Below are 112,043 nucleotides of genomic sequence, written 5' to 3'. Positions count from 1 at the left end.
ACCGCACGCCCCACGTCCTCACCGACCGGGTGACCCGCCCGCGTCGCCAGCTGCCCGGCCTCCCGGGAGACAGCTCTGATCAAGGTCCGCTGCTGCCCGGTCAGTTCCCGGAGCCGGGCCCCGTCCAGATCCTGGTGCGCCTGTCGCAGACCCTCTCCGAGCCGGAGCAGGGCCTCCACCTCCTCCGGGCGTTCCCGGACCAGGAGATTGCTGACCCAGGCGGCGAGGCTGGGGCGGCGCAGGGCGCCGATCCGCTCCGCGAGGGCCCGGTCGCCGGAGGTGCGGGCCGCGGCCATGCGGGCATTGCGCGCCGCCGTGAAGTTCTCCGGCCGCAGCGCGTACAGCTCATCGGCGACCGTGTCGATGTCCACGGGGCTCCTGTCGACGGGCGCGCTGACTCTTCGAGCGTAGGAGGGGGGATCGCGGTGCGCTCGTCGGGAGCGGATCCGCGGCGCTGTACGCCCTGGTCACCAAGCCGGTGCCCGGACGTTCCTTCACCGACCCCTGGGCGTGAGCCGGCCGAGCAAACCGGCCCGCAGCAGTGGGCCACCGTGCTGTCCCGGGGGAATTGTGAACCCCGTACTGCGCACGTATGTCACACCATTGCGAACGTGAGTCACGATCGCGGGCGACATTGACCTGGCTGGATTTCGCTGCAACTGTCTTGGCTGTGAGCAAGTTCGAGATCCTCGCCGCGCGGCTGCACGTCGATCTGCGACGTCAGGCCAGCGCCATCTGTGCCGCCGGCCGCCGTACGCGCTGACCGGCACGATTCCGCTCGCTCCCTTTCACCGTCGGATTCCGCGGGATACCGCTCAATTCACCGACGCCTGCCCGTTTTCCCCGCCCCGCTTTCCTGAACAGGACCCTGCCATGGCCACGACGGCATCCACCCGACGTCAGTTCCTCACTCTGCTCGGCCTCTCGACCCTGGCCGTCAGCTGCGGCACTGCCGCGACCGGAGCCACCGCCGGCAAGGGCGGGACCAGGACGCTGCGGTACCAGGGCTGGGCGGGCCAGGTCACCCTGCCCGAACTGGCCGAGGACCTCGGCTATCTCATGGACGTGAAGCTGGAGTGGGTCGGCAACACGATCAGCGGTCCGCAGGACATCCAGTCCGCGGCGACCGGCCAGGTCGACTTCGGCGGCGCGTTCAACGGCGCGGTGGTCAAACTGGCCGCGAACAACGCCCCCATCAAGGCCGTCATCAGCTATTACGGCTCCGACAAGCACGCGTACAGCGGCTACTACGTCCTTGCGGACAGCCCCATCCGCTCGGCGCGGGACCTGATCGGCAAGAGGGTCGGGATGAACACCCTCGGCGCGCACGCCGAGGCCATGCTGGACATCTATCTCCAGCGCGAGGGGCTCTCCCCGACCGACATCGACAAGGTCGAGCCGCTGGTGGTGCCCCCGGTCAACACCGAGCAGTCGCTGCGCCAGAAGCAGATCGACGTGGCCGTACTCGGCGGCGTACTGCGGGACAAGGCGCTGGCGACCGGCGGCATCCGTCCGCTGTTCACCGACTATCAGCTGCTCGGCGCGTTCAGCGCCGGGACCTTTGTGATGACCGACCGCTTCCTCCAGCAGAACCCCGACACCGTCCGGACCTTCGTCACCGCCGTCGGAAAGGCGATTGAGTGGTCCCGCAGCACTCCGCACGAGGAAGTCGTCGCCCGTATGACGAGCATCGTGAAAAAGCGCGGCCGGAACGAGGACACCGCCGCCCTGAAGTACTGGCGTTCCTTCGGTGTCGCCGAAACGGCGGGCCGGATCACCGGAAAGGAACTCCAGCTGTGGATCGACTGGCTGACCGAGCGCGGCGATATCGACAAGGGCCAGGTCACTCTGTCGGATCTCTACACCAATGAATTCAACGCCGCCCCGAAGAGCGGGAGCTGATTCCCATGACGATCGTGTTCGAGGACGTGAGGAAGGAATTCACCGTCAAGGACCGGGCGGGGAATCGGCAGGCCCGTCGATTCACCGCCCTCGACGGAATCGATCTGGAGATAGCGGCCGGGGAGTTCGTCGTCCTGGTCGGTCCGAGCGGCTGCGGAAAATCGACCCTGCTGGATCTGCTCGGCGGCCTCACCCGGCCCACCTCCGGGCGGATCCTGCTCGACGGCACACCCGTCACCGAGCCGGGCCTGGACCGGGGCATCGTGTTCCAGCAGTACGCGCTGCTGCCGTGGCGCACCGCACAGGGCAACGTCGAGTTCGGCCTGGAGGCCACCGGCGTGCCCCGGCGTCAACGCGCCGCACGCGCCAAGGAGTTCCTGGACCTGGTCGGCCTCACCGGGTTCGAGGACCGCCACCCCCACGAACTGTCCGGCGGGATGCGCCAGCGGGTGGCCATCGCCCGCAGCCTCGCCTACGACCCCCAAGTGCTGCTGATGGACGAGCCGTTCGCCGCGCTCGACGCCCAGACCCGGGAGTCGCTCCAGGACGAACTGCTGCGCATCTGGCAGCGCACCGGCAAGACCGTCGTCTTCATCACCCACGGCATCGACGAAGCCGTGTACCTGGGACAGCGAGTCGCCGTCATGACCTCGCGGCCGGGCCGCATCAAGGAGATCGTGCCGGTCGCCTTCGACTCCCGTACGGCCACCGACGACCTGCGGTCCAGTGCGGAGTTCGCGCGGTACCGGCACCAGATCTGGTCGCTGCTGCACGACGAGGTGGCCAGGGCCCAGCAGTTGGAGAAGGAGGAGGCCGCCGTATGAGCACCACCACGACCACCGGGACGGTCACGGCACCGAGCGAGCCGGTCCCGGCGCTCTCGGTCGGGCCCCTGGACCTCGACGCGGCGAAGCGCGACTTCGGCCGGGTCCGCCGCGCGCTGCGGCTGCTGTTGACCGCGGTCACGAAGTCCGCCGCGATCGCGGCGCTGCTGCTGCTCTGGGAGACCGCACCGCGGCTCGGCCTGGTCGACCGGACCTTCCTGCCGCCGTTCAGCGAGGTCGCCCAGGCGTGGTGGGGGCTGGCGGCCGACGGCCAGCTCGCCGACAACGCCCGTGCCAGCCTGGTCCGTTCGTTCAGCGGCTTCGGCATCGCCGTGGCCGTCGCCGTCCCGCTCGGCCTGCTGATCGGCTGGTACCGGCCGGTCGCCGACCTGCTGGGACCGCTGCTGGAGGTGTTCCGCAACACCGCCGCGCTGGCGCTGCTGCCGGTGTTCGTCCTGCTGCTGGGCATCGGCGAGACCTCGAAGATCTCCATCGTGGTGTACGCGTGCACCTGGCCGATCCTGCTCAACACGATCAGCGCGGTCCGCAACGTCGATCCGACCCTTCTGAAGCTCGCCAGGTCGATGGACCTGTCCGCGCCCCGGCTGTTCCAGAAGGTCATCCTGCCGGCGTCGGTGCCGGTGATGTTCACCGGCATCCGGCTGGCCGGGGCCGTGTCCATCCTGGTCCTCGTCGCCGCCGAGATGATCGGTGCCAAGGCGGGTCTCGGCTATCTGATCAACGCCTCGCAGTACAACTTCGCGATCCCGCAGATGTACGCGGGCATCATCACGATCTCCGCCATCGGCGTGGCCTTCAACCAGCTCCTGGTGACCGTGGAACGCCGGCTCAGCTCCTGGCGCGTCCCCGTCCGCGCCTGAAAGCCCTCTGTGCCCATCCCCGTCCCCCGAGGAACCCCATGACCGCGACCAGCGATCGCCAACTGCACCTCAACGCCTTCCTGATGAACGCCGGCCACCACGACGCCGCCTGGCGGCACCCCCTCACCCAGCCCGAACGGGTCACCGATCCGCGCTACTTCCAGCAGCTCGCGCAGACCGCCGAACGCGGCCTGCTCGACTCGGTGTTCCTCGCCGACGGCCTCGCCCTGTGGGGCAACGTCCGGCACAACGCGCTCGGCGGGTTCGAGCCGCTGACCCTGCTGTCCGCCCTGGCGGCGGTCACCGAGCACATCGGCCTGATCGCCACCGTCTCCACCACCTTCAACGAGCCCTTCCACACCGCCCGCAAGTTCGCCTCCCTCGACCACATCAGCGGGGGCCGGGCGGGCTGGAACATCGTCACCTCCGGCACCGTGAACGAGGCCCGCAACTTCGGGCAGGACACCCACCTGGAACACGGGCTGCGCTATGCGCGGGCACGGGAGTTCGTCGATGTCGCCACCAAGCTGTGGGACAGCTGGGAGGACGACGCGATCCTCCTGGACCGGGAGCGCGGACTGTACGCCGACACCGCCAAGGTGCGGGACGTCGAGCACCGCGGCGAGTACTTCGGGGTGCACGGCGCCCTGAACGTGCCGCGCTCCCCGCAGGGCTATCCGCTGCTGGTGCAGGCCGGTTCGTCGGAGGACGGCAAGGAGTTCGCCGCCCAGTACGCCGAGGCCGTCTTCACCGCGCAGCAGACCCTCGCCGACGGCCAGGCCTTCTACAAGGACCTCAAGTCCCGGTTGGCCCGCCACGGCCGTACGGAGGACCAGTTGCTGGTCCTGCCCGGCATCGCCCCGGTCATCGGCTCCACGGAGGCCGAAGCTCGCCTCCTGGAACAGGAGTTGACGGAGCTTCAGGTTCCTGAGTACGGGCTCGCCCAGCTCTCCGGGATGCTCGGCACCGAGCTGACCGGGCTGCCGCTGGACGGACCGCTGCCGGAGCTGCCCGAGGAGCGGGACATCAACGGCAACAAGAGCCGCTTCACGCTGGTCGCCGAACTCGCCCGGCGGGACGGTCTCACCCTGCGCGAGCTGATCGCCCGCCTCGGCGCCGGACGCGGCCACCGGGTCTTCGCCGGCACCCCCGAGCAGGTCGCCGACCAGATCCAGGAGTGGTTCACCCAGGGCGCCGCCGACGGCTTCAACATCATGCCGCCGCATCTGCCGGGCGGCCTGGAGGACTTCGTCGACCACGTCGTGCCGATCCTCCAGCAGCGCGGCCTGTTCCGCACCGAGTACACCGGCCGCACCCTGCGCGACCACTACGGACTGCCCCGCCCCGCCAACCGGCTGGCCACCCCGGCCGGACAACCGATCACCGTCTGAAAGGAAGCCCACCCATGACCACCAGCACCGGATTCGACGTACGCCGGATCGGCGGACGCGTCGGCGCCGAGATCCACGGCGTGGACCTGACCACCGAACTCGCCCCCGCCCTGGTCTCCGAGATCAACTCCGCGCTCCTGGAGCACAAGGCGCTCGTCTTCCGTGACCAGCACCTGGACGACGCGGGTCAGCTCCGTTTCGCCGCCCTCTTCGGCGAGCTGACCACCGCCCATCCCACGGTCCCCGCCGTGGACGGCCAGCCGCACATCCTGCCTGTCGACGGGGAGGAGGGCATCCGGGCCAACCAGTGGCACACCGACGTCACCTTCGTCCGCACCCCGCCCAAGGCGTCCACGCTGCGCGGCATCGTGATCCCGCCCTACGGCGGCAACACCCTCATCGCCAACTCGGCCGCCGCGTACCGGGATCTGCCCGAGCCGCTGCGCGAGCTGGCGGACAAGCTCTGGGCGGTGCACAGCAACGACTACGACTATGCCGCCCCGAAGAGCGAGAAGGCCGCCGAGCACCGGCGCCAGTTCGTCTCGCGGAAGTACCGCACCGCCCACCCAGTCGTCCGGGTCCACCCCGAGACCGGCGAACGCGGCCTGTTCATCGGCGGGTTCGCACAGAGCATCGTCGGCCTGAGCGCGTCCGAATCACGGGATCTGCTCCGTCTGTTCCAGTCGTACGTCACCCGGCCGGAGAACATCGTGCGGGTGGCCTGGAATCCGGGCGACGTCGTGCTGTTCGACAACCGCATCACCCAGCACTACGCCCCGGACGACTACGGCGACCTGCCCCGTCTCCTGCACCGGGTGACCGTCGCGGGCGACATCCCCGCCGGAGTCGACGGCAGCCTCAGCCATGTCATCGAGGGCGACGACGCCTCCCACTACACGCCGGCCACGGCGTAGGGTTCCGGGCGAGCGGGCCGGGTGGCACTCGTTCGAGCCAATCCACCCCCGATCCTCGCCGGGGCGTTTCTCGCGCCGCTCGGGGCCGCGCTGGCCACGCAGGTGATGACGTGGCTCGACGAAGGGGGCGGGGCCGTGTTCAGTGACGACGAGCCACCGGCCGCCCCGCCCCTCGTCGTCCGGGCCGACCCGGTGGGCTGTCCCCCGGCCTATGCCTTCCCGGACGGCATGTCGACCTCCCGGATGCAGCGGAAGGCCGACGAACCGACCGGTGGCGACGAACGGGTCATGGCCGAGAACGCCGTCGACTTCGACGACGTAGGGCCCCGCCCGCCGGGTTCTCGTACACCGTGCACAAGCGGGACACCGTACGTGTCCGGCTGAAGCTCGACACCACGCGAACGGACTGCCGTTGCGGCTGCATCCGGACTGGGACAGGCCGCGGGGCGCCGACACGACCACCCTTCCCGGTGCCACGGAGACGTATCGGACGTTCCCCGTGGACGAGGACGAGCCGGAGGTCGTGCATCCGGGTCTGGGGGAAGTCCCCACCGGCTACGGACCTCCCGGTCGGCGCTCCTGACGGCCTCCCTCACGCCCGGCGGCGGACCTGACGCAGCAGCACGATGCCGACGAGGAGCAGTACCGCTCCGGCGGCAGCCGGCCACAGCTTGGCGCCGGTGTCGGCGAGGCTGCCGCCCGCCGTCTGGGGCGCGGTCCCGTACGCCGGGGCCTCTTGCTCGGCGCCAACGGCGGCCTGGGACGGGGTCGGCGTGGCCGTCGCGGTGCCGACCTCCTCGGCCGGAGCCTCGGCGGTGCGGGTCGGGGACGCGGTGGCCTTGGTCTTCGGCTGGTTGGCCGGTGCGGAGGCGGCCGGGTCCTCGTCCGCCGGGTCCTCGGTCGCGGGCTCCGACTGTCCGCCGTCGTCGTCACCGGTCGGGGCCGGGTTCTGCGGCTCCTGCGGCTGCTCGGTCTCCTGGGGCTCTTCCGGCTGCTGCGGCTCCTCGGTCTCCTGCGGGTCCTCCGGCTGCTGCGGCTGCTCCGTCTCCTGCGGCTCCTCGGGCTGCTGAGGCTCCTGCGGCTCCTCCGGCTGCTGCGGCTCCTCAGGCAGCGCCCCGGCGTCGCACTCGCGGCCCTCGTTGATGCAGTCGACCATCTCGTCCATCAGCGCCTGGTCGAAGACGTTGATGAAGTCACCGTGGTCCGTGACCGGCTTGTGCAGCTGCTCGGGGAAGGAGTCGACCGCGAAGAGCGGGGTCGTCTGACCGCCGTCGTCGAGGCTCGGGGCGTCGACGTCGTAGACGATGCGCTGGACGAGCTGCGGGATGGCCTGGAAGCCGCCGGGGCAGGAGCCGTCGGCCGCCGCGAAGGCCACGTGGGTGCGGTGGTTGGCGCTGTCGATGTTGCGCCCGTCCCAGCAGCTCTGGAACTTGAAGGTGCGGACCACGTCGCTGCCCTCGGGGCAGAGCGGGTACTTGTCCTTCAACTGCCGGTCCTCAAGACCGGTGCAGCTCCAGGACGCGTTGGCGTTGGCGGTGCCGTTGACGAAGGCCTTCGCGTCACCGGTGATGATGCGCAGCAGCCGCGGCATCGCGGTCACGTCGCCGGTCGGGCTGCCCTGGAAGGTCAGCGTGACCTCCTTCGGCGTGACGATCTCACCGGCGTTGCCCTCGATACCGCCGCCGGGGGAGTTGGCGTCCTGCTCCTGGGTGCCGTTCTGCAGACGCAGGACGGGCCAGTAGTACGTGGACTTGTCGCTCTGGTTCTCACAGCTGGTGTCGGCCGCGGCCAGGTCCTCGTCGCTGGCGAAGGCGTCGTTGGCCTGGTTGCCGATGTAGTCGTGGAAGTGGTGGGCGCCGTTGGAGACACCCGGCGCGACGATGACGTTGTCCGAGTTGAACAGGCCGTTCTCGTTGACTCCGCAGCTGGTGGTGAAGGTGCCCTGGGAGGCGCCCTCCCCGGCGGCCGGCGCCTGGACGTTGGGCTGGATGGTGTTGATGTCGACGAAGTCCGCGGCGACGGGCCCGTTTCCGCCCTGGCCGCCCTCCGGCTGCTCCTCGGGGACGCTCAGTTCGCAGCCCGCCAGCGCTTCGAGCCCGTCGGGACGCTCCCCCGCCGCGTTGCCGATCGCCACCGCGATCCGCTCGATGCTCGCGCCCCGCTTCTCCTCCAGCGGGTTCATAATCGAGCCGTCGGTGAAGCCGGTGTCCTGCCGCTGTTCCGGTGTCGCCGACCGCAGTTGCTTGTAGGCCTCGGTGATCTGGCCGTCCAGGGCGGCGAGTTCGTTGTCGACGTCCGTCCTCGCGGCGTCCGGGACCGCCGTCAACTCGGCACCCACATCGGGGCAGTCGATCGTGGCCCCGCCGTCCTGGGCGGATGCGCCGTCCCCCTCGGTCGCCGAGGCGTAGATGTTGGTGGCCACCAGCCCGCTGCCACCCAGGATCAGCGCGATCGCGGCAAAGGTCGCGCGTCGTGGGCCGGTCGGGCGCCTGCGCGTGTTGCGTCTCAAGGCAGTACTCCTACGTTCGGGGCGAGCGAGCGGACATACGAATCCCTCGCCCCCATACGGACCACGCGCCCGTCGTGTTCAACCGCTCCCCGGATTCTTACGAACCTCTCAGCGAACCCGGACATAACCCTCGCCCCAGATCCCTCCCACTTGCATTTAGCCCGCGTTAGCAATTATTGTTTTCGCTCGTAAGCACCTCACGCAAGGACGCCGAGGAAGCACCGCCATGACCACTGTCCCCACCGTCACGCTCAACAACGGCGTCGAGATCCCCCGGCTCGGCTTCGGCGTCTTCCAGGTCCCGGACGCCGAGACCACCGCCGCCGTCACCGAGGCACTCAACGCGGGCTACCGCTCGATCGACACCGCCGCGATCTACGGCAACGAGGTGGGCGTGGGCAAGGCGCTCGCCGCCGCCGGGCTCGCCCGCGAGGACGTGTTCGTCACGACCAAGCTGTGGAACGCCGATCAGGGCTACGACGCCACCCTCAAGGCGTTCGACGCGAGCCTGGAGGCGCTGGGCCTCTCCTATGTCGACCTCTACCTCATCCACTGGCCGACCCCGGCCCGCGATCTGTACCGGGAGTCCTGGAAGGCCATCGAGCGCCTGGTCGCCGACGGCAAGGTCCGGGCGGCCGGCGTGTCCAACTTCCAGCCCGCCCATCTGCGACGGCTCGTCGACGGCGCCTCGATCGTGCCCGCCGTCAACCAGATCGAGCTCCACCCCGGCCTCCAGCAGACCGAGCTGCGCGCCCTGCACGGCGAGCTGGGCATCGCCACCGAGGCCTGGAGCCCGCTGGCCCAGGGCGCGGTGCTGGGCGACGAGGCGATCGTCTCCATCGCCCAGCGGCACGGAAAGTCGCCCGCCCAGGTCATCCTGCGCTGGCACCTCCAGCTCGGGAACATCGTGATCCCCAAGTCCGTCACGCCGGAGCGGATCCGGCAGAACCTCGACGTGTTCGGTTTCACACTCTCCGACGAGGAGATGGCCGCCGTGGCCGCTCTGGACCGTGACCTGCGCACCGGCCCGGACCCGGACGTCTTCAACTGACGGACCCCGATCAAGCCCGTTCGAGCGGGCGGGTTAGCATATGAGCACCGCCTAGCTCGAAAGAGACTTCTGTGACTGTCAACGACGACTCGTTCACCAACTGGAAGAACCGCGAGGAGATCGCGGAGTCGATGATCCCGATCATCGGGAAGCTGCACCGGGAGCGGGACGTAACGGTTCTGCTGCACAGCCGCTCCTTGGTGAACAAGTCGGTGGTCAGCATCCTGAAGACCCACCGGTTCGCGCGGCAGATCGCGGGCGAGGAGCTGTCGGTCACCGAGACGCTGCCCTTCCTCCAGGCGCTCACCGCGCTGGACCTCGGCCCGTCCCAGATCGACATCGGCATGCTGGCCGCGACGTACAAGTCGGACGACCGCGGCCTGTCGGTGGCGGAGTTCACCGCGGAGGCCGTCGCCGGCGCCACGGGCGCCAACAAGCTGGAGGGCGGCGCGGGCCGCGATGTGGTCCTGTACGGCTTCGGGCGCATCGGCCGCCTGGTCGCCCGGCTGCTGATCGAGAAGGCGGGCTCCGGCAACGGTCTGCGGCTGCGGGCCATCGTGGTCCGCGGCGGCGGCGAGGCGGACCTCGTCAAGCGCGCCTCGCTGCTGCGCCGTGACTCCATCCACGGCCAGTTCCAGGGCACGATCACGGTGGACGAGGAGTCCTCCACGATCTTCGCCAACGGCAACGCGATCAAGGTGATCTACGCGAGCGACCCGTCCGAGGTCGACTACACCGCGTACGGCATCAAGGACGCGATCCTGATCGACAACACCGGCAAGTGGCGGGACCGCGAGGGCCTCTCCAAGCACCTGCGCCCCGGTATCGACAAGGTCGTGCTGACCGCGCCCGGCAAGGGCGACGTCCCGAACATCGTGCACGGCGTCAACCACGACACCATCAAGCCGGACGAGCAGATCCTGTCCTGCGCCTCCTGCACCACCAACGCGATCGTGCCGCCGCTGAAGGCGATGGACGACGAGTACGGCGTGCTGCGCGGCCACGTGGAGACGGTCCACTCGTTCACCAACGACCAGAACCTGCTGGACAATTACCACAAGGCGGACCGCCGGGGCCGTTCCGCGCCGCTGAACATGGTGATCACCGAGACCGGTGCCGCCTCGGCCGTCGCCAAGGCGCTGCCGGACCTCAAGGCGCCGATCACCGGCAGCTCGATCCGCGTCCCCGTCCCGGACGTCTCGATCGCCATCCTCAGCCTGCGCCTGGGCCGTGAGACCAGCCGCGAGGAGGTCCTCGACTACCTCCGTGAGGTCTCGCTGCACTCGCCGCTGAAGCGCCAGATCGACTTCACCACGGCCCCCGACGCCGTCTCGATGGACTTCGTCGGCTCGCGGCACGCCTCGATCGTCGACGCCGGCGCCACCAAGGTCGACGGCGACAACGCCATCCTCTACCTCTGGTACGACAACGAGTTCGGCTACTCCTGCCAGGTCATCCGGGTCGTCCAGCACGTCTCCGGTGTGGAGTACCCGACCTACCCGGCTCCGGCGGTCTGATCCCGCGAGCGGTTCGAGCGTCACGGCGGTGCCCCGCACCGCCGTGACGCTTTCGCCTGCCGTGCCCGCTACATCAGCCCCGCGGCAACCGTCGCCCCCAGCTCCCAGCACGCCTCGATGTCCGCTTTGGCCGGTTCGCCCGTCACCGTGACAGCCTCCGCCGCGCGCCGCCAGCCGAGCCCCGTGGTGACCGACTCGATGGACCGCACCGCGCCGGTGACGTCGTTGCCACCGTGCACGTAGTAGCCGAAGGGCCGCCCGCGCGTGGCGTCCAGGCACGGGTAATACACCTGGTCGAAGAAATGCTTCAGGGCGCCGGACATATAGCCGAGGTTGGCCGGTGTGCCGAGCAGGAAGGCGTCGGCGTCCAGGACGTCCGACGCGGTGGCGGACAGCGCGGGCCGCCGGACCACGGTGACGCCCTCGATCTCGGGCGCGGTCGCGCCGGAGAGCACGGCCTCGAACATCGCCTGACAGTTCGGCGAGGGCGTGTGGTGCACGATCAGCAGAGTTGCCACACGACCGAACCCTGCCGCCGCCGTCGCGCTCCCGCAAGTCCGGAGTCTTTACGTCCGGTTATGCCCGCCATCGCGTGATTCTCAGCGAATTCCCATGCGCCGCACGGGGAAGAGACGACATTCGACAACGGTAGGGTCACGGCGGTGAGCGATCCGCATTGCCGGTGCACCTGCCCGGGCGCGACGGTCTGGGTCACCGGTCGGCCACTGGCCGACCGGCTGGCCGCCGCTTACGCGCTCGCCGAGCGGCTGCTCGCGCAGGACCGCCGGGTGGCGGTGCTCGACCGGTACGACGACCTGTGCGCCGACGCGGCCCGCCTGGGTCTGGTCGCCGAAGTACTCGCCCGCAACGGCCTGGTGGTCATCGTCCCGTGCACCGCGGAGGGGCTGGAAGCGGTGCGTTCACGCCACGAGGAAAGTGGTACCCGCTACGTCGAAATGTCCGTGACCGGCCGGACGAGTCCGGAGGAATCCGTCACGGCCGCACTCGGTCGGCTGGTCACGCACGACTGAGCGCGAGAGATACGGCGGTCACATCATGACCGTCCGGGTTTACGCGGCTGAGGATGCGTGACTACGGTGTCCCGGGTGTCGGCACAAGGGCCACACAGGTAACTCCATTAAGAGGTGTTCTGCTCTGTCTGGGTTCCATCGAGAAGGGCTCAATCAGCAAACGCTGCCCCTGCGCAGTCTCGGACAGGCCCAGGCGCCGCCCGGAGCGAACAACGGCACGGCCGCCCAGCCGGACGGACGGACTGCTCGGTCGGTCAAGGAGCGGGACGCATTCTTCGACAACGCCAAGTACCTGGCCATCGTCCTGGTGGCGATGGGGCACGCGTGGGAGCCACTGCGGGACGAGAGCCGCACGGTCACCGCGCTGTACATGGTCGTCTACGCCTTCCACATGCCGGCGTTCATCGTCATCTCCGGCTACTTCTCGCGGACCTTCGACGCGACCCCCGGACGCGTGAAGCGGCTGGTGACCGGAGTCGCCGTGCCGTACGTCGTGTTCGAGGTGGCGTACACCTTCTTCACCCGGTGGACGGACGACGAGCCGGGCCGTGACATCAGCCTGCTGGACCCGCTGTACCTGACCTGGTTCCTGGCGGCGCTGTTCATCTGGCGACTGACCACGCCGATCTGGCGGATCGTGCGCTGGCCGCTGCCGGTGGCGCTCGGCGTGGCGAGCCTCGCCACGCTGACCCCGACCATAGGCAAGGACCTCGACCTCCAGCGCGCGCTGCAGTTCCTGCCGTACTTCGTACTCGGCCTGATCCTGAAGCCGGAGCACTTCGCGCTGGTGCGTCGACGCGAGGTGCGACTGCTCGCGGCGCCCGTGTTCCTGGGCGCGCTCGTGGTCGCCTGGTGGGCGGTGCCCCGCATGAACTACGCCTGGTTCTTCCACCGCACCAGCGCCCAGGACCTGGCGGCGCCCGCCTGGTACGGGCCGCTCATGACGCTCGTGCTGTTCGGCTGCTCGATGATCCTGGTGGCGTGCTTCCTGTCGCTGGTTCCCGGCCGCGGCATGTGGTTCACGGCCCTGGGCGCGGGCACGCTCTACGGCTATCTGCTGCACGGGTTCGTCATCCAGGTCGCCAACAAGTACCACTGGTCCCACCTGGACTGGGTGCAGGAGCCGCTCGGGAAGATCGTCGTGACGCTCGTCGCCGGTGCGGTGGTGACGGTGCTGTGCACCGCGCCGGTGCGGCGGGCCTTCCGGTTCGCGATGGAGCCGAAGATGGAGTGGGCCTTCAAGCGCGACCCGGTCGCCGAGGCCCGGTCCCGCTGACTCCGGCCACCTGCCGGGCCACCGAGCCTCAGTCGGCGTCGACGGGCAGGAAGTAGCGCCGCTTCTCCTTGGCCCGGGCGCCGAGCCGGTCGTAGAACCGGATCGCGTCGGTGTTCCACGGCGGGGTCTGCCACTGCACGAGGGCGAGGCCGCGGGCGCGCGCCTCGGCCACGACGGCGTCCATCAGCCGCGGCCCGAGGCCAAGGCCTCGGTGGCCGTCGCGGAGGAAGAGGCAGTCCATGTGGAGGTACTCGTCGCCGTCCCAGGTGGAGACCTCGGGGGCGCAGGAGGCGTAGCCGATGAGCCCGCCGCCGTCGAGTTCCGCGACGAAGCAGGACATACGGGGCGGGGTCACCGGGCCGAACAGGAGCTTCTCCAGTCGCCGCGGCAGGTCGGCGGGCGGCGGCGACGCCTTCTCGTACGCGGCGTGCTCGGCCGCCAGCTCCGCGATGTACGGCAGATCGGCGGGGCGCGCGGGGCGTACGCGGGCCCGTGCGGCGCCCTGTTCGATGTCCGTCACCAGGTCATCATGCCGCAGCCCGACTCCCCCGAACCGGCGGCCCGACCGTCTCGGTTACTCTGTGCCGCCGGATTCGCGAGGGGAGATCGAAGTGGGACGTCGAGCGGCTTGTGCTGCGGTGCTGGTCGTGCTGTTGACGGGGTGTTCGTCGGGAGCCGAGGACAAGGACGCGAAGGCGTCGGCGAGTCCGTCGGCGGCCGCGAAGGACTCCTCCGTCGCGGACAGTGGCCGCCCTCTCGGGGGCAAGGGCTCCGACTGCGAGCTGCCCGTCACCTTCGACATCGCCGAGGAGTGGACCGCGGAGTCCGTCGAGGCCCCGCTGGACCAGGGTCCGGTCACGCTGGCCTGCGAGGTCGACGCCAAGCCGGCGGGCAACATCGGCTTCCTGCGCGCGTGGACCGGTGAGCCCGGTGACGGCGACGCCCGTTCCGTCCTGGAGGCTTTCGTCGCGGCCCAGGGTGGGGTGAATGAGGAGAAGTACGGCAGCTTCACCACGGGCGGTCTCACCGGCGCGGAGGTGACCTACGTGTACAGCAACGAACTCCTGGAGGAGAGCAAGCAGGAGAGCGCCCTCGCCGTCACGACTCCGCTAGGGCCGGTCGTCCTGCACCTCGGAGGCCTGGACACCGAGGAGCACAAGGCGATGCTCCCGGCTCTCGAGTTGGCGAAGAAGACGCTGCGCTCCGGCCGGGCCGAGTAGGAGACTCTTCCCGGCCGGAGGCGCTGGGTCAGGCCTGCGACTGCCGGTGGAGGCGGATGATGTCCGCGTACCGCAGACCGCTCGACTTCATGGTCCGCTGCTGCGTCGCGTAATCGACGTGGACCAGGCCGAACCGCTTGTCGTAGCCGTAGGCCCATTCGAAGTTGTCGAGCAGGGACCAGGCGTAGTACCCCGCCAGCGGGGCCCCCTTGCGCACCGCGCGGGCGCAGGCGGCGATGTGCTGCTCCAGGTACCGCGTGCGCTCGGGGTCGTGGACGGTGCCGTCCGGCGCGACCGTGTCCGGGAAGGCGGAGCCGTTCTCGGTGACGTACAGCTTGCGCACGCCGTAGTCGTCGGTCAGGCGCAGCAGCAGGGCCTCCAGTCCGCCGGCGTCGATCTGCCAGTCCATGCCGGTGCGCGGCACGTCGGGCAGCCGGACCTCACGGGCGTGCGGGACGGGCCCCTGGGGGTCGTCGGTGACGGTCGCCGGGAAGTAGTAGTTCAGGCCGTGCCAGTCCAGCGGCGCGGCGATCGTCTCCAGGTCGCCGGGCCGCTCGGGGAGTTCGACGCCGTACAGCTCCCGCATGTCGGCCGGGAAACCGCGGCCGTAGACCGGATCGAGCCACCAGCGGTTGCTGTGGCCGTCCATCCGGGTCGCGGCCGCGATGTCCTCCGGACTGGTGGAGGCGGCTTCGATGGTGGAGTGGTTGGTGACCAGGCCGATCTGCGCGCCCGGGACCGCCGCACGGATGGCCTGGGTGGCGAGGCCGTGTCCGAGGAGCAGGTGGTACGACGCCCGCACGGCCGCGGTGAGATCGGTGAGGCCGGGGGCCATCCGGCCCTCCAGGTGGCCGATCCACGCCGAGCACAGGGGCTCGTTGAGGGTGCACCACTGGGTGACCCGGTCGCCGAGCCGTGCGGCGACGGCGGAGGTGTAGGCGGCGAAGTGCTCGGCGGTGTCGCGGGCGGTCCAGCCGCCGCGGTCCTGGAGGACCTGGGGCAGGTCCCAGTGGTACAGGGTGACGTTGGGTGTGATGCCCGCCGCGAGGACGGCGTCGATCAGCCGGTCGTAGAAGTCGAGTCCGGCCGCGTTGACGGGGCCGTCGCCGCCGGGGACGACCCGGGGCCAGGCGAGGGACAGACGGTAGGAGTCGACGCCGAGCCGCCCCATCAGCGCCACGTCCTCGGGCCACCGGTGGTAGTGGTCGCAGGCCTCGTCGCCGTGGTCGTCGTTGTCGACCTTCCCCGGGGTGTGGGAGAAGGTGTCCCAGATGGACGGCGACCGGCCGTCCGCGGCGACGGCACCCTCGATCTGGTAGGCGGATGTGGCCGTGCCCCAGCTGAAGTCGTCGGGGAAGGCGGCGAGGTCTATCGGTTCGGGCACAGAGAACCTCTCTGGGTCGGGGCAGGCGCTCACTTGACGGCTCCGGCCGTCAGGCCGGTGACGAGGTAGCGCTGCAGGAGCAGGAAGCCGGCGACGACGGGCAGGCTGACGACGAGCGAGGCGGCCATGATCTGGTTCCAGTACACGTCGTTCTGGGTGGAGTAGCCCTGGAGCCCGACCGCGAGGGTGCGGGTGGTGTCGTTGGTCATGACGGAGGCGAAGAGGACCTCGCCCCAGGCGGTCATGAACGCGTAGACGGCGACGGCGACGATGCCGGGGATCGCGGCCGGTACGACGACCCGGAACAGGGCGCCGAGGGGCCCGCAGCCGTCGACCTTGGCCGCCTCGTCGAGGTCCTTGGGGACCGAGTCGAAGTACCCGATCAGCATCCAGATCGAGAACGGCAGCGAGAAGGTCAGATAGGTGAGGATCAGACCGCCGCGGGAGCCGAACAGCGCGATGCCAGTGGCGTTGCCGATGTTGACGTAGATGAGGAACAGCGGCAGCAGGAAGAGGATGCCGGGGAACATCTGGGTGGAGAGCACCGTGACCGTGAAGACGCGCTTGCCGCGGAAGTTGTAGCGGCTGACCGCGTAGGCCGCGAAGACGGCGATGACGACGGAGCAGACGGTCGCCGCGCCCGCCACGATCAGCGAGTTGACGAAGTAGTCGGCGAGCGGGACGGTCTCCCAGATGTCGAAGTACGGGCGGACGGTGAGGCCGGAAGGTATCCACTGGAACTTCTCCGACACGTCCTGCAGCGGCTTCAGCGAGCTGGAGATCATCACGTACACCGGCAGCAGGACGAAGACCGTCAGCAGGGTGAGGAAGATCCGGCGGCTCCACAGGAAGGACTGCGGGGCGGCCATCGGCGAGCGGGGCGGCCTAGACATCGGTGCCCTTCCTTCCGCGGGAGGTGAGCGCGAGGTAGACCCCGGTCACCAGGAGCAGGAACAGCAGGAGCAGGACCGACATCGCGGAGCCGGTGCCGAAGTTCCAGGTCTGGAACGACGATTGGTAGATGTGCAGCGAGATCAGGTCCGCCGATTCCGGCGCCGCCCGGCCGAACAGCACGAAGGGCGTGTTGAAGTCGTTGAACGTCCACAGGAACAGCACCAGGACGAGGACCTGGTTGACCGGGCGCAGGGACGGCATCGTGATCCGGCGGATCTGCTGCCAGACACCGGCGCCGTCGAGCGCGGCGGCCTCGTACATCTCGCGCGGGATGTTCTGGAGCCCGGCCATGATGATCAGGAAGGCGAACGGCCAGCCCTTCCACACCGAGACCACGAGCAGGGTGTAGAAGCTGTTGTCGCCGATCAACCAGAAGGGCGGTGAGTCGGTGAGCCCCAACTGGTCGTGGATCACATGGTTCACCAGGCCGTTGTCGCGCTGGAACATGAACGCCCAGGTGATGACGGCGGCGTAGACGGGCAGCGCGTACGGCACGAGGAAGATCGTGCGCAGCAGGCCCCGGCCGCGGAAGGACTCCTGGAGGTAGATCGCCGCGGTGGCGCCCAGCAGCCAACAGAGGCCCACGGAGAGCACGGTGAACAGACAGGTCGTGACGAACGACTTGAGCAGGGCCTCGCCGACGGGGGCGTCGAAGTCGACCGCGATCTTGTAGTTGTCCAGGCCAGCCCAGGGCGAGGTGCTCCAGTCCCGGATGTAGAACTGGGTGAGCTCCCTGAAGCTGACCACGATGCCGATGACCATCGGCACCAGGTGGACCAGGAGTTCCAGGAGCAGGGCGGGCAGGAGGAGCAGGTAGGGCAGGGACACATTGCGCAGCCGCCCGAAGCGGCGCTTGCGGGGCGCCGCTCCGGGGTCCTGCTTCTGTACGGTCCGCTCGCCCGTGCCGTAGGCAGCGGTGGTGGTCATGGTGGAATCCGTCGTCACGAGGTGGACATCTGCTGCTGGGCCTTGTCGAGCTTGGCCTTCACCGACTCGGTGGTGATCGCCCGGCCGGCGGCGGCGTCGGCGAACAGCTCCTTCACGGCGGTGCCCACGACGGTCTCGAACTGCGACTCCTCCGGGACCTGGGGCAGCGCGCTGGCGCTGGTGGCGAGGGTCTCGCGCAGGACGTCGAGCGCGGGGCCGCTGAACGCGGGGTCCTCCTGGGCGGCCTTGACCGGCGGGATGGAGCCGTAGGCGCCGTTGAGGATCTTCTGCTCGGCGTCGCTCGTCATGAAGTTCACGAACTTCTTGGCGCCGTCGATGTTCTTGGTGTTCTTGAAGACGGCCATGTTGATGCCGGCGACCATGGAGTTGGTGTTCGTGCCCGTGCCGGGGGTGCCGGACTGGACGGGGGCGGGGGCGACGCCCCACTCGTCGTCCTTCATGCCCTGGGACTTGAAGGTGGCCGAGGCGGTCTGCCAGAGCACCATCGCCGTCTTGTCCTTGGCGAAGTCGCTCAGGGACTGGTTCTGCGCGTACTCGGCGTTGCCCGGCGCGATGATCTTGTCCTTGGCCATCAGGTCGACGTACTGCTTCACCGCGGCGACGGCGCCGTCGGAGGTGAAGTCGGCCTTGCCGTCGGGGGTGAAGAAGTCCGCGCCGTGCTGCTTGCCGAGGACGAACACCTGGTGGATGTTGTTGGAGAGGTTCGAACCCTCAGCGCCGAGCGCCCACTTGCCGTCCTTGGACAGCTTCTTGCCGACCTCGGCCATCTCGTCCCAGGTGGCCGGCGGCTTCTCGATGCCCGCGTCGGCGAACATCTTCTTGTTGTAGTAGAGCGCGTAGGCCATGGAGTACAGCGGTACGGCGGCCGGGTCCTGGCCCTGGACGCCGGTGGAGCCGAGCGCGGAGTCGACGAAGCGGTCCTTGCCGCCGATCGCGTCGAAGTTCTTCGCGTCCCAGGGCAGCAGGGCGCCGGTGGCCTGGAGGGAGGCGCTCCAGGTGTTGCCTATGTTCAGGACGTCGGGGCCCTGGCCGGAAGTGGTGGCGGTGAGGATGCGGTTGAGCAGGTCCGACCAGGGCACCACCTCCAGCTTCACCTTGATGCCGGTCTCCTTCTCGAACTTGTCGAGTTCGGGCTGGAGGACCTTCTTGTCCACCTCCAGGCTCGCGCCCTGGTTGGAGGCCCAGTAGGTGAGGGTCTTGGGCTGCTCGTTGGAGCCCTCCGAGCCGGACGACCCCCCGCCGCAGGCAGCCGACGTGAGGACGAGCGAGAGGGTGACGGCGCCGATGGCTGCGGCTCTGATTCTGCGCATGAGTTCAGTGGGCCTTCCAGGAAGGAGCGACTGTCGCCTGAGGGGGATCCGGAGCTGCGCCCCGTGTGCGGACCCGAAACCCCCACGGCTTAATTTAGGACGTGAGTTAAGCGTCAAGCTAAGATCGCGTCAAGAGCCCCGGCCCAGGTGGTTGCGGCGCGGGCGTGAGAAAGAGGGAGCAGGGGTGACACTACGCAGCGGTCGTACGGTACGTGACCTGCGGCGGGAGAATCGCACCGCCGTGCTGCAGCGGCTGTACTTCGACGGGCCGCTCAGCCGGTTCTCGCTCGGGCCCGCCACCGGCCTCAGCTCCGGATCGGTGAGCAACGTGGTCTCCGAGCTGATGGCGGAGGGACTGGTCGAGGAGGCCGGCAGCGTCGATTCCGTGGGCGGGCGCCCGCGCACCCTGCTGCGGGTCAGCCCGCACAGCGGCCACATGATCGGCATCGACGTGGGCGAGACCCGGGTCCGGGTGGAGCTGTTCGACCTCGCGCTCACCGAGCTCGCCCGGGTCGAGAAGCCACTGGCGACGGAGGGGCCCCGGCGGGTCGACCGGTACGACGTCGACGTCGTCGTCCGGTATCTGCGCGAGGGCATCGCCGAGGTGCTGGAGCGGACCGGGATCCCGGCGCAGGGGCTGCTGGGCGTAGGCATCGGCGTCCCCGGCATCGTCGCGCACTCCGCGGCGGAGGGCGCCATCGTGCACGGGCAGACGATCGGCTGGGACGCCGTGCCGCTGGAGCGGTATCTGCGGGAGTCGGGACTGCTGCCGGAGACGGTGCCCTACTACGTCGACAACGGCGCCAAGACGCTCGGCCAGGCGGAGATGTGGTTCGGCGCCGGGCGGGGCGCCAAGAGCGCGGCCGTGGTCCTCTTCGGGTCCGGTGTCGGCGCGTGTGTGGTCTCCGCCGACATGGGGCCGGGGCGGGCCGTGGAGTGGGGCCATCTGACCGTACGGGTCCGGGGGCGGCGCTGCCGCTGTGGCGCCCAGGGCTGCCTGGAGGCCTACGCGGGCGCCGAGGCGCTGCTGGAGCGCTGGGCGGAGGCGGGAGGGCGGCCGCCCACGGGAGTGGACGAGGAGACGGCGCTGACGGCGATGCTCGCCGCGGCCTATCCGGCCGAGGGCCCCGCGGACGAGACGGCGCTGGAGATCCTGGAGGAGACCGCCGAGTACCTGGGCGCCGGCTTCTCCGACCTGATCAACCTCTTCCAGCCGGAGCGCATCCTGGTCGGCGGCTGGGCGGGGCTCCAACTGGGCCGCCGCTTCCTGGACTCCGTACGGGCCCACGCCACCGCCTACTCGCTGCGCTACCCCGCCGCGCACGTCAGCGTCGACCTGGGCACCCTCGGCCCGGACGCGGTCACGGTCGGCGCGGCGATCCTCCCGCTCGCCGACTTCTTCGCACGCGGCGGACGGCCCGTGGAGACGGAGCCGAAGGAGCCGAACCCGGCCTGGCAGACCAACCTCCAGGACCGGGCGGCTCAGTGACAAGGCTCTGAGGACCCTCCGGGCCGGGCGCGGGGACAGCCCGGTCCGGAGGGAGTCGGTCACGGGAAGGACGTGACGGTGGACGGGACGGTGGAGGTACCGGACGGGACCGTGGAAGGGCCCGTGTCGTTGATGACGTGCTCGTAGTGGCCGTTGCCGCTGAGCGAGACCACCAGCAGGCTGTGGAACTTCACCCCCGGCTTCACCGGCGCCTTGAAGCCGTGGTCCTGGCGGATGCTCGGGTCGACGTTGTAGTAGCAGTAGCTGCCCAGCCCCCACGCCTCGTGCGTGGTGACCGATTCGTCGACGCGATAGGCCGCGTAACCCCTGGTGGAGCCGTTCTGGATGGCGGCCTGGTTGGGCGCGTCGTAGGCCTTCTCGTTCTGGAAGAAGATCGTCCGGCCGCGCTCGCCGTACCACTCGACGTCGTACTTGTTGAAGTGCTCGACGAACAGTCCGGTCGCCAGCACGTCGTCGGCGTTGACGCGGACGCCGTAGTCGGCCCGGTTGGTCTCCCAGCCGACGCCGTCTCCGTGGTCGGCGCGCCACACCCAGGTGTGGTCGATGATCGTGTCGTCGCTGTTGACGACCATGCTGGTGGTGGCCTTGCCGGGGCCCGCGCCGCCGATCCGGATGTACACGTCCTGGACGGTGGTCGGGTTGGCCGCGTGGTCGGCGCCCGCACCCTGCGGGCCGACCTCCAGCAGGGTGCTGGAGTTGACCGTCCCGGCGTCGATCAGGAACCCGGCCAGCCGGACGCCGTCGACATCGCCGACGCGCATCGCGGTGACGCCGTTGTCCGGAATGATCGTCGCCAGGCCCAGACCGAGCACGATGGTGTTGGCCCGGTTGATCTGGATGGTCTGGTCGATGTGGTAGACGCCGGGTGTGAACAGCAGGTGCAGGCCCTGGCTCACGGCCTGGTTGATGGTGGCCGCGCTGGCTCCCGGCTTGACGACGTAGAAGTTGCTCAGCGGGACGGACTGGCCCTGCGGGGTGCCGCTCTCCCAGCTCGTGCCGCGCGCGTTGGTGCGCAGGGCGGGCGCGAACACCTTGTACTCGTTGCCGTCGAGGTACAGGAACGGCTTCTCGCGCGATACGGGCGTGTTCGCCAGGGTGGTGTACTTCGGCTCTGGGAAGCCGGTCGCCGGGGCGCCGACCGTGCCGGAGAAGACCTGGTTCCACACCGAGTTGGACCAGCCGCCGATGGAGCTGTCCCGGGTGTACCACTGCTGCTGCGAGTAGTTGCCGACCTGGCCGTCGACCTTGGAGTCGGCGATGTAGCCGCCGCTCGCCCAACCGTAGCCGTCCGGTGAGAGGTTGAGGCCGCCCTTGACGTGCATCCGGCGGAAGGAGGACGCCTGGGAGACCGCCCAGCGGTCGGTGCCGTTGACCGGGTTGACCGCGAGGTTCTCCGCCGAACGCCAGAAGTTCTGGGTGGCGTTGCCGTTGAACCAGCCCGCGTCGACGGTGATGTCACCGTTGATCAGGGTGTCGTCGGGCTTGAGCCCGAGTCCGGCGATCTGGGTGTAGAAGCCGATCTGGGCGTTGAGGCCGTTGTAGGTGCCGGGCTTGAACAGGAACGCGTGCCGGCCGCTGCCGAACTGGGCCGACTCCTGCTGCCGGAACACCTCGTCCAGCTTGGCCTGGATGCCGGGCGTGGAGGGGTCGAAGACATGGACGTTCGGGCCGAGGTCACCGCCGCCGGGGATGGTGGGGCCGCCGTCCTGGGTGCCGTAGACCTTGAACTCCCAGAGGGAGTAGCCCCATCCGGTGGCGCGGGCGGTGCCGAAGACCCGGACGTAGCGGGCGGTGCCGGAGACGTTCAGGGTCTCGGTGCCGCCCGTGCTGGTCGTGGTGGAGTAGGCCGTCGACCAGTCGGTGCCGTTCTGGGAGATCTCGATGCGGTAGGCCGAGGCGTGGGCGGTCTCCCAGCGCAGTTCGACCTGGCTGAGCGCGGCGGATGCGCCGAGGTCGACGCGGATCCACTGCGGGTCGGCGAAGGCGCTGGACCAGCGGGTGCCGGTGTCGCCGTCGACCGCGGCCGTGGCGGGCGTGCCGGCGTTCTCCGTGCTGGAGGCCGTGACCGGCTTGCCCTGGGAGAGCAGGGTCGGCGCCGCGGCGGCACGCGGTGCGGGCAGGACGGCGAGCAGGGCCGCCGCCAGGGCGAGGACGAGCGCGGCAACGAGGGAGCGTCTGTGGGGTGGGCCGAGTGCGGGCATAAAAAGGCTCCTCGGAACGAGAGTTGACAGAGGGGTGAGCGCGCTCTCGGGAACCCTGCCGCTCGATCTGCGGTCCGGTCAATAACTCCGTCACGACTTTTCTTTCACCTTTCATTAAGTAGGGAGCAGCCTTCGGCACCCTCGGGATACGCGCCAATCAACATCGGAGCGGGCGAGAAGCGCCCCGGGCGGCCCCACACCCGTAGCCCCACTTCACGCCGCCCACACGAATCCATCACGCCAGGATCACTTCCGGTCGTTCCGGCTCCGATGATGCAGACGGGCGGACGGCGCGCGCCTAGCCTCCCGGGCCATGCGATCACCTCTGATGAGACGTCTCGGTCTCACCGCCGTCCTCGCTCTGCTGCTCGCCGCGTTCGGCCTCGCCCCCAGCGCGAGCGCGGCCGAACCCGCCCCGGCCACCCTGACGTTCAGCTCCGACAGCGCGACCACCACGCCCGGCGGCACGGTGAACCTGTCGATGACGCTCACCAACAACGCCACCTACGACATCTGGTTCGTCTACCAGACGATCGACCCGACGTGGCTCACCACGCAGCGACCTGACCTGAAGTACAGCTTCACGTCGTGCACTCTGGCCACCGCCGCGGGCCCCACCCCCTGTTCCGGCACCGGCCCCGCCAACCTCGGCGCGAACTACGGCGCCACGATCCCGCCCGGTCAGAGCCGCACCGTCACCCTGACCCTCCAGATCGCCGCCGACTCCGGCTGCAACGGCAACATCGGCTTCTACTCGTACTACTACGCCGAGTTCAGCGACCGCACGAGCGTCAGCGGCGGTCCGGCCTACACCCCCGAGACACGGGTCCTGTGCGCCTGACGGGCCACGGTTGACCTGAAACCGGTCTGTGGCCGCCCTCCCCGCGTGGTCCAGACCTCCGGAAGAACACCGGCGGGCCCCAGTGGCCCGCCGGTGTGCCGTGCAGGCCCCCGGCCAGCGCTCCGGGCACTTCGCGCCGCCGCGCCGGCCTTCCTCGACCGGACCCCCGCACGTCATGTCCCGCCCGGAAGCGACCAGTTGGACACCTGCACTTTTCCGTCATGTTTCGCAAGATGACCACGAAAGCTACACACAGACACCACCATGTGACGCGACGGATGCGTCGACGACCGGCTACTGAGGGGGGCTCGGCGTCGCGCAAGGGGGTGCGTCCGCTCGTTGCGAGCAGTACCCACCCCTGCCCGGGGAGGGGACAGAACCGCATGAAGCGGATCTTATGCACCACCGCTCTGACGGTGGGCGCGCTCATCGCCGCGCTCGGCCTGCCGGCCGGGGCGGCTCAGGCCGACACCAGACCCCGTATCGATCTGCGGGTACTGGTCGTCAGCGACGGCGGTCCGTCGACGGACGCGATAGCCGCCGAACTGGAGGTGGCGGGAACCCCGTACACCGAGATCGACCTCACTCGGGCCGACCGGCCGGTGATCGACGCGGAGCTGCTCGCGGACACCGTCGACGGCCGGCCCCGGGCGAAGTTCCAGGCGGTCGTCCTGCCCAGCGACAACCCGTTCGCGGCCGGATCGGCCGAGATGGCCGCCCTGGTCGCCTACGAGCAGACCTACGACATCCCGCAGGTGGACGCCTACACCTACGCGCGTCCCGAGGCCGGGCTGAAGTACCCGGTCGAGGGCGGCTACGCCGGCAGCGCCGACGGAATGCGGGCGGAGGTCACGGCGGCCGGGCTCGCCGGACCCTTCGGCTATCTCGACGGCGGGGTGCCTTTCGAGGACAACTCCCCCACCGTCGGCGAGAGTTACGCCTATCTGTCGACACCGGTCGCCGGTGCCGACTTCACTCCCTACGTCGAGGCGACGATCCCCGGGACACAGCGGCGGGGCTCGCTGGTGGGCGAGTACCGGCACGACGGGCGCCGTGAGCTGGTCGTCACCTTCGTCTACAACCAGTACCAGCAGCAGTTCCGGCTGCTGGCGCGCGGAATCGTGGAGTGGCTGACGGGCGGGGTCCACCTGGGCGCGTCCCGGAACTACTTCGCCGTCCACGTGGACGACGTCTTCGCCGCCGACGACCGCTGGAACACCGCGCTGAACTGCACGCCCGGTGACGTCGACTGTCCCGAGGGAGCGGGCACGCCCGACCCGATCCGGATGACGCCCGGGGACGTGACCTACGCCGCCGACTGGCAGGACAGCCGCGGCTTCACGCTGGACCTGGCCTACAACGGGGCGGGCAGTGTCGAGCACCGCGAGGACAACGGCGGCGCCGACCCGCTCGCCGACCGGTTCCTCGCCGAGCGCGCCCGGTTCCGCTGGATCAACCACACCTACACGCACGCCTTCCTCGGCTGCGAGCAGGACACCACCGTCGTGCCGTGGCGCTGCGCCACCGAGGCCGACGGCAGCGTCCGCTGGGTCGGCCGCAACGCCATCGCCGACGAGATCGCCACCAACCGGGTCTGGGGCCAGAACGCCGGACTGCCGCTGGCGAACGACGAGGTGGTCACCGGGGAGCACTCGGGCCTGAGGGTGCTGCCGCAGCAGAGCGACGACAACCCGAACCTGGCGCTCGCGCTCGACGACACCGACATCGCCTGGCTCGGCTCGGACAACTCCCGCGAGCCCGGGCAGCGGCAGGTCGGCCCGGCGGTCACCGTGCCCCGCTACCCCATGAACGTCTTCTACAACGCGGGCCGGGCCGCCGAGCAGGTCGACGAGTACAACTGGATCTACACCCGCCGCACCCAGGGCGGCAGCGGCATCTGCGAGGACAACCCGGCGACTTCCACTTGTCTGGACCAGCCGCTGGACACCGCCACCGGGTACGCCGATTACATCGTTCCGCTGGAGACGCGGACGGCCCTCGGCCATGTGCTCTCGGGCGATCCGCGGCCGCACTACATCCATCAGTCCAACCTCGCCGAGGACCGCATCGCCTATCCGGTGCTGAACGGCGTCCTCGACGGCTACGCGGGGCTGTTCGCCGCCGACACCCCCGTGGTGAACCCGCGGATGAAGGACATCGGCGTCGAGCTCCAGCGCCGCACGGCCTGGCGGACGGCGCTCGACGGCGGGCAGGTCACGGCCTACCGGATCGGCGACACGGTCACCGTCGAGGCCCCGGACGGAGTCGCGGTCACCGCGACCATGCCCACCGGCACCACGCTGGCGGGCGCCGCCTTCGGCGAGCCCTACGCCGGTGAGCGGTCGGGGTGGACGCCGTCCGCCGGGGCCCCGCTCACCCTGAGCCTGCCCGCGTCGGCGACTCCCGCACCGGCCTCGGGCACCGACACGGCGACGGTCACGGACCCGGCGCCCGACACCTTCGTCCCGCGGGGAACGAGAGAGCCCTCGGCGACCTGAACGGCGCACCGAACCGAGGTCCCGGCCGCCCTCGCGCGGCCGGGACCGGCTCGACCACCCCACTCCTCGGCCGTGGAGCACATGGATGCACGTTCACCACGGCGCGCGACGCTCGGACGCGACGCGTGTCACCCTGCTCACCGAAGGCACCTATCCGCACAGCCACGGAGGCGTGAGCGTCTGGTGCGACCAGCTCGTGCGCGGCATGCCGGACCTGGAGTTCGACGTCGTCGCCGTCACCGGCACCGGTCATGAACCCGTCGTATGGGAGCTGCCCGCCCAGGTGTCCCGCGTCTGGTCCGTGCCGATGTGGGGCGCACCCCCGGAGGGCGAGCCGCCCCGCGGACGCGCCCGGCGCCGGCTCGCCCACTCCTACGAGCGGTTTCTCGCCGCGCTGCTCGACCCCTGTGCCGAGGACGGTTTCGCCCCCGCGCTGTACACGATGGCGCGGGCCGCGGCGGACGGATCGCTCAGCCCTTTTCTCCGCGGCGACCGGGCGGTCTCGGTGCTGGCCTCGGTGTGGAACCGCCCCGGTCTGGTGGTGCGGGAGGCCCGGCCGTCGCTGCATGACGCGCTGACCGCCACCGGACTGCTGGAGCACGCGCTGCGCCCACTGACCGCCCCGGTGCCCAGCGACGGGGTGACCCACGCGGTGAGCGGCGGAGTCGCGGTGCTCCCCGGTCTCGCGGCGCTGGAACGTTACGGCACTCCGCTGCTGCTCACCGAGCACGGCGTCTACCTGCGGGAGCGCTATCTCGGCTACCGCACCGCTCCCTACCGCTGGCCGGTGAAGGCCGTGGTGCTGGGCTTCTTCCGGCTGCTGGCGGAGGAGACCTACCGCAGGGCGGCGCTGATCACGCCGGGCAACCGCTACAACCGGCTGTGGGAGGAGCAGGGTGGTGCGGCACCGGAGTCGATCCGGACCGTCTACAACGGCGTGGATCCGGCGGAGTTCCCGCCCGCCGGGCCCGAACCGGAGGGGCTGACGCTCAGCTGGGCGGGCCGGGTCGACCCGATCAAGGACCTGGAGACCCTCATCCGCGCCTTCTCCCTGGTGCGCGAGCAACTCCCGGACGTACGGCTGCGGTTGTTCGGCGGGACGCCTCGCGGTGGTGAGGCCTACCGGGAGCGCTGCGAGGCGCTGGCCGCCGAGCTGGGGCACGCGGACGCGGTGACCTTCGAGGGCCGGGTCGACGACATCAAGGACGCCTACGCGGCGGGGACCGTGGTGATGCTCTCCAGCATCAGCGAGGGCTTCCCGTTCACCCTGATCGAGGCGATGTCCTGCGGGCGGGCCACCGTCTCCACGGACGTGGGCGGGGTCCGCGAGGCCGTCGGCGACACGGGACTCGTGGTGCCGCCGAGGGATCCGGCGGCCATGGCGGCCGCCGCGCTGGAACTGCTGGCCGAGCCCGGACGGCGGGCGGCGATGGGCGAGGCGGCGCGGCTGCGGGTGATCGAGCAGTTCACCCTGCGGCGGACCATCGACACGTTCCGCGCGATCTATCAGGAACTTCCCGACCTGGACCGGACGGTGACGCCGGCGCCGGAGCCCGTGCGGAGCCTCGCCCTGTGAGCGGCCCGATGGCTCTCGAACCCGGCGGCACGGAGCAGGACACGCTCGCCCTGCGCCTGGCCGACGACACCACCATGGCGCTGCGGCTCCCGGACCGTGGCACGCACCGCGCCGAGGTGGACGGGCTGGCCGCCGAGCTGGCCGACCGGATCGGCCCCTCCGTCCATCCCTACGAGGTGGCCGCGCTGCTGGAGTCGGAGGGCCTGACCGCCGCGGTGGTCAAGGAACGCTACGGGCACCGGGACATCTTCACGCTCGCCTCCGCCCTGTACGAGCGGGTCCCCCGGGCCTTTCCCGAACCCGCCCCCACGGCCGACCCCTGGCGGCCCGACCATGTGCGCTGTCTGCTGCGCGGGGTGCTCTTCGCGCTGCCGGGCCTCGCCTACCTCCTCGCGGCACCGCTGTGGCACGCCTCGGAGCACGCCACGGCGCTGATCCTGGCGGGGCTCGTCTCCTGGGCGTGGGGGCAGGGGCTGGGCCACCGGGCCCACCTGCGCAGGGCGACGGGGCGCCGGGAGGCGGGCCGTACGCTGCTCTTCGGCGCTCCGGTCGGCGCGGCCCTGGCGACGGCCTGTGCCGCGGTGCCCGCGCAGGGCGGACCGGTCACCCTGGTAGCGGCGGCGCAGTCGCTCTATCTGGCCGCGGCGGGCGTGCTGCTGGTGCTCGGCGCGGAGTGGTGGCTGCTGGCCGCGCTCAGTCCGCTGATCGCCGGTTCCGCGGTACTGCCGTGGTGGGAGCCCGGCCAACTCCTGCGCGCCGGGCTGCCTTTGCTGGCGCTGCTCGCCACCCTCGCCGTCACCGCCCACGCCCTGCGCGGCGCCGTCACCGCCCCGGCCGCGACCGGCGCTCCCCCACCACCGGCCCACCGGTCGCTGCCGTACGGCCTGTTCGGGCTCGCGGCCGGAATCCTGGTGCTGCTGGAGGGCCGCCGCCATCCGTACGCGGTGATCGCGCTGACCGTGTCCATGGGGCCCGCCGAGTGGCTGCTGTACCGCTATCGGGGACTGTCCGTCGGCGCCCTGCGCGCTGCCGCCACTCCCCTCGGGTTCCTGTGGCGCTCGGCCGGTGTCCTCGCCCTGTGTCTGCTCGCCTACCTCCTGCTCCTGCTGCCCGCGGCGCTGCTCACCGACAGCGACCCGGTGGCGCTGCTGCCGCTCGCGGCCGCCTTGTGGACGGCTCTGCTGCTCCAGGCGTTCGGCACGGCCTGGCCGCCGGCGGCGATCTGTCTGACCGCCGCGGCCTGGGCCGCCCTGGCGCCCCAGGACCAACTCGCGCTGCCCTACGGGGCGGCGGCCCTGTGTCTCACGCTCTGCGTGCTGCGGACGCTGGGCCGACCCGCTCCCCATGTCTGAGTCCCGTTTCAACCATCCGGAAGGACCCACGAGTTGACCTCCGCACCGCTCGCCGCCGTCACCGGAGCCGAAGGCTTCATCGGCTCCCACCTCACCGAGACCCTCGTCGCCTCCGGGCACCGGGTGAGGGCGATGGCCCAGTACAACTCCTTCTCCTCCTACGGCTGGCTGGAGACCCTGGCGCCGGACGTCCTGGAGCACGTCGAGATCGTCCTCGGCGATGTCCGCGACCCCGGCTCGGTCCGCGGCCTGATGGAAGGCGCCGACTGCGTCTATCACCTGGCCGCCCTGATCGCGATCCCGTACTCCTACCAGGCGCCGCACAGCTACGTGGACACGAACGTCACCGGCACCCTCAACGTCCTGGAGGCCGCCCGCTCCCTCGGCACGCCCCGGCTGGTGCACACCTCGACCAGCGAGACCTACGGCACCGCGCAGACGGTGCCGATCACCGAGGACCACCCCATCAACACCCAGTCCCCGTACGCCGCTTCGAAGGCGGGCGGCGACCGGCTGGCGGACAGCTACCACGCGAGCTTCGGCACTCCCGTGGTGACCCTGCGGCCGTTCAACACCTTCGGCCCGCGGCAGTCGATGCGGGCGGTGATCCCCACGGTGATCGGTCAAGTGGCCGCCGGGGAACGGACGATCACCCTCGGCGATCTGCGTCCCACCCGGGACTTCACCTACGTCAAGGACACCGCGCGGGCGTTCCTCGCGGTGGGCACCGGGCCCGCCGAACAGGTCGTGGGCCGCACCTTCAACGCCGGTACCGGCGGCGAGATCTCGGTCGGCGACCTGGTCGCGCTGATCGGCAAGGTGATGGACACCGCCCTCGACGTACGGGAGGACACCGAGCGGCTGCGGCCCGCCGCCTCGGAGGTGATGCGGCTGGTCGCGGACGCCTCCCGGCTCACCGCGGCCACCGGCTGGCGGCCCGGCCACACCCTGGAGGAAGGGCTCGCGCACACCGTGGAGTTCTTCCGCGACCCGGCCAACCTGGCCCGCTACAAGACCGGCATCTACAACATCTGACCCCCCACCGTTCCACGAAGGAGCAGTCCCCATGCACGCAGTGATCCTGGCGGGCGGCAAGGGCGTCCGGTTGCGGCCCTACACCACGGCCCTGCCCAAGCCGCTCGTCCCCATCGGCGATCAGCACGCCATCCTGGAGATCGTGCTGCGCCAGCTCTCGGCGTCCGGCTTCACCCACTGCACCCTCGCCATCGGCCACCTCGGGGAGATCATCCGCGCCTACGTCGGCGACGGCTCGCAGTGGGGCATGAACGTCACCTACGCCACCGAGGACAGCCCCCTCGGCACCATGGGCCCGCTGCTGGCCCTGCGCGACCAACTGCCGGAGACCTTCCTGGTCATGAACGGCGACATCCTCACCGATCTCGACTACGCCGATGTGCTGCACCGGCACCGGGAGTCGGGCGCGCCGCTCACCATCGCCACCTACGCGCGCAAGGTCCACATCGACTTCGGGGTGCTGACCACCGACGCCAGCCGGGTGGTGGCGTTCACCGAGAAGCCGAGCATGGACTACCGGGTCTCGATGGGCGTCTACGGCCTGTCCCGGGCCACCCTCGACTCCTACACCCCCGGCCTGCCGCTCGGCTTCGACGAGCTGGTCCTCGATCTGCTGGCGGACCAACGCCCGCCGTACGCGTACGAGTTCGACGGGTACTGGCTGGACATCGGGCGGCCCGACGACTACGACCGGGCGAACGCGGAGTTCACCAGCCGCAAGTCGCTTCTGCTCAAGGGAGCCTGAGCGCCGTATGCGCATTCTCGTTCTGGGCCGCACCGGCTTTCTGGGCGGTCATGTCGTCGAGCGGCTGCGTGCCCTGCCGGGCACGCGGGTGCTCGGCGGCGGGCGCTCCGCCGACGCCGACCATCGCATCGACCTCGCCTCGGCCGACCCCGAGGAGCTGGCGAAGACCCTGGCGTCGGCGGCACCCGACGCCGTGGTCAACTGCGCCGGAGCCGTCGCGGGTGACGCCGTCACCCTCGCCGAGGTCAACGCCCGTGGCCCCGCGATGCTGTGCGCTGCGCTGCGGGCGGCGGCACCCGCGGCGCGCCTGGTCCATCTGGGCTCGGCCGCCGAGTACGGGCCGAGCGCACCCGGCGTCGCGGTCACCGAGTCGGCGCCGACCAGCCCGGTCGGCCCGTACGGCGCGACCAAGCTCGCGGGCACGGCCTGCGTGACCGCCTCCGGGCTTGACGCGGTGGTCCTGCGCGTGGGCAACCCGGTGGGGCCGGGCGCCCCGGCCGCCGGGCTGCCCGGCCGGGTCGCCGCCCTGCTCCGCGAGGCGGGCCCGGACCCCGAGGCGGTGCTGCGCCTCGGCGATCTGTCGGCCTACCGCGACTTCGTCGACGTACGGGATCTGGCGCGGGCGGTGGAGCTGGCGGTGCGGGCGAGTGGTCCCTTGCCGCCCGTGCTGAACATCGGCGGCGGGGCGGCAGTGCCGGTGCGTGAACTGGTGCACGGGCTCGCCGGGTTGGCGGGCTTCCGGGGCCGGATCGAGGAGTCCGCGCCCAGCTCGGCCCGCTCGGCTCAGGTGTCGTGGCAGTGCTCGGACATCACCGCCGCGCACGACGCCCTCGGCTGGCGGCCCGCCCACACCCTGGAGGAATCACTGTGCGCACTGTGGGAGGGCGGCCGAGCACCGTGAGCCTGCTGATTCCGCTGTACGTCCATCCGGCCGAGGACCCGGGCGCCTGGCACCGGCTGATCTCGGGCGCCGCCCGCACCTACGGGGTGGTCCTGAACCCGGCGAGCGGACCGGGCCGGGAGCCCGACCCGGCGTTCACGGCGGCGGCCGGAGCGCTGCGGACGGCCGGGGCACGGCTGCTCGGTTACGCGGACACGGCCTACGGGCGCCGCGATCCTGCGGAGGTCGTGGCGGACATGCGCAGGCACCGGGAGTGGTACGCGGCCGACGGCTGCTTCCTCGACCGGGTGCCCTCCGAACGGGCCGGGCTCCCCGGGTGCCGGAAGCTGGTCCGCTCCGTCCGGCGGGCCGGTGCCGGGACCGTGGTCCTCAATCCGGGCGTCCATCCGGCGCCCGGGTACACCCGGCTCGCCGATCTGACGGTCACGTTCGAGGGCCACTGGTCGACCTACGTCTCGGCCTTCAGCCGCCCGGCGTGGACCGCCCGGCATCCGGCCGAGCGGTTCTGCCATCTGGTGTACGGGGTGCCGGAGGCGCTGGTGCCGCTCGCGGTGCGTACGGCCCACGAGCGGGGGGCCGCGGTGTCGGGGCCGGTGACGGGGGAACAGCCCAATCCCTGGGCCGGGTTGACGCCCGCGCTGACGGGGGTGGAGCGATGAGGAGGGCGACGGCTCTGGTGACGGCGCTCGTCGCGTTGGCGGCGCTGGCCGGGTGCTCGCAGGACTCGAAGGAAGCGGTCCGTGCAGGGCACCGCTGGCAGCCGCGCCCCGGACTCGCCTGGCAGTGGCAGCTCGACGGCCGGGTGGACCCCTCGGTCGACGTGCCGGTCTACGACATCGACGGCTTCGAGAGCTCCGCCGCGGACGTGGCCCGGCTGCACCGCGACGGACGCAAGGTGATCTGTTACGTCAACGTCGGCTCCTGGGAGGACTTCCGCCCCGACCAGGACGCCTTCCCCGAGTCGGTGCTGGGCCGCCCCAACGGCTGGAAGGGCGAGCGCTGGCTGGACATCCGCCGACTGTCCGTGCTCCGGCCGATCATGGAGCGCCGGTTCGACATGTGCCGCGACAAGGGCTTCGACGCGATCGAGCCCGATCTGCTGGAGGGCTACGGCAACGACACCGGGTTCCCGCTCACCGCGCGCCATCAGCTCCGGTACAACCGCATGATCGCGGACCTCGCCCATCGGCGCGGCCTGTCGGTGGGGCTGAAGAACGATCTGCCTCAAGTTCCGCAGCTGGTGCGCCACTTCGACTTCGCGGTCAACGAGGAGTGCGCCCAGTTCGACGAGTGCGGGGAGCTGAAGCCGTTCATCGCCGCGGGCAAGGCGGTCTTCCATGTGGAGTACGCCGAACCGACCACCGCCTTCTGCCCGGACTCCCGGCGGCTGAAGCTGTCGTCGATGCGGAAAAGGCTGGATCTCGGGGTTTGGCGGGCGCCGTGCTGACCTGCGCGGCACTCCGTAGGGTGAGTGCATGACCGAGGTGGAGATACAGGTGGTGCAGTTGCTCGTGTCGCCCATGCACCGGCTCGCGGGGCGGCCCGGGGACGGACTGCCGCCCGAGGGCGAGGGGGAGCTCGTGGCCCGGGCCCAGGTGCGCGAGGGCCTCGGTCTGCTCGGGGACCGGTACTTCGGGCAGCCGGCCCATCGCGATGCCTCGGTGACCCTGATGTCCGAGGAGAATCTGCCCGTCGGCATCGACCCGGCGGTGGATCTGCGCGGCACCCGCCGCAACGTCCTGCTGCGCGGTGTCGACATCGACGCCCTGGTCGGCTCGGCCGTCAGTCTGGACTGCGGATTCGGCCCCGTGACCTTCGCCCTGCACCGTCCGGCCCGGCCGTGCGCGTGGATGGACGTGACCATCGGGCCCGGGGCCCAGCGCGCGCTCCGCGACAAGGGCGGTGTGCGATGCACCCCGTTGTCGAACGGGGTGCTCGCGGTGGGCCCGGCGACGTTCCGGGTGCTGCCCCTGGACCAGTGAACCGTCGGTCAGGACGCCGTACAGGAACCCAGTACCGGCGCCGAGTTGTTGCCGTTCTTCATGACCGTGAAGCCGAAGCTGGTCGACGCCCCGGCGGCGAGGCTCCCGTTGCCGTTCGGGCGCATCGTCATCACGTTGCCGGAACTGTCCCAGGTGGGCGAGCCGTTCCAGGTCGCGGAGACCTTCTGCGGTGCGGTGACCGTGACGGTCGTCGTCCAGCTCGTGATGGCCGAACTGCCCGCGGTGACGGTCACCTTGCCGTTGAAGCCGTCGTTCCACTCCTCCTGCTTGCTGTAGGTCACGGAACAGGACGCGGTGCCACCGCCGCCCCCGCCGGATCCGCCGAGCGCGGTCAGTACGGCCGTGTAGGCGGGCTTCTTGGCGTAGTTGCCGTCAAACAGCAGGGGTGTTCCGGAGGCGCGCCAGGAGTACTTGTCGGTGACGCCCCAGACGGTGATGCCGGTGCAGCGGCTGACCGCGAGGCAGGCGCGTACGACATTGCCGTAGCTGTTGGCCTGGGCGGTGCCGGAGCCCTCGATGTCGAGTTCGGTGATCTGGACGTCGACGCCGAGGTCGGCGAAGCGCTGGAGGTTCGCCTGGTAGTCGGAGGGCACGGGTGAGGCGCTGTTGAAGTGGGACTGGAAGCCGACGCAGTCGATCGGCACGCCGCGTGCCTTGAAGTCGCGGACCATGGTGTAGACGGCATTGCTCTTCGCGTTGACGCCGTCGGTGTTGTAGTCGTTGTAGCAGAGCTTGGCGGCCGGGTCGGCGGCGCGGGCGGTGCGGAACGCCTCCTCGATGAAGCCGTTGCCGAGCTTGTCCTGGAAGGGCGAGCTGCGGCGGGCTCCGCTGGAACCGTCCTGGAAGGCCTCGTTGACGACGTCCCAGGAGTGGATCTTGCCCTTCCAGTGGGTCATCACCTGGGTGATGTGGTTGTTCATCGCCGATCTGAGGTCGGCAGTGGCCAACGAACCGACCCAGCTGGGCAGTTGGGAGTGCCACACCAGGGTGTGGCCGCGGACCTTCATGCCCCGGCTCTGGGCGTGGTTGACGATCTGATCGGCGCTGCCGTAGGAGAACGAGCCGCGGGTGCGCTCGATGGCGTCCCACTTCATCTCGTTCTCGGGGGTGACCGAGTTGAACTCGGTGTTGAGCGTGTTCGCGTACGCGGACTCACCGAGGTGGTTGGCGGCGACGGCGGTGCCGAAGTAGCGGCCCTTCTCGGCGGCCGACGCGCCGAGGGTGCTCGCCGCCTGCGCGGTGCCCGTCAGAGCGGTGACACCGGTGGCGGCGAGCAGCCCGGCGAGGCCGAGGATGAGTGCGGTGCGCGGGCGGGGGTGCGGACGTTCGGGGGCCTTGCGGATGGTCGTGCGGGGGGCCATCTCGTCCCCTTCCTTCCGAAAGTTTCGGACACATTTCCGAATGGCGTCGCAGACCATACGGGTGGCCTGATACACCGTCAATGCCCCGAACGACCGCCTGTCCCAGTTGGCTCATATTCCCCCGGCGGCCACTTGCCCGCTCGAAAGTTTCGGCCGCCTCAGGCGGAGGGTTCGGCGCCGGTGTAGAAGGCGATCGTCGCCTTCGTGGTGGACGCGACGGCCTGGGCATCCGCGCCCGAAGCGGTGAACGCGGCACCCCACAGCTCGCCCGACCGCGCGTGGGTCGCCTTGCCCTCGTCGGACATCGCCCACTCCTGCGCCTTCTCCGGACTGGCGAACCCGCCCCCGGCGAGATGCATACCGAGCCCGAGGAGCACCATGTCCCAGCCGACCCCGGTGGCGCCGGGCCCGAACTGCCCCCAGAACTCCTCCGGGACGACGGCCACATGCTCCAGTTCGAGGACGGTGCGGTCCTCGCCCTCCGCGGTGAGGCGCACGACGACCTCGCTGAAGCCCGGATCGGGGCCGAACAGCCAGCTCACGCGCAACAGGCTGGGCTCGTCGCACTGGAGGATCTCGCCTCCGGCCTGCCCTTCGAACTGGTAGCGTCCGCCGACCTCGAACTCGCCGCTGACCGGCAGGAACCAGCGGGCGATGCGCTCAGGAGTGGTCACCGCGTTCCATACGTCGGCGACCTCGGCGTCGTAGGAGCGCCGGAGCAGCACGGTGCGGGCGTCGCCGGCCTCGACCTGCCGGGTGCCGACCTCGCGGTGCAGTCGATTGATCTCGTCGATGAAGTCAGTCATCCTCGTTCACTTCCTCTTGGCGTCTGCGCTCGCGCCTGCCTCGCGCGAGTTCCGTCCCGAGCGCGTCGAGCCGCTGCTCCCAGAAGCCCCGGAACCGCTCCAGCCAGTCGTCCACCTGGCGCAGCGGAGCGGCGTCCACGGCGTACAGCCGCCGGGTGCCCTCCGCCCGCACGGACGCGAAGCCGTTCTCCCGCAGCACCTTCAGGTGCTGGGACACGGCGGGCTGCGAGATCCCGAACTCTTCCCGGATCACGGCACTGATCTCGCCCGATGCCTGCTCGCCCACGGCGAGCAGCTCCAATATCCGGCGTCTGACCGGATCCCCCAGAACATCGAAGGCGTGCACGTGGCCGACTATGCCACTCACGGCTTATATAAGGCAACTCTTAAATAAGGAGCCTCAGGGACGGCCCACGATGGCCACGACCGGCGCCGAGCGGATCACCTCGGTGGTGAATCCGGCCGCTTCGAACGCGCCCGTCGCCTTCTCTACGACCTCCTGCTCACGACCCGCGGGCGTCTCGTAGAACGCGTACAGGGCGCCGCCGGGCGCGAGGAGGGATGCGGCGAGGGCCAGTTCGGCGCGGGCCGGGCCGGTCCAGAAGAGGTTGACGTTGACGGCGAAGATCTTGTCGAAGCTCCGGTCGGACAGGCCCTCGGCCGCCAGCTCGGCCGCGGTGAAGGGGATCCGGGCGAGCGCGGCCCGCCCTTCCTCGACCAGCGCGGCATTGCGGCTCAGGGCTCGAGCCACGGCCGTCGCCGAGCGGTCGACGGCCGTGATCGAGCCGGTCTCCAGCAGTTCACAGACCAGCTGGACGGCGACCCCGCCACCGCAGCCGATCTCCAGGACGCGGTCGGCCGGACCCACATCGAGCAGCGCGACCGCCCGCTCGACGCGTCGCGGAACCGCTGCTGCCATGGCGTGCCTTTCAGACGGGTGCCGGGGCCGTCACGAAGGAGTCGATCGCCGCGGTGAGTTCCGCCGGACGTTCCACCGGGAGTTCGTGGCCCGCGTCGATGATGCGCACCACGGCGTCGGGACAGGCCTTCGCCATCCGCAGCATCTGGGTGACCGGCAGCTGGATGTCGTGGTAGCCGTGCACCAGCAGGGTCGGCGTGCGGATCTCACCGAGGCGGTCCAGGACGTCGAACGCGCGCATGGCGCCGTACAGCGTCATGACCACCTCGCGCGGGGTGGCCGCCGAGGCGCGGATGTACTCGCGGATCTCCTCGCGGGGGTGGCCGGGGGCGAAGGCGCGCTGGATGTTGGTGGCGACGAAGAGCTTGAAGGGCACCAGGGTCGAGGCGGCCATCAGCAGACCACGGCCTCGGTTGTACGTCATCCGGCTGATGGAGTTGACCAGCACCAGGCGCTCGACCCGATCGGGGTGGGCGAGCGTGATGGTCTGGGCGATCATTCCGCCCATCGAGTGGCCGACCAGCACGCACCGCTGGATCCCCAGATGGTCGAGGAGGGCGAGGACGTCGGCGGCCAGCTCCTCGATGGTGCGCACGCCCGCCCCGCTGCTCTCGCCGTGCCCGCGCAGGTCGAGCCGGACCACCCGGCGCCGCTCGGCAAAGTGCGTCGTCTGGTGGTCCCAGCGGTGCCGGTTCGCCGTCCAGCCGTGGACGAGGACGAGGGGCACCTCGGCGCTGTCGCGGGGGCCCTCGTCGTCGTAGGTCAGCGTCGCGCCGTCGACTGCGAGTTGCGGCATGGGGGCCTCCTGCGTGCGGTCCGGTTACTCGCGAGTACGGTAACCGGTCGCAGGGCTCGCGTCACTGGTCCTCGGTTGCTCCCTTGGCTTCGGTGGACCTGAGCTGGCGCAGACGGGCGTTGAGCCGGGCGGCCTGGCGGGTCAGATGGTCGACCTCGGCGAGGTTGGGCGCCTTGTGGGCCGCCTCGGCGTACAGCCGTGCCGCCGTGCGCAGGTCGCCGTCGCGCTCGTGGAGGTAGGCGGCGACCGCGGTGCAGCGGGGCAGGGAGTCGTCCAGCACCGCGAGCGCGGCCAGTCCGGCGCGGGGGCCGTCGGCCTCGCCGACCGCGACCGCGCGGTTGAGGCGGACGACCGGGCTGTCGGTGAGCCGGGTGAGTTCGTCGTACCACTCGACGATCTGCACCCAGTCGGTCTCCTCGGCGGTGGGCGCGTCGGCGTGCAGGGCGGCGATGGCGGCCTGGGCCTGGAACTCGCCCAGCCGGTCGCGGGCGAGCGCCGCCTGGAGGATCTCGACGCCCTCGGCGATCAGCTCGGTGTCCCACTGGCTGCGGTCCTGCTCGGCGAGCGGCACCAGGCTGCCGTCGGGTGCGGTGCGGGCGGCGCGGCGGGCGTGGTGGAGCAGCATCAGGGCGAGCAGCCCCGCCGCCTCGGGGTGATCGATCACGGCGGCGAGCTGCCGGGCGAGCCGGATGGCCTCGGCGGCGAGGTCCAGGTCGCCGGAGTAGCCCTCGTTGAAGACCAGGTACAGGACGCGCAGCACGGTGGCGACATCGCCGGGCCGGTCGAGCCGTACGTCGGAGACGGTGCGCTTGGCCCGGCTGATGCGCTGCGCCATCGTCGCCTCGGGCACCAGGTACGCCTGGGCGATCTGCCGGGTGGTGAGGCCGCCGACGGCGCGCAGGGTGAGGGCGGCCGCGGAGGCCGGGGTCAGCGACGGGTGGGCGCACAGGAAGTACAGCTGGAGCGTGTCGTCGGCCCCGGGGGCGGGCCCGGGCGGAGGTTGCTCGTCGAGGAGGTCCTCGCGCCGGCGGCGGGCGGCGTCCGCCCGGGTCGCGTCGAGGAACTTGCGCCAGGCCGCCGTGACCAGCCACCCCTTCGGGTCCCGCGGCGGGTCGGCGGGCCACACGCGCAGCGCCTCGATCAGTGCTTCCTGTACGGCGTCCTCGGCCGCCGCGAAGTCTGCTCCGCGGCGGACGAGGATGCCGAGCACGCTCGGTGTGAGGCTCCTGAGCAGGGCCTCATCCATGGCAGTCCGTGGTGGGATTCACGGCCAGGAAGGGACGCAGCTCCAGCCACTCGTGGATCGGCTTCCCGCCGGCGCCGGGGGCCGCCGACAGCTCTCCGGCGAGCTCCACGGCGCGCTCGTAGGTGTCGACGTCGATCACCATCCACCCGGCGATGAGGTCCTTGGTCTCGGCGAACGGACCGTCGGTGACCGGCGGACGCCCTTCGCCGTCGTAGCGGACCCAGGTCCCCTCGGGGGCGAGCGCCTGGCCGTCGACGTACTCGCCGGTCTTCTCCAGCCGGTCCGCGAAGTCCCGCATGAACTGCATGTGCGCCGAGATCTCTTCCGGTGTCCACTGGTCCATGGGCACGTCGTTCGCCGCCGCCGGGGCGCCGCGGTAGTGCTTCAGCAGCAGGTACTTCGCCATGGTGGCTCTCCTTGGTACTGGTGCGACCCATTGTGGTCGCGTTCACCCCTGGGACGCAGCCGGAGACCCGTTCTCGACATCGGCGCGGAGACTGTTCCAAGATTCTTTTCCGGTGCCTGGCCATCGAAGATCAACTCGCGGTCGCTGCCCGGCAATTCAGACAGTTGACGCAGAAGTGAACAGAGAGCGAGCGGATTCGGAGCGAAGTACCCATCGACCGTGCGAGAGCGGTCGATGACGGTGTGTACTGTGCTGCGAGCGCCTCGTGAGGGGGCCTCGCCCTCACCCCTGCCCTCTTCTCTGGATACCGATTCGATGATCGAACTACCGGACCTGGCCCTCGGCGGACTGGCCGTCGGCACCCTGTCCGCGCTCGCCCTCGGCAGCGGGCTGCTCCGGTCGAGACGGCAACGGGCCGTGCAGCGGGACGAGATCGCCGCGCTGCGGGCCCATCTCGACGGCGTGGTGCAGACGTTCGCGGCCGAGATCGAGCACCTCGCGGCGAAGCGCGTGCCCGCCGCTGCCCGCCAGCTCGCGCACCCCCATGTCGCGGTGCCGGGCCCCCTCCAGCTCCGGGCGGCCGGGTCCTCGCTCGGTGTGGCGATGGAGAACGTGCTGAGCCAGCTGCGCGTCGAACTGACCGCGCAGCACCTGCGCGTGGACGCCGCCGCACAGGCCGGGATGCGGGGCGCCACCCGGGAGATCCAGGCCGCGCTGTACCGGCTCCAGGACGCGCTGCGCGGACTGCAACAGAGCTACGACGACCCCGAGTTGGCGCAGACCCTGTTCGAACTGGACCATGAGAACGAGCAGTCGCTGCGGCGCGCCCAGGTCGCCGCCGTGGTGTGCGGGGCCTGGGTGGGCCTGGCCCGCGAGGAGTCCCATCTGGTGGACGCGGTGACCGGTGGCCAGGCCCGGCTCGCGGGCTACCACCGGGTCCGGGTCAACAACCACCTCAAGGCGGGCACCGCGCTGGTCTCGCACGCCGTCGAACCCGTCGCGATCATCGTCGCCGAGCTGCTGGACAACGCGCTGCGGCACTCCGCGCCGGACACGGACGTCGTGGTCAACCTGGAGCACGTGCACCACGGTGTCTGCGTCACCGTCGACGACGCGGGCCTCGGCATGACCCTGGACGAACGGGAGCGCGCCCAGAGGCTGGTGGCCGGTTCCGAGCCGATCCTCCTCACCGACCTCGGGGATCCGCCGCGGATGGGGCTCGCCGCGATCGGCCAGCTCACCCGGCAGTTCGATCTGACCGTGGACCTGTCCTCGCCCTCGCCGTACGGCGGGGTCCGGGCGGTGCTGCGCGTCGACAGCCATCTGCTCACCCGGATCGACCCCGAGGACCGGCCCCCGGCCGCCAGCGCCCCGCGCCCGACGCGCCGGGCGGCACCCGAGCCGACGCCCGCCCCCACCCCCGCGGCGGACACCGGCCACGACTACGTCGCCGAACCCGACGGCACCCCGGCCGACACCAGGCACCACGGGACCCAGCCCGCCGCCGACCCCGACGGGCTGCCGCAGCGCCGACGCCGCGGCAGAACGGCCGCTGCCGCGGACGTACCCGAACAGCGCACGCCCGCCCGACGGCCCGAGGAGTCCGCCGCCGCGCTCGGCGGGCTCCAGGCCGCCACCGCGGCGGCACGCTCCGCGGCCCACGAGGACACCGCGGCCACCGACCATGACACCGAGCGCGACGACCACGAGGGGGGAACGGCCTGATGACCGGCCGCGAAGCAGGAGACACGGCGTGGGTGCTGGATCCGATCCTCGAGGTGCCGCATGTCGTGGCCGCCGTACTGCTCACCCGGGACGGGCTCGTCACCGGTTACACCGACGCGCTCAGCCAGGCGTCGGCCGAGCGGGTGGCCGCCATCACCAGCACCGTGCAGGGGGCCTGTCGTACCGCGGCGGCCGCCTTCGCCGACCGGGAGCGGGCCGAGGTGCGCCAGGTCGTCATCGAGTCGGACCACGGATACGTCCTGATCGTGCCGACCGACCACGGCACCTGTGTCGCCGCCTACGGCGATGCCGAGGTGCGTCTGGACCTGCTGGCGCACCGGGTGCACTCGCAGGTGGCGCGGCTCGGCGAGAAGGCGATGGCCGCCGCGCCCAGAGGGACCGACGGCGGCGCGCCGGAATGACCGGCCGCCCGGGCGGCCGTCCGCTGGTCCCCGCGTATCTGTCGACCGGCGGCGTGGCCCGGCCCAGCCGCCCCCAGCTGGAGCGGCTCTCGGTGCTCTCCGGCAGCGGCGAGCCCGCGCCGGCCGGTCTGCCCGCCGCCGAACTGGCCCTGCTGGACGCCCTGGACGGCGGCTCCCTGACGGTGGTGGAGGCCGCGGCGCACCTGCGACTGCCGGTCTCCGCCGTGCGGGTCCTCGCGGGCACGCTGGTGGACCGGAACCTGGTCCTCGCCCGCGCCCCGATCCCGACCGCCGAACGCTTCGACCCCGACCTGCTGAAGAGAGTGGCCGATGGCCTTCGCGCCCTCAAGCACGACTAGCGGCATCCACCTGCCCGAAGATGCCCGTGACCTGGTGAAGATCCTGGTCGCGGGCCCCTTCGGGGTGGGCAAGACCACGCTGATCGACTCCGTCTCGGAGATCCGGCCGCTGCACACCGAGGAGCGGCTCAGCGAGGCGTCCGCGCCGGTGGACGACCTGGCCGGGATCCGGGAGAAGGCGACGACCACGGTCGCCATCGACTTCGGGCGGATCAGCCTGAACGGCGGGATCGTGCTCTACCTGTTCGGCACGCCCGGCCAGGAGCGGTTCCGTTCCCTGTGGGACGACATCGCCTATGGCGCCCTCGGCGCGCTGGTCCTGGTGGACAGCCGCCGCATCGACGCGTCCTTCGACGTGCTCGGTCTGGTGGAGGAGAGCGGGCTGCCGTACGCGGTCGCCTTCAACGCCTTCCCGGACGCGCCGGGCCACTACACCGAGGAGCAGTTGCGCGCCGCCCTGGACCTGGAGCCGGGCACACCGATGGTGACCTGCGACGCGCGCGACACCAACTCCTCCGTGGACGCGCTGCTCGCGCTGGTCCAGCACCTGATCGACCGCCACCCTCCGGAGACCCGGTGACCACCTACCCCACCACCCAGCAGACCTTCTCCCGCTCCGCGCCCGTGCGCCTGTGGGAGGACGGCTTCGCCCTCGACCCCTATCGCTACTACGCCGATCTGCGCGCCCAAGGGCCGGTCGGTTGGGCCGAGTTGGCGCCGGGCGTGCCCGCGTACGTCGTCACCGACCGGCGCGCGGCGCTGGATCTGCTGCACGACACGGAGACGTTCTCGCACGATCCGCGGCCCTGGGAGTCGACGGTCGCCGACGACTCCCCGGTGCTCGGCATGATGCGCTGGCGGCCCAACACGCTGTTCGCCGACGGCGCCGCGCACATCCGCTACCGGACCGCGCTGCTCGACGCCTTCGACCGGGTCGAGCCGCACGATCTGCGCGCCCGGGTGCACCGCGCGGTGCGGCTGCTGGTGGGGCGGATCGGTCCGCGCGGCGAGGCCGACCTGGTGCGCGACTTCGCCCGGCCGCTGATGGCGCTGGTCTTCAACGACCTGTTCGGGCTGCCCGACAGCGCGAGCGACCGGCTCAACACGGCGCTCGGCAAGATGATGGAGGGCGGCGCCGAAGCGGCCGAGGGCGAGGCGGAGTTCGGCGGATACGTACTGGAGCTGATCGCGGCCAAGGCCGAGCGGCGCGGCGAGGACCTGCCGAGCTGGCTGCTGGACCATCCGGCGGGGCTCACCCCCGAGGAGGTCACCTGGCAGGTCTTCCTCACCCTGGGCGCCGGGCACGAGCCGACGGCGAACCTGGTGTCCAACGCGCTCTCCCGCATCCTCGGCAACCCCTCCTACTACTCCACGCTGACCAGCGGGGCGCGCCCGGTGATGGACGCCGTGGTGGAGGTGCTGCACCACGAGACGCCGCTGGCCAACTACGGCATCCACTACGCCCGCACACCGGTCACCTTCCACGGCGCGTGGATCAGGGCCGCGGTCCCGGTCGTCATCTCCTACGGGGCGCTCGCGCACGCCGCCGAGCAGGACCAGGGCGCCCGTCGGCACCCGGGGGACGCCTCCCATCTGTCCTGGTCGGCGGGGCCGCACGCCTGCCCGGTCAAGCAGCACACGCTGCTCATCGCGACGGAGGCGATCGAACGGCTCACCCAGTGGCTGCCCGATCTCGACCCCGTCCTGCCGCGCGAGCGTCTGTCCTGGCGGCCGGGTCCGTTCCACCGTTCGCTGACCGGCCTGCCCGTGCGCTTCAGCCCCCGCTCCCCCGATCTGCCTGGAGGCCCGTCGTGACCGTGACCGACCGCACCGAACGCTTCGCCCTCGACCCGTTCGGCTCCGACATCGCCGCGGAGTCGGCCCGGCTGCGCGCCCTCGGCCCGGTCGTGCCCGTCGACCTGCCCGGCGGAATCCCGGCCTGGGCGCCCACCGGCTACGACACCCTCAAGCGGCTCATCCTCGACCCGCAGGTCAGCAAGGATCCCCGCAAGCACTGGCGGCTCTGGCCGGAGATCGGCGAACACCCCTCCTGGGGCTGGATCCTGGGCTGGGTCGGCGTGGTCAACATGCTGTCCACCTACGGCCCCGACCACACCCGGCTGCGCAAGCTGGTGGCACCCAGCTTCACCCAGCGGCGCACCGAGGCGATGCGGTCCCGGGTCGAGGCGATCACGGCGGAGCTGCTGGAGCAGGTGGCCGGTTCCGGCGACGACGTCGTGGACATCAAGGCGGCCCTCGCCCACCCCCTGCCCCTGCGGTTCATCTGCGAACTCTTCGGCGTGCCCGACGCGTTGGTGACCGACACCACCCGGCTGATCGCGGCCATCATGGACACCTCGGACCCCTCCCCCGAGCACGCCGCGTTCGTGCAGCAGCAGATCGGCACGGTGCTGCCCGCGCTGATCGCCCACCGCACCGAGCACCCCGGGGACGATCTGACCACCGAGCTGATCCGGGTGCGGGACGAGGACGGCGACCGGCTCAGCGACGAGGAACTGCTGTACACGCTGCTGCTGGTGATCGGCGCGGGATTCGAGACGACGGTGAACCTCATCGGCAACGCGGTCGTCGCCCTGCTGCGCGACCCCGAGCAGCTGGCGGCCGTACGGGCCGGGGAAATCACCTGGGACGCGGTCGTCGACGAGACGCTGCGGGTCCACCCGTCGATCGCCTCGCTACCGCTCCGGTTCGCGGTCAGCGACATCGAGATCGCGGGCGTCACGGTCCCGGCCGGGGACGCCATCATCACGACGTACGCCGCCGCGGGCCTGGACCCCGAGCACTACGGCCCGGACGCGGACTCCTTCGACGCCGCGCGCGGCGCCGACGACCACATGGCGTTCGGTATCGGCGTGCACCGCTGCATCGGCGCGCCGCTGGCCCGGGTGGAGGCACTGACCGCGCTGCCCGCGCTGTTCGACCGGTTCCCGGGGATGCGGCTCGCCGTCGACGCGGACGAGCTGCGGCAGGTGCCGTCGTTCATCGCCTTCGGCTGGCAGGAGATTCCGGTGGTACTCGGCGACTGACCGTGGCCGGGCACGGAACGCGGGGGCCGACCGGTCCCCCGTTCCGGTCGCGCCCCCGCGGCTCGTCGAACTTACGCGGAGGGCAGGGTGCTTGTGAACCGTGTCGATGCCCGCTGATGACGGCTCGGGGCTCACCTGTGCACAAGTGAGTCCGATTCACCCCGTTTTACCCCGCGCAGGGCGGGCTGATCGAGGTCGCCCGACGCCAGATGAGCGAGCACGACCTCGTACAGGTCGCCGCCGCCGGCGAGGAGCTGCCGTTCGAGGACGGGTTCCGCGGCGCGGACGTGTTCGCGCACGGTCTGGGCGTGGACGCCGAGGGTCTGCGCGGCACGTTCGGCGTTGCCGCCCACCGCGATCCAGGTGCGCAGGGTGCGGCGCAGGTCGCGGGTGTCGGCGTCCAGGCGGGACAGGAGGTCGTGGGCCCAGGTACGCATCGCGGGTCCGCCGAGCAGCTCACCCGCCTCGGCGGGCGCGGTGTCCGGGTCGTGCTCGGCGTGCTCCTGGGTGTTGAGCGCGAGGTGGACGACGGCACGGGCGGTGAGGTCGGTGAAGTCCGTGCCCAGCAGGGCCTCCGCGCGTTCCATCCGGGCCCGGACGGTGTTGCGGCTGACACCGAGCACCTTGGCCGCGCTGACCGCGGTGAACTCCAGGCCGAGCCGGGTGGTGGCGAGCAGCTCGGCGCGGGTGTGATGGGGCAGGCTGTCGAGGGGCCGCAGCACCCGGGCGGTCCAGCCGTGCAACACGGCGGGGTCCATCAGGCGCTCGGGGTGGGTGCGCTCGGCGTACACCGCCGCCTGGTCGGGGCGGAAGTGGGCCACGGCCAGCGCGCTCACGGCCTGGCCGTAGGCGGTGGCGGTCCGGGCGAGGCTCTGGCGGGCGCTGCCGCCGAGGTAGACCCGGGGGCGGGAGCCGATCAGCGACCGCAGGACGGCGGCCACGCTGTCCCGGGGCGTCACCACGATCACATGCCCGTCCATCGCCGGGCAGCGCACGACCAGCGCCTGTTCCGCCGTGGCGTCCAGGCACTCCTCGGCGAGCCGGTCGCGCTCCTCGGGCCGGCTCTCGACGACGTAGACACAGGCAGTGTCGGTGTCCAGCAGCCCCGGCCACAGGCCCGCGGCGACCCGGCGGGCGGAGACGGTGTCCTCCACCATGAGCAGTTGCAGGATCGCCAGCCGCAGGTCGGAGGTGGCCTGGTGGAGCCGGTGCACGGAGTCGGTGGCCTGATGGGCCCTGAGCAGCAGTTCGAGGACCTGGACGGTGTGCGTGACGATCTCGGAGGCGCGCCGGTCGAAGGGGACCGTGCGGGACACGGTCAGCACACCCGCGGCCGCCGCCACGCGGACCAGCCGCAGATGGCGGCCCTGTCCCTCCCACGCGGCGGAGGCGATCCGCCCGGCCACGATGTCCCCGAGCAGCCCTTCGAACGGCCCGGTGTCCAGGGCGGTTCCGGCGAGGACGGTGCCGGTGTCGTCGTGCAGACAGACCGTGCCCCGCACCGTGTCCGCGAGCCATCCGACGACCTGCCGCACGCTGGGCGCACCCGGCCGCAGCAGGTCCAGCAACTCCCGTTCCCAGGCCCGCTCCTCCGAGCTGTGGCTCCCGTCCTCCCGGCCACCCACCTTCGGCCTTCCCTCGCCTTTCGTCCCCGTTGTCGACGTATCGCTTCGGGACGTTACCGCACCCTCGCGCGGCTGGCGTGCGCCGTCCACAGCAAGGACGGGTCCCCACCACTCACGGCTTCAGACGTGTCGGTGTGAGGTCGGTGGAGGGATGTTGAAAGCACCGGACAGCGAAGGGGAACTGCTTCAGCTCCCGCCCCTCACGCGGCCCGCGCCCGCAGAGCCGCCACGGTCCAGCGGATCACCGGGGTGTGGGGCTCCGGCGGCGGCCAGCCGTTGATCACCGCGAGCAGCTCGAAGTACCGGTCCCGGCGCGGATCGTCGGCGGCTTCCAGTCGCTGGAGCAGATCACGGCCGGCGTGCGCGGTGAGGGCCGCTACGGCGGAGGCGGCGTCCGGGGAGTCAGGGGCGATCCCGGCCGCCAGCGCCGGACCCACGTGCCGGTGGGCGAGTGCCACGGCGTCCGGGAGCGGTGGGCAGGACGCCCGGCGCGCGTGCTCCTCGACCAGTCGGCGTACGGCGTCCCGGAAGTCAGGGTCGAGGGAGAGCTCCGCCAGCTCCATCCAGGCCTCGGCCTGGGCCTGGGTCGGTTCGTCGGGGGGCTCGGGGGTCATCGAGCGCCGTATCGCCAAGTGGGCCGGGACCTCGTCGAGGACCGAGCCGAGGAACTCCTCCACCAGGCGGCGGCGTTCGGTCGCGGTGAGGCGGGCGAGATCGTGCATCCGTCGTAGCTCCTCGGGGGTGGTGGGGGTACGGGCGGCCACGGCCGTGAGGACCGCGCGTCTGAGGCGCAGGGCGCCGATCCGGGCGTCCAGGGCGGCCGCGTGCCGGGCGGCGACTTCGTCCAGGGGCAGTTCCCGGTCGAGGATCCGCCGGATCGTGTCGAGCCCCAGACCGAGTTCGCGCAGGGTGCGGACGAAGGCGAGACGGGCCACGGCTTCAGGGGCGAAGCGGCGGTAACCGGCCGGAGTGCGTGCGACGGGGGTGACGATGCCGCGGTCGGAGTACAGCCGGACCGTCTTGACCGTCAGGCCGGTGCGGCGGGCCAGTTCGCCGATGGAGAGCGTGTCGCCGTTCATGCGCCAAGTCTCCGGTCTCCCCCGACGGGAGACTCAAGCGGGGCGGGCCCACCCTGCGCGTCGCGGGCGGGCACAGGGCATACCCTCGGCAAATGGCCAAGTACTTCGATGTGCACCCCGAGAACCCCCAGCCGCGTGTCCTCGCGCAGATCGCCGACAGCATCCGCGCCGACGCACTGATCGCGTACCCGACGGACTCCTGCTACGCACTGGGCTGCCGACTCGGCAGCCGCGACGGAACGGACCGGATGCGTGCGATCCGCCGCCTGGACGACCGGCACCACTTCACCCTGGTGTGCCAGGACTTCGCGCAGCTCGGGCAGTTCGTGCAGGTCGACAAGGACGTGTTCCGCGCGATCAAGGCCTCCACACCGGGCAGCTACACCTTCATCCTGCCCGCGACGAGGGAGGTGCCGCGCATGCTCCAGCACCCGAAGAAGAAGACCGTCGGCGTGCGCATCCCCGACCATGTGGTGACCCAGGCGATCCTCACCGAGCTGGGCGAGCCGCTACTGTCCAGCACGCTGCTGCTGCCCGACGAGGCCGAACCGATGACCCAGGGCTGGGAGATCAAGGACCGCCTCGACCATGTGCTGGACGCGGTGGTCGACTCCGGGGAGTGCGGCACCGAGCCGACCACCGTCATCGACTTCTCCGGCGGCGAGGCCGAGATCGTACGGCGTGGGGCGGGCGACACCGCGCGGTTCGAGTGAGGCCGTACGGCGATCCGTGCCACGATGATCACATGATCGCCGTACAGGGAACCACCGTTGACATCGTCACCGAGGACGGCACGGCCGACGCCTATCTGGCCCACCCCGGTGACGGAGCACCCCACCCCGCGGTCCTGTTCTACATGGACGCCTTCGGGCTGCGGCCCCAACTGCGAGCCATGGCCGACCGGATCGCCGGAGCCGGATACACGGTCCTGGTGCCGAACGTGTTCTACCGTCACGGACCCGCCCCGGTGGTCGAGTTGCCCGACTACATCGACCAGGCGGCGCGGGAAGGGATCTTCCAGCAACTCCGCCCGCTGGGGCAGTCCCTGACACCGGAGAGGGCGATGCGGGACGCCGACGCGTATCTGCGCGCGCTGGCGGAGAGCCCCCTGACCGCCGACGGTCCGGTGGCGCTGACCGGCTACTGCTTCGGCGCCCGTCTGTCGCTGCTGACCGCCGGAACGTATCCGGAACGGGTCGCCGCAGCGGCCGGCTTCCACAGCGGACCACTGGCCACCGACACACCGGACAGCCCCCACCTGGTCGCCGAACACATCACCGCGGAGCTCTACTTCGGCCATGCCGACAACGACCCGGCGATGCCCGTGGATCAGCAGGAACGCCTGAAGAACGCCCTCAGGGCGGCGGGCGTCCGCCACCGCTGCGAGGTCTACCCGGGCGCCGAACACGGCTTCACCCAGGCCGACACCTCGGCCTACGACCGTGAGGCGGACGAACGCCACTGGGCGGCGCTGCTGGATCTCCTGAAGCGGACCTTCTGAGGCGCCAGGAGCATCACGCACTCTAAGGTGCGCCCATGACTTCCCAGCCCTACCTCTCCGAACTGTTCTCCCTCTCCGGCCGGGTCGCCCTGGTGACCGGCGGCAGCTCCGGCATCGGGCGCGCCATCGCCGGGGCCCTCGCCCGGGCGGGCGCGAGTGTCGTGGTCGTCGCCCGCAAGGAGGCGGAACTGGCGGCGACGGTAGCGGAGTTGACGGCTGATGGCTGCCGGGCCGCCTGGGTGAGCGCCGATCTGAGCACGCGGGACGGGGTACGCGCGGCGGCCGAGGAGGCGGCCGAGGCGTTCGGGGAACCGGACATCCTGGTGAATTCCGCCGGGATCAACCTGCGCCCGCCCATGGCCGAACTGGACGAGGACGTCTGGGACACCACCATGACCGTGAACCTGGAGGCCCCCTACCTCCTGGGCCAACGCTTCGGCCCCGGCATGGCCGAACGCGGCTTCGGCCGCATCATCCACATCACCTCCCAACAGGCCCACCGCGCCTTCGTCCAGAGCGGCGCCTACGGCGTCTCCAAGGGCGCGCTGGAGTCACTCGCCCGCTCCCAGGCGGAGGCCTGGTCCCCCCATGGAGTCACCTGCAACACCTTGGTCCCGGGTTTCGTCATGACCCCGCTGAACGCCCGCCTGTCGTCCGACCCCGAGAAGGTGGCAGCCCTCGCAGCCCGCACGATGGTCGGCCGCAACGGCCTGGCCGAGGACTTCGCGGGAGCGGCGGTCTTCCTGGCGAGCGGCGCCTCGGCGTACGTCACAGGCCAGTCCCTGTTCGTGGACGGCGGCTTCTCCGTCCACTGACATTGAGGATCGAGGGTCAGCCGAGGTAGGGCCGCTCGCGGTGCTCCAGGAAGTGTCGGATCCGGAGCCGTTGCGTGTGGTGCATCGGCAGTTGATCGATCTCTTCCGGCCGGACGAACCGCAGCTCGGTGGACTCGTCCGAGATCGCGAGCCGGCCGCCGACCCTGCGGGCGGTGAAGCAGACGTTGAACTGTCTGCGCACCTCGTCGTCCGAGTAGGCGATGACGTGGCGAGGATCGGTGTACGTGCCCACGAGCCCGGTGATCTCCACATCCAGACCCGTTTCTTCCTTCACCTCACGGACGGCTGTCCCCGGAAGCGAATCGGCCATCTCCATCCCGCCACCAGGGAGCGCCCAGAGATCGTTGTCCCGGCGACGATGAAGGAGCAAACGCCCTTCGTCGTCGGTAACCACGGCGGACGCGGCGACCACCAGGCTGTTCGGCTCCGGTGCCGCTGGGTCGTCGTAGTACTCGGTCCGTGCCATCGTCACCCTCCTCTTACGGTGTCGGGGTCTACGACCCGGACGATGCACCGCACCCCGTCCAACGACAGGCCGCCGCTGCCGCGCTTCCATCCGATGCACGCCGAACGGTTACCTCGGCGCCTTCCGGCCCGTCATGATCATGACGGAGTTCGCGCGAGGAAGGTAACGACATGACCGGGTCAGGTCCGCACGAAGTACTGGCGGGAGTCTTCGAAGAGCAGCGTGAGCGTCTGGTGGCGGTCGCGTTCCGGATGCTTGGGTCGCGGGGGGACGCCGAGGACGCGGTGCAGGAGGCGTGGATCCGGCTGGCGCGGCAGGACGCGGGCGCGATCGACAACCTGGCCGGCTGGCTGACCACCGTGGTCGGCCGGGTCTGTATCGACGTGCTGCGCTCGCGCAAGACCCGTGCCGAGCTGTCGTACGACGACCGCCTGCCCGAGCTGGTGGTGACCGTGGACGGCGGGGCGGCGCCCGAGGACGACGCGATGCTCGCCGAATCGGTCGGGCTGGCCCTGCTGGTCGTACTCGACACCCTCACGCCCACCGAGCGGCTGGCGTTCGTCCTGCATGACATGTTCGCGGTGCCGTTCGCGGAGATCGGCGAGATCATCGGGCGGTCCACCGACGCGACCAAGATGCTCGCCAGCCGGGCACGCCGGAAGGTGCAGGGCACTTCGGTGCCGGCGGAGGAGCCGCGCCGGCAGCGCGCGGTGGTCGACGCATTTCTTGCCGCGGCGCGGAACGGGGACTTCGAAGGGCTCGTACGAGTACTCGATCCCGACGTGACCTGGCGCACGTACCACCCGCAGGGCGTGATGACCACGGTCGGGGCGGGCGAGGTCGCCGAACCGGTCCTGCGCGGCGCCCGGTCGATGACCTCGGTGCTCCCGGTCTGGGTCAACGGCGAACCCGGGTTCGTGGCCTGGGGTGCGAACGGCAAGGTGCTCGGCGTGGTGGCGTGCACCGTGGTCGACGACCGGATCGTCGAGCTCCTGACCGTGAGCGACCGAGGGCGCCTCGACGCCATGGGTCTGCCCGCGCGACCCGAGTAGAACACACCGAGCGCATGGGGTTGTTACGTCCTGGCGGGGCTCTTCGTCGTAGTGGTGCAAGCAGCCGAAGACGAAGGAGACCGAGATGGAAACCCGGATCAACCCCATGCGCAACGAGGTCGGATCGAAGTGGGCCAAGTACATCATCTCGTCGAACAAGGCCATCACCGACTCGGCGCTGCCGAAGGCGGTGCAGGAGCTGGTGAAGATCCGCGCCAGCCAGATCAACGGCTGCGGAGGCTGCCTCGACATGCACACCAAGGACGCCGCGGCCGCCGGCGAGAGCGCGGTGCGGATCAACCTGGTCGGGGCATGGCGGGAGACAACCGTCTACACCGAGGCGGAGCGGGCGGCACTGGAACTCACCGAGCAGGGCACCCGCCTCGCCGACTCCAGGGGCGTCACCGATGAGGCGTGGGCGAACGCGGCGAAGCACTACGACGAGGACCAGCTCATGGCCCTGGTGGCTCTGATCTGCGTGATCAACGCCTTCAACCGGCTGAACGTGATCACCCGGACCCCCGGCGGCGAGTACCAGCCCGGTCAGTTCGGCTGACGCGGACATTCCCCTCACCATCTCAGGCGGACCCGGGATCCCGGGTCCGCCCCCGGCCGCCACCCCCAGAAGCTTCGCCCAGGAGAAGACTCATGAACCTCGCGCTGTGGATCGTCACCGGCCTGCTGACCGCCGTCTTCCTGTTCTCCGGTTTCGGGAAGCTGTTCGTCCCGCGGGAGAAGATGGCCACGATGGCCGACGCCGCGCGCTGGGTCCTCGACTTCAAGCCCGGCCCCCTCAAGGCCATCGGAGCACTTGAGATCCTCGGTGCCACGGGCCTGATCCTGCCGGCCGTGCTCGACATCGCGCCGATACTGGTACCGCTGGCGGCCACCGGCCTGGCACTGATCATGACCGGCGCCACGATCCTGCGGATCCGCCGCGGCGAGACCAAAGCCGCGCTGGGGGACGGCGGCTACCTTGCCCTGACCGCCTTCGTGGCGATCGGCCGCTTCGCGCTGGAACCCTTCACCGGCTGACCAACCCGCAACCCACGCGGGGACGCTGTTGGTCAATTCGGGTCCCGCGCCCCGGCTGAGGGCTCCTGCCCTGTGGGGGCCAACTGGCCGTAGAACTCCCCCAGATGGCCTGTCACGCGCTCCGAGATTGCGCGCCCAAGTCGAGCGGCTCGGCCTGGAATGGCTCGCCCTCGGCTGAACACGCCCTGCCGCCCCGGGCCGCGCAATGGTCAGCAGTACGGCGGCTGGTTGGTCAGGGATGTCGCCACTCTCATCCACACTCCGAACAGCCGGTAGAGAGTGGGCAGGGTGCCTTGGGCCTCTACGGTGCGGGTGTCCGTCGCGGTGACGCCCGGAATCCCCAGGAGGGTTGAGGCCACCGAGGACGACTGCCAGCGGACGGTGAGGGTGGAGTCGGCCGGGGGTGGCGCTGGGGGCGTTCGATTTGCCGTGAGTGCGGCGGTGATTGACTGTTCGATCGCCGTGCGGGCCTCGTCGGTGGGGCGTAGATCCGCCGCGAAGCGGTCCCGTGCGTGCTTCACCGCCACGGTCGTGACGGAGGCGTCCCATTCGGCCATCTCCTCGCAGGCGCGGTCGTCGCCGGTGAGGGCGGCCAGCGGGACGCCGAGGGCCGCCGCCGTGGCGTGGGCCAGGGCGATCTCGCCGACGGGGCGGCCGTTCAGCCAGATGTCCTCGATCTCGTGGCCCATGAAGCTGTGGCTCAGGACCCCGAGCGCTCCGGCCCGGGAGTGGTAGCCGACGCAGAGCATGGCGTCGTGCTCGGGGGTGAGGCCTTCGAGCATGCCCATGTGCTTGGGCTTGCCCCGGATCAGGCGGGCGGCCGGGTGCAGGGACTCCGGGAGGATGTTGCGCATGGGGCCGTGGGCGTCGTTGACGGTGATGTCGGTGGCGCCGGCCGCGAGGGCGCCCCGGACGGCGGCGTTGACGTCCTCGGCCATCATCAGTCGGCCGCGCTCGTAGTCCCGGCCGCCGGGCTGGACGTCGTCGGCGTCCACGAGCCCGGTGACGCCTTCCATGTCCGCACTGAGGTAGATCCGCACTGGGCACACTCCTCAAAGTTCGATCGCGATGGCGGCCGCCAGCTCGTCCTGGGCGGTGAAGACGTGCCCGCGCATTCCCGTGGCCCGCGCGGCGCGTACGTTCTCCTCGCGGTCGTCGACGAAGAGGAAGTCCGCCGGGGCAGCCCGCATCGCGTCGGCGCAGTGTCGGAAAGCCGCTGGGTCTGGTTTCGCCACTTTGATCTTTCCGGAGAAGGCGACGTGATCCAGATTGTGCAGCCAGGGCTGCGCGGCCAGGAAGGCGTCGGCGTGGTCCGCGGGGATGTTGGACAGCAGGGCTACCTCGGCGACCTCGCGGAGTGACTGGACGTAAGCCACCATCCGGTCGTCGACGCGTGACCAGCTGTCCATGTCGGCCCGGCGCAACTCCTCGATCATGTCGGCGTCAGGTTCGGAGTGCAGTTGTCTCAGTACGGCGGTCCAGTACTCCCCGGCCGACTGCTGTCCCGCGTCGTACGGCGGGCGGCAGGCCCAGTACGCCGTGGTGAAGTCTTCGGTGGGGGCGTGGCAGCGGGCGGCCATCTTCGCCAGGGCGCCCGGGCGTTGGTGGCGGGCGATGACTCCGAAGAGGTCGAACAGCACTATGTTCCGGTCACTCGACATGGGTTCCTCCTGATCCCGAGTGGCGGTCAGTGGGCGCTCGTCGCCGGCTCACGGGTGGGGTCGGGGGCGGTGCGCAGGACTCCCGCGGCCACGGCCGTGATCGCGCACAGCAGCGTCAGCAGGACGAAGGCGTGGTTGAGGGCGACCAGGTGGGTCAGCCAGCCGATGACCGCGGGACCGGCGAGCATGCCGACGTAGCCGAGTCCGGCGACTCGGGAGACGTTGGCGCCCGCGGCGGCGGGGTCGGCGTGGCCGGCCGCGCTGAACAGCTGCGGTACGCAGCCGGACAGGCCGAGACCGAACAGCGCCCAGCCCAGGAACGCGGCCCATATCCACGGGGCGAGGGCCACGATCGTGATGCCTACGGCGGCCGTCGCCGCTCCGTGGCGCAGGATCGCCGGGGAACCGAACCGGGCGACCAGGCGGTCGGCCAGCAGCCGCCCGATGGTCATGGTCGCCGCGAAGGTGCCGTACGCGAAGGCCGCCGCGCTCGCGGGTGCGCCCAGGACGTCCTTCAGGTGCAGGGCGCTCCAGTCGTTGGCCGCTCCCTCGCACAGCATCACCATCAGAGCCAGGGCTGCGAGGATCCAGATGCGTCCGCCGGTGCTCCGGGGCCCAGCGGTCGGCGCCTCGTCCACCGTGTCCGTGTCGGCCGTCGCGGGCAGCAGGGCGCGTGCCGTCGCCAGGGCGATCACGATGGTCAGGGAGCCTACGGCGGCCATGCCCGCCGCTGGGCTCAGGTCGGCGCTCGCCGTCGCCGCGCCCACGAGCGCGGCGAGGACACCGCCGACCGAGAACGTCGCGTGGAAGGCCGACATGACGGGACGGGCGTAGGCCTTCTCCACGTGTACGGCGTGGGCGTTCATGGCGACGTCCAGGCAGCCGTTGCAGAAGCCGAAGACCAGCAGGGCACCCGCCAGCGTCCACGGGTCCGCGGCGAGGCCGGGCAGTACCAGGGACGCCCCGCACAGCACTCCGGTGGCGGGGACGACGACGCGCGCTCCGAGCCCGTCGGTCAGCCGGCCGGCCACCTGCATGCCGAGGAAGGCCCCGAGGCCGAGCAGCACCAGGAGTCCTCCGAGCGTCGCGTGGCTGATGTCCACGCGCTCCTCGATGGCGGGGATGTTCACCACCCAGGTGCCCATTGTGGTGCCGCAGAGGATGAAGTAGACGAAGGTCGCCATTCGGGCGGACCGCAGCGAATGATTCACACCGATCAACGTAATGAACATTCCGAGTGATTGAATACTGGCGAATCGCACACATTGCATGTTCGTTTCGTGAGGTGTTCAATCGCCGCATGAGCAACGCAGACCGGCACGCGATGATCGCCCAGGCCGTCAGGGAGTCCGGCAGCAGCACGGTCCAGGAACTCGCCGCGCTGACCGGCGCCTCCGAGATGACGATCCGGCGCGACCTCGACGCGCTGGCCGCGCAGGGCGTCCTGGAGCGCGTCCGCGGCGGGGCCCGCACCCTGCTGCTCCGGGGCGAGGAGCCGCCGTTCGCGCTGCGCGCCCACAAGGCCGTCGACGCCAAGCGCCGTATCGCGGCGGAGGTGTCCGCGCTCATCGCCGACGGCGAGACCGTCCTCCTCGACAGCGGCACCACCTGCCTGGAGATCGCCCATCTGCTGCGTCGGCGGCCGGTCACGGTGATGGCCCTGTCCCTGCAGGCCGTCCATGTGCTCGCCGAGGTCCCGGCCCCGGTCAAGCTGATGGTGCCCGGCGGACAGCCGAGGGCCGCCGAGGGAGCCCTGACCGGGCCGCTCACTCTCGCGTCCCTCGCCGCCCTGCGCTTCGACACCGCGGTCATGGGCTGCTGCGGGCTGAGCGCGGCCGAGGGCCTGACCGCCTACGACCTCGACGACGCGGCCGTGAAGAAGGCCGCCATCGCCTCCGCACGCCGCGTCGTCCTCGCCACCGACGGCAGCAAGCTCGGCCACACCGCCTACGCCTACGTCGGCCCCTCGACCCTGCTGCACACCCTCGTCACCGACGCCTCGGCACCCAAGGACGAGGTCACGGCGCTGGAAGCCACCGGAGTCGTCGTCCAGGCCGTATAGCCCGCGTCAGGCGCCGACGTACTGCGCCAGATGCTCGCCGGTGAGGGTGGAGCGCGCGTCGACCAGCTCGGCGGGCGTGCCCTCGAAGACGACCTTGCCGCCGTCGTGTCCGGCGCCGGGGCCGAGGTCGATGATCCAGTCGGCGTGCGCCATGACGGCCTGGTGGTGCTCGATGACGATCACCGACTTGCCGGAGTCCACCAACCGGTCGAGCAGGCCGAGCAGTTGCTGGACGTCGGCGAGATGCAGGCCGGTGGTCGGCTCGTCGAGGACGTAGACGCCGCCCTTGTCGGCCATGTGCGTGGCCAGCTTCAGCCGCTGCCGTTCACCGCCGGAGAGCGTGGTGAGCGGCTGGCCGAGGGTGAGGTAGCCGAGACCGACGTCGGCCAGCCGGCTGAGGATGGCGTGCGCGGCCGGGGTGCGGGCGTCGCCGGAGCCGAAGAACTCCTCCGCCTCGGCCACCGACATCGCGAGCACCTCGCTGATGTCGCGGCCGCCGAGGTGGTACTCCAGCACCGCGGACTGGAACCGCTTGCCCTCGCAGTCCTCGCACGGGGTGGCCACGCTCTGCATGATCGCCAGGTCGGTGTAGATGACCCCGGCGCCGTTGCAGGTCGGGCAGGCGCCCTCGGAGTTGGCGCTGAACAGGGCCGGCTTGACGCCGTTGACCTTGGCGAAGGCCTTGCGGATCGGGTCGAGCAGTCCGGTGTACGTCGCCGGGTTGCTGCGCCGGGAGCCGCGGATCGGGCTCTGGTCGACCGAGACGACGCCCTCGGCGGCGGGGATCGAGCCGTGTACCAGCGAGCTCTTGCCGGAGCCCGCGACGCCGGTGATGACGGTGAGCACACCGAGCGGGACGTCGACGTCGACGTCCTGGAGGTTGTTGGCCGTCGCACCGCGGATCTCCAGCGCGCCGGTCGCCTTGCGCACGTCCTCCTTCAGCACGGCCCGGTCGTCGAGGTGACGGCCGGTGACGGTGCCGGAGGAGCGCAGACCGTCGAGGCCGCCCTCGAAGCAGACGGTGCCGCCGCCGGAACCGGCGCCGGGGCCGAGGTCGACGACGTGGTCGGCGATCGCGATGGTCTCCGGCTTGTGCTCCACGACGAGCACCGTGTTGCCCTTGTCCCGCAGCCTGAGGAGCAGGTTGTTCATCCGCTCGATGTCATGGGGGTGCAGACCGATGGTCGGCTCGTCGAAGACGTAGGTGACATCGGTGAGCGAGGAGCCGAGGTGGCGGATCATCTTGACGCGCTGCGCCTCGCCGCCGGACAGGGAGCCGGAGGGCCGGTCCAGGGCGAGATAGCCGAGGCCGATCTCCACGAACGAGTCGAGGGTCTGCTGGAGCGCGGTCAGCAGCGGTGCCACCGACGGCTCCTTCAGGCCGCGCACCCACTCGGCGAGGTCGCGGATCTCCATCCCGCAGGCGTCGGCGATGGAGATCCGCTTGATCTTCGAGTTCCGGGCGCCCTCGCTCAGCCGGGTGCCGTCGCACTCGGGGCAGGTGGTGAAGGTGACGGCCCGCTCCACGAAGGCCCGGATGTGCGGCTGCATCGCCTCCTTGTCCTTGGACAGGAACGACTTCTGGATCTTCGGGATGAGACCTTCGTAGGTGAGGTTGACGCCGTTGACCTTCACCTTGGTCGGCTCGCCATAGAGGAAGGCGTGCATCTCCTTCTTGGTGAACCGGCGGATCGGCTTGTTCGGGTCCAGGAAGCCGGACTGGGCGTAGATGCCGACGGTCCAGACGTTGTCCGACTTCCAGCCGGGAATGGTGAAGGCGCCCTCGGCGATCGACTTGGAGTCGTCGTAGAGCTGGGTGAGGTCGATGTCGGAGACCTTGCCGCGGCCCTCGCAGTGGTTGCACATGCCGCCGGTGCGCTCGAAGGTCGCCTTCTCGGCCTTGGTCTTCGCGCCGCGCTCCACGGTGATCGCGCCGCTCGCCTTCACCGAGGCCGTGTTGAAGGAGTACGCGCTCGGCGGGCCGATGTGCGGCTTGCCGAGGCGGCTGAAGAGGATGCGCAGCATGGCGTTGGCGTCGGTGGCGGTACCCACGGTGGAGCGCGGGTCGGCGCCCATGCGCGCCTGGTCGACGCTGATCACGGTGGTGAGGCCGTCGAGCACATCGACCTCGGGCCGGGCCAGGTTCGCCATGAAGCCCTGCACGAAGGCGGGGTAGGTCTCGTTGATCAGCCGCTGCGACTCGGCGGCGATCGTGTCGAACACCAGGGAGCTCTTGCCCGATCCCGAGACCCCCGTGAACACCGTCAGCCGGCGCTTGGGGATCTCGATGCTGACGTCCTTGAGGTTGTTCTCGCGGGCGCCGTGCACACGGATCATGTCGTGGCTGTCGGCGATGTGCGGCGCAGGCGACTGGGTGCTCGTCCTGGTGGCCCTGCTCATCGTGTCTCCGTCTCCTCGCTGTCGCCTGGCCGGATCTGACCGGGTTCGAACAGTACGTCAGGTTCTACTTGATCGCTGCGAGAGGCGGCAACGATTCGCTGCTGGTACGGATCACTGCTTCTGCTGGATGCGGATCATGTTGCCCGAGGGGTCGCGGAAGGCGCAGTCGCGGACGCCGTAGGGCTGATCGGTCGGCTCCTGGACGACGTCGGCGTCGGTGGCCTGGAGCCGGTCGAAGGTGGCGTCGACGTCGGCGGTGGCGAGCAGGACGTAGCCGTAGGTGCCCTTGTCCATCATCGTCGTGATGGTGCGGCGCTCCTCGTCGGTGACGGAGGGGTCGGCGGCGGGCGGTGTCAGCACGATCGAGGTGTCGGGCTGGCCGGCGGGGCCGACGGTGATCCAGCGCATCTCGCCCTGGCCGACGTCGCCCCGGACCTCGAAGCCGAGGATGTCGCGGTAGAAGGCCAGGGAGGACTCGGGGTCGGTGTGCGGCAGGAAGCTGGCGTTGATGGTGATGTCCATGCCCGCCACGCTAGCCACGGCCCCCGAGGGCACGCTTCTCCATTCCTGACCGGTCTAGCATGCGCGGGGTGGGCAGGGTCGGTACGACAGTGAGGGTGGCCGCATGTCCGGCGCGCGACCGCAGGTGTACGAGATTCTCGACGAGCGCTTCCGCACCGGCCGGTGCCATGCGGGCGACTCGAAGCTGGAGGTCCTCCACGAGGGCTCCCGCTGGGCCGAGGGGCCCCTCTATGTGCCGGCCGGCCGGTATCTGCTGTGGAGCGACATCCCCAACGACCGGCTGCTGCGCTGGGACGAGACCACCGGAGCGGTCGGTGTGTTCCGCTCCCCCGCCGGCCATCCCAACGGCAACACCCTCGACAACGAGGGCCGTCTGATCACCTGTGAGCAGGGCAACCGCCGCGTCACCCGCACCGAGCACGACGGCTCGGTCACCGTGCTCGCCGACCGCTTCCAGGGCAAGCGGCTCAACAGCCCGAACGACGCGGCCGTGCGCTCCGACGGCTCGATCTGGTTCTCCGACCCGGACTTCGGGATCACCAGCGACTACGAGGGCAACCGCGCCGAGAGCGAGATCGGCGCCCGCAACGTCTACCGCGTGGACCCCGCGAGCGGTGAAGTGCGGCTGGTCGCCGACGGGTTCAGCGGGCCCAACGGCCTGGTCTTCTCCCTGGACGAGCGGCGGCTGTTCGTCTCCGACAGCCGCGCCAACCACATCCGGGTCTTCGATGTCCGCGAGGACGGCACGCTCTCCGGCGGCGAGATCTTCGCCGAGTGCAAGACCGGCAACTTCGACAACATCCGTTTCGACGACCAGGGCCGCCTGTGGGCCGCGGCCCTGGACGGCGGAGTGCACTGCTACGACCCGGACGGCACCCTGCTCGGGCGCCTCCTCATCCCCGACGTCGTCGCCAACATCCGCTTCGGCGGCGCCCGCCGCAACCGCATGTTCATCGCCGCCGACACCACCCTGTACTCCCTGGTCATGTCGGTCACCGGCGCCCCTGCTCTGCCGACGGGCGCTGGACCTCAGGCACAATGACCCCGGGGAACAGCTGTGTTGGGGGGCTTTCGTGCTGCTGCTCGATCTGTCGACCGTGCCGCCGCGCGAGCGGCCGGAGGCGTTCCGTCATGCGCTGACGGATTCGCTGGTGCCCAACGACGTGTTCCACGAGGAGCCGGAGACGGGCATGCACGCCCGGATGCACCTGTGGCGGGTGGGCGGCCTCGATCTGTTCGCCACCCGCAACTCCGGCTTCGAGGTACGGCGCACCGAGCGCCATGTGCACCACCACCGCAGTCATCCCGTGGTGTCCGTCTCACTGCAGACCGAGGGCGTGCACCGCGCCGAGGTCGGCGGCCGACGGCGGCTGTTGGGCGCCGACGACATCTGTGTCTTCCATGAGCTGTCGGTCCGCACCTACGGCTGGTCCGGGGACGGGGCCTCGCACTCGATGCTGTTCGACATGAACCGTCTCGGCGTGCCGGTCGAGACGGTGGTGCGGGCCTCGCAGCACCTGCGCGCGAGCCCGATGCACGGACTCGTCCTCGACCACCTGCGGTCGGTGTTCCGCGACGCCGGACGTCTGGAGGGCGACCCCGGCGCCGAGGCGCTCGGCAACGCCACCACCGAACTCGTCCGGGCGCTGCTGCTGTCCGCGGCCCATGCCGAGGACGCCGAACCGGTCCGCTCGGTCATGGACGACACCCTCCTCACCCGGGTCATGGCCTACGCCCGCCGGCACCTCGCGGACCGCGCCCTGACGCCCGAGCGGATCGCGGCCGAGCACGCCATCTCGGTGCGCAGGCTCTATCTCCTGCTCAGCGAGGCCGACCTCAGCCTGGAGCAGTGGCTGATCACCGAACGGCTCGCGAAGGCACGGCAGATGCTCGGCTCACCGCGCTACGACCGCCTCACCGTCGCCGCTCTGGCCGCCCGCTGCGGCTTCAGCAGCCCGAGCCACTTCACCCGCCGCTTCCAGGCGGCCTACGGGGTGACACCGAGCGAGTGGCGACGGCACCGCGGTGAAGGCGTGCGCGTCCCGGACGCCTAGGCCGCGTGCAGGGCGGCGTGCAGGGTGTCCGTGACCTGGATGCGGGCCGCCCGGGAGGCGCCGGTGTCGCGCAGGAGGTCGAACAGGACGAACGCGTGGATCGTGCCGTGGTAGCGCACCGACACCACCGGGACGTCCGCGGCCCGCAGCCGCGCCGCGTACGCCTCGCCCTCGTCGCGCAGCACATCGGCCTCGGCGGTGAGCACGAGCGCCGAGGGCAGTCCGCGCAGCCGTTCGACATCCGCGCGCAGCGGCGAGACGGTGCCGTGGGCGCGGGTGCCGGGGTCGGGCGCGTACTGCTGCCAGTAGCCGCGCATGGCGGTGCGGCTGAGGAAGTACCCGCTGGCGAACCGATGGTAGGAGGCGGTGTCCATGGCCGCGTCGGTCACCGGGCAGACCAGCACCTGATGGCGCAGGTCGGGACCGCCGCGCTCCTGAGTGACGAGGGTGAGCGCGGCAGCCTGGTGGGCGCCCGCGCTGACCCCGACGACCGCCATCCGGCTGCCGTCGAGACGCCACTCCCCGCCGTGCCGGGCGATCCAGCGGCTGACGGTGTACGCCCGCTCGACGGCCCCGGGATGGCGTGCGTCCGCCGGCTGGTCGTACTCGGGGACGATCACGGCGGCGTCCGCGCCGAGGACCAGGTCGGCGAGGAGCCGCCGGTGCGCGCAGGCGTCGGTGAACATCCAGCCGAGGCCGTGCAGGTAGAGCACCACCGGCAGGGCCTCGGCGCTGCCCGCCGGGCGCAGGATCCGCACCCGGATCCGTCGGCCGCCGTCGGCGGGCAGGGCCAGCCACTCCTCCTCCACGTCGGGCTCGTCGCCGCCGTCGCCGTTCCACAGGGCCGCCATGCGGTCCCGGGAGTCCGGCCAGGAGTGCCGCAGGACGAAGTCGCGCACCGGCCGTTCCAGGACGGGTTCCGGCTCGGCGGCTGGAACGTGGTCTTCCACCGGAACTCCTGCGGCGTGGGGGGCGTGCCGATCACTTGGGGGAGGCCAGCCTAGGGGCGACAGCGGGGGCACGAGCCGGCGTGCCCGCACCGATGCGTGCCGCTGCGTGCACAGTTGGGCGGCCGTGGAGAGGGAAGTGCAGTCATTTGACCTAATGCCTCCGCAGGTGCCCGGCACAGACTCGAACTCCAGTGACGGACGGCTGAAGGGACCCCTCGTGAGCGCACTGTCCGGGACAATCCCGGGGCCGGACACGGAGGTGTGGGCCGCCCTGTCGGCGCGGGCCGCACCGGCGGAAGGAGACCGCGTCGGCGCTTTCGTGACGCTGCATCACTTCGGCTACGTCCGCATGGTCGCCTGCGAGGACGTGCCGGCGCGGATGACGGTGGGCGCGGCGGCCGAGGACGCGGTGGCGCTGGTGGTCCCGCGCGAGGGCTCCCTGTGCCTGTCCCAGGACGGCCGCACGGTGTGTGTGGCGAGCGGGCAGTCGGCGCTGGTCGACCTCGGCAGGGCCTTCTCCGTGGAGCGGGAGGACCAGGGCGGCCGGGTGCTCTTCTTCCGGCTGCCCGGTCACGCGCTGCATGTACCGGCCGCGGCGCTGCGGTCCGTCGCGGCCCGCGTCCTCTCCTCGCCGGGGGACGCGTTGGCTCTGGTGCTGCTGCACCTCGACGAGTCGGCCTCCCGGCTGCCCGCCGCGGTCGGCGAGCGGCTCGGGGGCATGGTCACGGATCTGGTGGCGGGGCTCGTCGAGGAGTCGGCCGAGGAGCCCGCCGAGGCGGGACAGCGGCAACTGATGCTCTCGGTACGGGAGTACGTCGAGCGGCATCTGGGAGACCTCGACCTGTCCGCCGAGCGCATCGCGCGGGCGCACTTCGTCTCGGTGCGCTATCTGCACCGGCTGTTCGAGGGCGAGGGCATCACCGTGGGGCGGCTGATCCAGCGGCTGCGGGTCGAGCAGTGCGCGCGGGAGCTGGCCCGGCGCGGTCGGGTGAGCCCCTCGATCGCGGTGGTGGCGGCGCGTTGGGGCTTTCGCAGCGCGGCGCACTTCAGCCGGGCGTTCAGGGCGGTGCACGGCTGCTCGCCGCAACAGTGGCGCCGCGCGGCCATGACCACGGACGCGGCCCGACGCGCGCCTAGCGCGAGGGCCTGATCCGGCCGTCCCGCCAGTCGCTCGGGGACATCCCGTACGCGGCACGGAAGCTGCGGCTGAAGTGGGTGGCGCTGGCGAAGCCCCAGCGCCGGGCCACGGCCGACACCGTGAGGTCGCCCCGCCCCGGGCGGGCCAGTTCGCGCCGGGCCTCCTCCAGCCGGCGGTGCTGGATCCAGCGGCCGATGGTGCTGTCCTGGCCCTCGAAGAGCCGGTGCAGATAGCGGATCGAGATGTGCTGCGCCGCGGCCACGCTCGCGGGCGTCAGACCGCGGTCCCACAGATGCGCGTCGACATGCGCCCGCACCCGCCTGACCAGCTCCTCACGATCCCGGCCGCCGTCCTGCGGGCCGGGGTCGAGGTCCTCGGCGGCAGCCAGCAGGACGACCAGCTCGGCGGCGCTGCTCGCCAGTTGAAGACCCGCCCGCTCGGCCCGCGCCCCGGTCAGCTCCCGCACGACAGCTCCGAGCAGCGGCGCCACGGGGCCCTCGGCGGACGGCGGACGGCTGGTCAGCGCCCGGGTCCGGCGCTCGCTGAGAGCCAGGGCTCGCCGGGGCAGCCGTACGAGGTGGAGGGTGAAGTCCTCCGACTCGTGCAGGGTGAAGGGGTCTTCGCAGACGAAGAGGTCCCCGGGGCGGCAGGCCTCGGGGGTGGCGCCGCGGACCAGGGTGGAGTGGCCGGTGGTGTGCAGGCCGAGCACGAGGTGCTGGGCGTCGGGGGTGTGGGTGAGGGTCCGGGCGGCTCCGTGCAGGGTGCTCACTTCCAGGAACCCGACGGTGCGGTGCCGGTCGGTCGGGCTCATCGGGCTCCTTCGGTCGCGCGTTCGCTCGGCTTCAGCTTGCGGGCTGCTCCGGCGCTGGTGAGAGGGGTTTCGGGCGGTCCTGCGGGCAGGGGCAACAGGCGTGCAGGGTGGGGCAAGGCGCCGGTGTCACGGTGGTGCCCCGGGCGCGCGGAACGGTCGCGGCCCCGTCGGCTGAGGAGCGGCCTTGGGGAACGCGCTGGGCGGGACGAAGTCGGGCGAGAGGACGCCGGACGGGACGACGCTCGACGGGACGAGGGTCGACGGGACGACGCTGATCGGGCGGCGGCGTGAGCGGCTGCTGCTGGCGCGGGCCCTGGACAACGCCCGCTCCGGAGCGGGCGGTTCGGCGAGGGTGCTGCGCGGTGACGCGGGCATCGGCAAGACCGCGCTGCTCGACTGGACGGCCGCGCACGCCGAGCGCACGGGCTTCACCGTGCTGCGGGCGGCGGGCGCGGAGTCGGAGTCAGGTATCGCCTTCGGGGTCCTGCGCCAGGTGCTGCGGCCGCTCCGGGCGGACTCCCGGGCGCTGCCCGCACGGCAGCGTCTCGCGCTGGAAGGGGCGCTCGGGCTGCGGGACGGACTGCCACCGGGCGGCTTCATGGTCGGCGCGTCCGCGCTGGCCCTGCTCGCCGAGGAGACGCGCCGCCGTCCGGTACTGGTCCTGGTGGACGATCTGCACTGGGTGGACCCCTCCAGTACGGCCGTGCTGGTCTTCCTGCACCAGCGGCTGGCGGCCCTGCGCGCGGTCATGGTGTGCGCGAGCCGGCCCGAGGGGCCCGCGCTGGAGGGCTGGCCCGCGCATCCGGTGGACGTGGAGGCCCTGTCCGGCGAGGAGGCCCGCGCGCTGCTGCGGCACTGGCATCCGGGGCTCGCCGAGTCCACCGCGGAGCGGGTGATGGCCGAGGCCGCGGGCAATCCGCTGGCCCTGGCCGAGCTGCCCGGCCAGCTGGCGCACGAACACCGAAGGGGCGTCGCCCCGTTGCCGGAGCGGCTGCCGCTGGGACAGCGCCTGGAGGCACTCTTCGCGCGGCGGCTGCGCTCGCTGCCCGCCGAGGCGGACCGGCTGCTGCTGCTCACCGCGCTGGACGGCACCGGCGGCATCGTCCGCGACCGCGGTGAACCCGCCCTCGGCCAGGTGGAGGCCGCCGGGCTGGCCCATCTGGACGACACCGGGCGGCTGGTCTTCCGGCATCCGCTGGTGCGCAGCGCGGTGATCGCCTCCGCCTCGGTCCCGGACCGGCGCGCCGCCCATCGGGCCCTGGCGAAGCGCCTGCGCACGGACGACCCGCGTCGCCTCCTGCACGAGGCGTCCGCCGCCGAGGGCCCCGACGAGGCCCTCGCCGCCCGGCTCCAGGAGGCCGGAACCCGGATCGCGCTGCGCGGCGGTGACGCGGAGGGCGCCCTCCTGCTGGACCGCGCGGCGGCCCTGAGCGAAGACCCGGCCCACCGGGCGCGGCGGCTGACCTGGGCCGCGGCGATGTCGGCCCGGGGCGGGCGGCTGGCGTACGCGGCGGAGCTGGTCGAGGAGCTGCGGCGGGCACCGGTGCCCGAGGACGTCGCCCCGCTGTTCGCCTACACCGTGGTGTACGTCGACCAGAGCCACCATGTCGACTTCGCCTCGTCGTTCGAGCTGCTGCCCGAGGCCCTGGACGCGCTGACCGCCCCGGGCGCCCCCGCCTTCGGTGACCTGGTCGAGCAGATGGCCTTCAAACTGCTGCTGGCCTCCGTGTACACGGGCGACCCCCGCGGCCGGCGGGCGCTCGAACGGCATCGGGAGCGCCTCTCCCCCGCCGCCCGGCTGTGCCACCGCGCCTGGGCCGATCCGCCCCGCACGGCCCACGGAGCGGAGACGGAACTGCGCGCGCTGGTGGCCCGTACGACCGCCCGAGGGGAGGCCGGGAAGGCGTGGTTGCTGCTCTGGGCGGCGACCGCGGTGGACGCGGCCGACGCCGGGCTGCGCGGCCTCTTCGGCCAGGACCACGCCTACGCCACCCAGGGTTCCGTGGCGAAGGCCCGTTGCCATCAGGCGTTCCTGCGCGGCGACTGGGACACGGCCGAGGACTGTCTGCGCGAGGCGGCCACCGCCGACGAACTCGGCTACCACTGCAACGCCTTGCTGTTCCGGCACTACCACGCCCACTTCCTCGCCGGTCGCGGCGACGAGCGGGGACTGCGGGCCGTCCGGGCCCGGATCGAACCGATGGCGGCGCGGGCGCGGATGCGGTTCGTGACCGACCATCTGGAGCGGCTCGACGCGCTCGTCGCACTGGCGCACGGCCGGTACGAGGAGGCGTACGGCCGGTTGCGCGGACTGATGGCGCCGGGTGAACTGCCGGTCGGGCTGAGCTGGTTCCATCTGCCGTTCTTCGACTTCGTGGTGGCGAGTCTCGGCTGCGGTCGGCGGGCGGAGGCGCTCGCGCACGTCGCCGCCGGGCGTGCGGCCCGGATGGAGACGATCAGCGCGCACCACGCCTTCCTCCTGGCCGCGGCGACCGCGCTGACGGCGGCCGACGAGGAGGCGGACGCGGCCTACGCGGCGGCCTGTGCCGTACCGGGCTCCGGTCAGTGGGTGTTCGACCTGGCGCGGCTGCGGCTGGCGCACGGTTCCCGGTTGCGTCGGCAGGGGCGTCATGCGGAGGCGGGCGAGCTGCTGCGGGCGGCCTCGCGAGTGTTCCGGGAGCTGCGGGCCGCTCCCTGGGTGGAGCGGTCCGAGGCCGAACTGCTCGCCGCTCAGGGCCCGCTCACCGCTCAGGAACTGCGCATCGCGCGGCTGGTCGCGACCGGGCTGACGAACAAGGAGGTCGGCACCGAGCTGCACCTGTCCCCGCGGACCGTCGCGGCCCACCTGTACCGGATCTTCCCGAAGCTCGGGATCACCTCCCGGGCGGCTCTGGCGCGGGCACTTCCGGTGGGCGTGACTCCTGGAGCGCGCGAGCCACTCCGGCACGGGTCGTGATGCCCAGCTTGGGGAAGATCCGGTACAGATGCGCGCCGATCGTGCGCGGGGACAGGCCGAGCCGCTCTGCTATTTGACGGTTCGTCAGCCCTTGGGCAGCGAGTTCGGCGATGCGGAGTTCCTGCGCGGAGAGGCGGGGGTCGTGTCCGGGGGACGCCAAGTCGAGCTCTCGGGCGGCCTGTTCGGCCCAGGGGGCCGCGCAGAGGCGGGTGAAGGTGTGCAGGGCGGTCCGGAGGTGGGTGGCGGCCCGTCCGGGGCGCCCGGTTCGCCGTAGCCACTTGGCGTGGGAGAGGTGGGCGCGGGCGAGCGGGAAGGGCCAACTCCCGGCGCCTGGAAGGGCGTACACGGCCTGGTGTTTCTCCTCCGCCTCGTCGTCCGGCGCGGTGAGCGCCTCGGCGACCGCCAACTGGAAGGCGTGGTGGGGCGAGGCGTCGGCGACGCCCGCCGCCCTGGCCGCCCGCAGCCGGTCCCGGGCCTCGGCGTGCCGTCCGCTGTCGACGGCGGCCTGCACCCGGTCGACCAGGGAAAGGTGCGACCAGGCCGGGCCGAGGGCCCGCGTGTGGTGCCAGGCTTCCTCGGCGCGCCCGTGGCCGAGGGCGGCCAGCGCCTTCAGGGCCTGGAAGCGCTCAGCGACGAAGCGCAGATGGCGTTCTCGGGCCCGGATGCCGAGGACCGGCTCCAGTGCGGTGAGGGCGGTGAGGTCGCCGCGGGCCGCGTGGACCTCGGCCGTGTTCAGCAGGTGGAGGGTCTCGTCGAGGGCGTGGCGGTAGACGGCGGAGGTCTCGGCTCCGGCGCGGGCGACGGTGAGCGCCTCCTCCCAGCGGCCGTGCAGGAAGGCGTCGTGGGCGTGGACGCTGTCGACGAGGGCCTCGGGCGCGTGGGCGTGGCCGCGGGCCAGGGGTCCGTGCAGCGCGTCGTGCTCGCCGACGGCGCCCAGTCCGGCGGCCGCCCACCACAGGATCCAGGCCGCGGCGGTCTCCCGGTCCCGGGGCAGGCGTCCGGCCGCTCGGGCGAGCCCTTCGTGCGCTCCCCGCCACGGACCGGTCCACGCCCGCAGACACAGCGCGGCAGGATCACCGGGGTCCGTCGCGTGCCGCTCCACGGCGGCCCGGGCGCGTTCGTCGCCGGTGTGCACAGCGGCGAGCAGGAGCAGCGCCAGCATGGCGTCCCGCAGGTCGGCCGCCCCGCCCTCGTCCAGGAAGGCGGGCAGCAGTTCGACCGTGGGCACGGGGTCGCCGTGGAGCTGGAGGCGGGTGCGGGCGACGGCGTAGGCGTACGGGGCCGCGGGCTCCGGTCGTACCGGCCGGGCCTCGGTCTCGGCGTCGGCGAGCAGGTCCGCCGCGAGGCGCATGCGTCCGCCGCGGGTGGCCAGGACGGCGGCGGCAACGAGGCGCGCGGTCCGGTCGGCCGGGTCGGGGCTGAGCCCGGCCGCTCGCGCCAGCATCCGCGCCGCGGCCGCGCGCTCCCCTTGCGCGGCTGTTGTGTCGGCCTCCTGGTGGAGCCGCCCGGCCAGTTCGGCGTCGGTGCCGACGGCGGCGGCCGCCCGGTGGACGATGCCGGCGGTGGGCAGGGCGTCCGCGAGGAGCCGGTGGGCGGCACGGCGTTCGGCGGGGGTGGCGAGGTGGATCAGTCCGGCGGGGATCAGCGGATGGCGGAAGTCCAGGCGGTGGTCCGCCGCGTCGAGGTGAGCGAGGCCGGAGGCCGTCACGTCGTCCAGGATCCGCGGCCAGGGGGTGTGGGCGTCCCGGGCCGCCATGTCCCGCAGGGTGTCGGCGCGTTGGGCGGGCGGGCCGCCGAGTGCCGCCGCCAGCAGCAGGCGCCGGGGCGGCTCCGGCAGGGCGCGCACCTGGTCCTCGTACAGGCGCCCGAGCCGTTCGCCGAGGGGCAGTTCGTCCAGGAGGCCGGTCCGGGGGCCGACGGGGTGGCCGGTGGCCGCCTTGAGGATCTGTACCGGCAGTTCGTGCAGGGCGAGGGGGTTGCCGGCCGACGCCCGCAGCACTCGGTCGCGTACGCCCTCGAGGAGCCAGGGGTGGAGGGTGCGCAGCAGGCGCTCGGCCTGGTCGTCCGGCAGCGGGGGCAGGTCGATCACCTGGTCAGGGGCGGGAGTTACGGCGTCCAGGTGCCGGGTGGCGCCGATGAGAACCAGCGGCGACGGGGCCAGGTGTCGTCGCAGTTCCCCGAAGACGGCGAGGCTCGCGGGGTCGGTCCACTGGAGGTCGTCCTGGAGGACGACGACGGGTCCGTGCCGGGTGAGCAGCGCGAGGGTGGCGTCGGCCACGGCCGCGGGGTCCGGCGGGGCGCCGTCGCGCAGGCCCAACGCGGTTTCCAGGGCGTCCCGTTGGCCGCCCGGCAGATCGGGGGCGACGGCGAGCAGGGGCCAGAGCACCTGGTGCAGGGCGGCGTACGGCAGTTCCGCCTCCGCCGCCGCGCCGGTCATCCGCAGCACCCGCAGCCCGGCGGCGAGGGCGGCCGTCCCGGCCTCCTCCAGCAGCGCGGTCCGTCCCGTGCCGGGGGCGCCGCGCAGCAGCAGGGAGGTTCCGGTGCTGGCGATGTCCGTCAGGGCCGCGCGGATCCTCGCGAGCTGCTCGTCGCGTCCCGCAAGCATGATTCGGTGGCCCCCGCCCTCCGCCCCTGGTGAGCGCGGGTTCCGGCGCCGTCGGGACGCGTCCACGATACCCAGCGGTGGCCGGTCGGCCGAGGTCCGGGCAGGGTGGGGAGTCCATGCACTGTCGGAAGGGTGGCGGTGCACTGAGGGGCAATCCGCGCCGCCTCCGCGTCCTTAACGTGAAGGCGTCCCGCCGGAGAGGCCGGCGCGGCCCTGCGAGACCCGGGAGTCAGACATGTCCGACGCCGTCGAGCCGGTTCAGCCGGTGCTGGAGCCGGCGGCCGCCGCTTTCGCCGAGGCGACCGCGAACCCGCCGTACCTCTTCGAGCTGCCGCCGTCCGAGGGCCGCAAGGCGGTCGACGAGGTGCAGGCCGGCCAGATCGACAAGCCCGCCGTCGACGAGGAGTGGGTCACCGTCTCCGGCGGTCCGACCGGCAGCGTCCGGGCCCGGGTCGTCCGGCCGGCCGGTGCCGAGGGGCCGCTGCCGGTGATCCTCTACATCCATGGCGCGGGCTGGGTGTTCGGCAACGCCCACACCCATGACCGGCTGGTGCGCGAACTGGCCGTCGGCGCCGGTGCCGCCGTGGTCTTCCCGGAGTACGACCTCTCCCCCGAGGCGCGCTACCCGGTGGCCATCGAGCAGAACTACACGGTGGCGAAGTGGGTCGTGGAGCAGGGCGCCGCCCAGGACCTGGACGGGTCCCGGCTGGCCGTGGCCGGTGACTCGGTCGGCGGCAACATGTCCGCCGCGCTGACGCTGATGGCCAAGGAGCGCGGAGACCTGCCGCTGGTCCAGCAGGTGCTGTTCTACCCGGTGACCGACGCCGCCTTCGACACCCCCTCGTACCGGCAGTTCGCCGAGGGCTACTTCCTGCGCCGGGACGGCATGCAGTGGTTCTGGGACCAGTACACGACCGACGAGTCCGAGCGGGCGCAGATCACCGCGTCCCCGCTGCGCGCCACCACCGAGCAGCTCACCGGGCTGCCCCCGGCGCTGGTCATCACCGGTGAGGCCGATGTGCTGCGGGACGAGGGCGAGGCGTACGCCAACAAGCTCCGCGAGGCCGGGGTCGCCGTCACCTCCGTGCGCTTCCAGGGCATCATCCACGACTTCGTGATGCTCGACGCCCTGCGCGAGACGCACGCCGCCGAGGCCGCCATCACCCTCGCGATCGGCACCCTGCGCGGCGCGCTGTCCTGAGCCCGGACACGGCACAGCGCGGGTGGGCTCCCGTTCCGGGGGTCCACCCGCGCTGTGCGCGCACCGTCAGTCGGTGCCGAACTCCATGGCCGCGTTGTCCAGCAGCTCCTCGTCGCTGTCGGGGCCCTTGCCGACGGAGGCGATGGCCTCGGCGCCGCCCTCGGTCAGCGCGCCGATCAGGCTGGTGGCCCCGGCGTGCTCGACCGCCGCCGCAGGCGTGGCGCCGACCATGCCGAGCCCGGCGTACAGCTCCAGCTTGGTGCGGGAGTCGGCGATGTCGAGGTTGCGCATGGTGAGCTGACCGATGCGGTCCACCGGACCGAACGCCGCGTCCTCGGTGCGCTCCATGGACAGCTTGTCCGGGTGGTAGCTGAAGGTCGGGCCCGTGGTGTCGAGGACCGAGTAGTCCTCGCCGCGCCGCAGCCGCAGCGTCACCTCGCCGGTGACGGCCTGGCCGACCCAGCGCTGGAGCGACTCGCGGATCATCAGGGCCTGCGGGTCCAGCCAGCGGCCCTCGTACATCAGCCGGCCGAGGCGACGGCCCTCGTTGTGGTACTGGGCGAGGGTGTCCTCGTTGTGGATCGCGTTCACCAGGCGCTCGTAGGCCGCGTGCAGAAGGGCCATGCCGGGCGCCTCGTAGATGCCGCGGCTCTTCGCCTCGATGATCCGGTTCTCGATCTGGTCCGACATGCCGAGGCCGTGCCGGCCGCCGATGGCGTTGGCCTCCATCACCAGGTCGACGGCGGAGGCGAACTCCTTGCCGTTGATGGTGACCGGGCGGCCCTGCTCGAAGCCGATCGTGACGTCCTCGGCGGCGATCTCGACCGAGGGGTCCCAGAACCGGACGCCCATGATCGGCTGCACGGTCTCCAGGCTGGTGTCCAGGTGCTCCAGGGTCTTCGCCTCGTGCGTGGCGCCCCAGATGTTGGCGTCGGTGGAGTACGCCTTCTCCGTCGAGTCCCGGTAGGGCAGCTCATGGGCGAGCAGCCACTCCGACATCTCCTTGCGGCCGCCGAGCTCGGTGACGAAGTCCGCGTCCAGCCACGGCTTGTAGATCCGCAGGTGCGGGTTGGCGAGCAGGCCGTAGCGGTAGAACCGCTCGATGTCGTTGCCCTTGAAGGTCGAGCCGTCGCCCCAGATCTGGACGTCGTCCTCCATCATCGCCCGCACCAGCATGGTGCCGGTGACCGCGCGGCCGAGGGGCGTGGTGTTGAAGTACGCCCGCCCGCCGGAGCGGATGTGGAACGCGCCGCAGGTGAGCGCGGCGAGCCCCTCCTCGACCAGCGCCGCGCGGCAGTCGACCAGGCGCGCGATCTCCGCGCCGTAGGTCTTCGCGCGACCGGGCACCGACGCGATGTCGGGCTCGTCGTACTGGCCGATGTCGGCGGTGTACGTGCAGGGCACGGCACCCTTGTCGCGCATCCAGGCGACCGCTACCGAGGTGTCGAGGCCCCCGGAGAAGGCGATCCCGACGCGCGAGCCGACGGGGAGGGAGGTAAGCACTTTGGACATAGCAGAAGTATGCACGACGACGCATGAACATGCAACGCCGACCGCATGAACCCCGCCCGGGAGGCGCGGGGCGGGTTCCTCCCGGCCTCCCGCCGGGGAATTCGATCAGATCCTGCTGATTCGATCAGATGCCGCTGGTTCGATCAGGCCCTGTTCATACGCGCGGCAATACCGTGCCCGAGCGCCAAATACACGACCGCCGGAAGTCCGTAATTGAGGATGACCCGCAACCCCTCCGTGTCCATCGTGAAAATGTCCTGTGCCCATTCGGACAGCCAGTCCGCCGAGTCGCGGACAAACTCGACGAAGGCGTTCCCCTGGTTCGCGTCGAGCAGGTACAGCAGAATCCACAGGCCCAGCAGACCTGCGGCGACATCGCCGATCGTGCTGATCGTCAGGGCGGTCCTGCGGATCGCCGTACGGTTCCGCTCGGTGCGGTCGGGCCGGGTGGGCTGGTCGTACGTCTGGTATCCGGAAACCGGGTCGGTGTTCACGAGAAATCCGATCTGAGGGGTGGGATTCTTTCGGCGGGACGAGCCGCTTCTGCCTGTTTCTGCGTCCGGTAAACGCAATTGCGTTACACCTCCGCCGGGAAGCACAAAATATGGCGGACTATTCGGGCACAGGGGCAAATGTGCGGGCACCGGCGCACATGTGGGTACGCGACAGGTCACCGTGAAGGCTTGCTCTACAGGGCCCTCACCACGTAAACCTTGCTCGACGAACAGCCATGGCTCTGGGGGGAGTTGGCACATGGAAGGTACGGTCGACGGGTTCCGCTACGGGGCGGTGACACCGGTGGCGGCCTATGTGATGGCCTGCCTGGGCGGGGCGCTGGGGCTGCGCTGCATCGTCCGGTCGCTGATCAACGAGGGGTCCTGGAAACCCGGCTGGCTGGCGCTGGGCGCCACCTCGATCGGCTGCGGCATCTGGACCATGCACTTCATCGCGATGATCGGCTTCCAGGTCGAGGAGACCCGGATCCGCTACGACGCCTCGCTGACGGTCCTCAGTCTGATCGTGGCGATCGTGGTCGTCGGCGTCGGCGTCTTCATCGTGGGCTATCGCGGCGCGGGCACGTCCACGCTGGCCCTCGCGGGTCTCGTCACCGGGCTCGGGGTCGCGGCCATGCACTATCTCGGCATGGCGGCCCTGCAACTGAACGCGGACCTCCGGTACAACGTGTTCACCGTCCACCTGTCCGTCCTCATCGCCATCGCCGCCGCGACCGCCGCGCTGTGGGCGGCCGTGTCGGTGCGGGGCTTCCTGACGAGCCTCGGCGCGAGCCTGGTGATGGGCGTGGCCGTGTCCGGGATGCACTACACCGGCATGGCCGCCGTGGACGTCCATCTGCACAGCGCGGCGGCCGTGGGCTCCTGGTCGGGCGACTCTCCCATGTCCCTGCTGCTGCCCATGCTGATCGGCCCGGTCGTGTTCCTGCTGCTGGCAGGCGTCGTCGTGATGTTCGACCCGCTGCTCGTCCTCGGCGACGGCGAGGGGAACCACCCGGTCGCACGACCGGCGCAGCCGCGGCCCGAACCGGTCCACGGCCCCCGCGCGGGCGGGAAACGGCAGTGGGGCGCGCCGCGCTGGTGAGTCGGGCGGCGGCCGGGCGGCCGCCAAAAGGCGGTCCACCGCAGGCCCCGCCCATAGATCATTGTTACGGTTCACCGGTGTCCGACTCTTCACGCGATACCGCAGAAGGCGCCGGCTGGGGAACCGCGGAACGCGGTACGTACCGGCGGCTGATGACCACCGAGGTCCCGAAGACCTCCTGGCTGGACCCGAGGCTGCTGTGGGCGGCCCGCAATGGCGTGCTGGCCTCCTGGCTCGGGGACCCGACCGGGCGCACCCGCGGCCGCTGGGTGGCGCAGCGGGCGGCGGCCGGGGCACCCGCCGACAAGGTGATCCGGCGCACGGAGCCCGACCGCTTCTCCTTCCTGGTCATCGGGGACACCGGAGAGGGCGACGAGCCCCAGTACGCCGTGGTACCGGGGCTGTTGGAGGCGGGCCGGGACACCAGCTTCGCGGTGCTCGTCAGTGACGTCATCTACCCGGTGGGCAGCGCGGACGACTACGACACGAAGTTCTTCCGCCCGTACCGCGACTACCCGGCGCCGATCTACGCGGTACCGGGCAACCACGACTGGTACGAGGACCTCGGGGCCTTCATGCGCGTCTTCTGCGGCGACGCCCCGCCCCTGGAGCCCGAGCCGAGGCCGCGCCCCCTGACCCGGGCCCGGCTGCGGGCCCTGCTCTGGCACCAGCCGCGCCGAGGCGACGGCCAACACCTGGACGAAGCCCGGAAGTTGCGCTCCGCCCCGGCCCAACAGGCGGTGCAGCCGGGCCCGTACTGGGCCGTCGATGCGGGGCCGGTGCGCATCGTCGGCATCGACACGGGCCTGCTCGGCACCCTCGACGCCGAGCAGGGCGCCTGGCTGCGCGAGGTCTCGCGCGACCCCCGGCCGAAGATCCTGATCACGGGCTCGCCCCTGTACGCGGACGGCGTGCACCACCCGTGCGAGATCGAGGGCGGCGGCACGGTCGACGACATCGTCCGCGATCCGGCGCACCGCTATGTGGCGGCGATCGGCGGCGACATCCACAACTACCAGCGCTACCCGGTGAAGGTGGGCGACCGCACGATCCAGTACGTCGTCTCGGGCGGCGGGGGCGCGTTCATGCACGCCACGCACACCATCCCCCGGGTCGATGTGGCGAACGTGACGGAACAGGACTTCCGCTGCTACCCGCTGCGCGGCGACTCCCTCTCCTTCTACAGCAAGGTCTACGGCCGCCGCCTGCGCCTGCGCCGCTTCTTCACGCTCACCGAGGACGAGGCGGCGGGGGTGGTCGCCGAGCGGCTGGGCATCCCGCTGACCAGGGCCCAGCAGACGACCGCCCGCATCACCGGCCGTACCCGCCTGGTGGCGAGACTGCTGGGTGCGGGCCGCCGCCCGGACCGCACCGCCCACTTCCGCCTCCCGGTACGCAAGATCTACACCTCCCTGTTCTCCCCCAGCTCGGCGACGTACAGCCCGCCGTTCTTCAAGTGCTTCCTGCGGGTGGACGTCTCCCCCGAGTCGATCCGGCTGCGCTGTCACGCCGCGACGGGAAACCGGGCTCAGGAGATCGAGCCGCCGGTGGAGGACGAGGTGACGATTCCCCTGGTCTGAACGGAACACCCCGGCCCCGGGCGCGGTTGGCACGGACGGTGCACTGTTTGAACCTCGGAGGATCCGGATGCCGTCGATCTCACGTCCGCTGCGCAGGCTGGGCTTCCTGACCATAGGGCTGTTCGACGCGAGCGATCCACGCATCGGCCATGAGTCCACGCTCGGCCTCATCCAGCTGGGCGAGCAGCTCGGCTTCGACAGCGCCTGGGTCCGCCACCGGCACCTCCAGTACGGCATCTCCTCCCCCGTCGCCCTGCTGGCGGCGGCCACGCAGCGCACGCGCCGGATCGAGCTCGGCACCGCGGTCATCCCGCTCGGCTGGGAGAACCCGCTTCGCCTGGCCGAGGACCTGGCCACGGTCGACATCCTGTCGGGCGGCCGCCTCAACCCGGGCGTGAGCGTGAGCCCGCCGATGCACTACGACCGCGTCAAGGAGGCGCTCTATCCCGACACGGCGGCCGAGGAGGACTTCGGGTACGAACGGGTGCGCCGCCTGCTGGACTTCGTGCGCGGGGAAGCGGCCACGGACTTCGCCGGGACCGAGGGGTTCGAGGTGTTCTCCGACCGCGTCCAGCCGCACTCCCCCGGCCTCGGCAGCCGCCTGTGGTACGGCGGCGGCAGCCTCGGCTCGGCCCGCTGGGCGGGCGAGCACGGCATGAACCTCCTGACGAGCAGCGTGGTGAAGGCGGAAGGAGCGGAGGAGCCGACGGACTTCGCGGACATCCAGCTCTCCCACATCCGGGCCTTCCGCGCGGCGCACCCGGACGGCGAGAAGGCGCGGGTCTCGCAGGGCCTGGTGGTCGTCCCCACCGACTCGGCGACGCCGGAACAGCGCGCCAAGTACGAGGAGTACGCCCTCAAGCGCACCCCCCGCACGCTCTCCCCGCAGGGTCCGGCCGGCCCGTCTGATGTTCGCCCCGGACATCGTCGGCACGAGCGCGGAGATAGCGGACCGGCTCCGGAACCATGCCGCGTTCCGTGAGGTGGACGAGGTCGCGTTCGCCCTCCCCTTCACCTTCGACCACGAGGACTACGTCCAGATCCTCTCGGACATCGCCACGAAGCTGGGCCCGGAACTGGGCTGGCAGCCGTCCGTGTGACGGTCCGTCACAGTGCCGCGCGGGCGGGTGGTTGCGCCTCAGTTCTTCGGCTTCGCTCCCACCGGCGCGCCGTCCCGGCGCACGATCGCCAGGGCGGCGCCGGCCGCGGCGATGAGCGCCAGGGCCGCGAAGCCGTAGGTCAGGGTCGTGACCGTGGCGACTCCGGCGACCAGGAGGGGGCCTCCGGCATCACCGAGTTCGCGGCCCAGTTCGGCGGCGCCCATGGTCTGGCCCATGCGTTCCTCAGGAGTGCTGGTGGCGAGGGCCGCGAAGCCGAGGGGCGTGATCAGGCCGGTGCCGGCGCCGATCAGGGTGGCGGACAGCAGTACGCCGGTCAGGCCGGGCAGCGTGGCGCAGGCCAGACCCGCCGCCGTGATCGCCAGACCGGTGGCCAGGCCCTTGCGGGTGGTCAGCCTGCCGTTGTCCAGGGCGCGTCCGGCGTACGGCTGGACCACGGCCGCCGTCGCCGCCAGGGCCGAGACGGCCGCTCCCGTGGCGATGGTGCCGAGTCCGGCCGCGGCACCGGAGACCGGCAGGAAGCCGACACCGACGGAGAGGGCGGCGGTCGCCGCGGCGAGGGCGGCGGTGGGGCCGAGGAAGACGGGGTCGGCCAGGCGGCGGCCGAGGTCCACCAGCGTCTGGCGCCGCTTCGGCAGCGGCGGCACCACCGGCACCGCCACCGCGGCCCACAGCGCCACCGCCGCGCCCAGCATCGCGAGCACCGTGAACAGCAGACGCAGCCCCCCGGCCCACACCAGCAGCCCGCCCAGGAGGGGGCCGAGGGTGTAGCCGATGGACTTGTAGAAGCCGTAGCTGCCGAAGGCCCGGCCACGCTTGGCCGACGGGTTGAGGCGGGCCACCAGCGCGGAGGCGGACGGGGAGAAGGCCGAGGCGGCGGCGCCCTGGCCGAGGCGCGCGGCCCAGAGCCAGCCGGGGCTGTCGGCCACGGCGTACAGCGCCGAGGCGAGGGCGAAGGCGACCAGGCCGCCAAGGAGGACCGGCTTGGCGCCGATCCGGTCGGCGAGGGTGCCGAAGACCGGCTTGAGGACGACCTCGGCGCCGTCGTAGAGGGCGAGGAGTCCGCCGAGGACGAGCAGCGAGGTGACGGCGTCCTCGGAGAAGCCGCCGAGGTTCGCGGCGATGCCGTGCGCGCCGAAGGCGGTTGTGAACCCGGCCGCGTACAGGGGCCACATGGTGCGGGCCGGCGCCGCCTGGGCCGTGGTTCCGGAGGTGGTCATCGGTCGTCCTCCGGTGTGCCGTGCAGGGCCGCGAAGACGCGTTCCGCGTAGTCCTCGCAGACGGACACGCAGGTGCTGAGGCGGGCCGCCGCGTCGCCGGCCTCCGGTGCGCCGAACACGTCCCGGGCGGTCAGGTCCCGGTGCCAGCGGCGCAGCCGCTCCAACGACTGCTCCTCCTCTTCCAGTTCGGCGAGGGTGAACTTGGCCTTGCCGATCTCCTTGGCGATCTCCGCCTCGAACTTGCCGCAGTCGGCCAGGAACTCGGTCCAGTCCGCCGAGCGCGCGGCGTTGAACATCTCCCGGAAGCGGGCCGCGTCCTCAGGGCTCCGGCCCGCCGCGTTCAGGGTCACGGCCGCGCCGCCCGACTTCTCCGTCAGCTCCAGCGCGCGGGACACCCCCTGCGCGAAGACCAGGACATCGGGCACGGCCCACACGCCCTGCCCGAGGGAGAGCGCGCCGGTCCGGCGCAGCTCACGCCAGACGGCGACCCGATGACGGGACGGTTCGGCGGGAATCTTGATCACTAGGACGAGCCAGCGCGCGTCCGGTTCCATCGTCGACACAGCGAGAAATGTAGCAGGTGTTACATGTAGCTCTGTGACGCCGCATCGCCACAGGTCAGGGCGCTCGCCGTGCGCTTCGCGCCCGCGCTCCTTACGATCGCGGAGTGGCACACACCTTCGAGGAGCTGATCGAGAAGCAGCGCGCCGCCGACGAGGCGCATCGCCGGGTGGAGGGGCTGCGGGCGCAGTACGGGCCCCCGACCCAGGCGGGCGGCTGGTCGGACACGCAGACGCAGACCTACGAGACCGCGTGGCGTGCCTGGCGGGACCTCGCCCGGGACGCCCACACCTCCGTCACCGAGTACGCGAAGGAGCAGGGCACGTCGCTCGGGTCCATCGAGGCCGAGGTGGCGCAGGCCGTGCGGCACGACGCGTAACCGCGGTGATGCCCGGGCCGTCGTCCTTTCCCGCACGACACCCGTGTAGCCTCTCGTTCTCCGCCCGGAGAGGAGCAGGCCATGGCATCGGACGGCGAGCGGTCGAGGATCACGGTCGACGGTGAGGAGTTCGAGGTCGAGCAGCCGCCCGACAGCCCGGGGACGTACCAGCTCACCTGGGTGTCCGGGCCGGATCCGCAGTACGGCTTCGGGTTCCGCACCCACCCTCCGGAGCCGGTCGGCCGGGCCGAACTCGAAGAGGCCGTACGGGACTTCCTCTCCCAGATCGACCCGGCCACCGGGTACATCGACTAGCGCGGCACCGGGCGGCCCTACTCCCGCCCGCCGAATGCCCAGTCGTGGACCTCGATGTCGGCGTACCGTTCTTTGGTCAGGACGGTGCGTGCCGTGTCCGGGTCGGGCGCCCTGAGCAGGGCCGCGGTGCCGAGCCAGGTGGTGCCGTCGTCGGCCAGCAGGGGGCCGTAGGCGATCAGTTCGTCCCGCTGGGCCACCGGTAGCGCGAGATCGGCGGGTTCGCCCTCCCCGAGGCCGAGCACGAGGTAGCGGTCGCCTTCCGTGCGGCCGCCGGGGAATTCCCACATCGTGCGCCCGAGCAGGTTGCGCCATCTGCGCAGCAGCACGTCCCGGTAGACGCCCGCCTGGTAGTTGGGCTCGTCGAAGGCGAACGCGCGGGCCGTGGCGGCGTCGGGCAGATCGAGGATGTGCACGCTGCCGGTCGGGGTGTCACCGTCCGCCGCGAAGGTGGGACCCCGGGCGATCATCTCGGCGGCGTACTGATCCATGTAGGACCAGTGTGCTTCGATCAGTTCCTCACGCAGGGTGAGGGAGTCCGGGCGGTCACGGTGGTAGCAGAAGTACTCCATGATCTCAGAGCCTTCCCCAGGACGGGCCGGGCCTCAACCGACTTTGGGCCGCTCAGGGCCGGCGCAGATCCTCCAGGCACCGCAGGGCGTCCGCGGCCGACTCCCGCTCCCCGGCGGTGATCTCGATCGCTGTGGCCCGCTTGAGCGCCGAGGCCGCCGTCTCCTCGTCGTCCAGGCGCCGGGCGATGTCCGCGCGCAGGACGAGGAGTTGGAGCAGCTCCACCGAGGTCGGCCGCTCGTCCTCAAGGTCCAGCACCCGGTCGACGGCCTTCGCGGCGCTCGCCGGGTCCTCCTTGGAGTCGGCGAGGAGGGAAGCGTGGTGCAGGGCCCGCGCGAAGGTCCCCTCGGGGGCGGGGCGATAGTGCGGGTCCTCGCCGGTCTGCTGCCCTACGCGAACGCAGTTGCCGCCCGGATCGGTCATGAGGAACTGACGGACACCGTACGGCATGTCCTTCAGCGGCCCGATCCGCGGCAGGCCCCGGGTCGGGATCCTGCCGTAGGCGGCCTTGAGACCGCTGCGGAAAGCGGCGTAGAGCCCATCGACGTCATCGGTCCCGACGTAACAGGTGCTGTAGGACTCGGCGGGCTCATACCGCTTCATCCCGAAGAACTGAAGCTGGATGCCGCCGCGTTCCACGACCGCGTAGGGGTTGGGACTGCGCTGCTGGAAGGTCACCTCGAAACCCAGGGCGGTGTAGAAGTCGAGGACGGGCCGGAGGGTCTGGCAGGGGAGGATCGGAATGGTCGTTTCACCCATGACCTCACTCTAGTCAATGTTGACTAGTGGCACCAGGCTGCCCAGCTGAACATTCCTGGGTCGGCGTCCGTACTCCCACCGACGGCGAACGACCTAGGGGCAGGGGGACATGTGGGCCGAGTGAGAGGCGGGGTCATCGTCGGGTGTCTGGCGGTCGCCCCACTCCTCGTCACGGGATGCGGTGCGGGCGCGGACGACGCGGACAAGGTCACCAAGTCGGCCAAGGTGTCCGCCGCCCCGTCCGCCGGGGTCGTCGCTCCGGCCAAGGTCGAGGTGATCGCGGGCCTCACGGGCTGCAAGGCCAAGATCCGCATCGACGCGGACGAGCTGCGCCAGGGCGTGTGCCACACCGAGAAGGCCGACTACCTCATCACCACCTTCCCCGAGGAGGAGCTCAAGCAGACCTGGCTGGACTCGGCCAGCGTCTACGGCGGCTCCTACCTGGTCGGCACCCGCTGGGTCCTCAGCGCGAAGCCCGAGCTGCTCGGCTCCTTCCGCGAGAAGCTCGGCGGTACGATCCAGGAGCTCCAGGGAATCGGGCCGGACCCGGGGTCGTAGCTACTTGTCGGCCGGTTCGTAGTCGGTGATGACGTACAGAGCCTCGTCGTCGATCGCGTCCTCCAGCCAGTCCAGACTGATCTTCACCGGGTGACCGTCGGCGGCGTACTCGGCTTCCGCCTTGTCCGCGTTCTCCTCGCGGGCCTGGTGGAGTTCGGCCAGCAGGTCGCCGATCGTGGGCACTTGGTCGGGGGACCGCTTGACCAGTCGGCGGGCGCTGTCGTCCAGGCCGACCGCCTTGGTCACCTCGCCGTTCCGCACGGTGATGCGGAACTTGCCGAGCAGGGAGCGTTCACCCATGGTCGACTCCAGCGTGTACGTGTACGCGGCGGGTTCCTTCCAGGCCGCGCTGCTCGCGGCCGTGCGGCCGTTCGAATCGTCCTCGGTTCCGCAGCCGACCATGGCGGACAGGAGAGCCGCGCACAGTACGGCGACGGAGAGGGCGCGGGCACGCGGGGGTGCGGAGGTCATGTGATCTGGTCCCTTCGACACGGTTATTGCTACGACGCCGGGCGGCGGCGGAACGTTCGGGCCGAAGGGACCGGTCCTGCGCTCAGTCCCGCGTCGTGCGGCGCCTGATCAGCCACCAGGCGCCGGCGCCGAGGACCAGCACCACGACGACCACCCCTCCCACGACCAGCCCGGCCGAGGAGTCGTCGTCCTCGTCCGACGCCGTGTCGGCGGCCTGCGGGGTCGACGTCGGCGTCGGCGTCGTGGACGCGGTGGCCGAAGGGGTCGGTGACGCACGGGGCGTCGGGCTCTCGGCGACCGGGGTGGCGCCGGGGGCCGCCGCGCTCAGCTTCAGCAGCGGTGCGGGCTGCTCCAGTTCCGCTCCGCCGTCGGGGAGTTCGATCCAGCGGGAGACCTCGCCGTCGCTGTAGGTCTCCACCGTCTTGAAGGCGATCTCCTTCGCGTCGGGCAGCTGACGGACCGTGATCTTGTGGACCGCGTCGATGCCGGTCTTCAGCGCGGGGCCCGCCACGGAGTATCCGTCGTCCGTGGTCTTCAGCTCCCAGCCCTTCGGGGCCTCGTCGAGCCGCACGTCGTCCGGCGCGATGCCCTTGGGCAGGACGATGCGCAGTTCCTTGAAGCCCGCGCTGTCGGACTCGGCCTCCGAGGTGAAGGTCAGGGTGACGTTCTCCGCCAGCGCCTGGGTGGTGTCGGCCTCGACTTCCGCGTGGGCGGCGGCCGTTGAGACCGAGGTGAGGGTGGCGGCAATGGCAGCGGCGACGACGAGAGCGGCGCGGCCTGCCTTGTTCCGGTGCGTGCGCATGGAGCGCTCCTTGCTGGTGACGGCTGGCGGGGCCAGCCGGGTATGGGGGGTCATCGCGGAACGGCGTGTCCCGGCGGCCCCCTGCGCACCAGCGCATGCTCCAGCACGCGTGTCCTCACGGGGACCGCGAAGATGAGCGCGATGCGTACGGCGGCGGGCGGCGCGGGAACTCCACGCGGCGCCACCGGAGTTGCCGTCCCCGCCAGCACCGCGGCGGCGCACCGCCGTACCGCACGTGCCGTGACCAGTGCCGCGTCCGCCCGCCAAAGCAGCCAGGCCGCCGCCGTCGCGGCCACCAGGTGGGCCGCCGTCATACCGGGGGCGGCCTGATGCCAGGCGTGCCCGGCCGCGGAGTGGCCGTGGTGCGAGCCGTCCTGCGCCTGGGCCAGGGCGGTGTGCAGGACCGCCTGCGCGGTGAGGGTGCACGCCGTCACCAGCTGCAGAGGCAGCGTGCGGCGGCGGGCCGCCGGGAGGGCCAGGGCGAACTGGGCCGCCGCGCCCGCCGCCACCAGCCGCCAGGGAACAGGGCCGTCGGCGAGCGAGTGATGCCCCAGCGCGGCGAGCACATGGCCGACGAGGGCGAACAGTCCGGCGCGCACGCAGGCTTCCGCCCAGCCGGGACGGCTGTCCCGGCCGACGCGCCCCGCGTTCGCCGCCTCACCTGCCACGGTCGCCCATCATTCCCTCAACCGCCCCTCGTGGGCGATCCGTTCACCAGTGCTCGCCGCGCGACGGCTGCGTCGGAAGACCAAGTCCCGTGAGCCACAGGTCGCCGTGGTCGCCCGCGCTGATGTCGAGGGCCCGTAGCTCGTCCACGCAAGTGGCCTTGCGGGCACGGCACTCGGCGATGGCGAGTTCGGCGAGCACGCGGGGCGCGTCCTCGTCCGTCTCCGGCAGCGTGGTGCGCCACCACTGGTGCTCGTCCTGGACGCGCCAGCCACGCTCACGCATCCGCGCCTGGCGTTCCTCGGTCCGCTCGGCGCCCCGGTCGTCGATGGCGACGGCCAGTTCGTGGCCCTCGTCGTTCGGCGAGTACGACACGGTCATGCTGCGGCCCCAGTCGCGGGCGGTCCACAGCTTGAAACCGATCCAGTCCCCCGGCGACTGGACGGGATAGTGCTCCACCCAGGAGGCGAGCATCAGCTCAAGCCCCTTGGCCGCGTGCTCCCAACCACTCACCACGATCGTGCCGTTGTACGTCCATGACGTGGCGAAGCCGGGGCCCTTGCGGTCGAGCTGCCACAGGTAGGGCAGCGCGTCGAAGGCATGCGGCTCGCCCCTGTCCCCCGGGTGTGTGGTGTCGAAGGTCTTCCACTCGGCGCGCTCGAACTCGTCGGCGTCGTAGGCCGTCAGCACGGCCTGGCTGTGGTCGCCGGACAGCTGGAGGATCCGCTCCCGGGTGCACCAGCGCACCCGCGGCCCGGCGACGGCACCGCCGAGGAGCGTGGGCGCGCCGATCCGCGCCACGATCTCCTCGTACACCGGGCGCAGGGCCTCGCGGCGGGCGACGCGACCGGCGCCCGCGGGGTAGGTCAGGACGGGGACCGGGTCGGTGGCCGGGTTCCCCGTGAAGAGGGCCTGCGCGAGGTCACCGGCGGGGAGAGCGGGGTCGGTTGTGCTGGTCATGGCGGCCATCGTCGCAGACGCCCGACCGGGCACCGGGTCGGGGACGGGTGCCGCTCATGGGTGCAGTACCGCTTCCCCGTTGACCCGGATCCCGGTCCTCTCCCCGGGCCGTACGGCGACCGGGCCGGCGGCGCGGATGTCCACCGGCTCGGCCAGTCCGTCGACGGTCACGGTGATCATCGCGTCGTGGCCGTAGAAGCGGACGTCGGTGACGGTGCCGTGGACCACGCCGGAGGCGGGGTCGGTCAGTTGGAGCTGTTCCGGGCGGAGCAGGACCGTCCCGGTGCCGCTGCCCGTGTCCTGGGCGAGCGGGACCGGGCCGAGGGCGGTCTCGGCGGTGCCGTTGGTCCGGGCGGTGGCGGGCAGGAGGACGGCGTCACCGACGAAGCCCGCGACCCACGGGTCGGCGGGGCGGCGGTAGAGCTGTTGCGGGGTGTCGCACTGGGCGACGCGGCCGTCGCGTACGACCGCCACGACGTCGGCCGTGGACAGGGCCTCCTGCTGGTCGTGGGTGACCAGGACCGCGGTGGCGCCACTGAGGCTCAGGGCCGTGCGGACATCGGCGCGGACACCCGCGCGCAGGGCGCTGTCGAGGGCGTTGAAGGGCTCGTCCAGCAGGACCAGCGCCGGGCGGGGCGCCAGGGCGCGGGCGAGGGCGACGCGTTGCTGCTGGCCGCCGGAGAGTTCATGGGGCATGCGGTCGCCGTAGCCGGACAGGCCGACCAGCTCCAGCATCTCGTCGGTCCGGCGGCGGCGTTCGGCGCGGTCCACGCCGGTGAGTCCGAAGGCGACGTTCCGGGCGACCCTCAAGTGCGGGAACAGCGCGCCCTCCTGGGGCACGATGCCGATCCGGCGGCGCTCGGGCGGCAGCTGGACTCCCGGCCCGCACAGGACGTGTTCGCCGAGGGTGACGCTGCCCGCGTCGGCGCACAGGAAGCCCGCGACGATCCGCAGCAGTGTGGTCTTGCCGCAGCCCGAGGGGCCGAGGACGGCGGCCAGGGCGCCGCCGGGGACGGTGAGTTCGAGGCCGTCGAGGACCGGCGGGTTCTGGGAGCCGTAGGACTTGGTCAGCTTCTCGATGCGCAGGTCGCTCATGTGCGGTGCCTCCCGAGGAGGTAGGAGGGGATCGCGGCCAGCAGGATCAGGGCGGCGGCGTAGGGGGCCGCGGCGGCGTAGGAGGCGGTGCCGGTCTCGGTCCACAGGCGGGTGGCGAGGGTGTCCATGCCGGTGGGGCGGAGCAGGAGGGTGGCGGGGAGTTCCTTCATGCAGACCACGAAGGTCAGCGCGGCGCCCGCCGCGACGCCGGGTGCCGCCAGGGGCACGGTGACCTCGCGCAGGACCTGCCACGGCCGACGGCCCAGGGAGCGGGCCACATCCTCCAGGACGGGCGGGGCCTGGAGGACGGCGGCGCGGGTGGCGGCGACCGCGACGGGCAGGAACAGGACCGCGTACGCGCCCACCAGCAGCGGGAGTTCCTGGTACAGGGGGTGGGCGTAGCGCACCGCGAAGAAGACCAGGGACAGGGCGACGGTGATGCCGGGCAGGGCGTGGCCCGCGTAGGCGGCCTGCTCCAGCAGATGGGCGGCGCGGCCCCGGTACCGGGCGGCGATCACGCCGATGGGCAGGGCGAGCGCGGTGGTCAGCGCGGCGCCCGCGGCGGCGACGCCGAGGGTGGCGGTGGCGGTCTCGGTGAGGCGGGCGGGGTCCCAGGTCGCGGAGTTGCCGACGGCGAGCCAGTAGCCGAGCGTGGCGAGCGGGAAGGCGACGGCGGCGGCCGTGACGGCAGCGCACCAGCCGAGGGCCGGGGTCGCCCACTTGCCCAGCCTGGCGGGGTCCGCGGGGCGGGCCGTGCCGGTGCCGGTGCGGGCGTATCCGGCGCGGCCCCGGGTGCGGGCCTCGACGGCGACCAGGGCCACGGTGAGCACCACGAGGACGACGCTGAGCGCGGCGGCCGGGGTCCGGTCGAAGGACGCCCGGTAGGAGGTGTAGATGCCGCGGGTGAAGGTGTCGTACCGCATCAGCGAGACCGCGCCGAAGTCGGAGAGCACGTACAGGGCCACCAGGACCGCTCCGCCCGCGGCGGCGGGGCGCAGTTGGGGAAGCGTGACGCGCCAGAACGTGCGCAGCGGGCCGAGGCCGAGGGAACGGGCGGCCTCCTCCTGGGCGGGGTCGGTGCGGCGCAGCGCGGCGGCGACGGGCAGATGGACGTACGGGAAGCTCACCAGGGTCAGGGAGAGGGCCGAGCCGGTGAACCCGGTGAGCTCCGGGACGGCCGACAGCCAGGCGAAGGCGGCGACGTAGCTGGGCACGGCCAGCGGCAGGGTGACCAGGACGGCCCAGCCGCGGGCCCATGGCAGGTTCGTCCGGGTGGTCAGCCAGGCCAGGGAGATGCCGAGGACCAGACAGGCCGTGACGACGACCGCCGCCAGCGCGACGCTGTGGCCGAGGAGTTCGGTGGCGCGCTCGGTGGTCACGATGTCCCAGGCGTAGCCCGGCCCGTGTTCCAGCGCGCGCACGCACAGGTAGCCGAGGGGCAGCAGCGCGAAGGCGGCGGCCACCGCGGCCGGCAGGGCCAGTGCCCACGGGATGCCCCCGCCTGGCCGGAGCCGTGCGGCCGGGCGGGGGCCGGGGTCCTTCCCGGTGGGCGGCTGTGTCGTCACCATGGCCTGGCGCGCCTCAGACCAGTCCGGTTTCCTGGAGCATGGCCAGGGTCTCCTTGAGGGAGTCGAGTTCCCCGAGGTTGATCTTCGGCGCCTGGAGCGAGTCGAGCGCGGGCAGGCCCTCGGCCGGTGCGACGCCCGCGGCCAGCGGGTACTCCTTGGTCTCCTCGGCGAAGTAGCTCTGCGCCTCCTCACCGAGCAGGAAGTCGGCGGCCTGCTGGGCGTAGTCGGCCTCCTTGGCGTCGGCGCCCTTCAGCAGGCCCACACCGGCGACGTTGACCAGACCGCCCGGGTCGCCGCCGGGCAGGAAGTGGAGCTTGGCGGTGAGCTTGTCCTCGCCCTCCTCGGCGGCCTTCTCGTACCAGTAGTAGTGGTTGATCAGCCCGGCGGAGACCTCCCCGGCGTCCACGGCCTCCAGGATGTCGATGTTGCTCTCGTACGTCTTCGGGGAGTTGGCCTTGAAGTCCTTCAGCCACTCCCGGGTGGCGTCGTCGCCCTCGAGGACCCGCATGCCGGTGACGAAGGCCTGGAAGGAGGCGTTGTTCGGGGCGAACCCGATCTTGCCCTTCCACTCCGGCCCGGTCAGCTCGTGCACGCTGTCCGGCGGGGTGGTGACCTTCTCCGGGTGGTAGGCGAGGACCCGGACGCGTCCGGAGACGCCGACCCAGTCGCCCTCGCCGCCCCGGTAGGGCTCCTCGACCTTCTCCAGCGTCGGCTGCGGAAGCGCCGTCAGCGCGCCCTCCTTCGACAGGGCGCCGAGTGCTCCGGCGTCCTGTGAGAAGAACAACGCCGCCTCGGTCTTGTCGCCCTCCTCCAGGATCTGGGCGGCGAGCTCGGCGCTGTCGCCGTAGCGCACCTCGACGTTGGCGTCGAGCGCCTCCTCCAGCTTGTCCAGCAGCGGGTCGACCAGGTCCTCGTTGCGGCCGGAGTAGATGACCAGGTCGGCGGGCTCGTCGCTGCACGCCGCGAGTGCGGGGGCGAGGAGTCCGAGGGCGAGGGCGGGGACGGCGAGACGTCTGACCGAGGAGCGTCGCATGGCGATGCCTTCCTGACAGCGGGGGCGATGCCTTCCAGACAGCGGAGGGAGCGGTGCCGCGGAGAAAGCTGTGAACGAGCCATGAATAAGGTAAAGCTAACCTCACCGTCAAGAACGGCTTGATAACGAGCGTTGTTCGACCGGATCGCCACGCACCTGTGCGCCACCCATGCATCGCCCGTGATGCTTCTGTGTCTTTCCTTTGAGGTAAGGCAAACCTAATATGCGCCTGTGCTCACCCCCTCCGACCTGCTGCCCGACGTCCCGGGCGCCACATCCGCCCGGTTCGCCACACGCCTCGCCGCCCACGGCGACCGTACGGCCCTGGTCACCGCGGACGGCGAACTGTCGTATCGCCGGCTGGCCGAAAAGGTCACCCGTACGGCCGCGCGCCTCGGCGGCCGACGGCGCCTGGTGCTGCTGGCCGCCACCCACACGACCGATGTGCTGGTCACCTACCTGGCCGCGCTCAGCGCCGGCCACCCGGTCCTGCTGGTCCCCGGCGACAACGCCGCGGCCGTACGGTCCCTGACCGCCGCCTACGACCCCGACATCGTGGTGAGCACCGACACCTCGGGCGGGCTGCGCCTGGACGAACGGCGCGCGGTCTCCGCGCACGACCTCCACCCCGACCTGGCGCTGCTGCTGAGCACCTCCGGCTCCACCGGCTCGCCCAAACTGGTCCGGCTGTCGTACGACAACCTCCAGGCCAACGCCGAGTCCATCGCCGACTACCTGGGCATCCGCGAGGACGACCGCGCCGCCACCACGCTGCCGCTGCACTACTGCTACGGCCTGTCGGTGGTCAACAGCCATCTCCTGCGGGGTGCCGGACTGGTCCTGACCGACCGCTCCGTCGCCGACGCCGGCTTCTGGGACCTCTTCCGCGCCGCCCGCGCCACCACCTTCGCCGCGGTCCCGTACACCTTCGACCTGCTGGACCGGATCGGCTTCGCCGACCTGCCGCTGCCCCATCTGCGCTACATCACCCAGGCGGGCGGCCGCCTCGCCCCCGACCGGGTCGCCCACTACGCCGAACTGGGCCGGCGCGAGGGCTGGGACCTGTACGTGATGTACGGCCAGACCGAGGCCACCGCCCGCATGGCCTATCTGCCGCCGCACCTCGCCGCGACCCGCCCCGAGGCGATCGGCGTCCCCGTACCCGGCGGCTCCTTTCAGCTGGAACCGCACCCCGACTGGCCGGACGAGGACACGGGCGAGCTGGTCTTCTCGGGCCCCAACGTCATGCTGGGCTACGCCGAGCGCCCCGCCGACCTCGCCCTCGGCCGCACCACCGACGCCCTGCGCACGGGCGACATCGCCCGGCGCGCACCGGACGGGCTGTACGAGATCGTCGGCCGCAGCAGCCGCTTCGCGAAGATCGCCGGTCTGCGGATCGACCCGGAGCGCGTGGAGTCACTGCTGCGGCGGCGCGGCCACAGCGCGCTGTGCGCGGGCGGCGACGACGTCCTGCTGGTGGCGGTGACGGGTCCGGCCGACGCGGACACGATCCGCCGCACCGTGACCGGCGAGTACGGTCTCCCGCCCCGGGCGGTGGCCGTGCACGTCCTGCCCGAACTGCCCAGACTGGCCACCGGCAAGCCCGACTACCAGGCAGTACGAAGGCTGGGCGGCGACGCCGGTCCCCCGCCCGAAGCGCCCGCCGACCTGCGCCGGCTGTACGCCCGGATCCTCGACCGGCCGGACGTCACCGAGGACGACAGCTTCGTCTCCCTGGGCGGCGACTCACTGTCGTACGTGGAGATGTCGCTGAACCTGGAGGAGACCCTCGGCCACCTGCCCCCCGACTGGCACACCACTCCCATCCGCGACCTCCGCCGCCCCGAGCCGCCGGCACCGTCACGCAAGCGCGCACTGGAGACGGGCATCGCGCTGCGGGCCGCGGCGATCGTCCTGATCGTCGGCTCGCACATCCATGTCATCTACGTGAAGGGCGGCGCCCATCTCCTGCTCGCGCTGGCGGGGTACAACCTCGCGCGCTTCCACCTCACCCCGTCCGCGGAGCGCCGCGAGCGGGTCCGGCACGGGCTGCGCAGCATCGCCCGGATCGTGCTGCCGAGCCTGGCCTGGATCGCCCTCGTCGTCCCTCTCACCGACGACTACGGCCTCTCCAACCTCTTCCTGCTGCACAGCGTCCTCGGGCCGCACGACAGCGAGACGGCCATGCACTTCTGGTTCATCGAGGCGCTGACGTACATCCTGGTGGGCACGATCGCCCTGCTCGGTCTGCGCGCGGTGGACCGCGCCGAGCGACGCTTCCCCTTCGCGCTGCCGATGTCGATCGCGGCGCTGGGCCTCGTCACCCGCTACGACCTGCCCGGACTCCAGGACCTCGGCCATGTCCCCTCCGCGGTCGTCATCTTCTGGCTGTTCGCGCTGGGCTGGGCGGCGGCGAAGGCGGACAGCACGCGGCAGCGCGTTCTGGTGACCGTGGTGGCGCTGGCCACGATCCCGGGCTTCTTCCCCGGCGAACCGTTCCGGGACGCGGTCGTCGCGGCCGGTTTCGTCCTGCTGGTGTGGGTGCGCCGGCTGCCGAGCCGCGGGTGGATCAACTCCGCGGCCGGGGTCCTGGCGAGCAGCTCCCTGTACATCTACCTGACGCACTGGCAGATCTACCCCCTGATCGACGACTTCTCCGGCTGGCTGGCCCTGCTCGCCTCCCTCCTGTTCGGCATCGGGTACGCGACGCTGGCCAACCGGGGCATGCGATGGGCGGCGGGGGTACGGAAACGCAGGTCAGGCGTATCCTGCGGCCACGCTTGATCTTTCTTGCGGCATTCCGTATCTCCTTTGTCCGGCCGGGGGGCCTCCGTCTTGTCCGAATTGAAGAATCCGCGTCCGTATGCCGTTCTGCCCACGGGCGTTCCGGGGGCCGCGCGGTGGATGGTCGTCGTGGTGTCGGCGCTGCTCGGGGTGGCGGCACTCAGCGGGGCGTACGCCGTGCTGGCCGGGGTGCGGGTGTACTCCGTCATCGAAGGGGACTCCGGGTTCCTCACCGCCCGGCAAGGGGAGCTCCACAACGCGTTGTCGATGTGGGAGTCGGCGGGCAGGTTCCAGGTCGGCGCCTATCTGGCGTGCGCCGCCATGTTCCTCGTCTGGTTCTTCCGGATGCGCCGCAACCTCGGGCTGCTGGCACCGGACCGGTTCCACAACGGCCCCGGGTGGGCCATCGGTTCCTGGTTCATTCCGGTCGCCGCCCTGTGGCTGCCGTACCGGATCGCCCTCGACCTGTGGGGCGCCGCCTCGCCGCTGCCGGTCGACGGTCAGCCGTACCGGGCGCCGGTCTGGCCGGTGAACCTGTGGTGGGGTCTGTTCGCCTCCAACGTGCTGTTCAGCCGGTGGTGCGCGTGGAAGGCCGACAGGGCGGACAACCTGGAGGAGCTGCGCGACGCGGTCGGGCAGTACATGATCTGCGACAGCCTGGAGATCGCGGCCGCCGGAGCCGCCGTGTTCTTCGTCGTCCGCCTCACCGCCATGCAGGAGCGGAAGACCCTGGAAGGGCCTTACCGCCCCGCCCTGTGACGGCCGTTGCTCACACCGACGAGAGGTCGATCGCCCGGTCCACCTGCTGCGGCGCGAGCACCCGCAGGATGCCCTCCAGCAGGTAGTAGTCGGCGTACGGCAGGGAGATCTCCACTCCGTCCTCCGCCGGCCGGTTGCGGGTGCAGCGGGCCACGACCGCCTCGGCACGGGCGGAGTTCCGGGTCAGACAGGTCCGGGACAGGGCGGTGAGCAGGCGCAGCGCCGCGGACCGGTACTCCTGTCGGCCGGTCGCCGCGGAGAGGTCCAGCAGTCCGCAGGCCATGACGGCTCCGGCGGAGGCGTCCTTGATGTCGTGCGGCGCTTGCGGGGCGCGGTAGTCCCACACGGGGACGTGATCGGGGGTCAGCGCGCCGAGGGCGTAGTCGGCCAGCTTCTGCGCGGTGGCGAGGAAGTCCCGGTTTCCCGTCCTGCGGTGGATCGTGGTGAATCCGTACAGGCCCCACGCCTGTCCGCGCGACCAGCACGAGGTGGGGCTGTACCCCTGGACCGTGCCGGGGCCGAGCGGCGCTCCGGTGGCCGGGTCGAAGTCGTAGACGTGCGGGGTCGATCCGTCGGGGCGCGGGAAGACCCGCTGGGCCGTTCTGGCGTGCTCGACAGCGATGTCGAGGTACTTCGGGTCACCGGTCTGCGCGCTCGCGAAAGCCAGCAGATCGAGGTTCATCATCGTGTCGATGATGACCCGGCCCGCGTTGTTCGGGTCGTCGAGCGCGCCCCACGCCCGGATGAAGCGCCCGCGCGGGTTGTAGCGCCGGATGAGCGAGTCCGCCGCTCGCAGAGCGCCGGTTCGCCAGGCTTCGTCGCCGGTCAGGCGCCATGCGGTGACCCAGGAGGGGTAGAAGAGGAAGCCCAGGTCGTGGGTGGTGGTGTCGTACTGGCGGGGCGCCAGCTTCGCCGCCGACTCCAGTGCCCGTGCCCGCAGTTCGTCGTCGCCGCTGTGCAGCCAGGCCATCCAGAGGGTGCCCGGCCAGAAGCCGCCCACCCAGTCGCCGTTCTGCGAGTAGACCCACTTCTCGAACCTGGTGCCGACGGGGAACGCGGTCACGCGGGGCGCCATGGAGCGGATCTTCTCCACCGCGTAGTCGGCGGCGTCCCGCAGAGCGGGGGCGTTCGGCGCCTGGGCGTTCTGGGCCTGTGCGTTCTGCGCCGTGGTCACACCCATGGCCGCGGCCCCCGCCGCGGTCGCCAGCACGGTTCTCCGGGAAACAGTCACAGATCGTCCGCCTCTCCAACTTCGCAGTCAGGTCCGGGAGTTGAGGAGTCTGGCACAGCGAGTGGACGTTGAACACCTACGTGGGCAATGTTCATAAACGTGAACACCCATGACGATTCTCGCGCTGGTTCCGCTTCCTGGACTACGCACCACAGACGGCCGCCCAAAGCGCCGGATTCGAGCGGTGCATGCACGCCGGAGGCGGCTGGCCGGGCTTCCATGTCTCGGCCCTCACCACCAATTCCGGCCGACGGACAGTGACACAGCGGCAAGTGCCTGAGCGGCACCGGGGGTTCGGTGAACGGTGTGCAGTTGGTGCAGCGCGCCTGCGACGGCTCGGCCGTCCAGAGCCTCCGGCTGAGCGCGCATCCCCAGGACGGCCGCCGCCGCTACGGCCTCGCCGTCTCGTCGGGGTGCAGGGCATCGAGGACGAGACCGAGGCCGTAGTCGAACTCGTCCCCGTAGTCGTAGCCGGGCCTCATGACGTGCTCGGTGGCCAGTTCGGCGAGGTGAGGATAGGCGTCCGCCGGCATGTCCCGCAGGATCGCGCCCGCGACCTCGTCCAGTTCCGCCGCGCCCTTGAACGGCAGGCTCAGCTCCTGGAGCACAAAGCCGTACAGATAGCTGTCGATCAGTGAGACGGCGTGAGCCGTCATCGGGACGGAGAAGCCTCCGGCGCGCAACGCCCCGATGACGGCGTCGTGGTGGCGGAGGGTCGCGGGGCCGGGCCGGGAGCGGGAGTCCATCAGGCCGATCGCCCAGGGGTGGCGTCTGAGGGCGGCGCGGGCGGACTCGCCACGCCGCCGCATGGCGCTCTTCCAGTCGGTGTCGTGCGGCGGCAGTTCGATCTCGCCGAACACGGCGTCCACCATGCCGTCGAGGATGTCCTCGCGGCCCTTCACATGGTGGTAGAGCGACATGGCCTCGACGCCCAGGGGTTCGGCAACGGCCCGCATGGTGAGCGCCGCCGAGCCCTTCTCGTCGGCCACCGCCACGGCCGTACGGATCACGCGCTCACGGCTGAGCGGGACGCGTCGGCCCCTGCGGCCCTCGGGCATCCACCCTCCCTCATTGACTGCCTTACATCATAAGGCTAGCGTACCTTACAACATAAGGTCGGCATGCCGGTGAAGGGGCTGCGCCATGGGCACGGATCGGATGAAGAAGGTCTGCATCGTCGGCGCTTCGGGGAAGCTCGGGCAGTACATGGTCCGGCACGCGCTAGAGCGCGGCTACGAGGTGGTCGGGGTGTGCCGGGAGCGCAGTGTGCCGAAACTGGCCGCGTTCGAGGGGCGGATCACCGTCGTCCCCGGGGACACCGACGACCGGGAGGTGATCCGGCGGGCCGTCGCCGGATGCGACGGCGTGCTGACGGTCCTGGTGCCCTGGGGTGTACGGCAGTACTCGTCCGGTACGGCGCAGGCGGTGCTCGATCACGCGGCGCCGGGCGCGCGGCTGGTCTTCTCCTGCGGCTGGCACATCACACGTGACGGCAAGGACCGGTACTCCCGGCTGTTCACCCTGGCGGTGCGGATCGCGGCCGTGCTGGGCAGGCTCGTGCGGGCCGTGGAGATCGACGACCAGGTGGAGGCGTGCCGGCGGATCTTCGCCAGCGACACCCGCTGGACCGTGGTGCGCGGCAGTTCGCTGGAGGAGGGCGAGAGCCAGGGCCTGCCGGTGTGGAGCCGGCATGTGGGCGACCCGGTGCTGGCAAGCAACCTCACGCGCCGGGTGGACTTCGCACTGTTCATGGTGGAGGCGCTGACCGATGACACGCTCGTCCGGGAGGCCCCGGCGATCGTCGGCTGCCGGACCCCGAGCGCCCTGGCCCACCAGCCCTAGCGGGGGCACCGGACGCCCGGTGCCCCCGCTAGGGACTCAGTCCCCGTCGGGCAGTTCGCCCGAGAAGGCGGCGGCCATCCGCAGCCAGGGAGCCGCCTCCTCCTGGCGCCCCTGGCGTTCCAGGGTGCGGCCCAGCATCAGGTGGGCGTAGTGCTCCACCGGATCGCGGTCGACGATGTGCCGCAACTGTTCCTCGGCGCGGCTCAGTTGGGCCGAGTGGTAGTAGGACCGGGCCAGCAGCAGCCGGGGGCCGGTCTGCTCCGGGGCCTCCTCGACGACCTCGGCGAGGAGCCGGGCGGCGCCGATGTAGTCCCGGGCGCCGAAGAGGAGTTGGGCCCGCTCCCAGCGTTCGAGGGCGGTCTCCTCGTGCGGCGCGCCGGCGCCGTTGTCGAACAGGTGCAGGGCACTGGCCCAGCGGTCGGGCGCGACGCCGTCGTGCGCCGGGTAGTCGTTGAAGCTGTCCGTCGTCATTTCTCAGTCCTCGCTTCCTTTCGCGGCGAGCAGCGACGCGTGGGTCGGGGCGTCCGGCACCTCCGCCGGGCGGTTCTTCGCGAACTCCTCGCGCAGGACCGGGACGACCTCCTCGCCGAGCAGGTCGATCTGTTCCAGCACGGTCTTCAAGGGCACTCCCCCGCCGTCGACCATGAACAACTGGCGCTGGTAGTCACCGAAGTACTCACGGAAGGACAGGGTCTTCTCGATGACCTGCTCGGGGGTGCCGACGGTCAGCGGGGTCTGCGCCATGTACTCCTCCATGGAGATCCCGCCGCCCATCACCGGTGAGTGGTCGAAGAACGGACGGAACTCGCGTACGGCGTCCTGGGAGTTGGGCCGCATGTAGACATGGCCGCCGAGTCCGACGATCGCCTGCTCGGCGCTGCCGTGCCCGTAGTGCGCGTACCGCTCCCGGTACAGCTCGATCAGCTTCTTCGTGTGCTCCTTCGGCCAGAAGATGTTGTTGTGGAAGAACCCGTCGCCGTAATAGGCGGCCTGTTCGGCGATCTCCGGCGAGCGGATGGAGCCGTGCCAGACGAACGGCGCTACGCCGTCCAGCGGGCGCGGCGTGGCCGTGAAACCCTGGAGCGGCGTACGGAACTTGCCCTCCCAGTTCACGACGTCCTCCCGCCACAGCCGGTGCAGCAGCGCGTAGTTCTCGACGGCGAGGCTGATTCCGTCACGGATGTCCTTGCCGAACCAGGGGTAGACCGGGCCGGTGTTGCCGCGGCCCATCATCAGGTCGACCCGGCCGTCGGCCAGGTGCTGGAGCATCGCGAAGTCCTCGGCGATCTTCACCGGGTCGTTGGTGGTGATCAGCGTGGTGGAGGTGGACAGGACGATGCGTTCGGTGCGTGCGGCGATCCAGCCCAGCAGGGTGGTCGGGGAGGACGGCACGAACGGCGGGTTGTGGTGCTCGCCGGTCGCGAAGACGTCCAGGCCCACCTCTTCGGCCTTCTGGGCGATGGCGACCATCGCCTTGATCCGCTCGTGCTCCGTCGGGGTACGGCCCGTGGTCGGGTCGGTGGTGACGTCACCGACGGTGAAGATGCCGAACTGCATCATGATCAGCCTTTCCATGAGGTTGATACATCAACCGACGTCGGCAACGCAGTCCCGGTCCGCCCTATTCCTGCGGCCCGCCGGTCAGTGGCGCGGCGGGTTCCGGCGGGGCCGGATGGTGGCGTTCGGCAGGGCGGGGGCGGGGAGACGTTCGCCGGGGAAGCCCTCGACCTCGCCGAAGCGGTCGGAGGCGGCTTCCCAGTCCTCGCGGGCCCGGACGATGTCGTCATGGCCGCGGCCGACGAAGTTCCACCACATCACGATCTCCCCGTCGAGCGGCACACCGCCGAGCAGGACGGTCCGGGCCGGCGCGTCCGACTCGTTGACCAGCGTGAGGGTGGCCGCGCCCGGGTGGACGTAGCCCAGCTCGGCCGGGCGCAGCGGGGTGCCGGCCAGGCGGATGTCGCCGCTGTCCACGAGCAGGCCGTGCTCGAAGCCGGGGTCCACGGCCAGGGTGAGGGTCGCCCGGGGCGCGAGAATGATCTCGGCGCCCAGCAGGGGCGTGAAGGTGCGCACCGGGGAGGCGACCGAGGCGAGCGACCCGAGGAAGACCCGGATCTCGGCGCCGTCGACCCTTCGGGGTTCGGGGACGTGGTGCTGGAAGTCGCGGGCGGTGTCGCGGTGCTCCTCGGGCAGCGCGACCCACAGCTGGACGCCGTGCAGGACGGTGGTGCCCGGTGTGGAGACCTCGGAGTGGGCGATGCCGTGGCCGCCCGTCATGAGGTTCATCTCGCCGGGGCGGACGAAGGCATGGGAGCCGAGGCTGTCGCGGTGCTCGATCTCCCCGCTGAACAGCCAGCTCACCGTCTGGAGACCGGTGTGCGGGTGCGGCGGGACCCGCATGCCGCCGGTGGCGGCGACGTCGTCCGGTCCGTAGTGGTCGGCGAAGCACCAGGCGCCGATCAGGGTCCGGGCCCGCTGGGGCAGGGTGCGCCGTACGGTCATCGAGCGCGGCCCGCCCAGGGGCACCGCGCGAGGGGTGATCACCTCGACGCGCGGCGGGGCCTCAGGCGCGGTCTCCATATTGCTCACCGAAGCCATCTCCTTCGTTCTCTGCATGGTTGATAGATCATCCACGATCATCGGGGAGGTCGGCACGCAGCGTCTCCAGTCCCGCCCGCAGGGCCGAGGCAAGCTCGTCGGCGGCGGTCAACTGGGCCGCCGAGAGGGGCCCGACGAACAGTTCGCGCACGGCCCGCAGATGAGGAAGGGACGCCCGGCGGAACGCGTCCGCGCCCTCGTCGGTCAGCACCACCTCGGCGCCCCGGCTGTCGGCGGCGCATTCCTCGCGCCGGACCAGCCCCCGACGCTCCATCCGGCCGAGATGATGCGAGAGCCTGCTGCGCTGCCAGCCGATACAGGCCGCCAGCCGGGAGGGGCGCAGGCGGCGGCCCTCCGCCTCACACAGAGCGAGCAGGACCGCGTAGTCGCCGGGCGACAGCGCGGACTCGCCGTGCAGCCGTGAGGCGAGTTCGGAGCGGAGTGCCTCCGTCGTCTCGATGAAGTCGCGCCAGATGCGCAGTTCCTGGGTGGTCGGCAGCGCCCCGCGTCGCCCGTCCATGGCTCACCGTCCTCTTGGTTGACATATCAAGTAGACCGCGTGATGATTGACGCGTCAACCAGATGCCCCTCCGGCCCCTCACGAAGGAAGCCAGCCATGTCAGATCTCGTCTTCGGTCTGGACACGTTCGGCGATGTGCCGCAGGACGACACCGGCGCCCTCGTGTCCGACGCGCGCGCCATCCGGCAGGTCGTCGACGAGGCCGTCCTCATGGACGAGACCGGCGTCGATGTGATCGCCCTCGGGGAGCACCACCGCCCCGAGTACGCGATCTCGTCCCCCGAGACCGTCCTCGCGGGTATCGCCACCCGCACCGGGCGGATCCGTCTCTCCTCGGGCGTGACCGTGCTCAGCTCCGACGATCCGGTCCGCGTCTTCCAGCGCTTCTCCACCGTGGACGCGCTCTCGGGCGGCCGGGCCGAGATCATCCTCGGACGGGGCTCGTTCACCGAGTCGTTCCCCCTCTTCGGCTACGACCTGGGCGATTACGACGTCCTGTTCGAGGAGAAGATCGAGCTCTTCGCCAAGCTGCTGGAGGAGAAGCCCGTCACCTGGAGCGGCACCCAGCGCGCCGCCCTCGACGACGCCGATGTCTTCCCCAAGACCGAGTCGGGTCGGCTGACCACCTGGGTCGGGGTCGGCGGGACTCCCCAGTCGGTCATCCGCACCGCGCACTACGGCTTCCCGCTCATGATCGCCATCATCGGCGGCACCCCGGAGCGCTTCGCCCCCTACGTCGACCTGTACCAGCGCGCCACCGACCAGTTCGGCACCACCGCCCACCCGGTCGGCATGCACTCGCCGGGCTTCATAGCGGACACCGACGAGGAGGCCCGCGAGGTGCACTGGCCGCACTACAAGCTCATGCGGGACCGCATCGGCGCGCTGCGGGGTTGGCCGCCGGTCCGCGAGGAGGAGTACGCGGCGGAGATCGAGCACGGCTCCCTCTACATCGGCTCGCCCGAGACGGTCGCCCGCAAGATGGCCCGCGCCGTCAAGGCGCTCGGCGTGGGCCGGTTCGATCTGATCTACACCGCCGGAGCCCAGCCGGTCAGCGCCCGCCTCCGGTCCGTCGAGCTGTACGGCACCAAGGTCATCCCCATGGTCCGCGACCTCCTCGCCTGAGCCTCGCCTGAACGGAGCAGACATGGCCATCACCGAGTCAGGGACCGTCGGGATCCTGGGCGCCGGGAAGGTCGGGACCGTGCTCGCCCGGCTGGCCGTCGCCGCCGGGTACCGGGTGCTCATCGCCGGTTCCGGCGATCCCGCGCGGATCGCCCTCACCGTCGAGGTGCTCACCCCCGGAGCGGTCCCGGTCACCGCGGAGCAGGCCGCGGCCAAGGCGGACGTCGTCGTCCTCGCCCTCCCCCTGGGCAAGCACCGCAACGTCCCGGCCGAGGCACTGGACGGCAAGCTCGTCGTCGACGCGATGAACTACTGGTGGGAGGTGGACGGCGTCCGCGCGGACCTCACCGACCCGCGCACCTCGTCGAGCGAGACCGTGCAGGCGTTCCTGTCCGGTGCGCGCGTGGTGAAGGCGTTCAACCACATGGGGTACCACGACCTGGAGGACGGGGCCCGGCCCGTCGGCGCACCCGGCCGCAAGGCGATTGCCGTCGCCGGGGACGATCCCGACGACGTCTCGACCGTCTCGCGTCTCGTGGACGCGCTCGGCTTCGATCCCGTGGTCGCGGGCCCGCTCGCCTCGGGCGTACGGCTGGAGCCGGGCACCGAGCCGTTCGGTGCCAACGTCGAGGCGGCGGAGCTGCGGGCGATGCTCCGGCGCTTCCCGGAGACGGAGCGCGGGCGGACGGTCGCGGCGGCGCGGGCGGCGGATCCGGACCTACCGCCTGAGCTGGAGTGATGCGCCGCACATACGTGCAGTAACCACGCGAGCACGTGTTAGCGTCCCGGACCGTGACTTCCCCGGCATTGGGCGCAACCGCACCCGGCAGCACCGCGGTCGACCTCTTCGACGACACCTTCACCCGCGACCCGTACCCGTGGCTGGAGGCGCTGCGCTCCGACGCTCCGGTGCACTTCGACGCGGGCACCGGGCTGTGGCTGGTGAGCCGTCACCGGGACATCCGCCAGGTGCTCCTCACGCCGGGCGACTTCCTGCCGGACAACGCCCAGCACGCCGTCACCCCGCTCTCGTTCGGCGCGCTCAGGGTGCTGGCACGGGCGGGCTTCAACCTCCCGGTCGCCCTGGCGAACAACGGCACCGACACCCACCCCGGGCTGCGCCGGGTGGTCACGCGGTTCTTCAACGCCCAGCGGGTCGCCGCCGCCGTACCCGTGATCGAGCGCATCGCCGACGAGTTGCTGGACGGAGTGGCGGAGCGGCTCGACGGCTCGGGCCGCTGCGATCTGTTCACGTCCTTCGCCCAGGTGCTGCCGTGCCGCGTGCTGATGGAGCTCCTGGGCATCGAGGGCGTACCGACCGCGACGCTGATCCGCTGGAGCGACGCCTCGCTGGAACTGTTCTACGGCCGCCCCGCACCGGAGCGTCAGCTCGAACTGGCGGCGCTGGTGGCCGAGTTCCACCAGTGGCTCACCGAGACGGTGGCCGGCGGGTCGGCCCGCCCCGGCTCCTTCGTGCGGGCCCTGACCGATCACCGGCTGCCCGACGGCGAGCGGCTGGACGTGGAGACGGCCGTCGCCGCGTGCTTCTTCGTCTTCATCGCCGGGCAGTCCACCACCGGCCAGCTCATCGCGACCGTGCTGCGGCACGCCCTGACCGAGCCCGGCATGTGGGCCCGCGTCGCCTCGCAGGACGACTCGGCGCGGGCCTGGGTGGAGGAAGTACTGCGCCGTGAGCCCCCGGTGACGTCGTGGCGCCGGGTCACCGCGCGCCCGGTCGAGCTGGGCGGGGTGGAACTCCCGGCGGGCGCACAGCTACTGCTGCTGCTCCTGGGCAGCGGCTCGGACCCGGAGGTCTTCGACACCCCGGACCGCATGTGCCCGCACCGGTCGAACATACGGCAGCACCTGGCCTTCGGCGTCGGCCGCCACCGCTGCCCGGGCGCGTCCCTGGCACGCACGGAGGCGGCCGTGGCCCTCAGCACGGCGGCCCGCCGCCTGCCGTCGGCGCGGCTCGTGCCGGCGGCGGACGACCCGATGCTCGGCCTGCTGTCGTTCCGCGCGCCGCTGCGGATGACGGTGGAGTCCCGCTGACTCCCTTGCCTACGGGACGAGCGCGTCGACGAATCCTTCCAGCACCTCGGCGACGCCGTCCTCCTCGTTGGAGGATGTGCGATGGCGTGCGGCGGCCAGGACGTCCGGGTGGGCGTTGGCCATGGCGTAGGAGTGGCCCACCGCGGTGAGCATGGGCAGGTCGTTGGGCATGTCGCCGAACGCCACGATCTCATGGGCGGCGATGCCGAGTCGGCCGCTCCAGTCGATCAGGGTGGTCGCCTTGGTGACGCCGGGCGCGCTGAACTCCACGAGGGACAGCCCGGTGGAGTGCGTGGTCTCGGCGGCGGTTCCGGCGGCTCGCCGCGCCTGCTCATAGAAGTCGCCGAGCGGGAGGGTCGGGTGGTGGGCGAGGATCTTCAGCAGGGGGCCGGCCGGGTTCCGGGCCACCAACGCCTCGGCCGTGCCGACGAGTTCGACCGAGTCCGCGCCGAACGACCAGGTCGGGTAGTCCGGTTCATGGCCGAAGTCCCGGTCGTACTCGACGGCGAAGGAGACCCCGGGGACCGCGGCACGCACCCCCGTGACGAGTCGCGTCGCCTCGGCGGGTGACAGCGGTGAGGCGAGGGCCAGGGATCCGTCGGGGGTGTGGACGGCGGCGCCGTTGGCGGCGATCACGTGGTGCGGTCCGATGCTCTCGATCAGCGCGTCCACGACGCGTGACGGACGGCCCGTGACCAGCACGACGGGAATTCCGGCCCGCTCGACCGCGGCGAGGGCGGCCCGGGTACGGGGCGAGAGCGTGCCGTCTCCGCGCAGCAGCGTGCCGTCCAGATCCGTCGCGACGAGTCGGGGCGGGTCGATGAGCAGGCGAGCCGGTGTCGTGGCCACGGCGGCACCTTCTTGTTCGGGTTCCGGAGCTTCGACGACCCAGCCTAGTTGATGCATCATCTTACCGACGGGCACGAGCAGGGAGGGGAACAACACATATGGCCCGCCCCGAAATTCGGGACGGGCCATATATCTGAGCGCCGGGCAGGCCTTGCACCTGCATCTCCCCGCAGGAAGCGGGACGTCTTTCCTTGGACCACCAACGCAGTGCCGGTTGCTTAGCGTTGCGGCGACCGGCTCAAGATCGATCCTACGGTACGACCGGCCGCTCCGCCAAATCGTCGATGGTGGCCCAGCCTGTGGCCGCCACGACCTCCTTGGCGATGTCCACCACGAGCCGTCCGTCGGTGGCCAGCCGCAGGGTCTCCGTCGGCGACCGGTCGTCCAGGAGCCGTGCCTTGCGCAGGCTGCCGGCGATCTCCCCCGCCAGCTCCGAGCCGAGTTCACGGCCGAGCAGGCGTTCCTCGGCCGTGGTGTCGGAGGCGGTCAGCAGCACACGGATGAGGCGCACTCCGGCCCCCATCGCACGTTCGAACATCCCCGTCGCCTCGGGAAGCACGCTCACGGTGTTCGTGTAGATCAGGCGTCGGCAGCCGTGGGCCGCGTAGTTGGCCCAGACGGCGGTCAGGTTGCTCTCGGTGATGGCCGCGCGGTGCGGATCGCCGTCCGGGGCCGGATGGATCTGGCCCATGTAGTCACCCTCGATGACGGCGTGGGCGACCGCGGCGGCCCGCAACTGGGCGGAGACCTCCCATCCCACCGTCGTCTTGCCGACACCTGCCCGTCCACCGATCAGCAGTACTTCCACGTGCTCCATGACGGCAGCCTGCCAGCGGGCCGTGGCGCCACGCGATCCGAATTCAGGCGAATGGGGAAGAGAGAATGGGGTCCCGGCCCAGGGGGTCGGATCGGGACCCCGGACGTCACACGTCTCGGTGCAGCAGGTAGAGAATCGCTGCCCACATCGCGCGAGCGCTCAACGCGGCAACAACCCGCTTGGCCATGTCCGCACAGAGCCCGGTCGTCCTGGTCGACTTGTCGTCGGCCATAGTTTTCACCTCCCATCCGGTTCCCCCCGGCGGCGCGTTCGTCGAACAGCGCGCCGCGGGAGGGTCCCCCCGATCGATGGAAAGCAACTCCGATAGTAGCGAGGCCACTTGGCATGCGCGGCCCTTCGGGCGGATCAGCTCGCCGTCGTCGCCACCGCGATGCCGAAGGCGATCAGCACGACGCCGGTGATGCGCGCGAGCGCTCGGCGGACGCCGGGCTTCCCGAGCAGCGGCCCGGCCCTGGACAGCAGGAGGACACAGCCGCCCAGCCAGGCGCAGGTGAGGGCGACGTGGAGGAGGACCAGGAGGGTCATCGCCCAGGCGGCGGGCAGGGCGGGTGGGGCGAGGGTGGGCAGCAGGGCGGTGTAGCAGACGGCGATCTTGGGGTTGAGGACGTTGCTGATCAGGCCGGTTCGCCAGGGGCCTCCGGCGATCGGCACGGCGGTGTCCGCCGGGGTCGCGTGAGGGTGCTGCCAGAGGGCCTGCGCGCCCAGGAACACCAGGTACGCGGCGCCGAGGAGCTTGACCGTCAGGTACGCCGTCGGCGACGCGGCCAGTACGGCCGCGAGTCCGGCCACCGCCAGCGCGCCCCACACCAGCAGCCCGCTCGCGATCCCGCCCACGGTCCGCAGCGCGTCCTCCGGTCCCGCCAGCAGAGCGCGCCGGGTGACCACGGCCATGTCCGGGCCGGGCACGACCGTCAGCAGCCCCAGGACTCCGAGCGCGGCGGCGAGGTGGGTCAGCATGCCGTGGAGTGCGGGTTGGCGGCGGCACCCTCGGTGTTCAGCAGGACGACCACGGAGGTCGCCGCGAGGCCCAGCGCCGTACGGCGTTCGTCCGCGCCCACGCCGGTGAGGGCCGCGCGCGGACCGGCGAGCGCCGCTGCTCCGCAAGGGCCCGAGAAGACACCGAGTTCGGCCAGCCGGGCGGCCGCACCGGCGCTCTCGGCGTCCGTGACGGCGATCGCCGCGTCCAGCCCGTCGCGCAGGCTGGGCCAGGCCAGGCTGGACGGTGTGCCGCAGTTCAGCCCGGCCATCGTGGTGGCGCCGGTGGTGACGCCGACGGGTTCGCCGTGGCCGAGACTGGCGAGGACGCAGGCCGCGGCCACCGGCTCCACGGACAGGAGCGCGGGCGCCGCCCGGTCCGCGGGGCGGCTGCGGTAGTGGGTGACCACGGCCTGGGCGAGCGATCCGACGCCGACCGGGACGGCGACGAGGTCCGGTGCCGGCCCGCCCAACTGCTCGTCGATCTCCGCACACAGGGTGGAGTAGCCCTCGACGATCCAGCCCGGGATCCGCTCGTACCCCGGCCAGGCGGTGTCCTGGACCAGGACGGCGTCGGGCGCTTCGGCCGCCGCCGCTGCCAGGCGTACGGCCTCGTCGTACGGGCCCGCGACCTCCGTGACCTGCGCCCGCTCGGCGGCGATGGCCTCGACGGCTCGCGGGTGCACGCCCCGTGGGACGAGGACATGGGCCCGCTGCCCCAGCAGCCGTGCCGTGCGGGCAACCGCTCGGCCGTGGTTGCCGTCGGTGGCGGTCACCAGGGTGACCGGGCCACTCGTGTTCCGTTCGGCCAGCGCGCGGTGGACCGCCCAGGACGCGCCCAGCGCCTTGAAGGCGGGCAGCCCGAGGCGGTCCGACTCGTCTTTGACGAAGACCCTGCCGACACCCAACTCCGCTGCCAGTTGAGGTAGTTCGGTGAGTGGTGTGGGTGCGTAGCCGGGCAGGGCCGCGTGGAAGGCGCGGACCTCGGCGGGCGGCGGGGCGCAGCGCCAGGTGCGCGCGCCGGGGTGGGCGAACCATGGGGGTGCGGGGTGGTGTGCGGTCACGTGTCCATGGTCCGGCTCCGGCTCATCATCGGTCCAGCGAATGTTTCCGAACTACAATCGTCGGAGAATCCGACCGATGAGGCTCCGGCGATGTTTGATCTGCACCGATTGCGGCTGCTGCGCGAGCTCAAGCACCGCGGCACGCTGGCGGCCGTCGCGACGGCCCTGTCGTACGCGCCCTCCTCCGTCTCCCAGCAGCTCTCGCAGCTGGAGTCCGAGGTCGGGGTGAAGCTGTTGGAGCCGGTCGGGCGGCGGGTGCGGCTGGCCGAGCAGGCCGAGATCCTCGTCGCCCACACGGAGGCGGTGCTGGAGCGTCTTGAGCGTGCGGAGGCGGACATCGCCGCCTCGCTGTCGGAGCTGACCGGCACCCTGCGTGTCGCCTCGTTCCAGACGGCGGCCCTGGCCCTGGTCCCGACGGCGCTGGGTCTGCTGCGCGAGCGGCATCCGCGGCTGCGCGTGCACGTCACCCAGCTGGAACCGGAGAAGGCGCTCCCGGCCCTCCAGGCCCGCGACTTCGACCTGGTCCTCGCCGAGGAGTACCCGGGCAACCCCACCGCGCGCCCTGCCGGACTCGAAGCGGAGGATCTGCTCGACGACCCCCTCCACCTCGCGACGCCGACAGCGGCGGACGCGGCCGGCCCTACGGCGGCCCTGCGCTCGCTGGCCGATCACCCCTGGGTGCTGGAGCCCGAGGGCACGGCCGCTCGGCACTGGGCCCTGACGCTGTGCCGGAACGCCGGGTTCGAACCCGACGTACGGTTCGAGACGACCGATCTCCTGCTCCACCTCCGCCTGGTCGAGCAGCGGCACGCGGCGGCCTTCCTGCCCCGTCTCGTGTGGAACGGCGGTACACCGACCGTCCCGTTGCGGGAACTCCCGCGCGGGCAGCGCACCCGCCGCGTCCTGACCGTCGTACGGCGTGGCGGCAGCCGCCATCCCGCGGTCGAGGCCTGCCGGGACGCCCTGCGTCATGCGGTCAGGACAGCAGACGGCGGGTCTCGGTCCACAGGAGAAGCCGATCGCGCGTAGGTCCGGGCTTCAAGTGGCTGAGGAGCCGGTCCAGTCGGACTCCGGTCGGAATGGGGTCCGAGTGTGTCGATCACCCACATGCGCAGCGTGAAGTCCTGGTGGATCGCACGGACGCCCGGGACCTCGCCGGCCGGCCGACGGCATAGGCGTGCCCCTGGGCGACGACCCCGCACCGGTGTTCACCGCTCCCCCGATCCGAAATTCGCTTCGTGCCGCGCGTCAGCCGCCCTACCGTGGCGAGGTGACGACTCAGGTGATCATTCTCAACGGCGGCTCCAGTTCGGGGAAGTCCGGGCTCGTGCGGTGTCTTCAGGCCGTACTGCCCGATCCGTGGCTGGCGTTCGGGGTCGACTCGTTCGTGGAGGCGCTGCCCGCGAGCATGCGCTCCTCGGACGGCGGGATCACCTTCGAGGCCGACGGCGGGGTGAGCGTCGGGGGCGACTTCATGGCGCTCCAGGCGGCCTGGGCGGAGGGCATCGCGGCGATGGTCCACGCGGGCGCCCGGATCATCGTCGACGACGTGTTCCTCGGCGGGGCGGCGTCCCAGCAGCGCTGGCAGAAAGCGCTCGGCGGGATCGACGTCCTGTGGGTCGGGGTGCGGTGCGACGCCACCGTCGCCGCGGGCCGGGAGATCGCGCGGGGGGATCGCACCGCAGGGATGGCGGCGATGCAGGCGGATGTGGTGCACCAGCACGTGATCTACGACCTGGAAGTGGATACGACACACACCGAGTCGCTGGAGTGCGCACATGCCATCGCCGCTCGTCTGAGCTGAACAACAAGCAGGTGCAGGCGCAGTTGGCGGCGCTCACCAAGAACCGATCAACACTTCACCATGGGCGGTCCACGTCCCGTCCAGGATTGAGTTGGGCGGCCATCCGTTCGCATATCCGGACGTACGTTCTGTCCGTGAACTCTGATTCTCCCGCGGGCGCCCCGCGGCCCGCCGAGTCCCAGCCCGCCCGCCGCGCCCTGCTGCGCGGCGCGCTCACCGGAGCTGCCGCCCTCGGCGCCGGCCTCACCGTCGGGGTCTCCCCCGCGACAGCCGCACCGAGATCCCGACCACGTCCGGCCACCCCCGCCGAGGCGCTGCGCGAACTGGCCGCGGGCAACGCGCGCTGGCGCGCCTTCCGCGAGAAGCACCCGCACGAGACGCGCGCCGTCCGCCAGGAACTGGTCACCGGCCAGCACCCCTTCGCCCTGGTGCTCGGCTGCATCGACTCCCGTGTCCCGCCGGAACTCGTCTTCGACCAGGGGCTCGGGGACCTGATGACCGTGCGCAGCGCCGGTGAGGTGCTGGACGAGGCGGTGCTCGGCAGTGTCGCGTACGGCGTGCTCGAACTCGACATACCGCTGGTGCTGGTGCTCGGGCACCAGTCGTGCGGTGCCGTGCGCGCCGCGGTCGAGGCCGAGGAGAGCGGCGAGCGGCTCCCCGCGCACATCCAGTACATAGCCGATCAGATCAGCCCGGTCATCGATCACACCAAGGAGGGCGACGCGCGCGTGGACGCGACGATCGACGCCAACGTGCGCCTGGTCCGCGGCCGCCTCGCCGCGGAGCCGGACCTCGCGGCCAAGGTCGCCTCCGGTGACCTCGCCATAATCGGCGCGCGCTACGAACTCACCGACCAACTGGTCCACCGCATCGCCTGACCGGGGTCACGGCTAGTTCGAGGTCGGCTCTGGCACCCAGGGGCAAGGCCCTGGCACACAGGGCACAGTCGGCGGTGTCGGCCCGTGCGATGCTCCTCCCGAAGTCGCTTCATGACGGCTGGTCACGGTGAGGGCTGATCCGCACGGATACGGCCCTTGCGTGCCTTCTGCACGGCGAGGGGTGTGGCGCGTGCGTCTGGCAGGCCGATCCGCAGAGCGCGGACATCTCGATCGACTGCTCGCCGATCTGCGTCAGGGGCTGAGCGGTGTCCTGCTGCTCAGGGGCGACGCCGGTATCGGCAAGACGGCGTTGCTCGACCACGCGGCCGGCGAGGCCGCCGATCTGCTGGTGCTGCGGGTGGCGGGCGTGGAGGCGGAGGCTGGTTTCGCGTTCGCGGCGCTCCAGCGGCTGCTGCTGCCGTTCCTGGACGACCTCAAGGAACCCGGCGCCCTGCCCCCGGCGCAGCATCAGGCGCTGCGGGTGGCCTGCGGACTGGACGACGGACCGCCCGCGGACCGCTTCCTGGTGGGGCTCGCGGTGCTCACCGTGCTGGCGGAGGCCGCGAAGCGACGCCCGCTGCTGGCCTGCGTCGACGACCTCCAGTGGCTGGACCCGGACTCGCTGGGCGTGCTGGCCTTCGTGGGCCGCCGGGTGCACGCCGAGAGCGTCGGTCTGGTGCTCGCGCTGCGCTCCGGGTTCGACGCGCCCGCGGGCCTGCCGGTCACCGAGGTCGAGGGCCTCGCGGCGCCGGACGCGCTGGAGTTGCTGCGGTCGGTGGCCGCCGGGCCGCTGGACACCCGGGTCGGGCTGCGGATCGTGGCCGCGACGGGCGGCAACCCGTTGGCCCTGACCGACCTCGGGCGGGAACTGTCCGCCCGGCAGCTGTCCGGGGCGCTCGCCCTGCCCGAGCCGCTGCCGGTGGGCAGTGGCCTGGAGGAGCACTACCTGCGGCAGGTGCGCGAGCTGCCCGCGCCCACCCGTTCCTGGCTGCTGCTCGCGGCAGCCGAACCGGCAGGCGCCCTGGGCTACATCGCGGCGGCGGCCGAGCGGCTCGGCATCGGCCACGACGCCTCGGGGCCCGCCGAGGCCGTACGCCTCGTGGTGCTGCGCGCCCGGGCCGAGTTCCGGCACCCGCTGGTGCGTTCCGCGGTGTACGCGGGGGCGACCAGCGTCGAGCGGCGGTGGGTGCACCACGCGCTGGCCGAGGTGACCGATCATCTGGCCGACAGCGACCGGCGGGCCTGGCACCGGGCCGCGGCGGCGCCCGGCCCGGACGCCGCCGTCGCCGACCAGGTGGCGCAGGCCGCCGACCGGGCCGGGGCGCGCGGCGGCCACGCGGCCCGCGCCACCTTCCTCACCCGGGCGGCCGAGCTCACCCCGCGCGAGGACGCCCGCGCCCGACGACAACTCGCGGCGGCGGAGGCGGCGTTCACCGCAGGCGCGCCGCTCCAGGCGAAGGTGCTCCTGGACGGCGTCGACACCGGCCTGCTGGACGAGGTGGCCAGGGGCCGCGCCCTGCTGGTGCGGGCCGGAGTCCTCAACAGTCTGGGCGAGCCCGACTCCCACGCCCGCGCGGCCGCCCTGTGCCTGGCCGCGGCGACGGCCATCGGGGCGCGGGCGCCTGAGCTGACCCGGGAGGCGCTGCTGCGAGCCGCCCAGTGGACGCTGACCGCCCGGCACCGGGCTCCGGCGTCGACCACCGCCGAGATCGCGGAGGCGGTACGGACCCGTTTCCCGGCCGCCGGACCGCCCACCCCGCTCGACCGGCTGCTGCACGCCTTCGCCGCCCTCGCCCACGACGGCTACGAACCGGCCGTACCCCGGCTGCGCGAGGCGCTCACCGCCCTGCTCGCCCCGGACACCGCCGACGAAGTGGTGCTGCGCGGCTTCCAGTTGGGCGTCTGGTACTCCACCCTCGTCTGGGACCACGACTCCCGCACCCGGCTCCTGCGGCGCGCCGACGCCGTCGCGCGCCGCACCGGGGCGCTGTGGCATCTCGACACCATCCTGTTCTGCGCCGCCATGGCCGAGACCACCCTCGGCCATCTCGCCGCCGCCGACGACCTGGTGACGGAGAGTCAGCACATTCGTACGGCGATGGGGCTGAGCGGCGCCCAGTGGGAGATCTCCCGGAACCCGGAGTTGCTGGCCTGGCACGGGGAGGACGAGGGGGCGGAGGACAAGCTGCGCCGGTCGCTGCGGACGGCGGGCGCGCTCGGCAACGGCGCGATGGAGTCCCTCGCCCAGAGCGGCGTGGTGGTGCTGGCCCTGGGCAGGGGCGACTACGCCCGGGCCCTGCCCTTCGCGCACGAGATCGTCCGGCACGACGCGCTCGGGCTGCACTCCCGGCTGCTGCCCGCCCTGGTGGAGACCGGCGCCCGCGGTGGTGACCGGGCCCTGGCCGACACCGCCCTGCGCGCCCTCGCGCGCCGCGCCACCGCCGCGGGCACCCCGTGGGCGCTGGGCGTCCTGGCGCGCTCCCAGGCCCTGCTCGCCCCCGCGGAGAGCGCAGAGGCGCTCTACCGCCGGGCCGTGGAGCTGCTGTCCGGCACGGGCACCGACTCCGACCTCGGCCTGGCCCACCTCCACTACGGCGAATGGCTGCGCCGCCGCAAACGCCGCCGGGACGCCCGCGAGCAGCTGCGGGCCGCGCTGACCCTGTTCCGCGCGATGCGGGCCGTCGCCTACGCGGCACGCGCGGCCCAGGAACTGGCGGCCACCGGGGAGCGCGTCGGCCCGGCCCGCACCGGAGAGGGCAGCCCGCTGACCGCGCAGGAGCTGACCATCGCCCGGCTCGCCGCGGACGGCGCCACCAACGCCGAGATCGCCGCCCAGTTGTTCATCAGCGCCAACACCGTCGACTACCACCTGCGCAAGGTCTTCCGGAAGCTGGACGTGACCTCCCGACGCCACCTCGCCCACGCCCTGACGGGCTGACCCGGGTCAGGACTACGCGCCGCTCGTGGTTCGCGTGTCCCCCGGGTCGGACAACGATCGCGGTGCCGCACATCCCCACCGCAACCGGGAGTGATCGCATGCCCTTCGTCACCGTCGCCGACGGCACCCGGATCCACTTCAAGGACTGGGGCACGGGGCGGCCGGTCGTGCTCAGCCACGGCTGGCCGCTCAACGCCGACAGCTGGGAGGCACAGCAGCTCTTCCTGGCCGGCCACGGCTACCGCGTCATCGCCCACGACCGGCGCGGCCACGGCCGTTCCGACCAGCCGTGGCACGGCAACGAGATGAACACCTACGCCGACGACCTGGCCACCCTCATCGACACGCTCGACCTGCGGGACATCACCCTCGTCGGGTTCTCCACCGGCGGCGGCGAGGTGGCCCGCTACGTCGGCCGGCACGGCACCGCGCGCGTCGCCCAGGTCGTCCTGGTCTCCGCCGTACCGCCGTTCATGCTCAGGACCGACGACAACCCGGGAGGCGTCCCCGTCGAGGCGTTCGACGCGATCCGCGCCGGTTCCCTCGCCGACCGTTCGCAGCTGTACCGGGACCTGGCCGACGGGCCGTTCTTCGGCAACGACCGGCCCGGCGCCGAGGTCTCCCAGGGCATCCGGGACGCCTTCTGGAGCCAGGGCCTCCAGGCCGGTCACCGCGGCGCCTACGAGTGCGTCGCCGCCTTCTCCGCCACCGACTTCCGCGCCGACCTGGACGCCATCGACGTACCCACGCTCGTCATCCACGGCGACGACGACCAGGTCGTGCCCTTCGAGGTGGGCGGCAGGGCATCGGCGGCCCGGATCAAGAACGCGGCGCTGAAGGTCTACCCGGGCGCCCCGCACGGCATCACGGACACGCACAGGGACCAACTCGGCGCGGACCTGCTCGACTTCCTCAACTCCTGATCCCCGGAAGGGACTTCGCATGGCTTTCGAACGTCACCCTCGCCGTCGCGTGCTCGGCGGGATGCTCGCCGCGGGCGGCGCCCTCACCCTGGGCACCGCCGCCCCGGCCTCGGCGCACTCCGGCACCAGACCGACCGTCGTCCTCGTCCACGGAGTCTTCGCGGACGCCTCCGGCTGGAGCGCCGTCACCGAGCGGCTCCTGAAGGCCGGCTACCCGGTGATCGCCCCGGCCAACCCGCTGCGCGACCTGGCCGGAGACGCGACGTACGTCCGCAGCGTCATCGACACCCTCCCCGGCCCGCTCATTCTCGTCGGCCACTCCTACGGCGGCGCGGTCATCACCAACGCCGGACGCGACCACGCGAACGTCAAGGCCCTCGTCTACGTCGCCGCCTTCGCGCCCGACGAGGGCGAGAGCGCGCTGGAACTGGCGGGGCGGTTCCCCGGCAGCCAGCTGGAGCCCGCCCTCGTGGGCCGGCCCTTCCCCATCCCCGTTGCGGAACAGCCCGGCCTGGACGGCTACATCGACCCCGCCAGGTTCCACGACGTCTTCGCCCAGGACCTGCCCCGCGCGCAGACCCGGGTGATGGCGACGGCCCAGCGCCCCGGCAGCGTCGACGGCCTCGCCGGACTGAGCGGTGCCCCGGCGTGGAACACCGTGCCGTCCTGGTACGTCCTCGCCACCGACGACCGGGTCATCCCGCCCGCCGCGCAGCGCTTCATGGCCGAGCGCGCCAAGAGCAAGGTCGTCGAGGCCAGGGGCGCTTCGCACGTCGTGATGATGTCCCGTCCGGACACCGTCGTCCGGCACATCGAGGCCGCGTACCGCGCCACCCGCTGAGCATCGAGGAGAGGCCATGAGCACCCCGGACACCATCGTCCTCATCCACGGCTTCTGGGTCACCCCGAGGAGCTGGGAGCACTGGATCACCCACTACGAGAAACGCGGCTTCCGCGTCCTCGCCCCCGCCTACCCCGGTTTCCTGGCGGAGGTGGAGTCCCTCAACGCCGACACCACGCCGATCGAGAAGGTCACCGTCGCGCAGATCGTCGAGAGCCTGGAGACCCTGGTCCGCGGCCTGGACAAGCCGCCCATCCTCATCGGCCACTCCGCCGGGGGCGTGTTCGTGCAGCTGCTGCTCGACCGCGGTCACGGCGCGGCGGGCGTGGCGATCAACTCCGCACCCACCGAGGGCGTCGCGGTGGTCCCGCTGACCCAGATCAAGTCGGCCTTCCCGGTGCTGAAGAGCCCGGCGAACCGGCACCGCGCGGTCGGCCTGACCTTCGA

The 112,043-nt window shown here is 71.6% G+C and carries 110 protein-coding genes and 1 pseudogene (2 of these 111 cut by a window edge); 60 read left to right on the top strand and 51 right to left on the bottom strand.

What is annotated here, in order from left to right; all coding sequences use genetic code 11:
* Positions 1–371, bottom strand: the 5' end (the start) of a protein-coding gene (locus tag STRCI_RS38300; RefSeq protein ID WP_269663604.1) for a hypothetical protein. The gene continues 544 nt to the left of window position 1, outside the view; 371 of the gene's 915 nt are visible here — the first part of the coding sequence; it begins with the start codon at positions 369–371; its stop codon lies beyond the left edge, outside the window.
* 299 nt (positions 372–670) lie between these two features.
* Between STRCI_RS38300 and STRCI_RS43430 the strand changes: the two genes are divergently transcribed.
* The 7 genes from STRCI_RS43430 (at position 671) to STRCI_RS38270 (ending at position 6,296) form a co-directional block, all read left to right on the top strand.
* Positions 671–763 carry a putative leader peptide gene (locus STRCI_RS43430; RefSeq protein WP_336298829.1) on the top strand — a complete coding sequence of 31 codons (93 nt, stop codon included), beginning with the start codon at positions 671–673 and terminating at the stop codon, positions 761–763.
* Between the two features lie 110 nt (positions 764–873).
* Positions 874–1,902 carry an ABC transporter substrate-binding protein gene (locus tag STRCI_RS38295; protein ID WP_269663603.1) on the top strand — a complete coding sequence of 343 codons (1,029 nt, stop codon included), beginning with the start codon at positions 874–876 and terminating at the stop codon, positions 1,900–1,902.
* A gap of 5 nt (positions 1,903–1,907) precedes the next feature.
* Positions 1,908–2,726: an ABC transporter ATP-binding protein gene (locus STRCI_RS38290; RefSeq protein WP_269663602.1), complete on the top strand. Its 819-nt coding sequence runs from the start codon at positions 1,908–1,910 to the stop codon at positions 2,724–2,726.
* The gene (locus STRCI_RS38285; RefSeq protein WP_269663601.1) at positions 2,723–3,607 is read left to right on the top strand and encodes an ABC transporter permease; all 885 of its coding nucleotides are present in this window, start codon (positions 2,723–2,725) and stop codon (positions 3,605–3,607) included. Before STRCI_RS38290 ends, STRCI_RS38285 begins: the two co-directional genes overlap by 4 nt.
* 38 nt (positions 3,608–3,645) lie before the next feature.
* Positions 3,646–4,998 (top strand): LLM class flavin-dependent oxidoreductase, encoded by a 1,353-nt coding sequence (locus tag STRCI_RS38280; protein WP_269663600.1) that lies wholly within the window; start codon positions 3,646–3,648, stop codon positions 4,996–4,998.
* Positions 4,999–5,012: 14 nt separating this feature from the next.
* Positions 5,013–5,912 carry a TauD/TfdA dioxygenase family protein gene (locus STRCI_RS38275; protein WP_269663599.1) on the top strand — a complete coding sequence of 300 codons (900 nt, stop codon included), beginning with the start codon at positions 5,013–5,015 and terminating at the stop codon, positions 5,910–5,912.
* A gap of 21 nt (positions 5,913–5,933) precedes the next feature.
* A complete protein-coding gene (locus STRCI_RS38270; RefSeq protein WP_269663598.1) occupies positions 5,934–6,296 on the top strand; it encodes a hypothetical protein in 363 nt (120 codons plus the stop codon).
* A 208-nt stretch (positions 6,297–6,504) separates the two neighbouring features.
* Here STRCI_RS38270 and STRCI_RS38265 read toward each other — a convergent pair whose 3' ends face one another.
* The gene (locus tag STRCI_RS38265) at positions 6,505–8,421 is read right to left on the bottom strand and encodes a DUF1996 domain-containing protein (protein WP_269663597.1); all 1,917 of its coding nucleotides are present in this window, start codon (positions 8,419–8,421) and stop codon (positions 6,505–6,507) included.
* A gap of 226 nt (positions 8,422–8,647) precedes the next feature.
* Here STRCI_RS38265 and STRCI_RS38260 point away from each other — a divergent pair, with 226 nt between their 5' ends.
* Positions 8,648–9,472 (top strand): aldo/keto reductase, encoded by an 825-nt coding sequence (locus STRCI_RS38260; protein ID WP_269663596.1) that lies wholly within the window; start codon positions 8,648–8,650, stop codon positions 9,470–9,472.
* 71 nt (positions 9,473–9,543) lie between these two features.
* Positions 9,544–10,989 (top strand): glyceraldehyde-3-phosphate dehydrogenase, encoded by a 1,446-nt coding sequence (locus STRCI_RS38255; RefSeq protein ID WP_269663595.1) that lies wholly within the window; start codon positions 9,544–9,546, stop codon positions 10,987–10,989.
* Between the two features lie 68 nt (positions 10,990–11,057).
* Here STRCI_RS38255 and STRCI_RS38250 read toward each other — a convergent pair whose 3' ends face one another.
* Positions 11,058–11,507 (bottom strand): flavodoxin family protein, encoded by a 450-nt coding sequence (locus tag STRCI_RS38250; RefSeq protein WP_269663594.1) that lies wholly within the window; start codon positions 11,505–11,507, stop codon positions 11,058–11,060.
* A 144-nt stretch (positions 11,508–11,651) separates the two neighbouring features.
* Here STRCI_RS38250 and STRCI_RS38245 point away from each other — a divergent pair, with 144 nt between their 5' ends.
* Together STRCI_RS38245 and STRCI_RS38240 are read left to right on the top strand one after the other, a co-directional pair.
* Entirely contained in the window at positions 11,652–12,020 is a 369-nt protein-coding gene (locus STRCI_RS38245) for a nucleoside/nucleotide kinase family protein (protein WP_269663593.1), read from the top strand.
* A gap of 169 nt (positions 12,021–12,189) precedes the next feature.
* Positions 12,190–13,296, top strand: coding sequence for an acyltransferase family protein (locus tag STRCI_RS38240; protein ID WP_269664753.1), 1,107 nt, complete (start codon positions 12,190–12,192; stop codon positions 13,294–13,296).
* 28 nt (positions 13,297–13,324) lie between these two features.
* Here STRCI_RS38240 and STRCI_RS38235 read toward each other — a convergent pair whose 3' ends face one another.
* Positions 13,325–13,816 (bottom strand): GNAT family N-acetyltransferase, encoded by a 492-nt coding sequence (locus STRCI_RS38235; protein WP_269663592.1) that lies wholly within the window; start codon positions 13,814–13,816, stop codon positions 13,325–13,327.
* Positions 13,817–13,901: 85 nt separating this feature from the next.
* Between STRCI_RS38235 and STRCI_RS38230 the strand changes: the two genes are divergently transcribed.
* Complete coding sequence (locus tag STRCI_RS38230) at positions 13,902–14,516, top strand: lipoprotein (protein ID WP_418953483.1); 615 nt, start codon at positions 13,902–13,904, stop codon at positions 14,514–14,516.
* A gap of 28 nt (positions 14,517–14,544) precedes the next feature.
* Here STRCI_RS38230 and STRCI_RS38225 read toward each other — a convergent pair whose 3' ends face one another.
* The 4 genes from STRCI_RS38225 to STRCI_RS38210 are packed head-to-tail and all read right to left on the bottom strand — an operon-like array spanning position 14,545 to position 19,112.
* Positions 14,545–15,900, bottom strand: coding sequence for a GH1 family beta-glucosidase (locus tag STRCI_RS38225; RefSeq protein ID WP_269663590.1), 1,356 nt, complete (start codon positions 15,898–15,900; stop codon positions 14,545–14,547).
* 29 nt (positions 15,901–15,929) lie between these two features.
* Positions 15,930–16,769 (bottom strand): carbohydrate ABC transporter permease, encoded by an 840-nt coding sequence (locus STRCI_RS38220; protein ID WP_269664752.1) that lies wholly within the window; start codon positions 16,767–16,769, stop codon positions 15,930–15,932.
* A 16-nt stretch (positions 16,770–16,785) separates the two neighbouring features.
* Positions 16,786–17,781, bottom strand: coding sequence for a carbohydrate ABC transporter permease (locus STRCI_RS38215; protein ID WP_269663589.1), 996 nt, complete (start codon positions 17,779–17,781; stop codon positions 16,786–16,788).
* A 14-nt stretch (positions 17,782–17,795) separates the two neighbouring features.
* The gene (locus STRCI_RS38210; protein WP_269663588.1) at positions 17,796–19,112 is read right to left on the bottom strand and encodes an ABC transporter substrate-binding protein; all 1,317 of its coding nucleotides are present in this window, start codon (positions 19,110–19,112) and stop codon (positions 17,796–17,798) included.
* A gap of 184 nt (positions 19,113–19,296) precedes the next feature.
* Here STRCI_RS38210 and STRCI_RS38205 point away from each other — a divergent pair, with 184 nt between their 5' ends.
* A complete protein-coding gene (locus tag STRCI_RS38205; protein WP_269663587.1) occupies positions 19,297–20,601 on the top strand; it encodes an ROK family protein in 1,305 nt (434 codons plus the stop codon).
* A 59-nt stretch (positions 20,602–20,660) separates the two neighbouring features.
* On the opposite strand, the gene STRCI_RS38200 is transcribed toward STRCI_RS38205, so the two are convergent.
* On the bottom strand, positions 20,661–22,823 hold the full coding sequence (locus STRCI_RS38200; protein WP_269663586.1) for a discoidin domain-containing protein: 2,163 nt from the start codon (positions 22,821–22,823) through the stop codon (positions 20,661–20,663).
* Between the two features lie 313 nt (positions 22,824–23,136).
* Here STRCI_RS38200 and STRCI_RS38195 point away from each other — a divergent pair, with 313 nt between their 5' ends.
* The 10 genes from STRCI_RS38195 to STRCI_RS38150 all read left to right on the top strand — a co-directional run bounded on the left by STRCI_RS38195 (position 23,137) and on the right by STRCI_RS38150 (position 33,753).
* Positions 23,137–23,664 (top strand): hypothetical protein, encoded by a 528-nt coding sequence (locus tag STRCI_RS38195; protein ID WP_269663585.1) that lies wholly within the window; start codon positions 23,137–23,139, stop codon positions 23,662–23,664.
* Positions 23,665–24,047: 383 nt separating this feature from the next.
* Positions 24,048–26,162 carry a hypothetical protein gene (locus STRCI_RS38190; RefSeq protein WP_269663584.1) on the top strand — a complete coding sequence of 705 codons (2,115 nt, stop codon included), beginning with the start codon at positions 24,048–24,050 and terminating at the stop codon, positions 26,160–26,162.
* Between the two features lie 85 nt (positions 26,163–26,247).
* On the top strand, positions 26,248–27,738 hold the full coding sequence (gene pelF / locus STRCI_RS38185; protein ID WP_269663583.1) for a GT4 family glycosyltransferase PelF: 1,491 nt from the start codon (positions 26,248–26,250) through the stop codon (positions 27,736–27,738).
* Positions 27,735–29,090 (top strand): hypothetical protein, encoded by a 1,356-nt coding sequence (locus tag STRCI_RS38180; RefSeq protein ID WP_269663582.1) that lies wholly within the window; start codon positions 27,735–27,737, stop codon positions 29,088–29,090. The genes pelF and STRCI_RS38180 overlap by 4 nt, the downstream gene beginning before the upstream one ends.
* 33 nt (positions 29,091–29,123) lie before the next feature.
* Entirely contained in the window at positions 29,124–30,125 is a 1,002-nt protein-coding gene (locus tag STRCI_RS38175) for a GDP-mannose 4,6-dehydratase (RefSeq protein WP_269663581.1), read from the top strand.
* A 31-nt stretch (positions 30,126–30,156) separates the two neighbouring features.
* Positions 30,157–30,870 (top strand): nucleotidyltransferase family protein, encoded by a 714-nt coding sequence (locus STRCI_RS38170; RefSeq protein WP_269663580.1) that lies wholly within the window; start codon positions 30,157–30,159, stop codon positions 30,868–30,870.
* Between the two features lie 7 nt (positions 30,871–30,877).
* Positions 30,878–31,771, top strand: a complete 894-nt coding sequence (locus tag STRCI_RS38165; RefSeq protein ID WP_269663579.1) for an NAD-dependent epimerase/dehydratase family protein — start codon at positions 30,878–30,880, stop codon at positions 31,769–31,771.
* Positions 31,768–32,430: a spherulation-specific family 4 protein gene (locus tag STRCI_RS38160; RefSeq protein ID WP_269663578.1), complete on the top strand. Its 663-nt coding sequence runs from the start codon at positions 31,768–31,770 to the stop codon at positions 32,428–32,430. Before STRCI_RS38165 ends, STRCI_RS38160 begins: the two co-directional genes overlap by 4 nt.
* Positions 32,427–33,218 (top strand): endo alpha-1,4 polygalactosaminidase, encoded by a 792-nt coding sequence (locus tag STRCI_RS38155; RefSeq protein ID WP_269663577.1) that lies wholly within the window; start codon positions 32,427–32,429, stop codon positions 33,216–33,218. The genes STRCI_RS38160 and STRCI_RS38155 overlap by 4 nt, the downstream gene beginning before the upstream one ends.
* A 28-nt stretch (positions 33,219–33,246) precedes the next feature.
* A complete protein-coding gene (locus STRCI_RS38150; protein WP_269663576.1) occupies positions 33,247–33,753 on the top strand; it encodes a molybdenum cofactor biosysynthesis protein in 507 nt (168 codons plus the stop codon).
* Between the two features lie 8 nt (positions 33,754–33,761).
* On the opposite strand, the gene STRCI_RS38145 is transcribed toward STRCI_RS38150, so the two are convergent.
* The 7 genes from STRCI_RS38145 to STRCI_RS38115 form a co-directional block, all read right to left on the bottom strand.
* The gene (locus tag STRCI_RS38145) at positions 33,762–35,135 is read right to left on the bottom strand and encodes a glycoside hydrolase family 10 protein (protein WP_269663575.1); all 1,374 of its coding nucleotides are present in this window, start codon (positions 35,133–35,135) and stop codon (positions 33,762–33,764) included.
* A 158-nt stretch (positions 35,136–35,293) separates the two neighbouring features.
* Positions 35,294–35,941: an SRPBCC family protein gene (locus STRCI_RS38140; RefSeq protein ID WP_269663574.1), complete on the bottom strand. Its 648-nt coding sequence runs from the start codon at positions 35,939–35,941 to the stop codon at positions 35,294–35,296.
* Positions 35,934–36,287 (bottom strand): ArsR/SmtB family transcription factor, encoded by a 354-nt coding sequence (locus STRCI_RS38135; RefSeq protein WP_015655566.1) that lies wholly within the window; start codon positions 36,285–36,287, stop codon positions 35,934–35,936. Before STRCI_RS38135 ends, STRCI_RS38140 begins: the two co-directional genes overlap by 8 nt.
* 54 nt (positions 36,288–36,341) lie before the next feature.
* Positions 36,342–36,860 carry an SAM-dependent methyltransferase gene (locus tag STRCI_RS38130; RefSeq protein ID WP_269663573.1) on the bottom strand — a complete coding sequence of 173 codons (519 nt, stop codon included), beginning with the start codon at positions 36,858–36,860 and terminating at the stop codon, positions 36,342–36,344.
* 10 nt (positions 36,861–36,870) lie between these two features.
* Positions 36,871–37,656, bottom strand: coding sequence for an alpha/beta fold hydrolase (locus tag STRCI_RS38125; RefSeq protein WP_269663572.1), 786 nt, complete (start codon positions 37,654–37,656; stop codon positions 36,871–36,873).
* 61 nt (positions 37,657–37,717) lie between these two features.
* Positions 37,718–38,902, bottom strand: a complete 1,185-nt coding sequence (locus STRCI_RS38120) for an RNA polymerase sigma factor (protein WP_269663571.1) — start codon at positions 38,900–38,902, stop codon at positions 37,718–37,720.
* Positions 38,895–39,308 (bottom strand): YciI family protein, encoded by a 414-nt coding sequence (locus STRCI_RS38115; protein WP_269663570.1) that lies wholly within the window; start codon positions 39,306–39,308, stop codon positions 38,895–38,897. The genes STRCI_RS38120 and STRCI_RS38115 overlap by 8 nt, the downstream gene beginning before the upstream one ends.
* Positions 39,309–39,623: 315 nt before the next feature.
* Here STRCI_RS38115 and STRCI_RS38110 point away from each other — a divergent pair, with 315 nt between their 5' ends.
* Genes STRCI_RS38110 through STRCI_RS38085 form a run of 6 tightly spaced genes read left to right on the top strand, consistent with a single transcriptional unit; the run spans position 39,624 to position 44,861 of the window.
* Positions 39,624–41,033, top strand: a complete 1,410-nt coding sequence (locus STRCI_RS38110) for an ATP-binding protein (protein ID WP_269663569.1) — start codon at positions 39,624–39,626, stop codon at positions 41,031–41,033.
* Complete coding sequence (locus STRCI_RS38105; protein WP_269663568.1) at positions 41,033–41,455, top strand: roadblock/LC7 domain-containing protein; 423 nt, start codon at positions 41,033–41,035, stop codon at positions 41,453–41,455. Before STRCI_RS38110 ends, STRCI_RS38105 begins: the two co-directional genes overlap by 1 nt.
* Positions 41,452–41,814 carry a DUF742 domain-containing protein gene (locus STRCI_RS38100; protein ID WP_269663567.1) on the top strand — a complete coding sequence of 121 codons (363 nt, stop codon included), beginning with the start codon at positions 41,452–41,454 and terminating at the stop codon, positions 41,812–41,814. Before STRCI_RS38105 ends, STRCI_RS38100 begins: the two co-directional genes overlap by 4 nt.
* The gene (locus tag STRCI_RS38095; protein ID WP_269663566.1) at positions 41,786–42,394 is read left to right on the top strand and encodes a GTP-binding protein; all 609 of its coding nucleotides are present in this window, start codon (positions 41,786–41,788) and stop codon (positions 42,392–42,394) included. Before STRCI_RS38100 ends, STRCI_RS38095 begins: the two co-directional genes overlap by 29 nt.
* Complete coding sequence (locus tag STRCI_RS38090) at positions 42,391–43,629, top strand: cytochrome P450 family protein (RefSeq protein WP_269663565.1); 1,239 nt, start codon at positions 42,391–42,393, stop codon at positions 43,627–43,629. Before STRCI_RS38095 ends, STRCI_RS38090 begins: the two co-directional genes overlap by 4 nt.
* Complete coding sequence (locus STRCI_RS38085; RefSeq protein WP_269663564.1) at positions 43,626–44,861, top strand: cytochrome P450 family protein; 1,236 nt, start codon at positions 43,626–43,628, stop codon at positions 44,859–44,861. The genes STRCI_RS38090 and STRCI_RS38085 overlap by 4 nt, the downstream gene beginning before the upstream one ends.
* A gap of 131 nt (positions 44,862–44,992) precedes the next feature.
* Here STRCI_RS38085 and STRCI_RS38080 read toward each other — a convergent pair whose 3' ends face one another.
* Together STRCI_RS38080 and STRCI_RS38075 are read right to left on the bottom strand one after the other, a co-directional pair.
* On the bottom strand, positions 44,993–46,486 hold the full coding sequence (locus tag STRCI_RS38080) for a helix-turn-helix domain-containing protein (RefSeq protein WP_269663563.1): 1,494 nt from the start codon (positions 46,484–46,486) through the stop codon (positions 44,993–44,995).
* A gap of 200 nt (positions 46,487–46,686) precedes the next feature.
* On the bottom strand, positions 46,687–47,565 hold the full coding sequence (locus STRCI_RS38075) for a MerR family transcriptional regulator (RefSeq protein WP_269663562.1): 879 nt from the start codon (positions 47,563–47,565) through the stop codon (positions 46,687–46,689).
* A gap of 92 nt (positions 47,566–47,657) precedes the next feature.
* On the opposite strand from STRCI_RS38075, the gene STRCI_RS38070 reads away from it, so the two are divergent.
* Genes STRCI_RS38070 through STRCI_RS38060 form a run of 3 tightly spaced genes read left to right on the top strand, consistent with a single transcriptional unit; the run spans position 47,658 to position 49,881 of the window.
* Positions 47,658–48,278, top strand: a complete 621-nt coding sequence (locus STRCI_RS38070) for an L-threonylcarbamoyladenylate synthase (RefSeq protein ID WP_269663561.1) — start codon at positions 47,658–47,660, stop codon at positions 48,276–48,278.
* Positions 48,279–48,310: 32 nt separating this feature from the next.
* Positions 48,311–49,066 (top strand): dienelactone hydrolase family protein, encoded by a 756-nt coding sequence (locus STRCI_RS38065; protein WP_269663560.1) that lies wholly within the window; start codon positions 48,311–48,313, stop codon positions 49,064–49,066.
* Positions 49,067–49,101: 35 nt separating this feature from the next.
* Positions 49,102–49,881, top strand: coding sequence for an SDR family NAD(P)-dependent oxidoreductase (locus STRCI_RS38060; protein WP_269663559.1), 780 nt, complete (start codon positions 49,102–49,104; stop codon positions 49,879–49,881).
* A 16-nt stretch (positions 49,882–49,897) separates the two neighbouring features.
* Here the strand turns inward: STRCI_RS38060 and STRCI_RS38055 are convergent, their stop codons facing one another.
* Positions 49,898–50,368, bottom strand: a complete 471-nt coding sequence (locus STRCI_RS38055; RefSeq protein WP_269663558.1) for an NUDIX domain-containing protein — start codon at positions 50,366–50,368, stop codon at positions 49,898–49,900.
* A gap of 170 nt (positions 50,369–50,538) precedes the next feature.
* On the opposite strand from STRCI_RS38055, the gene STRCI_RS38050 reads away from it, so the two are divergent.
* The 3 genes from STRCI_RS38050 (at position 50,539) to STRCI_RS38040 (ending at position 52,455) form a co-directional block, all read left to right on the top strand.
* Positions 50,539–51,420, top strand: coding sequence for a sigma-70 family RNA polymerase sigma factor (locus STRCI_RS38050; protein WP_269663557.1), 882 nt, complete (start codon positions 50,539–50,541; stop codon positions 51,418–51,420).
* Between the two features lie 85 nt (positions 51,421–51,505).
* Entirely contained in the window at positions 51,506–51,976 is a 471-nt protein-coding gene (locus STRCI_RS38045; RefSeq protein ID WP_269663556.1) for a carboxymuconolactone decarboxylase family protein, read from the top strand.
* A 92-nt stretch (positions 51,977–52,068) separates the two neighbouring features.
* On the top strand, positions 52,069–52,455 hold the full coding sequence (locus STRCI_RS38040; protein WP_269663555.1) for a DoxX family protein: 387 nt from the start codon (positions 52,069–52,071) through the stop codon (positions 52,453–52,455).
* 209 nt (positions 52,456–52,664) lie between these two features.
* Here STRCI_RS38040 and STRCI_RS38035 read toward each other — a convergent pair whose 3' ends face one another.
* The 3 genes from STRCI_RS38035 to STRCI_RS38025 are packed head-to-tail and all read right to left on the bottom strand — an operon-like array spanning position 52,665 to position 55,300.
* Positions 52,665–53,495 carry a M55 family metallopeptidase gene (locus tag STRCI_RS38035; protein WP_269663554.1) on the bottom strand — a complete coding sequence of 277 codons (831 nt, stop codon included), beginning with the start codon at positions 53,493–53,495 and terminating at the stop codon, positions 52,665–52,667.
* A gap of 12 nt (positions 53,496–53,507) precedes the next feature.
* Entirely contained in the window at positions 53,508–54,116 is a 609-nt protein-coding gene (locus STRCI_RS38030; protein WP_269663553.1) for an HAD-IA family hydrolase, read from the bottom strand.
* A gap of 26 nt (positions 54,117–54,142) precedes the next feature.
* Positions 54,143–55,300, bottom strand: a complete 1,158-nt coding sequence (locus STRCI_RS38025; RefSeq protein ID WP_269664751.1) for an MFS transporter — start codon at positions 55,298–55,300, stop codon at positions 54,143–54,145.
* 116 nt (positions 55,301–55,416) lie between these two features.
* On the opposite strand from STRCI_RS38025, the gene STRCI_RS38020 reads away from it, so the two are divergent.
* Positions 55,417–56,178 (top strand): DeoR/GlpR family DNA-binding transcription regulator, encoded by a 762-nt coding sequence (locus STRCI_RS38020; protein ID WP_269663552.1) that lies wholly within the window; start codon positions 55,417–55,419, stop codon positions 56,176–56,178.
* Between the two features lie 6 nt (positions 56,179–56,184).
* On the opposite strand, the gene STRCI_RS38015 is transcribed toward STRCI_RS38020, so the two are convergent.
* Positions 56,185–58,578 (bottom strand): excinuclease ABC subunit UvrA, encoded by a 2,394-nt coding sequence (locus tag STRCI_RS38015; protein WP_269663551.1) that lies wholly within the window; start codon positions 58,576–58,578, stop codon positions 56,185–56,187.
* 111 nt (positions 58,579–58,689) lie between these two features.
* A complete protein-coding gene (locus STRCI_RS38010; RefSeq protein ID WP_269663550.1) occupies positions 58,690–59,100 on the bottom strand; it encodes a VOC family protein in 411 nt (136 codons plus the stop codon).
* A 103-nt stretch (positions 59,101–59,203) separates the two neighbouring features.
* On the opposite strand from STRCI_RS38010, the gene STRCI_RS38005 reads away from it, so the two are divergent.
* Positions 59,204–60,142 carry an SMP-30/gluconolactonase/LRE family protein gene (locus STRCI_RS38005; RefSeq protein WP_269663549.1) on the top strand — a complete coding sequence of 313 codons (939 nt, stop codon included), beginning with the start codon at positions 59,204–59,206 and terminating at the stop codon, positions 60,140–60,142.
* A 31-nt stretch (positions 60,143–60,173) separates the two neighbouring features.
* On the top strand, positions 60,174–61,154 hold the full coding sequence (locus tag STRCI_RS38000) for an AraC-like ligand-binding domain-containing protein (protein ID WP_269663548.1): 981 nt from the start codon (positions 60,174–60,176) through the stop codon (positions 61,152–61,154).
* Here the strand turns inward: STRCI_RS38000 and STRCI_RS37995 are convergent.
* Entirely contained in the window at positions 61,151–62,104 is a 954-nt protein-coding gene (locus STRCI_RS37995) for an alpha/beta hydrolase (protein WP_269663547.1), read from the bottom strand. The genes STRCI_RS38000 and STRCI_RS37995 overlap by 4 nt on opposite strands.
* A gap of 217 nt (positions 62,105–62,321) precedes the next feature.
* On the opposite strand from STRCI_RS37995, the gene STRCI_RS37990 reads away from it, so the two are divergent.
* Positions 62,322–63,254 carry a helix-turn-helix domain-containing protein gene (locus STRCI_RS37990; RefSeq protein ID WP_269663546.1) on the top strand — a complete coding sequence of 311 codons (933 nt, stop codon included), beginning with the start codon at positions 62,322–62,324 and terminating at the stop codon, positions 63,252–63,254.
* On the opposite strand, the gene STRCI_RS37985 is transcribed toward STRCI_RS37990, so the two are convergent.
* Entirely contained in the window at positions 63,238–64,053 is an 816-nt protein-coding gene (locus tag STRCI_RS37985) for a helix-turn-helix domain-containing protein (RefSeq protein WP_269663545.1), read from the bottom strand. The genes STRCI_RS37990 and STRCI_RS37985 overlap by 17 nt on opposite strands.
* Before the next feature lie 184 nt (positions 64,054–64,237).
* Here STRCI_RS37985 and STRCI_RS37980 point away from each other — a divergent pair, with 184 nt between their 5' ends.
* Positions 64,238–67,009 carry an AAA family ATPase gene (locus tag STRCI_RS37980; protein WP_269663544.1) on the top strand — a complete coding sequence of 924 codons (2,772 nt, stop codon included), beginning with the start codon at positions 64,238–64,240 and terminating at the stop codon, positions 67,007–67,009.
* Here STRCI_RS37980 and STRCI_RS37975 read toward each other — a convergent pair.
* The gene (locus STRCI_RS37975; protein ID WP_269663543.1) at positions 66,927–69,614 is read right to left on the bottom strand and encodes an AAA family ATPase; all 2,688 of its coding nucleotides are present in this window, start codon (positions 69,612–69,614) and stop codon (positions 66,927–66,929) included. The two genes, STRCI_RS37980 and STRCI_RS37975, sit on opposite strands and share 83 nt — an antisense overlap.
* A gap of 235 nt (positions 69,615–69,849) precedes the next feature.
* Between STRCI_RS37975 and STRCI_RS37970 the strand changes: the two genes are divergently transcribed.
* Positions 69,850–70,815: an alpha/beta hydrolase gene (locus tag STRCI_RS37970; RefSeq protein WP_269663542.1), complete on the top strand. Its 966-nt coding sequence runs from the start codon at positions 69,850–69,852 to the stop codon at positions 70,813–70,815.
* 66 nt (positions 70,816–70,881) lie between these two features.
* On the opposite strand, the gene argG is transcribed toward STRCI_RS37970, so the two are convergent.
* Both argG and STRCI_RS37960 read right to left on the bottom strand, forming a co-directional pair.
* A complete protein-coding gene (gene argG, locus STRCI_RS37965) occupies positions 70,882–72,327 on the bottom strand; it encodes an argininosuccinate synthase (RefSeq protein ID WP_269663541.1) in 1,446 nt (481 codons plus the stop codon).
* 143 nt (positions 72,328–72,470) lie between these two features.
* Positions 72,471–72,821, bottom strand: a complete 351-nt coding sequence (locus tag STRCI_RS37960) for a hypothetical protein (RefSeq protein ID WP_269663540.1) — start codon at positions 72,819–72,821, stop codon at positions 72,471–72,473.
* 259 nt (positions 72,822–73,080) lie between these two features.
* On the opposite strand from STRCI_RS37960, the gene STRCI_RS37955 reads away from it, so the two are divergent.
* From STRCI_RS37955 to STRCI_RS37945, 3 genes and pseudogenes are all read left to right on the top strand, one after another.
* Positions 73,081–73,923, top strand: coding sequence for an MHYT domain-containing protein (locus tag STRCI_RS37955; protein WP_269663539.1), 843 nt, complete (start codon positions 73,081–73,083; stop codon positions 73,921–73,923).
* Positions 73,924–74,000: 77 nt separating this feature from the next.
* Complete coding sequence (locus STRCI_RS37950; RefSeq protein WP_269663538.1) at positions 74,001–75,503, top strand: metallophosphoesterase family protein; 1,503 nt, start codon at positions 74,001–74,003, stop codon at positions 75,501–75,503.
* A gap of 67 nt (positions 75,504–75,570) precedes the next feature.
* Positions 75,571–76,603: pseudogene (locus tag STRCI_RS37945) on the top strand (LLM class flavin-dependent oxidoreductase).
* A 38-nt stretch (positions 76,604–76,641) separates the two neighbouring features.
* Here the strand turns inward: STRCI_RS37945 and STRCI_RS37940 are convergent.
* Positions 76,642–77,841: an MFS transporter gene (locus STRCI_RS37940; RefSeq protein WP_269663537.1), complete on the bottom strand. Its 1,200-nt coding sequence runs from the start codon at positions 77,839–77,841 to the stop codon at positions 76,642–76,644.
* Positions 77,838–78,395, bottom strand: a complete 558-nt coding sequence (locus tag STRCI_RS37935) for a Chromate resistance protein ChrB (protein WP_269664750.1) — start codon at positions 78,393–78,395, stop codon at positions 77,838–77,840. Before STRCI_RS37935 ends, STRCI_RS37940 begins: the two co-directional genes overlap by 4 nt.
* Positions 78,396–78,508: 113 nt before the next feature.
* Between STRCI_RS37935 and STRCI_RS37930 the strand changes: the two genes are divergently transcribed.
* A complete protein-coding gene (locus tag STRCI_RS37930; RefSeq protein WP_269663536.1) occupies positions 78,509–78,781 on the top strand; it encodes a hypothetical protein in 273 nt (90 codons plus the stop codon).
* Positions 78,782–78,862: 81 nt separating this feature from the next.
* On the top strand, positions 78,863–79,096 hold the full coding sequence (locus tag STRCI_RS37925) for a hypothetical protein (RefSeq protein WP_269663534.1): 234 nt from the start codon (positions 78,863–78,865) through the stop codon (positions 79,094–79,096).
* A 17-nt stretch (positions 79,097–79,113) separates the two neighbouring features.
* Here STRCI_RS37925 and STRCI_RS37920 read toward each other — a convergent pair whose 3' ends face one another.
* Together STRCI_RS37920 and STRCI_RS37915 are read right to left on the bottom strand one after the other, a co-directional pair.
* Complete coding sequence (locus STRCI_RS37920) at positions 79,114–79,665, bottom strand: YciI family protein (RefSeq protein ID WP_269663533.1); 552 nt, start codon at positions 79,663–79,665, stop codon at positions 79,114–79,116.
* 52 nt (positions 79,666–79,717) lie between these two features.
* Positions 79,718–80,422: a bleomycin resistance protein gene (locus STRCI_RS37915; protein ID WP_269663532.1), complete on the bottom strand. Its 705-nt coding sequence runs from the start codon at positions 80,420–80,422 to the stop codon at positions 79,718–79,720.
* A gap of 111 nt (positions 80,423–80,533) precedes the next feature.
* On the opposite strand from STRCI_RS37915, the gene STRCI_RS37910 reads away from it, so the two are divergent.
* Positions 80,534–80,980: a hypothetical protein gene (locus tag STRCI_RS37910; RefSeq protein WP_269663531.1), complete on the top strand. Its 447-nt coding sequence runs from the start codon at positions 80,534–80,536 to the stop codon at positions 80,978–80,980.
* Here STRCI_RS37910 and STRCI_RS37905 read toward each other — a convergent pair whose 3' ends face one another.
* The 7 genes from STRCI_RS37905 to STRCI_RS37875 form a co-directional block, all read right to left on the bottom strand.
* The gene (locus tag STRCI_RS37905; RefSeq protein WP_269663530.1) at positions 80,981–81,451 is read right to left on the bottom strand and encodes a DUF6174 domain-containing protein; all 471 of its coding nucleotides are present in this window, start codon (positions 81,449–81,451) and stop codon (positions 80,981–80,983) included.
* An 82-nt stretch (positions 81,452–81,533) separates the two neighbouring features.
* Positions 81,534–82,253 (bottom strand): DUF1775 domain-containing protein, encoded by a 720-nt coding sequence (locus tag STRCI_RS37900; protein WP_269663529.1) that lies wholly within the window; start codon positions 82,251–82,253, stop codon positions 81,534–81,536.
* A 50-nt stretch (positions 82,254–82,303) separates the two neighbouring features.
* A complete protein-coding gene (locus STRCI_RS37895; protein ID WP_269663528.1) occupies positions 82,304–82,921 on the bottom strand; it encodes a hypothetical protein in 618 nt (205 codons plus the stop codon).
* A gap of 43 nt (positions 82,922–82,964) precedes the next feature.
* Positions 82,965–83,879: a hypothetical protein gene (locus STRCI_RS37890; RefSeq protein ID WP_269663527.1), complete on the bottom strand. Its 915-nt coding sequence runs from the start codon at positions 83,877–83,879 to the stop codon at positions 82,965–82,967.
* A 54-nt stretch (positions 83,880–83,933) separates the two neighbouring features.
* The gene (locus STRCI_RS37885) at positions 83,934–84,974 is read right to left on the bottom strand and encodes an ABC transporter ATP-binding protein (RefSeq protein ID WP_269663526.1); all 1,041 of its coding nucleotides are present in this window, start codon (positions 84,972–84,974) and stop codon (positions 83,934–83,936) included.
* Positions 84,971–86,542: an ABC transporter permease gene (locus STRCI_RS37880; protein ID WP_269663525.1), complete on the bottom strand. Its 1,572-nt coding sequence runs from the start codon at positions 86,540–86,542 to the stop codon at positions 84,971–84,973. Before STRCI_RS37880 ends, STRCI_RS37885 begins: the two co-directional genes overlap by 4 nt.
* 13 nt (positions 86,543–86,555) lie before the next feature.
* Positions 86,556–87,575, bottom strand: a complete 1,020-nt coding sequence (locus STRCI_RS37875) for an iron ABC transporter substrate-binding protein (RefSeq protein WP_269663524.1) — start codon at positions 87,573–87,575, stop codon at positions 86,556–86,558.
* A gap of 231 nt (positions 87,576–87,806) precedes the next feature.
* On the opposite strand from STRCI_RS37875, the gene STRCI_RS37870 reads away from it, so the two are divergent.
* Positions 87,807–90,359, top strand: coding sequence for an AMP-binding protein (locus STRCI_RS37870; RefSeq protein ID WP_269663523.1), 2,553 nt, complete (start codon positions 87,807–87,809; stop codon positions 90,357–90,359).
* 51 nt (positions 90,360–90,410) lie between these two features.
* Positions 90,411–91,118 (top strand): DUF4328 domain-containing protein, encoded by a 708-nt coding sequence (locus STRCI_RS37865; RefSeq protein ID WP_269663522.1) that lies wholly within the window; start codon positions 90,411–90,413, stop codon positions 91,116–91,118.
* Positions 91,119–91,128: 10 nt separating this feature from the next.
* Here the strand turns inward: STRCI_RS37865 and STRCI_RS37860 are convergent, their stop codons facing one another.
* Together STRCI_RS37860 and STRCI_RS37855 are read right to left on the bottom strand one after the other, a co-directional pair.
* Positions 91,129–92,328 carry a glycoside hydrolase family 88 protein gene (locus tag STRCI_RS37860; RefSeq protein ID WP_269663521.1) on the bottom strand — a complete coding sequence of 400 codons (1,200 nt, stop codon included), beginning with the start codon at positions 92,326–92,328 and terminating at the stop codon, positions 91,129–91,131.
* Between the two features lie 410 nt (positions 92,329–92,738).
* Positions 92,739–93,407: a TetR/AcrR family transcriptional regulator gene (locus STRCI_RS37855; protein ID WP_269663520.1), complete on the bottom strand. Its 669-nt coding sequence runs from the start codon at positions 93,405–93,407 to the stop codon at positions 92,739–92,741.
* Positions 93,408–93,492: 85 nt separating this feature from the next.
* On the opposite strand from STRCI_RS37855, the gene STRCI_RS37850 reads away from it, so the two are divergent.
* A complete protein-coding gene (locus tag STRCI_RS37850; protein ID WP_269663519.1) occupies positions 93,493–94,191 on the top strand; it encodes an NAD(P)-dependent oxidoreductase in 699 nt (232 codons plus the stop codon).
* Between the two features lie 36 nt (positions 94,192–94,227).
* Here STRCI_RS37850 and STRCI_RS37845 read toward each other — a convergent pair whose 3' ends face one another.
* From STRCI_RS37845 to STRCI_RS37830, 4 genes are all read right to left on the bottom strand, one after another.
* Complete coding sequence (locus STRCI_RS37845) at positions 94,228–94,662, bottom strand: tetratricopeptide repeat protein (protein ID WP_269663518.1); 435 nt, start codon at positions 94,660–94,662, stop codon at positions 94,228–94,230.
* 3 nt (positions 94,663–94,665) lie between these two features.
* Positions 94,666–95,748 carry an LLM class flavin-dependent oxidoreductase gene (locus tag STRCI_RS37840; RefSeq protein ID WP_269664749.1) on the bottom strand — a complete coding sequence of 361 codons (1,083 nt, stop codon included), beginning with the start codon at positions 95,746–95,748 and terminating at the stop codon, positions 94,666–94,668.
* Positions 95,749–95,832: 84 nt separating this feature from the next.
* Positions 95,833–96,771, bottom strand: coding sequence for a pirin family protein (locus STRCI_RS37835; protein WP_269663517.1), 939 nt, complete (start codon positions 96,769–96,771; stop codon positions 95,833–95,835).
* Positions 96,772–96,817: 46 nt separating this feature from the next.
* Complete coding sequence (locus STRCI_RS37830; RefSeq protein ID WP_269663516.1) at positions 96,818–97,309, bottom strand: MarR family winged helix-turn-helix transcriptional regulator; 492 nt, start codon at positions 97,307–97,309, stop codon at positions 96,818–96,820.
* A gap of 96 nt (positions 97,310–97,405) precedes the next feature.
* On the opposite strand from STRCI_RS37830, the gene STRCI_RS37825 reads away from it, so the two are divergent.
* The 3 genes from STRCI_RS37825 to STRCI_RS37815 are packed head-to-tail and all read left to right on the top strand — an operon-like array spanning position 97,406 to position 100,486.
* Entirely contained in the window at positions 97,406–98,434 is a 1,029-nt protein-coding gene (locus STRCI_RS37825) for an LLM class flavin-dependent oxidoreductase (RefSeq protein ID WP_269663515.1), read from the top strand.
* Between the two features lie 22 nt (positions 98,435–98,456).
* On the top strand, positions 98,457–99,173 hold the full coding sequence (locus STRCI_RS37820) for an NADPH-dependent F420 reductase (RefSeq protein ID WP_269663514.1): 717 nt from the start codon (positions 98,457–98,459) through the stop codon (positions 99,171–99,173).
* Positions 99,174–99,226: 53 nt separating this feature from the next.
* Positions 99,227–100,486, top strand: coding sequence for a cytochrome P450 (locus tag STRCI_RS37815; protein ID WP_269663513.1), 1,260 nt, complete (start codon positions 99,227–99,229; stop codon positions 100,484–100,486).
* A gap of 9 nt (positions 100,487–100,495) precedes the next feature.
* On the opposite strand, the gene STRCI_RS37810 is transcribed toward STRCI_RS37815, so the two are convergent.
* The 5 genes from STRCI_RS37810 to STRCI_RS37790 all read right to left on the bottom strand — a co-directional run bounded on the left by STRCI_RS37810 (position 100,496) and on the right by STRCI_RS37790 (position 104,212).
* The gene (locus STRCI_RS37810) at positions 100,496–101,335 is read right to left on the bottom strand and encodes an HAD family hydrolase (RefSeq protein WP_269663512.1); all 840 of its coding nucleotides are present in this window, start codon (positions 101,333–101,335) and stop codon (positions 100,496–100,498) included.
* 250 nt (positions 101,336–101,585) lie between these two features.
* Complete coding sequence (locus STRCI_RS37805; RefSeq protein WP_269663511.1) at positions 101,586–102,152, bottom strand: nucleoside/nucleotide kinase family protein; 567 nt, start codon at positions 102,150–102,152, stop codon at positions 101,586–101,588.
* 106 nt (positions 102,153–102,258) lie between these two features.
* The gene (locus tag STRCI_RS37800) at positions 102,259–102,384 is read right to left on the bottom strand and encodes a hypothetical protein (protein WP_269663510.1); all 126 of its coding nucleotides are present in this window, start codon (positions 102,382–102,384) and stop codon (positions 102,259–102,261) included.
* A 134-nt stretch (positions 102,385–102,518) separates the two neighbouring features.
* The gene (locus STRCI_RS37795) at positions 102,519–103,130 is read right to left on the bottom strand and encodes a LysE family translocator (RefSeq protein ID WP_269663509.1); all 612 of its coding nucleotides are present in this window, start codon (positions 103,128–103,130) and stop codon (positions 102,519–102,521) included.
* Complete coding sequence (locus tag STRCI_RS37790; protein ID WP_269663508.1) at positions 103,124–104,212, bottom strand: diaminopropionate ammonia-lyase; 1,089 nt, start codon at positions 104,210–104,212, stop codon at positions 103,124–103,126. The genes STRCI_RS37795 and STRCI_RS37790 overlap by 7 nt, the downstream gene beginning before the upstream one ends.
* A gap of 90 nt (positions 104,213–104,302) precedes the next feature.
* Here STRCI_RS37790 and STRCI_RS37785 point away from each other — a divergent pair, with 90 nt between their 5' ends.
* From STRCI_RS37785 to STRCI_RS37755, 7 genes are all read left to right on the top strand, one after another.
* Positions 104,303–105,241, top strand: a complete 939-nt coding sequence (locus STRCI_RS37785) for a LysR substrate-binding domain-containing protein (protein WP_269663507.1) — start codon at positions 104,303–104,305, stop codon at positions 105,239–105,241.
* Positions 105,242–105,482: 241 nt separating this feature from the next.
* Entirely contained in the window at positions 105,483–106,016 is a 534-nt protein-coding gene (gene cpt, locus STRCI_RS37780; protein ID WP_269663506.1) for a chloramphenicol phosphotransferase CPT, read from the top strand.
* Between the two features lie 134 nt (positions 106,017–106,150).
* A complete protein-coding gene (locus tag STRCI_RS37775) occupies positions 106,151–106,894 on the top strand; it encodes a carbonic anhydrase (RefSeq protein WP_269663505.1) in 744 nt (247 codons plus the stop codon).
* Between the two features lie 190 nt (positions 106,895–107,084).
* Positions 107,085–109,832, top strand: coding sequence for a helix-turn-helix transcriptional regulator (locus STRCI_RS37770; protein WP_269663504.1), 2,748 nt, complete (start codon positions 107,085–107,087; stop codon positions 109,830–109,832).
* 98 nt (positions 109,833–109,930) lie between these two features.
* On the top strand, positions 109,931–110,755 hold the full coding sequence (locus tag STRCI_RS37765; RefSeq protein ID WP_269663503.1) for an alpha/beta fold hydrolase: 825 nt from the start codon (positions 109,931–109,933) through the stop codon (positions 110,753–110,755).
* Between the two features lie 19 nt (positions 110,756–110,774).
* The gene (locus STRCI_RS37760; RefSeq protein ID WP_269663502.1) at positions 110,775–111,596 is read left to right on the top strand and encodes an alpha/beta fold hydrolase; all 822 of its coding nucleotides are present in this window, start codon (positions 110,775–110,777) and stop codon (positions 111,594–111,596) included.
* A gap of 16 nt (positions 111,597–111,612) precedes the next feature.
* Positions 111,613–112,043: the 5' portion of an alpha/beta hydrolase gene (locus tag STRCI_RS37755; RefSeq protein WP_269663501.1), read on the top strand. It continues 367 nt past the right edge of the window; only the first 431 of its 798 coding nucleotides appear in the window; it begins with the start codon at positions 111,613–111,615; its stop codon lies off the right edge, out of view.

Origin of the sequence: Streptomyces cinnabarinus, from assembly GCF_027270315.1 — a bacterium.
Taxonomy (GTDB): domain Bacteria; phylum Actinomycetota; class Actinomycetes; order Streptomycetales; family Streptomycetaceae; genus Streptomyces; species Streptomyces cinnabarinus.
Note: the sequence above shows the minus strand (reverse complement) of the source record. Positions and strands in the feature narration are given on the sequence as shown.

Coding starts and splice junctions, on each gene's coding strand:
- STRCI_RS38295 (WP_269663603.1), top strand. CDS start 874: ATGGCCACGACGGCATCCACCCGACGTCAGTTCCTCACTCTGCTCGGC.
- STRCI_RS38290 (WP_269663602.1), top strand. CDS start 1,908: ATGACGATCGTGTTCGAGGACGTGAGGAAGGAATTCACCGTCAAGGAC.
- STRCI_RS38285 (WP_269663601.1), top strand. CDS start 2,723: ATGAGCACCACCACGACCACCGGGACGGTCACGGCACCGAGCGAGCCG.
- STRCI_RS38280 (WP_269663600.1), top strand. CDS start 3,646: ATGACCGCGACCAGCGATCGCCAACTGCACCTCAACGCCTTCCTGATG.
- STRCI_RS38275 (WP_269663599.1), top strand. CDS start 5,013: ATGACCACCAGCACCGGATTCGACGTACGCCGGATCGGCGGACGCGTC.
- STRCI_RS38260 (WP_269663596.1), top strand. CDS start 8,648: ATGACCACTGTCCCCACCGTCACGCTCAACAACGGCGTCGAGATCCCC.
- STRCI_RS38220 (WP_269664752.1), bottom strand. CDS start 16,769: ATGGCCGCCCCGCAGTCCTTCCTGTGGAGCCGCCGGATCTTCCTCACC.
- STRCI_RS38215 (WP_269663589.1), bottom strand. CDS start 17,781: ATGACCACCACCGCTGCCTACGGCACGGGCGAGCGGACCGTACAGAAG.
- STRCI_RS38210 (WP_269663588.1), bottom strand. CDS start 19,112: ATGCGCAGAATCAGAGCCGCAGCCATCGGCGCCGTCACCCTCTCGCTC.
- STRCI_RS38200 (WP_269663586.1), bottom strand. CDS start 22,823: ATGCCCGCACTCGGCCCACCCCACAGACGCTCCCTCGTTGCCGCGCTC.
- STRCI_RS38195 (WP_269663585.1), top strand. CDS start 23,137: ATGCGATCACCTCTGATGAGACGTCTCGGTCTCACCGCCGTCCTCGCT.
- STRCI_RS38190 (WP_269663584.1), top strand. CDS start 24,048: ATGAAGCGGATCTTATGCACCACCGCTCTGACGGTGGGCGCGCTCATC.
- pelF (WP_269663583.1), top strand. CDS start 26,248: ATGCACGTTCACCACGGCGCGCGACGCTCGGACGCGACGCGTGTCACC.
- STRCI_RS38170 (WP_269663580.1), top strand. CDS start 30,157: ATGCACGCAGTGATCCTGGCGGGCGGCAAGGGCGTCCGGTTGCGGCCC.
- STRCI_RS38165 (WP_269663579.1), top strand. CDS start 30,878: ATGCGCATTCTCGTTCTGGGCCGCACCGGCTTTCTGGGCGGTCATGTC.
- STRCI_RS38155 (WP_269663577.1), top strand. CDS start 32,427: ATGAGGAGGGCGACGGCTCTGGTGACGGCGCTCGTCGCGTTGGCGGCG.
- STRCI_RS38150 (WP_269663576.1), top strand. CDS start 33,247: ATGACCGAGGTGGAGATACAGGTGGTGCAGTTGCTCGTGTCGCCCATG.
- STRCI_RS38145 (WP_269663575.1), bottom strand. CDS start 35,135: ATGGCCCCCCGCACGACCATCCGCAAGGCCCCCGAACGTCCGCACCCC.
- STRCI_RS38140 (WP_269663574.1), bottom strand. CDS start 35,941: ATGACTGACTTCATCGACGAGATCAATCGACTGCACCGCGAGGTCGGC.
- STRCI_RS38130 (WP_269663573.1), bottom strand. CDS start 36,860: ATGGCAGCAGCGGTTCCGCGACGCGTCGAGCGGGCGGTCGCGCTGCTC.
- STRCI_RS38125 (WP_269663572.1), bottom strand. CDS start 37,656: ATGCCGCAACTCGCAGTCGACGGCGCGACGCTGACCTACGACGACGAG.
- STRCI_RS38120 (WP_269663571.1), bottom strand. CDS start 38,902: ATGGATGAGGCCCTGCTCAGGAGCCTCACACCGAGCGTGCTCGGCATC.
- STRCI_RS38115 (WP_269663570.1), bottom strand. CDS start 39,308: ATGGCGAAGTACCTGCTGCTGAAGCACTACCGCGGCGCCCCGGCGGCG.
- STRCI_RS38110 (WP_269663569.1), top strand. CDS start 39,624: ATGATCGAACTACCGGACCTGGCCCTCGGCGGACTGGCCGTCGGCACC.
- STRCI_RS38105 (WP_269663568.1), top strand. CDS start 41,033: ATGACCGGCCGCGAAGCAGGAGACACGGCGTGGGTGCTGGATCCGATC.
- STRCI_RS38100 (WP_269663567.1), top strand. CDS start 41,452: ATGACCGGCCGCCCGGGCGGCCGTCCGCTGGTCCCCGCGTATCTGTCG.
- STRCI_RS38095 (WP_269663566.1), top strand. CDS start 41,786: ATGGCCTTCGCGCCCTCAAGCACGACTAGCGGCATCCACCTGCCCGAA.
- STRCI_RS38075 (WP_269663562.1), bottom strand. CDS start 47,565: ATGAACGGCGACACGCTCTCCATCGGCGAACTGGCCCGCCGCACCGGC.
- STRCI_RS38070 (WP_269663561.1), top strand. CDS start 47,658: ATGGCCAAGTACTTCGATGTGCACCCCGAGAACCCCCAGCCGCGTGTC.
- STRCI_RS38065 (WP_269663560.1), top strand. CDS start 48,311: ATGATCGCCGTACAGGGAACCACCGTTGACATCGTCACCGAGGACGGC.
- STRCI_RS38060 (WP_269663559.1), top strand. CDS start 49,102: ATGACTTCCCAGCCCTACCTCTCCGAACTGTTCTCCCTCTCCGGCCGG.
- STRCI_RS38055 (WP_269663558.1), bottom strand. CDS start 50,368: ATGGCACGGACCGAGTACTACGACGACCCAGCGGCACCGGAGCCGAAC.
- STRCI_RS38050 (WP_269663557.1), top strand. CDS start 50,539: ATGACCGGGTCAGGTCCGCACGAAGTACTGGCGGGAGTCTTCGAAGAG.
- STRCI_RS38045 (WP_269663556.1), top strand. CDS start 51,506: ATGGAAACCCGGATCAACCCCATGCGCAACGAGGTCGGATCGAAGTGG.
- STRCI_RS38040 (WP_269663555.1), top strand. CDS start 52,069: ATGAACCTCGCGCTGTGGATCGTCACCGGCCTGCTGACCGCCGTCTTC.
- STRCI_RS38030 (WP_269663553.1), bottom strand. CDS start 54,116: ATGTCGAGTGACCGGAACATAGTGCTGTTCGACCTCTTCGGAGTCATC.
- STRCI_RS38025 (WP_269664751.1), bottom strand. CDS start 55,300: ATGGCGACCTTCGTCTACTTCATCCTCTGCGGCACCACAATGGGCACC.
- STRCI_RS38020 (WP_269663552.1), top strand. CDS start 55,417: ATGAGCAACGCAGACCGGCACGCGATGATCGCCCAGGCCGTCAGGGAG.
- STRCI_RS38015 (WP_269663551.1), bottom strand. CDS start 58,578: ATGAGCAGGGCCACCAGGACGAGCACCCAGTCGCCTGCGCCGCACATC.
- STRCI_RS38010 (WP_269663550.1), bottom strand. CDS start 59,100: ATGGACATCACCATCAACGCCAGCTTCCTGCCGCACACCGACCCCGAG.
- STRCI_RS38005 (WP_269663549.1), top strand. CDS start 59,204: ATGTCCGGCGCGCGACCGCAGGTGTACGAGATTCTCGACGAGCGCTTC.
- STRCI_RS37985 (WP_269663545.1), bottom strand. CDS start 64,053: ATGAGCCCGACCGACCGGCACCGCACCGTCGGGTTCCTGGAAGTGAGC.
- STRCI_RS37975 (WP_269663543.1), bottom strand. CDS start 69,614: ATGCTTGCGGGACGCGACGAGCAGCTCGCGAGGATCCGCGCGGCCCTG.
- STRCI_RS37970 (WP_269663542.1), top strand. CDS start 69,850: ATGTCCGACGCCGTCGAGCCGGTTCAGCCGGTGCTGGAGCCGGCGGCC.
- argG (WP_269663541.1), bottom strand. CDS start 72,327: ATGTCCAAAGTGCTTACCTCCCTCCCCGTCGGCTCGCGCGTCGGGATC.
- STRCI_RS37955 (WP_269663539.1), top strand. CDS start 73,081: ATGGAAGGTACGGTCGACGGGTTCCGCTACGGGGCGGTGACACCGGTG.
- STRCI_RS37940 (WP_269663537.1), bottom strand. CDS start 77,841: ATGACCACCTCCGGAACCACGGCCCAGGCGGCGCCGGCCCGCACCATG.
- STRCI_RS37935 (WP_269664750.1), bottom strand. CDS start 78,395: ATGGAACCGGACGCGCGCTGGCTCGTCCTAGTGATCAAGATTCCCGCC.
- STRCI_RS37925 (WP_269663534.1), top strand. CDS start 78,863: ATGGCATCGGACGGCGAGCGGTCGAGGATCACGGTCGACGGTGAGGAG.
- STRCI_RS37920 (WP_269663533.1), bottom strand. CDS start 79,665: ATGGAGTACTTCTGCTACCACCGTGACCGCCCGGACTCCCTCACCCTG.
- STRCI_RS37915 (WP_269663532.1), bottom strand. CDS start 80,422: ATGGGTGAAACGACCATTCCGATCCTCCCCTGCCAGACCCTCCGGCCC.
- STRCI_RS37905 (WP_269663530.1), bottom strand. CDS start 81,451: ATGACCTCCGCACCCCCGCGTGCCCGCGCCCTCTCCGTCGCCGTACTG.
- STRCI_RS37900 (WP_269663529.1), bottom strand. CDS start 82,253: ATGCGCACGCACCGGAACAAGGCAGGCCGCGCCGCTCTCGTCGTCGCC.
- STRCI_RS37890 (WP_269663527.1), bottom strand. CDS start 83,879: ATGACCAGCACAACCGACCCCGCTCTCCCCGCCGGTGACCTCGCGCAG.
- STRCI_RS37885 (WP_269663526.1), bottom strand. CDS start 84,974: ATGAGCGACCTGCGCATCGAGAAGCTGACCAAGTCCTACGGCTCCCAG.
- STRCI_RS37880 (WP_269663525.1), bottom strand. CDS start 86,542: ATGGTGACGACACAGCCGCCCACCGGGAAGGACCCCGGCCCCCGCCCG.
- STRCI_RS37875 (WP_269663524.1), bottom strand. CDS start 87,575: ATGCGACGCTCCTCGGTCAGACGTCTCGCCGTCCCCGCCCTCGCCCTC.
- STRCI_RS37855 (WP_269663520.1), bottom strand. CDS start 93,407: ATGCCCGAGGGCCGCAGGGGCCGACGCGTCCCGCTCAGCCGTGAGCGC.
- STRCI_RS37850 (WP_269663519.1), top strand. CDS start 93,493: ATGGGCACGGATCGGATGAAGAAGGTCTGCATCGTCGGCGCTTCGGGG.
- STRCI_RS37845 (WP_269663518.1), bottom strand. CDS start 94,662: ATGACGACGGACAGCTTCAACGACTACCCGGCGCACGACGGCGTCGCG.
- STRCI_RS37840 (WP_269664749.1), bottom strand. CDS start 95,748: ATGCAGTTCGGCATCTTCACCGTCGGTGACGTCACCACCGACCCGACC.
- STRCI_RS37835 (WP_269663517.1), bottom strand. CDS start 96,771: ATGGAGACCGCGCCTGAGGCCCCGCCGCGCGTCGAGGTGATCACCCCT.
- STRCI_RS37830 (WP_269663516.1), bottom strand. CDS start 97,309: ATGGACGGGCGACGCGGGGCGCTGCCGACCACCCAGGAACTGCGCATC.
- STRCI_RS37825 (WP_269663515.1), top strand. CDS start 97,406: ATGTCAGATCTCGTCTTCGGTCTGGACACGTTCGGCGATGTGCCGCAG.
- STRCI_RS37820 (WP_269663514.1), top strand. CDS start 98,457: ATGGCCATCACCGAGTCAGGGACCGTCGGGATCCTGGGCGCCGGGAAG.
- STRCI_RS37805 (WP_269663511.1), bottom strand. CDS start 102,152: ATGGAGCACGTGGAAGTACTGCTGATCGGTGGACGGGCAGGTGTCGGC.
- STRCI_RS37800 (WP_269663510.1), bottom strand. CDS start 102,384: ATGGCCGACGACAAGTCGACCAGGACGACCGGGCTCTGTGCGGACATG.
- STRCI_RS37795 (WP_269663509.1), bottom strand. CDS start 103,130: ATGCTGACCCACCTCGCCGCCGCGCTCGGAGTCCTGGGGCTGCTGACG.
- STRCI_RS37785 (WP_269663507.1), top strand. CDS start 104,303: ATGTTTGATCTGCACCGATTGCGGCTGCTGCGCGAGCTCAAGCACCGC.
- STRCI_RS37765 (WP_269663503.1), top strand. CDS start 109,931: ATGCCCTTCGTCACCGTCGCCGACGGCACCCGGATCCACTTCAAGGAC.
- STRCI_RS37760 (WP_269663502.1), top strand. CDS start 110,775: ATGGCTTTCGAACGTCACCCTCGCCGTCGCGTGCTCGGCGGGATGCTC.